Annotated in this window: 115 protein-coding genes and 4 tRNA genes (1 of these 119 running past the window's edge); 47 read left to right on the forward strand and 72 right to left on the reverse strand. The window is 67.6% G+C overall.

The annotated features are described in order from the left end of the window. Positions 1-1,247, reverse strand: partial view of a serine/threonine-protein kinase gene (locus LTV02_RS24055; protein WP_233034028.1) — the 5' portion only. 415 nt of this gene lie to the left of the window's left edge; the window shows 1,247 of its 1,662 coding nt (coding positions 1-1,247); it begins with the start codon at positions 1,245-1,247; its stop codon lies beyond the left edge, outside the window. Positions 1,248-1,429: 182 nt separating this feature from the next. Between LTV02_RS24055 and LTV02_RS24060 the strand changes: the two genes are divergently transcribed. Continuing rightward, complete coding sequence (locus tag LTV02_RS24060) at positions 1,430-2,203, forward strand: acyl-[acyl-carrier-protein] thioesterase (protein ID WP_067716398.1); 774 nt, start codon at positions 1,430-1,432, stop codon at positions 2,201-2,203. Positions 2,204-2,299: 96 nt separating this feature from the next. Beyond that, positions 2,300-2,800 (forward strand): hypothetical protein, encoded by a 501-nt coding sequence (locus tag LTV02_RS24065; RefSeq protein ID WP_233034030.1) that lies wholly within the window; start codon positions 2,300-2,302, stop codon positions 2,798-2,800. 57 nt (positions 2,801-2,857) lie between these two features. On the opposite strand, the gene LTV02_RS24070 is transcribed toward LTV02_RS24065, so the two are convergent. Continuing rightward, positions 2,858-4,525, reverse strand: a complete 1,668-nt coding sequence (locus tag LTV02_RS24070) for an FAD-dependent oxidoreductase (protein WP_233034040.1) — start codon at positions 4,523-4,525, stop codon at positions 2,858-2,860. Positions 4,526-4,749: 224 nt separating this feature from the next. On the opposite strand from LTV02_RS24070, the gene LTV02_RS24075 reads away from it, so the two are divergent. Further along, positions 4,750-5,241 (forward strand): SixA phosphatase family protein, encoded by a 492-nt coding sequence (locus LTV02_RS24075; protein WP_233034042.1) that lies wholly within the window; start codon positions 4,750-4,752, stop codon positions 5,239-5,241. Between the two features lie 13 nt (positions 5,242-5,254). Here the strand turns inward: LTV02_RS24075 and LTV02_RS24080 are convergent, their stop codons facing one another. Continuing rightward, on the reverse strand, positions 5,255-5,455 hold the full coding sequence (locus LTV02_RS24080) for a hypothetical protein (RefSeq protein ID WP_067716410.1): 201 nt from the start codon (positions 5,453-5,455) through the stop codon (positions 5,255-5,257). 73 nt (positions 5,456-5,528) lie between these two features. Between LTV02_RS24080 and LTV02_RS24085 the strand changes: the two genes are divergently transcribed. After that, on the forward strand, positions 5,529-5,894 hold the full coding sequence (locus LTV02_RS24085) for a VOC family protein (protein ID WP_067716413.1): 366 nt from the start codon (positions 5,529-5,531) through the stop codon (positions 5,892-5,894). A 13-nt stretch (positions 5,895-5,907) separates the two neighbouring features. Here LTV02_RS24085 and LTV02_RS24090 read toward each other — a convergent pair whose 3' ends face one another. Beyond that, a complete protein-coding gene (locus tag LTV02_RS24090) occupies positions 5,908-6,744 on the reverse strand; it encodes an NAD(P)H-binding protein (RefSeq protein WP_233034044.1) in 837 nt (278 codons plus the stop codon). 174 nt (positions 6,745-6,918) lie between these two features. Here LTV02_RS24090 and LTV02_RS24095 point away from each other — a divergent pair, with 174 nt between their 5' ends. After that, the gene (locus LTV02_RS24095; RefSeq protein ID WP_233034045.1) at positions 6,919-8,385 is read left to right on the forward strand and encodes an MFS transporter; all 1,467 of its coding nucleotides are present in this window, start codon (positions 6,919-6,921) and stop codon (positions 8,383-8,385) included. An 82-nt stretch (positions 8,386-8,467) separates the two neighbouring features. Here LTV02_RS24095 and LTV02_RS24100 read toward each other — a convergent pair whose 3' ends face one another. Further along, positions 8,468-9,649, reverse strand: coding sequence for an NAD(P)/FAD-dependent oxidoreductase (locus LTV02_RS24100; protein WP_233034046.1), 1,182 nt, complete (start codon positions 9,647-9,649; stop codon positions 8,468-8,470). A gap of 81 nt (positions 9,650-9,730) precedes the next feature. Then, the gene (gene sigJ, locus LTV02_RS24105; RefSeq protein WP_233034047.1) at positions 9,731-10,672 is read right to left on the reverse strand and encodes an RNA polymerase sigma factor SigJ; all 942 of its coding nucleotides are present in this window, start codon (positions 10,670-10,672) and stop codon (positions 9,731-9,733) included. Positions 10,673-10,812: 140 nt separating this feature from the next. Here sigJ and LTV02_RS24110 point away from each other — a divergent pair, with 140 nt between their 5' ends. Both LTV02_RS24110 and LTV02_RS24115 read left to right on the forward strand, forming a co-directional pair. Further along, on the forward strand, positions 10,813-11,280 hold the full coding sequence (locus LTV02_RS24110) for a MerR family transcriptional regulator (RefSeq protein ID WP_233034048.1): 468 nt from the start codon (positions 10,813-10,815) through the stop codon (positions 11,278-11,280). After that, complete coding sequence (locus LTV02_RS24115) at positions 11,277-12,290, forward strand: aldo/keto reductase (protein ID WP_233034049.1); 1,014 nt, start codon at positions 11,277-11,279, stop codon at positions 12,288-12,290. The genes LTV02_RS24110 and LTV02_RS24115 overlap by 4 nt, the downstream gene beginning before the upstream one ends. A 51-nt stretch (positions 12,291-12,341) precedes the next feature. Here LTV02_RS24115 and LTV02_RS24120 read toward each other — a convergent pair whose 3' ends face one another. Both LTV02_RS24120 and LTV02_RS24125 read right to left on the reverse strand, forming a co-directional pair. Next, a complete protein-coding gene (locus tag LTV02_RS24120; protein ID WP_233034050.1) occupies positions 12,342-13,145 on the reverse strand; it encodes a dioxygenase family protein in 804 nt (267 codons plus the stop codon). Between the two features lie 26 nt (positions 13,146-13,171). Next, positions 13,172-13,813, reverse strand: a complete 642-nt coding sequence (locus LTV02_RS24125) for a GTP cyclohydrolase II (protein WP_233034051.1) — start codon at positions 13,811-13,813, stop codon at positions 13,172-13,174. Between the two features lie 218 nt (positions 13,814-14,031). Between LTV02_RS24125 and LTV02_RS24130 the strand changes: the two genes are divergently transcribed. The 4 genes from LTV02_RS24130 to LTV02_RS24145 all read left to right on the forward strand — a co-directional run bounded on the left by LTV02_RS24130 (position 14,032) and on the right by LTV02_RS24145 (position 16,212). Beyond that, the gene (locus LTV02_RS24130; protein ID WP_233034052.1) at positions 14,032-14,370 is read left to right on the forward strand and encodes a MarR family winged helix-turn-helix transcriptional regulator; all 339 of its coding nucleotides are present in this window, start codon (positions 14,032-14,034) and stop codon (positions 14,368-14,370) included. A 76-nt stretch (positions 14,371-14,446) separates the two neighbouring features. Continuing rightward, positions 14,447-14,929 (forward strand): carboxymuconolactone decarboxylase family protein, encoded by a 483-nt coding sequence (locus LTV02_RS24135; RefSeq protein WP_233041685.1) that lies wholly within the window; start codon positions 14,447-14,449, stop codon positions 14,927-14,929. A gap of 3 nt (positions 14,930-14,932) precedes the next feature. Next, a complete protein-coding gene (locus tag LTV02_RS24140; protein WP_067716437.1) occupies positions 14,933-15,244 on the forward strand; it encodes a GNAT family N-acetyltransferase in 312 nt (103 codons plus the stop codon). Continuing rightward, positions 15,241-16,212, forward strand: coding sequence for a pirin family protein (locus LTV02_RS24145; protein WP_233034053.1), 972 nt, complete (start codon positions 15,241-15,243; stop codon positions 16,210-16,212). The genes LTV02_RS24140 and LTV02_RS24145 overlap by 4 nt, the downstream gene beginning before the upstream one ends. A gap of 97 nt (positions 16,213-16,309) precedes the next feature. Here the strand turns inward: LTV02_RS24145 and LTV02_RS24150 are convergent, their stop codons facing one another. Beyond that, on the reverse strand, positions 16,310-17,149 hold the full coding sequence (locus LTV02_RS24150) for a helix-turn-helix transcriptional regulator (protein ID WP_233034054.1): 840 nt from the start codon (positions 17,147-17,149) through the stop codon (positions 16,310-16,312). A gap of 193 nt (positions 17,150-17,342) precedes the next feature. Between LTV02_RS24150 and LTV02_RS24155 the strand changes: the two genes are divergently transcribed. Then, positions 17,343-18,350 carry an aldo/keto reductase gene (locus tag LTV02_RS24155; RefSeq protein WP_233034055.1) on the forward strand — a complete coding sequence of 336 codons (1,008 nt, stop codon included), beginning with the start codon at positions 17,343-17,345 and terminating at the stop codon, positions 18,348-18,350. A gap of 7 nt (positions 18,351-18,357) precedes the next feature. Here the strand turns inward: LTV02_RS24155 and LTV02_RS24160 are convergent, their stop codons facing one another. The 3 genes from LTV02_RS24160 to LTV02_RS24170 all read right to left on the reverse strand — a co-directional run bounded on the left by LTV02_RS24160 (position 18,358) and on the right by LTV02_RS24170 (position 21,028). Continuing rightward, positions 18,358-18,828 (reverse strand): PaaI family thioesterase, encoded by a 471-nt coding sequence (locus tag LTV02_RS24160; protein ID WP_233034056.1) that lies wholly within the window; start codon positions 18,826-18,828, stop codon positions 18,358-18,360. 99 nt (positions 18,829-18,927) lie between these two features. Further along, entirely contained in the window at positions 18,928-20,376 is a 1,449-nt protein-coding gene (gene mqo / locus LTV02_RS24165; protein WP_233034057.1) for a malate dehydrogenase (quinone), read from the reverse strand. Between the two features lie 133 nt (positions 20,377-20,509). Then, a complete protein-coding gene (locus LTV02_RS24170) occupies positions 20,510-21,028 on the reverse strand; it encodes a hypothetical protein (protein ID WP_233034058.1) in 519 nt (172 codons plus the stop codon). Positions 21,029-21,169: 141 nt separating this feature from the next. Between LTV02_RS24170 and LTV02_RS24175 the strand changes: the two genes are divergently transcribed. After that, a complete protein-coding gene (locus LTV02_RS24175; RefSeq protein WP_233034060.1) occupies positions 21,170-21,856 on the forward strand; it encodes a TetR/AcrR family transcriptional regulator in 687 nt (228 codons plus the stop codon). A gap of 34 nt (positions 21,857-21,890) precedes the next feature. On the opposite strand, the gene LTV02_RS24180 is transcribed toward LTV02_RS24175, so the two are convergent. Further along, entirely contained in the window at positions 21,891-22,421 is a 531-nt protein-coding gene (locus LTV02_RS24180) for a CGNR zinc finger domain-containing protein (protein ID WP_067716457.1), read from the reverse strand. Between the two features lie 39 nt (positions 22,422-22,460). Here LTV02_RS24180 and LTV02_RS24185 point away from each other — a divergent pair, with 39 nt between their 5' ends. Both LTV02_RS24185 and LTV02_RS24190 read left to right on the forward strand, forming a co-directional pair. Then, positions 22,461-23,399 carry an EamA family transporter gene (locus tag LTV02_RS24185; RefSeq protein ID WP_233034062.1) on the forward strand — a complete coding sequence of 313 codons (939 nt, stop codon included), beginning with the start codon at positions 22,461-22,463 and terminating at the stop codon, positions 23,397-23,399. Positions 23,400-23,512: 113 nt separating this feature from the next. Beyond that, complete coding sequence (locus LTV02_RS24190; RefSeq protein WP_233034065.1) at positions 23,513-24,160, forward strand: hypothetical protein; 648 nt, start codon at positions 23,513-23,515, stop codon at positions 24,158-24,160. Between the two features lie 4 nt (positions 24,161-24,164). Here LTV02_RS24190 and LTV02_RS24195 read toward each other — a convergent pair whose 3' ends face one another. The 16 genes from LTV02_RS24195 to rplJ all read right to left on the reverse strand — a co-directional run bounded on the left by LTV02_RS24195 (position 24,165) and on the right by rplJ (position 45,571). After that, positions 24,165-24,626: a hypothetical protein gene (locus LTV02_RS24195; RefSeq protein ID WP_233034067.1), complete on the reverse strand. Its 462-nt coding sequence runs from the start codon at positions 24,624-24,626 to the stop codon at positions 24,165-24,167. 140 nt (positions 24,627-24,766) lie between these two features. Beyond that, positions 24,767-28,720 (reverse strand): DNA-directed RNA polymerase subunit beta', encoded by a 3,954-nt coding sequence (locus LTV02_RS24200; RefSeq protein ID WP_067716468.1) that lies wholly within the window; start codon positions 28,718-28,720, stop codon positions 24,767-24,769. Positions 28,721-28,850: 130 nt separating this feature from the next. Beyond that, positions 28,851-32,336, reverse strand: coding sequence for a DNA-directed RNA polymerase subunit beta (gene rpoB / locus LTV02_RS24205; protein WP_233034069.1), 3,486 nt, complete (start codon positions 32,334-32,336; stop codon positions 28,851-28,853). A 477-nt stretch (positions 32,337-32,813) separates the two neighbouring features. Beyond that, positions 32,814-33,515 carry a hypothetical protein gene (locus LTV02_RS24210; RefSeq protein ID WP_233034071.1) on the reverse strand — a complete coding sequence of 234 codons (702 nt, stop codon included), beginning with the start codon at positions 33,513-33,515 and terminating at the stop codon, positions 32,814-32,816. A gap of 13 nt (positions 33,516-33,528) precedes the next feature. Next, positions 33,529-34,353: a hypothetical protein gene (locus LTV02_RS24215; RefSeq protein WP_233034073.1), complete on the reverse strand. Its 825-nt coding sequence runs from the start codon at positions 34,351-34,353 to the stop codon at positions 33,529-33,531. A gap of 52 nt (positions 34,354-34,405) precedes the next feature. Beyond that, on the reverse strand, positions 34,406-35,644 hold the full coding sequence (locus tag LTV02_RS24220; protein WP_067716476.1) for an MCE family protein: 1,239 nt from the start codon (positions 35,642-35,644) through the stop codon (positions 34,406-34,408). Next, entirely contained in the window at positions 35,641-36,864 is a 1,224-nt protein-coding gene (locus tag LTV02_RS24225) for an MCE family protein (protein WP_233034075.1), read from the reverse strand. The genes LTV02_RS24220 and LTV02_RS24225 overlap by 4 nt, the downstream gene beginning before the upstream one ends. Continuing rightward, complete coding sequence (locus tag LTV02_RS24230) at positions 36,861-38,120, reverse strand: MCE family protein (RefSeq protein WP_408639256.1); 1,260 nt, start codon at positions 38,118-38,120, stop codon at positions 36,861-36,863. Before LTV02_RS24230 ends, LTV02_RS24225 begins: the two co-directional genes overlap by 4 nt. A 2-nt stretch (positions 38,121-38,122) precedes the next feature. Continuing rightward, positions 38,123-39,130 (reverse strand): MCE family protein, encoded by a 1,008-nt coding sequence (locus LTV02_RS24235; protein WP_067716481.1) that lies wholly within the window; start codon positions 39,128-39,130, stop codon positions 38,123-38,125. Beyond that, positions 39,131-40,219: an MCE family protein gene (locus tag LTV02_RS24240; protein WP_233034077.1), complete on the reverse strand. Its 1,089-nt coding sequence runs from the start codon at positions 40,217-40,219 to the stop codon at positions 39,131-39,133. It abuts the gene before it with no gap. After that, positions 40,216-41,568, reverse strand: coding sequence for an MCE family protein (locus LTV02_RS24245; protein WP_233034081.1), 1,353 nt, complete (start codon positions 41,566-41,568; stop codon positions 40,216-40,218). Before LTV02_RS24245 ends, LTV02_RS24240 begins: the two co-directional genes overlap by 4 nt. Then, entirely contained in the window at positions 41,565-42,329 is a 765-nt protein-coding gene (locus tag LTV02_RS24250; protein WP_233041687.1) for an ABC transporter permease, read from the reverse strand. The genes LTV02_RS24245 and LTV02_RS24250 overlap by 4 nt, the downstream gene beginning before the upstream one ends. Positions 42,330-42,434: 105 nt before the next feature. Then, positions 42,435-43,229 carry an MlaE family ABC transporter permease gene (locus LTV02_RS24255; protein WP_067716488.1) on the reverse strand — a complete coding sequence of 265 codons (795 nt, stop codon included), beginning with the start codon at positions 43,227-43,229 and terminating at the stop codon, positions 42,435-42,437. Between the two features lie 10 nt (positions 43,230-43,239). Then, the gene (locus tag LTV02_RS24260; RefSeq protein WP_067716491.1) at positions 43,240-44,298 is read right to left on the reverse strand and encodes an ABC transporter ATP-binding protein; all 1,059 of its coding nucleotides are present in this window, start codon (positions 44,296-44,298) and stop codon (positions 43,240-43,242) included. A 267-nt stretch (positions 44,299-44,565) separates the two neighbouring features. Then, entirely contained in the window at positions 44,566-44,946 is a 381-nt protein-coding gene (gene rplL / locus LTV02_RS24265) for a 50S ribosomal protein L7/L12 (RefSeq protein ID WP_408639257.1), read from the reverse strand. A gap of 64 nt (positions 44,947-45,010) precedes the next feature. Further along, positions 45,011-45,571, reverse strand: coding sequence for a 50S ribosomal protein L10 (gene rplJ, locus LTV02_RS24270; protein ID WP_067716496.1), 561 nt, complete (start codon positions 45,569-45,571; stop codon positions 45,011-45,013). Between the two features lie 321 nt (positions 45,572-45,892). On the opposite strand from rplJ, the gene LTV02_RS24275 reads away from it, so the two are divergent. After that, positions 45,893-46,210: a hypothetical protein gene (locus tag LTV02_RS24275; protein ID WP_233034083.1), complete on the forward strand. Its 318-nt coding sequence runs from the start codon at positions 45,893-45,895 to the stop codon at positions 46,208-46,210. A gap of 120 nt (positions 46,211-46,330) precedes the next feature. Continuing rightward, a complete protein-coding gene (locus LTV02_RS24280) occupies positions 46,331-46,582 on the forward strand; it encodes a hypothetical protein (RefSeq protein ID WP_233034084.1) in 252 nt (83 codons plus the stop codon). Positions 46,583-46,663: 81 nt separating this feature from the next. Here the strand turns inward: LTV02_RS24280 and rplA are convergent, their stop codons facing one another. The 10 genes from rplA to LTV02_RS24330 all read right to left on the reverse strand — a co-directional run bounded on the left by rplA (position 46,664) and on the right by LTV02_RS24330 (position 51,667). After that, a complete protein-coding gene (gene rplA, locus LTV02_RS24285) occupies positions 46,664-47,374 on the reverse strand; it encodes a 50S ribosomal protein L1 (RefSeq protein WP_067716507.1) in 711 nt (236 codons plus the stop codon). Between the two features lie 70 nt (positions 47,375-47,444). Further along, positions 47,445-47,879, reverse strand: a complete 435-nt coding sequence (gene rplK / locus LTV02_RS24290) for a 50S ribosomal protein L11 (RefSeq protein ID WP_067716510.1) — start codon at positions 47,877-47,879, stop codon at positions 47,445-47,447. 171 nt (positions 47,880-48,050) lie between these two features. Next, positions 48,051-48,848: a transcription termination/antitermination protein NusG gene (nusG, locus tag LTV02_RS24295; protein ID WP_233034085.1), complete on the reverse strand. Its 798-nt coding sequence runs from the start codon at positions 48,846-48,848 to the stop codon at positions 48,051-48,053. Positions 48,849-48,966: 118 nt separating this feature from the next. Further along, positions 48,967-49,356 (reverse strand): preprotein translocase subunit SecE, encoded by a 390-nt coding sequence (gene secE, locus LTV02_RS24300; protein WP_233034086.1) that lies wholly within the window; start codon positions 49,354-49,356, stop codon positions 48,967-48,969. A gap of 29 nt (positions 49,357-49,385) precedes the next feature. After that, positions 49,386-49,458: transfer RNA gene (locus tag LTV02_RS24305), tRNA-Trp, on the reverse strand. A gap of 172 nt (positions 49,459-49,630) precedes the next feature. Beyond that, positions 49,631-50,689: a fused (3R)-hydroxyacyl-ACP dehydratase subunits HadA/HadB gene (locus LTV02_RS24310; RefSeq protein WP_233041689.1), complete on the reverse strand. Its 1,059-nt coding sequence runs from the start codon at positions 50,687-50,689 to the stop codon at positions 49,631-49,633. A 199-nt stretch (positions 50,690-50,888) separates the two neighbouring features. Beyond that, positions 50,889-51,059 (reverse strand): 50S ribosomal protein L33, encoded by a 171-nt coding sequence (gene rpmG, locus LTV02_RS24315; RefSeq protein WP_029925945.1) that lies wholly within the window; start codon positions 51,057-51,059, stop codon positions 50,889-50,891. A 44-nt stretch (positions 51,060-51,103) separates the two neighbouring features. Further along, positions 51,104-51,176: transfer RNA gene (locus LTV02_RS24320), tRNA-Met, on the reverse strand. Between the two features lie 79 nt (positions 51,177-51,255). Then, a tRNA-Thr gene (locus LTV02_RS24325) sits at positions 51,256-51,328 on the reverse strand. A gap of 256 nt (positions 51,329-51,584) precedes the next feature. Beyond that, positions 51,585-51,667, reverse strand: a tRNA-Tyr gene (locus LTV02_RS24330). Between the two features lie 149 nt (positions 51,668-51,816). Between LTV02_RS24330 and LTV02_RS24335 the strand changes: the two genes are divergently transcribed. Then, positions 51,817-52,308 carry a YajQ family cyclic di-GMP-binding protein gene (locus LTV02_RS24335; RefSeq protein ID WP_233034087.1) on the forward strand — a complete coding sequence of 164 codons (492 nt, stop codon included), beginning with the start codon at positions 51,817-51,819 and terminating at the stop codon, positions 52,306-52,308. Between the two features lie 75 nt (positions 52,309-52,383). On the opposite strand, the gene htpX is transcribed toward LTV02_RS24335, so the two are convergent. Beyond that, on the reverse strand, positions 52,384-53,265 hold the full coding sequence (gene htpX / locus LTV02_RS24340) for a zinc metalloprotease HtpX (protein ID WP_233034088.1): 882 nt from the start codon (positions 53,263-53,265) through the stop codon (positions 52,384-52,386). A 77-nt stretch (positions 53,266-53,342) separates the two neighbouring features. Beyond that, the gene (locus LTV02_RS24345; RefSeq protein ID WP_067716523.1) at positions 53,343-54,365 is read right to left on the reverse strand and encodes a polyprenyl synthetase family protein; all 1,023 of its coding nucleotides are present in this window, start codon (positions 54,363-54,365) and stop codon (positions 53,343-53,345) included. Positions 54,366-54,678: 313 nt separating this feature from the next. Here LTV02_RS24345 and LTV02_RS24350 point away from each other — a divergent pair, with 313 nt between their 5' ends. Next, the gene (locus tag LTV02_RS24350) at positions 54,679-55,953 is read left to right on the forward strand and encodes a geranylgeranyl reductase family protein (protein ID WP_233034089.1); all 1,275 of its coding nucleotides are present in this window, start codon (positions 54,679-54,681) and stop codon (positions 55,951-55,953) included. Next, positions 55,950-56,369: a helix-turn-helix domain-containing protein gene (locus LTV02_RS24355; RefSeq protein WP_233034090.1), complete on the forward strand. Its 420-nt coding sequence runs from the start codon at positions 55,950-55,952 to the stop codon at positions 56,367-56,369. Before LTV02_RS24350 ends, LTV02_RS24355 begins: the two co-directional genes overlap by 4 nt. A 6-nt stretch (positions 56,370-56,375) precedes the next feature. Here the strand turns inward: LTV02_RS24355 and LTV02_RS24360 are convergent, their stop codons facing one another. Further along, the gene (locus LTV02_RS24360; protein WP_233034091.1) at positions 56,376-58,019 is read right to left on the reverse strand and encodes a purine-cytosine permease family protein; all 1,644 of its coding nucleotides are present in this window, start codon (positions 58,017-58,019) and stop codon (positions 56,376-56,378) included. Positions 58,020-58,209: 190 nt separating this feature from the next. On the opposite strand from LTV02_RS24360, the gene LTV02_RS24365 reads away from it, so the two are divergent. Then, positions 58,210-58,644, forward strand: coding sequence for a VOC family protein (locus LTV02_RS24365; RefSeq protein ID WP_233034092.1), 435 nt, complete (start codon positions 58,210-58,212; stop codon positions 58,642-58,644). A 74-nt stretch (positions 58,645-58,718) separates the two neighbouring features. Here LTV02_RS24365 and LTV02_RS24370 read toward each other — a convergent pair whose 3' ends face one another. After that, the gene (locus tag LTV02_RS24370) at positions 58,719-59,222 is read right to left on the reverse strand and encodes a DUF2505 domain-containing protein (RefSeq protein ID WP_233034096.1); all 504 of its coding nucleotides are present in this window, start codon (positions 59,220-59,222) and stop codon (positions 58,719-58,721) included. Positions 59,223-59,294: 72 nt separating this feature from the next. Here LTV02_RS24370 and LTV02_RS24375 point away from each other — a divergent pair, with 72 nt between their 5' ends. The 3 genes from LTV02_RS24375 to LTV02_RS24385 all read left to right on the forward strand — a co-directional run bounded on the left by LTV02_RS24375 (position 59,295) and on the right by LTV02_RS24385 (position 65,038). After that, positions 59,295-59,801 carry a DUF3592 domain-containing protein gene (locus LTV02_RS24375; RefSeq protein ID WP_233041690.1) on the forward strand — a complete coding sequence of 169 codons (507 nt, stop codon included), beginning with the start codon at positions 59,295-59,297 and terminating at the stop codon, positions 59,799-59,801. Positions 59,802-59,879: 78 nt separating this feature from the next. Further along, positions 59,880-60,524, forward strand: a complete 645-nt coding sequence (locus tag LTV02_RS24380; RefSeq protein WP_233041691.1) for a demethylmenaquinone methyltransferase — start codon at positions 59,880-59,882, stop codon at positions 60,522-60,524. 101 nt (positions 60,525-60,625) lie between these two features. Continuing rightward, on the forward strand, positions 60,626-65,038 hold the full coding sequence (locus LTV02_RS24385; RefSeq protein ID WP_233034099.1) for a bifunctional nitrate reductase/sulfite reductase flavoprotein subunit alpha: 4,413 nt from the start codon (positions 60,626-60,628) through the stop codon (positions 65,036-65,038). 54 nt (positions 65,039-65,092) lie between these two features. Here LTV02_RS24385 and LTV02_RS24390 read toward each other — a convergent pair whose 3' ends face one another. Then, positions 65,093-66,127 (reverse strand): aldo/keto reductase, encoded by a 1,035-nt coding sequence (locus LTV02_RS24390; protein WP_233034100.1) that lies wholly within the window; start codon positions 66,125-66,127, stop codon positions 65,093-65,095. A gap of 83 nt (positions 66,128-66,210) precedes the next feature. Between LTV02_RS24390 and LTV02_RS24395 the strand changes: the two genes are divergently transcribed. After that, positions 66,211-66,840 (forward strand): TetR/AcrR family transcriptional regulator, encoded by a 630-nt coding sequence (locus tag LTV02_RS24395; RefSeq protein ID WP_233034101.1) that lies wholly within the window; start codon positions 66,211-66,213, stop codon positions 66,838-66,840. Between the two features lie 6 nt (positions 66,841-66,846). Here the strand turns inward: LTV02_RS24395 and LTV02_RS24400 are convergent, their stop codons facing one another. Beyond that, positions 66,847-67,431 (reverse strand): TIGR03086 family metal-binding protein, encoded by a 585-nt coding sequence (locus tag LTV02_RS24400; RefSeq protein ID WP_233034103.1) that lies wholly within the window; start codon positions 67,429-67,431, stop codon positions 66,847-66,849. A 177-nt stretch (positions 67,432-67,608) separates the two neighbouring features. Between LTV02_RS24400 and LTV02_RS24405 the strand changes: the two genes are divergently transcribed. Both LTV02_RS24405 and LTV02_RS24410 read left to right on the forward strand, forming a co-directional pair. Continuing rightward, entirely contained in the window at positions 67,609-67,842 is a 234-nt protein-coding gene (locus tag LTV02_RS24405; protein WP_067716545.1) for a hypothetical protein, read from the forward strand. Between the two features lie 95 nt (positions 67,843-67,937). Beyond that, complete coding sequence (locus LTV02_RS24410) at positions 67,938-68,201, forward strand: hypothetical protein (RefSeq protein WP_233034104.1); 264 nt, start codon at positions 67,938-67,940, stop codon at positions 68,199-68,201. A 27-nt stretch (positions 68,202-68,228) separates the two neighbouring features. On the opposite strand, the gene menD is transcribed toward LTV02_RS24410, so the two are convergent. Next, positions 68,229-69,860, reverse strand: coding sequence for a 2-succinyl-5-enolpyruvyl-6-hydroxy-3-cyclohexene-1-carboxylic-acid synthase (menD, locus tag LTV02_RS24415; RefSeq protein WP_233034105.1), 1,632 nt, complete (start codon positions 69,858-69,860; stop codon positions 68,229-68,231). 227 nt (positions 69,861-70,087) lie between these two features. On the opposite strand from menD, the gene LTV02_RS24420 reads away from it, so the two are divergent. Next, positions 70,088-70,915: a siderophore-interacting protein gene (locus LTV02_RS24420; RefSeq protein WP_233034106.1), complete on the forward strand. Its 828-nt coding sequence runs from the start codon at positions 70,088-70,090 to the stop codon at positions 70,913-70,915. 110 nt (positions 70,916-71,025) lie between these two features. On the opposite strand, the gene LTV02_RS24425 is transcribed toward LTV02_RS24420, so the two are convergent. Continuing rightward, positions 71,026-71,472, reverse strand: a complete 447-nt coding sequence (locus LTV02_RS24425) for a DUF6918 family protein (RefSeq protein WP_067716555.1) — start codon at positions 71,470-71,472, stop codon at positions 71,026-71,028. A 344-nt stretch (positions 71,473-71,816) separates the two neighbouring features. On the opposite strand from LTV02_RS24425, the gene LTV02_RS24430 reads away from it, so the two are divergent. The 11 genes from LTV02_RS24430 (at position 71,817) to LTV02_RS24480 (ending at position 80,897) form a co-directional block, all read left to right on the forward strand. Continuing rightward, positions 71,817-72,710 (forward strand): 1,4-dihydroxy-2-naphthoyl-CoA synthase, encoded by an 894-nt coding sequence (locus LTV02_RS24430; RefSeq protein WP_067716974.1) that lies wholly within the window; start codon positions 71,817-71,819, stop codon positions 72,708-72,710. Positions 72,711-72,891: 181 nt separating this feature from the next. After that, positions 72,892-73,284, forward strand: a complete 393-nt coding sequence (locus tag LTV02_RS24435; protein WP_233034107.1) for a VOC family protein — start codon at positions 72,892-72,894, stop codon at positions 73,282-73,284. Between the two features lie 210 nt (positions 73,285-73,494). Continuing rightward, positions 73,495-74,733, forward strand: a complete 1,239-nt coding sequence (locus LTV02_RS24440) for an inorganic phosphate transporter (protein ID WP_233034108.1) — start codon at positions 73,495-73,497, stop codon at positions 74,731-74,733. Between the two features lie 11 nt (positions 74,734-74,744). Beyond that, positions 74,745-75,014 carry a hypothetical protein gene (locus LTV02_RS24445; RefSeq protein ID WP_233034110.1) on the forward strand — a complete coding sequence of 90 codons (270 nt, stop codon included), beginning with the start codon at positions 74,745-74,747 and terminating at the stop codon, positions 75,012-75,014. Positions 75,015-75,039: 25 nt separating this feature from the next. Further along, positions 75,040-75,423 carry a DUF3349 domain-containing protein gene (locus LTV02_RS24450; RefSeq protein WP_233034111.1) on the forward strand — a complete coding sequence of 128 codons (384 nt, stop codon included), beginning with the start codon at positions 75,040-75,042 and terminating at the stop codon, positions 75,421-75,423. A gap of 105 nt (positions 75,424-75,528) precedes the next feature. Beyond that, entirely contained in the window at positions 75,529-76,665 is a 1,137-nt protein-coding gene (gene menE / locus LTV02_RS24455; RefSeq protein WP_233041692.1) for an o-succinylbenzoate--CoA ligase, read from the forward strand. 189 nt (positions 76,666-76,854) lie between these two features. Then, positions 76,855-77,865, forward strand: coding sequence for an ATP-binding cassette domain-containing protein (locus LTV02_RS24460; RefSeq protein WP_067716565.1), 1,011 nt, complete (start codon positions 76,855-76,857; stop codon positions 77,863-77,865). Further along, entirely contained in the window at positions 77,862-78,701 is an 840-nt protein-coding gene (locus LTV02_RS24465) for an ABC transporter permease (protein ID WP_233034112.1), read from the forward strand. Before LTV02_RS24460 ends, LTV02_RS24465 begins: the two co-directional genes overlap by 4 nt. A 76-nt stretch (positions 78,702-78,777) precedes the next feature. After that, positions 78,778-79,179 (forward strand): hypothetical protein, encoded by a 402-nt coding sequence (locus LTV02_RS24470; RefSeq protein ID WP_233034113.1) that lies wholly within the window; start codon positions 78,778-78,780, stop codon positions 79,177-79,179. 75 nt (positions 79,180-79,254) lie between these two features. Further along, a complete protein-coding gene (locus tag LTV02_RS24475; RefSeq protein ID WP_233034114.1) occupies positions 79,255-80,034 on the forward strand; it encodes a DsbA family protein in 780 nt (259 codons plus the stop codon). Beyond that, positions 80,031-80,897 (forward strand): cytochrome c biogenesis CcdA family protein, encoded by an 867-nt coding sequence (locus LTV02_RS24480; RefSeq protein WP_233034117.1) that lies wholly within the window; start codon positions 80,031-80,033, stop codon positions 80,895-80,897. The genes LTV02_RS24475 and LTV02_RS24480 overlap by 4 nt, the downstream gene beginning before the upstream one ends. A 16-nt stretch (positions 80,898-80,913) precedes the next feature. Here LTV02_RS24480 and LTV02_RS24485 read toward each other — a convergent pair whose 3' ends face one another. After that, positions 80,914-84,552: an AfsR/SARP family transcriptional regulator gene (locus LTV02_RS24485; RefSeq protein ID WP_269821558.1), complete on the reverse strand. Its 3,639-nt coding sequence runs from the start codon at positions 84,550-84,552 to the stop codon at positions 80,914-80,916. 79 nt (positions 84,553-84,631) lie between these two features. Between LTV02_RS24485 and LTV02_RS24495 the strand changes: the two genes are divergently transcribed. Next, complete coding sequence (locus LTV02_RS24495) at positions 84,632-85,087, forward strand: SRPBCC family protein (RefSeq protein ID WP_233034118.1); 456 nt, start codon at positions 84,632-84,634, stop codon at positions 85,085-85,087. Positions 85,088-85,147: 60 nt separating this feature from the next. Then, positions 85,148-86,017, forward strand: coding sequence for a 1,4-dihydroxy-2-naphthoate polyprenyltransferase (locus LTV02_RS24500; RefSeq protein ID WP_233034121.1), 870 nt, complete (start codon positions 85,148-85,150; stop codon positions 86,015-86,017). Positions 86,018-86,097: 80 nt separating this feature from the next. Here the strand turns inward: LTV02_RS24500 and LTV02_RS24505 are convergent, their stop codons facing one another. From LTV02_RS24505 to LTV02_RS24520, 4 genes are all read right to left on the reverse strand, one after another. Further along, positions 86,098-86,478 (reverse strand): phage holin family protein, encoded by a 381-nt coding sequence (locus LTV02_RS24505; protein WP_233034124.1) that lies wholly within the window; start codon positions 86,476-86,478, stop codon positions 86,098-86,100. A gap of 80 nt (positions 86,479-86,558) precedes the next feature. After that, positions 86,559-87,146, reverse strand: coding sequence for a Clp protease N-terminal domain-containing protein (locus LTV02_RS24510; protein WP_233034125.1), 588 nt, complete (start codon positions 87,144-87,146; stop codon positions 86,559-86,561). Further along, positions 87,146-87,367, reverse strand: coding sequence for a helix-turn-helix domain-containing protein (locus LTV02_RS24515; protein WP_067716592.1), 222 nt, complete (start codon positions 87,365-87,367; stop codon positions 87,146-87,148). The genes LTV02_RS24510 and LTV02_RS24515 overlap by 1 nt, the downstream gene beginning before the upstream one ends. A gap of 126 nt (positions 87,368-87,493) precedes the next feature. Continuing rightward, a complete protein-coding gene (locus tag LTV02_RS24520; RefSeq protein ID WP_233034126.1) occupies positions 87,494-87,781 on the reverse strand; it encodes a hypothetical protein in 288 nt (95 codons plus the stop codon). 140 nt (positions 87,782-87,921) lie between these two features. On the opposite strand from LTV02_RS24520, the gene LTV02_RS24525 reads away from it, so the two are divergent. Further along, a complete protein-coding gene (locus LTV02_RS24525; RefSeq protein ID WP_233034127.1) occupies positions 87,922-88,806 on the forward strand; it encodes an MmyB family transcriptional regulator in 885 nt (294 codons plus the stop codon). 37 nt (positions 88,807-88,843) lie between these two features. Here LTV02_RS24525 and cds1 read toward each other — a convergent pair whose 3' ends face one another. Both cds1 and LTV02_RS24535 read right to left on the reverse strand, forming a co-directional pair. After that, on the reverse strand, positions 88,844-89,929 hold the full coding sequence (cds1, locus tag LTV02_RS24530) for an L-cysteine desulfhydrase Cds1 (RefSeq protein ID WP_233034128.1): 1,086 nt from the start codon (positions 89,927-89,929) through the stop codon (positions 88,844-88,846). Beyond that, positions 89,926-90,267: a DUF4229 domain-containing protein gene (locus LTV02_RS24535; protein WP_233034129.1), complete on the reverse strand. Its 342-nt coding sequence runs from the start codon at positions 90,265-90,267 to the stop codon at positions 89,926-89,928. Before LTV02_RS24535 ends, cds1 begins: the two co-directional genes overlap by 4 nt. Positions 90,268-90,460: 193 nt before the next feature. On the opposite strand from LTV02_RS24535, the gene LTV02_RS24540 reads away from it, so the two are divergent. Together LTV02_RS24540 and LTV02_RS24550 are read left to right on the forward strand one after the other, a co-directional pair. Further along, positions 90,461-90,694 (forward strand): BldC family transcriptional regulator, encoded by a 234-nt coding sequence (locus LTV02_RS24540; RefSeq protein WP_067716605.1) that lies wholly within the window; start codon positions 90,461-90,463, stop codon positions 90,692-90,694. Positions 90,695-91,208: 514 nt separating this feature from the next. After that, a complete protein-coding gene (locus LTV02_RS24550) occupies positions 91,209-91,529 on the forward strand; it encodes a hypothetical protein (protein ID WP_233034131.1) in 321 nt (106 codons plus the stop codon). A 12-nt stretch (positions 91,530-91,541) separates the two neighbouring features. On the opposite strand, the gene ccsB is transcribed toward LTV02_RS24550, so the two are convergent. The 6 genes from ccsB to hemL form a co-directional block, all read right to left on the reverse strand. Beyond that, entirely contained in the window at positions 91,542-92,531 is a 990-nt protein-coding gene (ccsB, locus tag LTV02_RS24555) for a c-type cytochrome biogenesis protein CcsB (RefSeq protein ID WP_233034132.1), read from the reverse strand. Next, entirely contained in the window at positions 92,531-94,162 is a 1,632-nt protein-coding gene (gene resB / locus LTV02_RS24560) for a cytochrome c biogenesis protein ResB (protein ID WP_233034133.1), read from the reverse strand. The genes ccsB and resB overlap by 1 nt, the downstream gene beginning before the upstream one ends. Continuing rightward, positions 94,162-94,977, reverse strand: a complete 816-nt coding sequence (locus LTV02_RS24565) for a cytochrome c biogenesis CcdA family protein (protein ID WP_233041694.1) — start codon at positions 94,975-94,977, stop codon at positions 94,162-94,164. Before LTV02_RS24565 ends, resB begins: the two co-directional genes overlap by 1 nt. A 5-nt stretch (positions 94,978-94,982) precedes the next feature. Then, the gene (locus LTV02_RS24570) at positions 94,983-95,582 is read right to left on the reverse strand and encodes a TlpA disulfide reductase family protein (RefSeq protein ID WP_233034134.1); all 600 of its coding nucleotides are present in this window, start codon (positions 95,580-95,582) and stop codon (positions 94,983-94,985) included. Beyond that, positions 95,579-96,184, reverse strand: coding sequence for a histidine phosphatase family protein (locus LTV02_RS24575; protein ID WP_067716982.1), 606 nt, complete (start codon positions 96,182-96,184; stop codon positions 95,579-95,581). Before LTV02_RS24575 ends, LTV02_RS24570 begins: the two co-directional genes overlap by 4 nt. A 662-nt stretch (positions 96,185-96,846) precedes the next feature. Next, positions 96,847-98,184, reverse strand: a complete 1,338-nt coding sequence (gene hemL / locus LTV02_RS24580; RefSeq protein WP_233034135.1) for a glutamate-1-semialdehyde 2,1-aminomutase — start codon at positions 98,182-98,184, stop codon at positions 96,847-96,849. A 349-nt stretch (positions 98,185-98,533) separates the two neighbouring features. Between hemL and LTV02_RS24585 the strand changes: the two genes are divergently transcribed. After that, positions 98,534-98,893 (forward strand): hypothetical protein, encoded by a 360-nt coding sequence (locus tag LTV02_RS24585; RefSeq protein ID WP_084535240.1) that lies wholly within the window; start codon positions 98,534-98,536, stop codon positions 98,891-98,893. A gap of 211 nt (positions 98,894-99,104) precedes the next feature. Here the strand turns inward: LTV02_RS24585 and LTV02_RS24590 are convergent, their stop codons facing one another. The 4 genes from LTV02_RS24590 to hemB all read right to left on the reverse strand — a co-directional run bounded on the left by LTV02_RS24590 (position 99,105) and on the right by hemB (position 101,737). Then, positions 99,105-99,341, reverse strand: a complete 237-nt coding sequence (locus LTV02_RS24590; RefSeq protein ID WP_067716629.1) for a hypothetical protein — start codon at positions 99,339-99,341, stop codon at positions 99,105-99,107. Further along, positions 99,341-99,922 (reverse strand): hypothetical protein, encoded by a 582-nt coding sequence (locus LTV02_RS24595; protein ID WP_233034137.1) that lies wholly within the window; start codon positions 99,920-99,922, stop codon positions 99,341-99,343. Before LTV02_RS24595 ends, LTV02_RS24590 begins: the two co-directional genes overlap by 1 nt. A 284-nt stretch (positions 99,923-100,206) precedes the next feature. Continuing rightward, entirely contained in the window at positions 100,207-100,740 is a 534-nt protein-coding gene (locus tag LTV02_RS24600; RefSeq protein ID WP_233034138.1) for a hypothetical protein, read from the reverse strand. A 19-nt stretch (positions 100,741-100,759) separates the two neighbouring features. Next, positions 100,760-101,737 carry a porphobilinogen synthase gene (hemB, locus tag LTV02_RS24605; protein ID WP_233034139.1) on the reverse strand — a complete coding sequence of 326 codons (978 nt, stop codon included), beginning with the start codon at positions 101,735-101,737 and terminating at the stop codon, positions 100,760-100,762. 241 nt (positions 101,738-101,978) lie between these two features. Here hemB and LTV02_RS24610 point away from each other — a divergent pair, with 241 nt between their 5' ends. Beyond that, on the forward strand, positions 101,979-102,290 hold the full coding sequence (locus tag LTV02_RS24610; RefSeq protein ID WP_067716637.1) for a hypothetical protein: 312 nt from the start codon (positions 101,979-101,981) through the stop codon (positions 102,288-102,290). An 82-nt stretch (positions 102,291-102,372) separates the two neighbouring features. Here the strand turns inward: LTV02_RS24610 and LTV02_RS24615 are convergent, their stop codons facing one another. The 5 genes from LTV02_RS24615 to LTV02_RS24635 all read right to left on the reverse strand — a co-directional run bounded on the left by LTV02_RS24615 (position 102,373) and on the right by LTV02_RS24635 (position 107,867). Beyond that, entirely contained in the window at positions 102,373-103,935 is a 1,563-nt protein-coding gene (locus LTV02_RS24615) for a bifunctional uroporphyrinogen-III C-methyltransferase/uroporphyrinogen-III synthase (protein WP_067716640.1), read from the reverse strand. Beyond that, positions 103,932-105,047, reverse strand: coding sequence for a hydroxymethylbilane synthase (gene hemC / locus LTV02_RS24620; protein WP_084535219.1), 1,116 nt, complete (start codon positions 105,045-105,047; stop codon positions 103,932-103,934). The genes LTV02_RS24615 and hemC overlap by 4 nt, the downstream gene beginning before the upstream one ends. Next, positions 105,044-106,429 (reverse strand): glutamyl-tRNA reductase, encoded by a 1,386-nt coding sequence (locus LTV02_RS24625; RefSeq protein WP_067716642.1) that lies wholly within the window; start codon positions 106,427-106,429, stop codon positions 105,044-105,046. Before LTV02_RS24625 ends, hemC begins: the two co-directional genes overlap by 4 nt. Beyond that, the gene (locus LTV02_RS24630; protein WP_233034140.1) at positions 106,426-107,292 is read right to left on the reverse strand and encodes a redox-sensing transcriptional repressor Rex; all 867 of its coding nucleotides are present in this window, start codon (positions 107,290-107,292) and stop codon (positions 106,426-106,428) included. Before LTV02_RS24630 ends, LTV02_RS24625 begins: the two co-directional genes overlap by 4 nt. A 314-nt stretch (positions 107,293-107,606) precedes the next feature. After that, positions 107,607-107,867: a glutaredoxin family protein gene (locus LTV02_RS24635; protein ID WP_233034141.1), complete on the reverse strand. Its 261-nt coding sequence runs from the start codon at positions 107,865-107,867 to the stop codon at positions 107,607-107,609. Positions 107,868-107,970: 103 nt separating this feature from the next. On the opposite strand from LTV02_RS24635, the gene LTV02_RS24640 reads away from it, so the two are divergent. After that, positions 107,971-108,990, forward strand: a complete 1,020-nt coding sequence (locus tag LTV02_RS24640; RefSeq protein ID WP_408639258.1) for an HAD family hydrolase — start codon at positions 107,971-107,973, stop codon at positions 108,988-108,990. A gap of 102 nt (positions 108,991-109,092) precedes the next feature. Here LTV02_RS24640 and LTV02_RS24645 read toward each other — a convergent pair whose 3' ends face one another. The 3 genes from LTV02_RS24645 to LTV02_RS24655 all read right to left on the reverse strand — a co-directional run bounded on the left by LTV02_RS24645 (position 109,093) and on the right by LTV02_RS24655 (position 111,457). Then, positions 109,093-110,112: a lysophospholipid acyltransferase family protein gene (locus LTV02_RS24645; protein WP_233034143.1), complete on the reverse strand. Its 1,020-nt coding sequence runs from the start codon at positions 110,110-110,112 to the stop codon at positions 109,093-109,095. Next, positions 110,109-111,206, reverse strand: a complete 1,098-nt coding sequence (locus tag LTV02_RS24650) for an NAD-dependent epimerase/dehydratase family protein (RefSeq protein ID WP_233041695.1) — start codon at positions 111,204-111,206, stop codon at positions 110,109-110,111. The genes LTV02_RS24645 and LTV02_RS24650 overlap by 4 nt, the downstream gene beginning before the upstream one ends. A 149-nt stretch (positions 111,207-111,355) precedes the next feature. Next, the gene (locus tag LTV02_RS24655; protein WP_003402602.1) at positions 111,356-111,457 is read right to left on the reverse strand and encodes a 30S ribosomal protein bS22; all 102 of its coding nucleotides are present in this window, start codon (positions 111,455-111,457) and stop codon (positions 111,356-111,358) included. Between the last annotated feature and the right edge of the window lie 8 nt (positions 111,458-111,465).

A 111,465-nucleotide genomic window follows, 5' to 3' on the forward strand; every position in this document is an offset into this window, starting at 1 on the left:
GTCACCGAAGCCGCCGAATTCTTGGCGCTCCCACTGCTACCCCCACTGCCCGACAGCAACACCCAGCCCAGCACCCCGCCCAACAGCAGCACCACCACGACCAGCCCGCCGACCAGCACCGGCATGGACCCACGCTGCTTCGGCGGCAGAGGCAGCGGCGCGGAAGGATGCTCGCGCGGCCCGGTAAATCCCGCCGCCCCGCCCACCCGAGTCGCCGAATACCCTTCCGGCAAAGGCGAATACCCGCCGGGCTCCCGACCGCCGACCGGTGCTGGGTAACCCACCGGGCCGGAGCTGCCCTGGCCCGGCTGCAAACCTGCGGGTGGTTGCGCGGGCCAGGCGGTGGAGCCGGGTGAATGCTGTTGTGCGGCAGGAGGGTAGGGGATGGCGGGGCCGGTCGGGGAGGTGGCGGAGGAGTCGTGTTGGAGGGCAGCTCTGGCGGCGCGGGCCAGTTGGCCGGCGGAGGCGTAGCGCTGGGCGGGGTGTTTGGCCATGCCGAGGGCTACGACGTGGTCGAAGGCCGGGGGGATGCCGGGGTGGCGGCTGGGTTGCGGGGGCGGGGTGAGCATGTGGGCGCGGATGGTGCCCAGGTTGTTCTCGGATCGGAAAGGCGGTGTGCCGGTGAGGCATTCGTAGAGAACGCAGGCCAGGGCGTAGATGTCGGAGGTGGGGGCGACCGCGGCGTGGTGTTCGAAACGTTCGGGGGCCATGTAGGCGAAGGAGCCGATGGTGCTGCCGGTGCTGGTCAACTGGGCGTCGGAGGCGGTGTGGGCGATGCCGAAATCGACCAGGTAGGCGAACAATTCGCCGGTGAGGATGATGTTGCCGGGTTTGATGTCGCGGTGCACCAGCCCGGTTTCGTGGGCGGCGTCCAGGGCGGCGGCCACCTGTTCGACCACCGAGACGGCGTCGGCGGGCGACAGCGGCCCGTCCTCGTGCAGGTGCGCCTTGAGGTCGCGCCCGCGCACCAGCCGCATGTCGATGTAGAGGACGCCGTCCACTTCGCCCCAGTCGTGCACGGGGATGACATGCGGTTCCTGCAGCCGCGCGGCGGTCCGGGATTCCCGGCGGAAACGTTCCACATAGGTGGCCGACTTGGCCAGCTCCACATCCAGCAGCTTGATCGCCACCACCCGATCGCGCACGGTGTCGTAGGCCTCGTACACCTCGCCCATGCCGCCGACGCCGAGCAGCCGCCGCAATTCGTACTGCCCGAACCGCGCACCGGCCCGATCACCTGCGGCCACCGTCCCGCCTCCCCGTCGCTCGCCGTACCACCCGCAAGGCTACGGCCCGGCACCGCCGAGTTCCACGGGTCGGGACAAGTACAGCCGACTCGACGCGTATGTGTGACGCACGCCCCGTAAAGTCTTGTTTCAGCAAGCACCGCACGAAACGCGGCACACCCAGTGCAGCGCGAGGAGCACCAGTGTCACTCGATCAGCCACTCGCCCCGCTTCCCCAGGAGGGCTCGGGTTTCTCCGCGTCGTGGCCGGTCCGGGCCGGCGACGTGGATCCCTATCAGCGGCTGCGTTTCGACGCCACGGCCCGCTATCTGCAGGACATCGCCTGGGAGGAAATGCATTCCGGCGCTTTCGAGAACTCCGATCCGGCCTGGATCGTGCGCCGCACGGTGGTGGATGTGGTGCGGCCCATCCATTGGCCGGACCGGGTGCGGCTGACCCGCTGGTGTTCGGCCATGTCCACCCGGTGGACCAATATGCGGGTCCGGATCACCAGCGAGAACGGCGGATTGATCGAGACCGAGGGGTTCTGGATCAATATCAACGAGTTCACCAATATGCCGACCCGGATCAGCGACGACATGCTGGCGCAGCTGTCGCGCACCACCGACGAGCACCGGCTGCGCTGGCGGCCCTGGCTGACCGATCAGACCCCGCCGGAGAGCGACACCGATCTGCCGTTCCCGGTGCGCTCCACCGATATCGACCAGTACAACCACGTGAACAATGCCGCGTATTGGCAAGCGGTGGAGCAGTATCTGGTCGATTACCCGAAGCTGGTGGCGGGACCGCACCGCGCGGTCATCGAATACATCGCCCCGGTGTGGGCGCGCCAGCACATCGCGGTGCGCAGCCGGTACGAGCCGGGCGATCGCACCGGGCATCCGGTGCTGCGCCTGTGGTTCGTGGTGGGCGGCGTGACCACCACCGCCGTCCGCATCGGCCCGCTGCCGAACTGAAGCCGCCCGCGACGGACCAGCGCCGAATCGGTTGGCGGCGCGACATTCCCGGCGAAATGGCCGTCGCTGAAAGTTTGCCTGGCAGACTCGCCGAGCATGAGGCTCACGCATTTCACCCTGCTGGCCGCCGCGCCGCTACTGGTGGCCGGGCTGACCGCGTGCGGTCAATCCTCGGATTCCAAGGATGCCGCGAAGACCACCACCGCGGCCGCGACCACCACGACGGCCGTGCCCGCCACCACGACCAGCGCCGTCGTGCCGCCACCGCCCACCACCGTGACCACTTCACCGGCGCCCATTACGACCGTCACCACCTCGCCGCCGCCGACCACGACATCGACCGCGCCGATCGCGGACGCCGATTGCGGGCCGGTTACCGATGCCGGCGGCGGCACTCGCACGGTGATCGCGGTCGGCACCCCCGCCGGGCGGGTCGGCTGCACGGAAGCCATCAATGTGGCCACGAAGTACGTGCAGACCATCAGCGACAGCGATGTGATGGTCGTCGACGGCTGGCAGTGCAATGCGCAGCCCGATCCGGCGGTGCCGTCCATGTGCGCCAAGGACGGTCTGCTGATCAACCTGCGCGCCAACTGATCCGGAACGCCGAATGGCCCCGTCCGAGCGGGACGGGGCCATTCGCCGTGCTACGCCTTACCCTTTGGCGGCCTTGAGCAGATCCTCGAGGCTGGTGAACTTCACGCGCGGACGCCCGGCGGCCTTGCCCGCGGTCTTCTCCGCGGCGTCGATGGACTTCCAGCCGTCCCGACCGACCTGATCCGGCTGCCGCTGCGCGAGCAGCGCGTCCAGCGCGGCGCGATCGGCTTGCGGCGCGGCCAGTTTGCCGGTGCTGAAGTCCTCGATCAGCTGATCGACGGTCTCCTGCGAATCGACCCGGTTGGAGCCGATGACGCCGCGCGGGCCGCGCTTGATCCAGCCCGAGACGTACACGCCCGGCACGGTCTCGCCGTCGAGTTGCACGCGCCCCTTGGCATTCGGGATGACGCCGCGCGCCTCGTCGAACGGCACGTCGGCGACGGGCTCGCCCTTGTAGCCGATGGACCGCAGCACCAGCGAGGTCTCCAGCACGCCGGTCCGGTCGGAGGCGACGGCGCGGGTGACGCCGTTCTCCTCGACGAGATCGTTGTGCACGTATTCCAGGGCCTGAACCTTGCCGTCGCCGGTGATGGCGGTGGGGGAAACCAGGTAGCGGAACACGATCCGCTTGTTGGCCGGGTTACGGGTCCCGGCCGCGTACTCCTGCGCGAGGGTGTACTTGAGCTGCAGCGACGGCTCGACCTCGGCATCGTCCAGCTCGGCCTGCGAGGCGGGATCGAGTTCCAGGTCGACGGGATCGACGATGACGTCGACGCCCTTCAGATGCCCGAGCGCCAGGAATTCCGGCGAGGTGTAGGCGGCCTGCAACGGTCCGCGGCGGCCCAGCACCACCACCTCCTGGATATTGCTGCGGCGCAGCGCGTCCAGGGCGTGATCGGCGATATCGGTCTTGGCCAGTTCGTCCGGCGCGACGGTGAGCACGCGCGCCACGTCCAGTGCCACATTGCCGTTGCCGACGATGACGGCCCGCTCGCCCGAGAGATCGAATTCGCGGTCGGCGAAGTCCGGATGCCCGTTGTACCAGGCCACGAATTCGGTGGCGGAGTACGAACCGGGCAGGTCCTCGCCGGGCACGCCGAGCTTGCGGTCGGTGGCCGCGCCCACGGCGTAGATCACCGCGTGGTGGTGCTGCAGCAGCTCCTCGTGCGAGATGTGCTTGCCCACCTCGACATTGAGCCGGTACTGCAGCGCCTCGCGCCGGAACGCGGACTCGAACAGCGAGGCCACGGACTTGGTGCCCGGGTGGTCGGGGGCGACGCCGGCGCGCACCAGGCCGTAGGGCGTGGGCAGCCGGTCGAACAGTTCGACCTCGACGTCGGCGCGGCGCAGCAGTTCCTCGGCCGCGTAGCACGCGGCCGGGCCCGCGCCGATGACGGCGACGCGCAGGGTGCCCAGATCCTTGGGCGCGCGGGTCGGGGCGACGAGGGGCTCGAAGTTGGATTCGAGCGGATGCCGCTGGAAGTAGGCGGCATTGATGTCGCGGAACCGAGCCAGCGAGGAGAGCAGGTCGTCCTCGGAGAAGATGGCGTCGACGGGGCAGGCGTCGACGCAAGCGCCACAGTCGATGCAGGTGTCCGGATCGATGTAGAGCTGCTCGGTGGTGGCGAACTCACGTTGCTCCGGAGTGGGACGAATGCAATCGACCGGACACTCGGGTACGCAGCTGGCGTCGTTGCAACAACGCTGCGTGATCACATAGGCCATATCTCGCAGATCCTCGAAACAGTCGCGTGGTGCTACTCAGCTCGGGTTCGAGCAGGGTCGGTAGAACACGTTCTAATATAGGCGGCGTTCCGGCGCGGGCCGGCCCCGGTGTGACGCCACCTTCAGTGTGCCTCGAGTGTGAGGGTCGTCTCTCGGCAGCGTCGGAGTAGAACATTGTGGCACCGGCCTCCACCTGTCAACTCATCGCCGCCTAACGTATCGGTATGGTGCGGACCTTGATCCTCATGCGACACGGCAAATCCGGCTATCCGGAGGGCGTGGCCGACCATGAACGCCCGCTCGCCCCGCGCGGGCAACGTGAGGCCGCGCTCGCCGGGGACTGGCTGCGCGCGACCCAGCCGAAGATCGACGCGGTGCTCTGCTCCACCGCCACCCGCACCCGGGAAACGCTCGCCGCCACCGGCATCACCGCGCCCGTCACCTACGAGAGCGCCATCTACGAGGCCTCCCCGCACACCTTGATCGAACTGGTGCAGCTGGCCGACGAGAACGTGGAAACCCTGCTGCTGGTCGGTCACTCCCCCGGAATGCCCTGGACCGCATGGGAACTGGCGGCCAACCGGAACTCCGCGGCGGCCGAGGACATGAGCCGCAAATTCCCCACCTCGGCGCTGGCCGTGCTGGAATTCGACCGCCCCTGGGCAGCCGCCGACCCGGGCACGGGCGAACTGGTCCGCTTCCACGTGCCCCGCTGAACCCGTTCCCGGGTTACTTCAAAAGCCGCCCGCGCCACACCGCAACGCCGCCCAGCGCCAGCAACAGCAGCAGGGCCCAGCCCCACCCCGCCACCACGCCGACGATGCCCAGGATCACCAGCACCGGCAGGGCCGCGATTGCCGCGATGACCGGCTGTTCCTTCACCGATTCCAGGGCCGAGCGGGCCCGGACGCGGTCGATCTCTTTAGCCATGCCCCCAGGGTACGGGCGAATTCTGTTTCCGATCCGCCCGTTTCGACCGGTGCCGAGTGGCACTCTCGAACCCATGGATTGGAAAATCGAGCTCGTAGCCCTGCCCGTCTCCGACGTCGATCGTGCCAAGGACTTCTACGTCAAGATCGGTTTCAATGCCGACCACGACCACTCCCCCAGCCCGGACATCCGTTTCGTTCAGCTGACCCCGCCGGGTTCCGGCTGTTCCATCTGTATCGGAAAGGGCCTGACCAGCGCGGCTCCCGGCAGCGTGGAGGGCATGCAGGTGGTGGTGGCCAGCGCGGAACAGGCCTACCAGCAGCTCATCGCGGCCGGTGTCGAGGCGACGCCGGTCAAGGACGAGGGCTGGGGCCTGTTCACCTACTTCGCGGACCCGGACGGCAACAAATGGGCCGTCCAGGAGCTGCCGAAGTACTGAATCCCGCACCCGCTCAGGCGAAGTCGGCGAGGTGGTCGCCGACCCATTCGGCGTAGGTGCGCGGCGCGCGCCCGGTGAGATCCGCGACGACCGTATTGACCGCGGCGGGCTTGCCGACGGTCGCGGCCATCAGGTCGAACAGCGCGTTGATGAACGCCGGGTCCATGAACTGCGCCATCTGCGCCCGCACCGGGGCATCGTCGAGCTCCTCGAAGGTGAGCGGGCGGTTCAGCGCCTTGCCCAGGATCTCGACCTGTTCCACCTGGGTCAGCGATTGCGGGCCGGTGAGCTCGTACACCTTCCCGGCATGGCCGCCGGGCAGCACGGCCGCGGCCACCGCGGCCACATCGTCCTCGTGGACGACCGACGCCGCGGCCTGCCCGTACGCGGCGCGGATGACATCGCCGCCGGCCAGCTGCATGGCGAAGGTCAGTGAGTTGATGGCCGGGAACAGCAGGCGCAGGAAGGTCCATTCGATGCCGGACGCTTCGACCGCGGCTTCCACATCACGGTGGTACTGCGCGATCACATCGGGCTGCGCGGTCGCGCCGTCGACCACCGCGCCCGAGGACAGGAAGACGATGCGCCGCACCCCGGCGCGCTCGGCGGCGGCCAGCAGCGGCTGCACGTCCATGCCGTAGGGCAGCACCAGGAAGATCGCTTCCACCCCCGAAACCGCCTCGGCCAGCGCGTCTTCGGAGGTGAGATCGCCCGCGGTCACCTGCACCCCGGCGGGGAATTCGGCGGCTTCGGGGCGACGGGTCAGAGCGCGCACCGGCTTGCCCGCGGCGAGCAGGGCGTCCACGGCCTGACGGCCGAAGTGAGCGGTGGCGCCGATAACGAGGTACATGGGTTCTTCCCTTCGGATCAGCGACCCTGGTCGGTCGCATGACTCGAACAGTATCAGAACGGAATGATCTATTCCAAATCAATTTTTCGGGTTGACCGGAATGATTCGTCCTGTTTCACTTGAACGGAACAAAGCATTCCGTTCTGGTTAGCCAGCCGGCCTCAGGAGACAGCAGTGACCATCGCAGTCGAGCATCCGACGCAACTCGAAAACCCTGCCACCACAACCGAATCCACCGGCCCACTGCCGCGGCGCTGGTGGGGGCTGGTCGCGATTCTGGCCGCGACCCTGCTCAACCTGCTGGACGCCACCATCGTGAACGTGGCCGCGCCGGCCATTCGCGGTGAGCTGGGTGGTTCGGCGGCGACCGTGCAGTGGCTCAGCGCCGGATACACCCTGGCCATGGCCATCGGGCTGCTCACCGGCGGACGCCTCGGCGATATGTACGGGCGCAAGCGGGTGCTCATGATCGGGCTCACCGGCTTCCTGATCGCCTCGCTGCTGTGCGGCGCGGCCGGATCCATCGAACTACTGCTGGCCGGGCGGGTGGTGCAGGGGCTGTTCGCGGCGGTCATGGTGCCGCAGTGCTTCGGGCTCATCCGCGATCTGTTCGGACGCGAATTCGGTAAGGCCTACGCGGCTTTCGGTCCGCTGATCGGGGTGGCCACCATTGCCGGGCCGATCGTGGCCGGGCTGCTCATCGACGCCGACCTGCTCGGCAGCGGCTGGCGGTCGATCTTCCTGATGAACCTGCCGCTGGGCGTGGTGGCGCTGGCGCTGGGCGCGTGGATACTGCCCGCCGCGGCTCCGCTGCCGGGTCTGAGCCTGGATCTGCGCGGCGCCGTCGTGGCCGGAGCCGGGATGGGAATGCTGCTGTACCCGCTGGTCGAAGGCCGGGAAGCCAGTTGGCCGAGCTGGATGATCGCCATGCTGATCGCGTCGGTTCCGGTGCTCGGGCTGTTCGTCCGTGATCAGGTGCGCCGGTCCCGGACCGGTCGGGCCGCGCTCATCGAGACCAGTGTGTTCGCCAAGCGCTCCTACACCTCCGGCATCGGTTTCGTGACCGTGTTCTTCGGCGGAGTGGGCGGTTTCTCGCTGGCCGTCGGGCTGTTCCTGCAGCTGGGGCTGGGCTACGGCGCGCTACGGGCCAGTCTGACCATGGCGCCCTGGGCGATCGGCGCGTTCCTTGGTTCCGGGGTGAGCGCGGGCCTGGCGCCCAAGCTCGGCCGCAAGGTGCTGCACCTCGGGCTGGCGGGCATGCTGCTCGGGCTGATCGCGCTGTTCCTCCAGTTCGGCGGATCGACCGCGCCGAGTGCACTCGCGCTGGCTCCGGCCTTGCTGGGGTACGGACTGGGCATGGGCATGATCTTCGTGCCGCTGTTCGGGATCATCGTCGGCGAACTCGACGACCACGAGATCGGTTCGGCCTCAGGGCTGCTGGAGTCCTTCCAGCAGGGCGCTGCGGCGCTCGGCGTGGCGGTGCTGGGCACGGTGTTCTTCAGCGGCTTCGCGCTCGGTGACAGCCCCGCGGTCGCGCTCGATGCCATGCGAGCCGTCACCGGCGTGGCGATCGCGCTCACCGCGGTGTCCTTCGCGGTGGTGTACGGATTGCCGAAACAGGGTGCCGCGCAAGCGCACTGACCCGCGAGGAGCGAACCATAGCCACTTGTCCGCCCCAGCCCCTCGGCTGGGGCGGACTTTCCCGTATTCCACACCCGCGCCCTCAGGCGGCGGTGACGGCGGCGGGGGCGGCGATCACGCGGCGCCGGCGGCTCGGCAGCATCAAGGTCGGGTTGCGGACGCTCCAGGCGGCGCCCTTGCAGATCAGTTCCTTGATGCGGGCGCCCTTGCGGCCGAGGTCGACCTTCGCGGTCGGCTCGTCCTCCTTGGTCACCTTCTGCACGATGGCATCGTGGCGGCCCAGGCTGATGCACTGGCTGTTGTAGCCGATCGGGGCGTCCGGAACCGGGCGGCCGGTCAGGCGCGCGGCGATCGCGTCACCGCCCAGCCACGCCATCGGGGAGGCGGTGGCGCAACCCATGCGCAGCGTCTTGCCGCCCACTCCCGCCGCGTGCGCGGCATCGCCGACGGCGTAGACATCCGGGTGCGAGACCGAACGCAGGGTGGCGTCGACGACGATCCGGCCGGCGTCCGACACGGTCAGGGTGCTGGCGGCCGCGATCTCGTGCACCGCGAAACCCGCTGTCCAGACCGTGATCCGGGCCGGGATCTCCGCGCCCGACCGGGTGACCACACCGTCCTCGGTGACGCGGACGACATCGGCGCCCTCGTGCACGGTGATGCCGAAACGCTCGAACGCGGCCCGCAGGTGCGCCTGCGCCTTCTCGTGCAGCCAGTCGCCGACCCCGCCGCGCGCGGCCATCACGACCCGCAGATCCGGTCGCGCCTCGGCGATCTCGGTGGCGGCCTCGATGCTGGTCAGGCCGCCGCCCACGATCAGCACGGTCTCCCCGGCGGCCAGTTCGCGCAGGCGCTCCCGCAGGCGCAGCGCGGCCGGCTTGCTCGCCACGTGGTGGGCGTACTCGGCGACGCCCGGCACCCCGAAGTCGGCGACGGTGCTGCCCAGGGCGTAGACCAGGGTGTCGTATTCCAGGGTCGCGGCGCCGTTCTCGTCGGCGATCGCGACGGTCTTGCGCTCCGCGTCGACCGCGCGCACCCGGGCGATCCGGACCTGAACGCCGGTGCCCGCGAACAGCTTCCGCAGCGGGCACACCGGCAGCTCCTGTCCGGCCGCGACCTGGTGCAGGCGGACCCGCTCGACGAAATCGGGATCGGCGTTGACGACGGTGATCTCGACGTCGTCGCGGTGCAGGCGCTTGGCCAGGCGGCCGGCGGTGATGGCTCCGGCGTATCCGGCGCCCAGGACGACGATGCGGTGCTTCATGGTGGTGCTCCTGTCTCGGTGGGTTCGGTACTTGAACCGGACAGGATCACGAATGCTGACAGCGGCCGACTGTGATGTGGGTCACCGAATTTCGGGCAGGGGCTCCCCGTGCTCGGCAGCGGCCCACTGGCGGTTGGCGTAGGCCAGTTTTTCCGGGTTGACGTGCGCGTGGATGGCGGCGATGCCGTCGGCGGTGGCCTGCATGACCACCATGCCGACGATCCGTCCCTCGTGCACCAGCACCAGCGCGGGCATGCCGTTGACGATCTCCGCGTACATGGTGGGATTGCCGCCGAGCTTGTCCCAGGTGCTGTTCGTCGGCTTGATGGCCATCCGCACGAACCGTGCGATACGGTCCGCGCCCAGCAGCGGCCGGCTCAGCGTCGGGATGAAACCGCCGCCGTCGCCGATGATGGAGGCGTCGTCGGTGAGCAGCCGCACCAGCATGTCGGTCTGGCCGGTGACCGCGGCGGTCAGGAACTCCTCCACGATCCGGCGGGCCGCGGCCTCGTCGACCTCGATGCGCGCCCGCTCCATCGACAGATGCTGTTTGGCACGGCGATACACCTGCTGGCAGTTGCTCTCGGTGATGTCGAGCAGTTCGGCGACCTCCTGATGCGAGTAGCCGAACGCCTCGCGCAGCACGTACACCACGCGCTCCTTGGCGGTCAGCCGCTCCATCAGCGTGAGCATGGCGATGGACACCGATTCGCGCTGCTCGACGGTGTCCGCCGGGCCCAGCATCGACCCGCCGGCCAGCACCGGCTCCGGAAGCCATTCGCCCACATAGGTTTCCCGGCGGGCGCGAGCGGAGGTGAGCTGGTTGAGGCACAGGTTGGTGAGCACCTTGGTCAGCCACGCCTCGGGCGTCTCCACGTACTCGCGGTCGGCGGCCTGCCAGCGCAGGTAGGTTTCCTGCACCGCGTCCTCGGCGTCGCTGGCCGAGCCCAGCAAGCGATAGGCGATCGCCTCCAGGCGGGCCCTGGAGCCTTCGAACACATCCGCCTCGCGCGTGAGCAACATGCCGACATCGTCTGCCATGTACACCCGGCGCGTCCACCCGCGCCCGCCGTGACCTTCGAATTCGCGCGAGAATAAGGCTTGCTTGGAGTGCACTCCAGGTGGCTAGCGTTTGAGCTGTTCCGAGAGACAGGGGCGAAACCATGGGCGCAACAGCGGCGGCGGAGACGGTACAGCCGCACGGGGCCGATTACGAGCGGCCGCGGTATTCGATCGGAGAGGTCTCCGAGCGGAGCGGGCTGACCCGTGACACGCTGCGCTGGTACGAGCGGATCGGGTTGATGAACTACGTGGGCCGGGATCACTCCGGGCAGCGGCGGTTCAGCGATCGCGATATGGACTGGCTCGAGCTCATCGGGCGGCTGCGGCGCACCGGCATGTCGGTGGCCGACATGGTGCGGTACGCGGAGCTGGTGCGGGAGGGCGAATCGACCTTCCCGGAGCGGCTGGAGATGTTCCGGCAGACCCGCGCGGACGTGCTCGCCCAGATCGAGGAACTGAAGCAGACCGTCGCCGTGCTCGACTGCAAGATCGCCCTGTACGAGGGCAATCCGGCGGCCGACTGGCGCGTCGTGTCGAAACAGGCTGCTAGCGAAGGGGTTCAGGCATGACCAATACCCAGGCTCTTCCCACCACCGCCCTCGGACCGGACGGGACCCGGGTGGGCGTCCAGGGGTACGGGGCGATGGGGATCAGCGAGTTCTACGGGGACAGCGATCTGGCGGAATCGCGTGCGACGCTGGAGCGGGCGCTCGAACTGGGCGTGACGCTGTTCGACACCGCGGACGTGTACGGGGCCGGGCACAACGAGGAATTCCTCCGCGATTTCGTGCGCACCCACCGCGAGAACATCGTGCTGGCAACGAAATTCGGGATCGTGCGCAAGGTCGAGGATCCGGCGTATCGCGGGACGGACAACTCACCGGAGTACATTCGCTCGGCCGTGGACGCGAGCCTGCGGCGGCTCGGCATCGACGTCATCGACCTGTACTACATGCACCGCAAACAGCCGGGGGTGCCGGTCGAGGACACCGCCGGCGTGCTCGGCGAACTCGTCGCGGCGGGCAAAGTGAAGCAGATCGGGCTGTCCGAGGTGACGGGCGCGGAACTGCGCGCGGCGCACGCGGTGCATCCGATCGCGGCGGTGCAGTCGGAATGGTCGCTGTTCTCCCGCGACGTGGAGAACACCGTGGTGCCCGCGGCCGCCGAACTCGGCATCACCTTCGTGCCGTATTCGCCGCTGGGCCGCGGATTCCTGACCGGGGCCGCCCCGATCGGCGAACTCCCGGAAGGCGATATCCGCCGCACCATGCCGCGCTTCACCGGCGACAACGCGGACCGCAACGCCGCCCTCCTGGCCCCGCTCCGGGCGATCGCCGAAGCCCGCGGCCTCACCCCGGCCCAGGTCGCACTGGCCTGGGTGCACGCCCGCTCGGCCGTGCACGGGCTCCCGGTCGTCCCGATCCCCGGCACCCGCAGCCGGACCCGTGTGGCGGAGAACATCGCGGCCGCGACGGTGGAGCTGACAGCCGACGAACTGGCCACTCTGGAGCCGATTGCCGGCCAGGTCGCCGGAAACCGCTACGCGGACATGAACTTCACCGCGGTCGGTCGCGAATAACACGGTCCCCCTCGTCATCCCGGCATGCTTTCAGGAATGACGGGGGTACGGTCAGCCCAGTTGGATGGAGCGCTTCGCGAGGCCGAGCCAGAAGCCTTCGATCGGGGTGCGCTGCGCGGTCAGGTCGGATTCGCCCGCGCCGAGGGTGACGAACAACGGGGCGAAGTGTTCGATGCGCGGGTGCGCACGCAAGGCGGCCGGGGCGGTGTGGCGGAAGTTCAGCAGGGCGTCGATATCGCCCGCGCGCAACACTTCCCGGCCCCAGTCGTCGAATTCGCGGGACCAGGACGGGGCCTCGTCCGGGGCCGCGCCGAAGTCGGCTTCGCGGAGATTGTGGGTGAAGAAGCCGCTGCCGACGATCAATACGCCCTCGTCACGGAGCGGAGCGAGGCGGCGGCCGAGGTCGTAGAGGCCGACCGGATCCAGGGTGGGCAGGGAGATCTGGAGGACCGGAATATCGGCGTCGGGGTACATCTCCACCAGGGGGACGTAGGCGCCGTGGTCGAGGCCGCGGTCCGGGGCGTCGTGCACCTCATGGCCCGGACGGGCAAGCAGGGCACGGACTTTCGCCGCCAGCTCGGGTGCGCCGGGGGCGGCGTATCGAACCTGGTAGTAATGCTCGGGGAAGCCCCAGAAGTCGTAGACCAGCGGCACGGTGGTGGTCGCGCCGAGCGTGACCGGGGCGTCCTCCCAATGCGCGGAGACCATGAGAATGGCTGTGGGCCTAGGCAATTCGGCGGACCAGGCGGCGAGCTGCCCCGGCCAGACCGGATCGTCGGCCAGGGGCGGCGCGCCGTGGCTCAGGTAGAGCACCGGCATCCGCGCCGCCGGATCGTGAGTCACGGCCTGGGACATGGGATTTCCTTTCCGAGGGCGGCGGGTCAGCCCGCCAGGGTGATGGTGTGCCCGGTGTGCTCGACCTTCGCCCGCAGGTAGCGGAGATTCGAGGCGGTGGCGTGCACGCCGGTCGGGACGGTGGCGCGCACGGTCACGCCGAGCGCGTCCAGCTGCCGCCCCTTGTCCGGATTGTTGGTCAGCAAATCGAGGGCGTCGATGCCGAGCGCGCCCAGCATCTGCGCGGCAGCCGTGTAATCGCGGGCGTCCTCGGGCAGTCCGAGCGCGGTATTGGCCTGATAGGTGTCCAGACCGGAATCCTGGAGCGCGTAGGCGTCGAGCTTGTTGTACAGCCCGATATCGCGGCCCTCCTGACGCAGGTAGAGCAGCACGCCGCCGGTCTCGGCAATGCGTTCCACGGCCTCCCGCAATTGCGGACCGCAATCGCAGCGGGCCGAACCGAAGACGTCGCCGGTGAGGCATTCCGAATGCAGCCGCACCAGCGGCGGATTCGCGCCCGGCGTGCGGAAGTCGCCGGGTTCGCCGAGGATGAGGGCGAGGTGCTCGCGCCCGTCGCTCAGCCCGTCGAAGGTGACCGCCTCGGCGGCGGTCGAGTAGCCGTCGGCGAAGGTCAGCGGGATCCGCACGCGGGTGCGGACGCTCGCACTGACGATGCTCGTGGTGCTCATGGCTGCTCCATGGGTCTCTGGGGACGCGTTCCGATCAACCAGAACCACCCCCGGCGGCCGGTTATTCCAATTCGAACAATCGGCGTTAACCTGGACTTATGACCCCGCGATAGCTGAACGACGAGGAGCGCCGGGCCTGGCTGGCGTTTCTCGGCGCGGCCGGGCAGCTGAATCGGCGGCTGGATCAGCAGCTGGAACGCGACGCGGGGCTCTCGCACGTGCAGTACGAGATCCTGGTGCGGCTGAGCGAGGCGCCGGACGGTGAGCTGCGCATGACCGAGCTGGCGGCGGCGCTGCTGGACGCCAAGAGCAAGCTCACCTATCAGATCGATAGGCTGGAAAAGGCCGGGTTCGTGCACCGGCGGTCCTGCCCCAGCGATCTGCGCGCGGTGTACGCGAAACTGACCCCCGCCGGGCGGCGCAAGCTCGAGGAAGCCGCGCCGGGGCATGTGGCGCTGGTGCGGGAACTCTTCGCCGATGTGCTCACCCCGGAGCAAATCACCGCTATCGCCACGGGGCTGGGTGAAGTGAACCGGCGGCTACGCGATCCCGAATAGCGCGGAACGGTTTCTCGCACCGCAATTCTCAGACTGGACGGCAGGTTTAACTTTGAACGCTTACGATGCCAGCACTATGCAGTCCGTAGTAGCTCACGATCGAGTCTGGCTCGACAAGCAGACGCCCACGGCCTTCCACGCCCTCAACGCGGTCGCGCTCGCGGTGCGCAATGCCGCCGCCGCGGCCGATCTGGGCCGCGCGATCATGGAACTGGTGAATGTGCGCGTCTCCCAGCTCAATCGCTGCGCCTTCTGCCTGGATCTGCATGCGCGCTATGCGCTCGAAGCCGGAGTCACCGCCCAGCAACTGGCGGTTCTGGACGCGTGGCGACGCAGCCCCTACTTGTTCACAGAACAGGAACGCGCGGCGCTGAGCCTCGCCGAAACGGTGAATTCGCTGCCGGACGACGAGATCGCCGATGGTGAGTATGCTGCTGCGCGGCAACATTTGTCGGATGACCAGATTTCGGTTTTGATCTGGGCCGCGACCACGATCGGCGCGTTCAACCGTGTGTCGATCATGAGCAAACATCCGGTGCGGGTGCGGAAGGAGAACTGAACAATGAGCGAACAGGCCGTGGCGGCTGCTGTCGTTCGTAATGACGCGCAACACCGGTACGAGGTGTGGTACGGGAGCTCGCTCGCCGGTTTCACCGAATACCGCGAGCGCGACAACGACACCGTGTTCATCCATACCGAGGTGGACGGCGAATTCAGCGGCAAGGGGCTCGGCAATCTGCTCGCCCAGGAGGCGATCACCGATGTGATCGCGCGCGGCAATGTCATCGTGCCGCGCTGCCCGTTCATCAAGGGCTGGCTCGACAAGCATCCGGAATACGACGAGCACGTCGTCGGAAAGGGCATCAAACGATGAGCGATCTGGAGCCGAATCCGGAGGAGACGCGCTGCGAATGCTCCGGCCGGCCGGGGCCGCGCGCGGATTTCCATCCGGCGCGCGAGGTACCGCTCGGCGGCGTCCGCGGTGTCACCGTGCACCGCTCGCTGCCGCAACGCGATCTGCCGACGGTGGGCGCGTGGTGCTTCCTGGACCAGTTCGGCTCCAGCGGGCCCAGCACGCCCGAGGGTCATGACATCGACCCGCATCCGCACATCGGATTGCAAACCGTCACTTGGCCTTTGGACGGCCGGATCCGGCATCGCGACAGCGTCGGCTCGGATATCGAGATCGTCCCCGGCCAGTTGAACCTGATGACCTCGGGCCAAGGCATCGCACATTCGGAGTACCGGGTCCCCGGCAATCCGAACGGCACGGGCCTGCAGCTCTGGATCGCCCTGCCCGATGAAAGCCGCACGGTGGCACCGCATTTCGAGCAGCACAAGGACCTCCCCGTCCTCGAACTGCCCGGCCTGCGCGCCACCGTCCTGATCGGCACCCTCGGCGACGCCACCTCGGCGGCCACCGCCTACACCCCGATCGTCGGCGCGGACCTCATCGTCGACGCCGGCGCGCAGGTGACCCTCCCGGTCCGCCCCGACTTCGAATACGCGGTCCTGGTGGTGAGCGGCGACCTGACCGTCGCCGGCCTCGACGCGCAATCGGACGGCCTGCTCTACCTCGGCAGCGACCGCACCGACCTACCCCTGACCAGCACCGGCGGCGCCCAGGTTCTGCTGCTCGGCGGCGAACCGTTCGGCGAGGACCTGGTCATGTGGTGGAACTTCGTGGCGCGCAGCCACGAGGAGATCGAATCCGCCCGCAACGACTGGGAAAACCACGATCTCGCGCGATTCCCCGACATCGCCGGGCACACCCCGGATCAGCGCATCCCCGCACCGCCCTTGCCGGGCTTGCACTTGAAACCGCGCAAACGCAAGTTCTGATTGCGGCGCAACAGGTTTCGCACGGCCCCGAACCGGTTCGGGCCGCACATCCGGCCCCGGACTCGCGTCCGGGGCCGAATTCGTCTGTCCGGCAACGTTATCCGGTGGTGAGGGTCTGGGTTCCGATGACGCGCAGCAGGTCCAGTTTGTCTTGGGTGTCGGTGCCGGGCTTGGGGTAGTAGACCAGGAGGTGGCGGGTGGCGCTGGGGGTGAGGAGGGGCTCGCAGATGAGTTCGAGGAGGCCTACTTCGGGGTGCAGGATGCGTTTGTTGTGGCCGGCGCCGGTGCCTACCTCGTGTTCGTTCCACAGGCGCTCGAATTCGGCGCTGGCGGCGCGCAGGCGGGTGACCAGGTCGGTGATGTCGGCGTCGCCGGAGCGGCGGGCGGCGGTGGCGCGCAGGTCGGCTACATGCTTGTGGCCCAGGGCTTCCCGGTCCTCGGCGGCGAAGCGCAGACGCTCCTCGGGGTGGGTGAACCACAGCCAGGGAATGCAGCGGTCCAGGCCGCGACTCTGGGACAGGTCGCCGGCGATCAGGGTGTGCATGCGGTTCTGGACCAGGACCTCGCCCAGATCGGAGATGACGCAGGCGGGGGTGTCGTCCAGTTTGGTGAGCACGTGCAGAATGCCCGGGCCGACGTGACTGTCGCCGCCGCGGGCGGGCGGCTGCTGGCCGGCCAGGTGGTACAGATGGTCGCGTTCGCTGTCGGTCAGGCGCAGAGCGCGCGCCAAGGAGGCGAGGACCTGCGTCGACGGGCGCGGGCCGCGAGCCTGCTCGAGACGGGTGTAATAGTCGGTCGACATGCCCGCGAGCAGGGCCACCTCGTCGCGGCGCAGTCCCGGAGTACGGCGGCGGGTGCCCGGCGCGAGCCCCACGGCGCCGGGTTGCAGCTGCTCACGGCGACGGCGCAGGAAATCGGCCAGCTCTTCTCGATCCACGACTTCCACTCTGCCGCGCGCGGGCGGCGCTATCCAGGTACCGATACTCCCCCTCAGCCCCGGGCCGCGTCACCCGCCGATTCCACGGGGCCGCCCGGAGCCGGCCCGCCGCACCCGAGGCCGGCCTGGTATCGGCGATCCCCCGATAGGCGCTCCTCTCCCGATCCGGATATCGGCGGCGCAGGCTCGAAGCATGACCACGCACATCGACACCGTTCAGCTCGGCTCCACCGGGCCCGCCGCCTCCCGCATCGGGCTGGGCGCCATGGGGATGTCCGGCATGTACGGCAGCAGCGACGACGCCACCTCCATCGCCACCGTGCACGCGGCCATCGACTCGGGGGCCAATCTCATCGACACCGGCGACTTCTACGGGATGGGGCACAACGAACTGCTCATCCGGCGGGCGCTGAGCGAACGCAAGCGCGAGGACGTGCTGCTCAGCGTGAAGTACGGGGCGCTGCGCGGACCCGACGGCAGCTTCGGCGGGGTGGACACCCGGCCCGCCGCCACCAAGAACTTCCTGGCCTATTCGCTGCAGCGGCTGGGCACCGACTACATCGATATCTACCGGCCCGCGCGGCTGGATCCGAACGTGCCGATCGAGGAGACCATCGGCGGGCTGGCGGAGCTGGTGCGGGCCGGGTTCATCCGGCACATCGGGCTCTCCGAAGTGGGCGCGGATACGCTGCGCCGGGCCGCGGCGGTGCATCCCATCGCCGATCTGCAGATCGAGTACTCGCTCATCTCGCGCGGCATCGAGGCCGAAATCCTGCCGGTGGCACGGGAACTCGGCATCGGCATCACCGCATACGGGGTGCTGTCGCGCGGCCTGCTCAGCGATTCGCTGCGTGGCGGCGCGCAGTTCGCGGCCACCGATTTCCGGGCGCACAGCCCGCGCTTCCAGGGCGAGAACCTCACCGCCAACCTGCGATTGGTGGATGCGCTGGCCGAGATCGCGGCCCGGCACCAGGTGAGCGTGGCGCAGCTGGCCATCGCCTGGGCGCTGGCGCGGGGTGAGGATATCGTGCCGATCATCGGCGCGCGACGGCCCGAGCGGTGGACGGAAGCCGTTGCCGCACTGGACATCGAGCTGTCCGAGGACGAGCTGGCCGCCATCGAAGCGGCGGTGCCCGCCGACCGGGTGGCCGGTGAGCGCTACGCCGCCGCGCAAATGGCCATGCTCGACAGCGAGCGCTGAACCGCCGCTACTTGCGCCGCGGACGGATCACGGCGGTGAAAGTGGCTGCCGCAACGGGTTTTCCGGTGCTGTCGGTGATATCGACCGGTACCGCCAGTTCGATCTCGCGCTGCCCCTGGATATCGGCGCGGGTCTGCTCGATGAGTTCCGGCGACAGCACCGAGGTGGCGAGGAACGGGCCGAGTTCCCCCTTGGCCCGCGCCAGGTATTCGATGCGGCCGTCGCGGGCGACGATGAAGGTCTCGCCCATCAGGTCCACGATGCCGGAGATGGACGCGCCCATGGCGGCCGTCTCGGCCAGGCCGAAGAGCAGCGCGGCGTGGATATCGCCGTTGTGGTTGAGGTGCTCGGGCTTCGGCTCCATGCTCACCACATTGCGGCCACTGGCGAATTCCACCGCCTCGATGCCGGTGAACTGGATGAATCCGAGCTTCTTGAAGCCCGCCATCACCAGATCACCCATGGTGGCGCTGTCCATCGTGTCTCCTGTCGACCATACGGAATTGAAACTTGTTCTAATTTCATACCGAGTGGGACCGGAGTTGTCCATGGCGCGGCAGGAAACTGCCGTGCCCGGTCAGCCGGGCAGCGGCGCGTTCAGATTCAGCACCTCGGCCGTGCGCGCGACGGTCTGGCGGGCCAGCCGGGTATCGCGGACCAGGCTGTGGCCGAGGGTGGGAATCAATTCCCGCAGCCGCGGCTGCCAATACGGCTGATAGCGCGGGAAGCAGCGCTGCAGCACCTCCAGCAGAATCGCCGGGGCGGTCGAGGCGCCGGGCGAGGAACCCAATACCGCCGCGATCGAACCGTCGTGCGCGGCAACGACTTCGGTGCCGAATTCGAGCACGCCGCCGCGTACCGGATCGGCCTTCACGATCTGCGCGCGCTGGCCCGCGGTGATCAATTTCCAATCCGCGGCGTCGGCGGTGGGCGCGAAATCCCGGAGCGCCGCCAGTTTGCGTTTCCGGGTGCTGGCGAGCTGTCCGAACAACAGCCACAACAGCTCTCGATTGTCCTTGGTCATCGCGGCGAGCGGTTTCACATTGTGCGGGCGCAACGCGGCGGCGGCATCGAAGAACGAACCGTGTTTCAGGAAGCGGGGATTCGCGCCCGCATATGGTCCGAAAACGAGCGCGCGTTTCCCGTCCACCACGCGAGTATCCAAGTGCGGCATGGAAATAGCGGGCGCGCCCGCCGGTGCCCGGCCGTACACCTTGGCCTCGTGCCGCTCCACCACCGCCGGATTGTCGCAGCGCAGGAACCGGCCGCTGACCGGGAGCAGGCCGTAGCCCTGCGCCTCCGGAATCCCGGCCTTCTGCAGCACCTTCAGCGCCCACCCGCCCGCGCCGGCGAAGACGAAACGGGCATCGACCTTGCGGGTGATGTGATCGTTGCCGGTATTCCAGTCGATGCGCAGCTGCCAGGTGCCGTCATTGTTGCGGCGCATCCCGCGCACCTCGCAATTGCGATGGATCTCCACGTCCTTCCACCGCAGATGGTGGAAGAGCTGGCGGGTGATCTCACCGAAGTCGATATCGCTGCCGGTCACGTCGTGGGTGGCGGCGATGGCATCGGCGGCGTCGCGCTCCCGGGTGAGCAGCGGGGCCCATTCGCCGATGGCCTTGCGGTCGGCGCTGAATCGCATGGAACCGAACAGCGGATGCGGGGCCAGGGTTTCGTGCCGCCGCCGCAGGAAATTCACGTCCACCTCGCCGCGGACGAAGGTCATATGCGGCACCGGATTGATGAAAGTGTCCGGCTTGCCGAGAATTCCGGCCTCCACCAGGCTGCCCAGGAACTGCCGGGTCTGCTGGAAACGCTCGTTCATCTCGAGCGCGTGGCCGATATCGATGGATCCGTCCGGCAATTCGCCGGTGTAGTCGATCTCGCACAATCCGGCGTGTCCGGTGCCGGAATTGTTCCAGGCCGCCGAGGCTTCCGAGCCGACTTCCGGCAACCGCTCGAATACCGCGATCGTCCACTCGGGTTCCAGGTGTTTCAGCAGCATCGCGAGCGTGGCGCTCATGATTCCGCCACCGACCAGCACCACATCATAGGGACGCAGGGCCGCTTGGGTTTTCATTACTCGGATGCCCCCATCGGACTCGTTCAGCGTAGGGGCACGCTAACACCGAATACCAGACGCCGGTATTCGAGCGTCACCCGAGGAACAACACCGCGAGACCCAGAAGCGCACCGGCGAACACCACGGTATTGCGGACCTTCTGCAGGGTCCAGGTCCAGGCCGGGAAGCCGCCCTCGGCCGCCGTGATCAGCGCGGACACGTCGATTCGGGCCAGTTCCGGGTCGTTCTTGCGCTGGAAAGCCGCCTGAACGGATCGCACCGCGGTCAGGTTCGAGTACACGATGACCGAGTTCGCCAGGAACAGCGCGATCATGACCACCCAGTCGACGGGGCGCAGCCAGTCGAACCCGGCCAGATGCAGTCGGGCGACGAGCACCAGCAGGGCGGCGATGCCACCGGGCGCCCACCATTCGTGGCCGCTGGCGTCGAAGCGCATCCCGTTCTCGCGCAGCGCGGTGGTGCGTACGCCCTGGCGGGTCAGTTCCCCTTCGGCGACGGCCATGGCGTGCGTGCCGTAGCGATTGCGGACGATCGGCATGCTCAGGAAAGCCGCGGCGGCGGTGAGCTCGACGGCGGCGATGACGGCGTTCATTTCGTTCTCCTCGAACCCGGAAGGCCCCGGCGGAACCTCCTTGAACTAAGTGCAAGCAAACGGTAGCCGGTCACTTGAACTAAGTGCAAGAGATTTCTTGAACTTTGTGAAAGTGCCTGGTGGGCGGCTACGGTGGGGCGCATGCCGCGCGACACGCTGACCCGGGACCAGATCGTCCGGACCGCCATCGAACTACTCGACGACGAGGGCCTCGACGGCTTGAACATGCGCAGCCTCGGCAAACGCCTCGACGCCGCCGCCACCGCCATGTACTGGCACGTCAAGAACAAGGACAATCTCGTGCGGCTGGCCACCGACGAGGTGTGGGGCGAAATCCCGCTGCCCGAGCCGGATTCGGCCGACTGGCGCACCGCCGCCGAAGCCCTGGCCGGCGGCATGTACGCGATGATCACCCGGCATCCGTGGATCGTGCAGGCGCAATCGGGCTATCTGCTTTACGGCCCCAACACCTCCCGGCACAACGAGCGGGTCCTGGAGGTCTACGAGCAGGCCGGGTTCGACGAACAGCAGGCTGATCAGGCCGCGGCCAGCGTATTCATGTTCGTGCTCGGCAATGCCGTGGGGCAGGCCGCCAATATCTCGTTGAAGCGCCGGCTGGCGCTCAAGGGCGAGGACGCCGAGGCGGCTATGAACGCCGCGGTCGCCGAGGCCACCGAGGCCGCGATGCAGCATCCGCGTCTGCGCTCACGCATCGAAAAGGCCGCTGCCACAGGCTATAACGACGCACCGGACAGCAGCTTCGAGTTCGGGCTGGCCGCGCTGCTCGACGGCCTGCGCGATCGGCTCGGGGAGATCGCCGGGCGCTGAGGTGCGAAAGCCGCTGGGCGGCAGTGATATCCGGTCAGCGGTTGCGGGCGCGGTAGGCGGCTACGGCGTTGCGGTTGCCGCAGGCGGTGCTGCAGTAGCGGCGGGATCTGTTGCGGGACAGGTCCAGGACGATGCCCTCGCAGGTGTCGTCGGCGCAGATGGCGAGGCGGGTGAGTTCGTCGGCGCGGATCAGGTCGATCATGGCCATGGCGGTTTCCACGGCGATGCGGACGGCGAGCGGGGCGTCCTGGGGGACGGCGTGGATGTGGTAGTCGAGGCCGTCGTGGCGGACCAGGCGGGGCACGGCGCGGTGGGTCGCCAGGATCTCGTTCACCAGTTCCACGGCGGTGTCTCGGTCCGCGGTGAGCAGGCGGCGCATGGGCGCGCGCTGGGCCCGGACCGCGGCCAACTCGGCGGCGGTGCGCTCGTGGCCGCCGGAGTAGCGGTGCCGGATGAAGAAGTCGTTCAGCTGCGCGATCTCGGTCAGCGTGTCCGGATCCTCGGCGGTATTCACCAGTTCTACGGCGGCGGCCATGGACGCGGCGGTGTCATCAGTGAAAAGCACGTTGACATATTACATGACAACCCCTTAGCGTCATTAGTCATGGCGACGTTGACTCATGACACCACGGTGTCGCGGCAGCACCATCTCCGGAACGGGCTGCTCGTAGCCGCCTTGTCCGCCGCCGCTTTCGGACTCTCCGGACCACTCGCGCGCGGACTGATGGACGCGGGCTGGAGTCCGGCCTCGACCGTCATCGTCCGGGTGCTGCTGGGCGCGGTCGTGCTGTTGCCGATCGCGCTGTATCAGCTGCGCGGGAACTGGAAGTTGTTGCGGCAGAACGCCTCACTGCTGGTGGGCTATGGTCTGCTGGCGGTCGCCGGGGCGCAGCTGTGCTACTTCAACGCGGTCAACCACATGGAGGTCGGGGCCGCGCTGCTCATCGAGTACACCGCGCCGATCGCGGTGGTCGGGTACCTGTGGCTGCGGCACGATCAAAAGCCCACGCGCGCAACCGTGCTCGGCGCGATCATCGGCATCGCGGGGCTGATTCTGGTGCTGGACCTGACTTCCGGCGTCCGGACCAGCTGGATCGGCATCGCCTGGGCCCTGGGCGCCATGATCGGCGCGGCCGGATACTTCCTGCTCTCCGCGCACAGCGGCGACACCGTCCCCGGCACCGTGCTGGCCACCGGCGGCCTGCTGATCGGCGGCCTCGGCATTCTCGCCGCGGGACTGATCGGCATCGTGCCACTGCACGCCACCACCGCGCCGATCGTCTTCCAGGACTTCACCACCCGGTGGTGGGTGCCGCTGGCCGGATTGGGCGTCGTCACCGCCAGCCTCTCCTACGTGACCGGCATCGCCGCCACCCGCCTGCTCGGCTCCCGGCTGGCCTCCTTCGCCGCGCTCACCGAGGTGCTGGCCGCCATCGTGTTCGCCTGGCTGCTGCTCGGCGAAACGCCCCGCGCCATCCAGTTGATCGGCGGCGCACTGATTCTCATCGGCGTGATCGTGGTCCGGCTCGGCGAGCCCGACTGACCGGTCCGCCCGATAAGGCGCATATGCGCCGATCACTTCCGATCTCGCGCGGCCCCCGGTACGTTCGTCAGCAAACAATCGGGGGCCTTGTCCGTACGCAGCGAGAGACAGAAATGGCTATCACCAAAAAGCTTGTACCCGCTCTGCTTTGCCTGACCGCCGTCCTGCCCGCCGGTATCGCCGCCGCCGAACCGGCAGCGCCCCAGCAAAATCCCGGCCCGCAGGTGCAGGGCGCCGATCACGGCGTCGGCTTCCGCACCGCGCTCACCGACGATCAGCGCGCCACCGTCACCACCCTGAACGCCGGCCGCTTCCTGGCCACCTGGGACGGCCAGGCCATCCTGGTCACCGACGACGCCGGCCTCGAACTGGCCACCGTGCCACTGAAATACGAGATCGCGGGCAAGACCCTCGCGCTCACCCCCGACATCACCGACAACCATCGGCGACTGACCCTCACCCCCGTCGGGGAGTCCCCCGTCGCGCTCCGCGATATCAGCGCCCAGCAGCGGTTCTTCGATCTGGTGCAGGCGAATCTGCCGATGGTCGGCGGCGGCGCGGCCATCGGAGCGGCGATCGGCTTCCTGCTCGGTTTCCCCGCGGGCGCTTTCGTGCTCGACTTCATCACCATCCCGATCACCACCGTGGTGGGCGCGCTCATCGGCGCCGCCGCGGGTCTCTATCTGGCCGGCGGCCAGCCCGCCATCGACACCGCCGTGGAGTACGCCGCTTCCCTGGTCCCGGGCGCCGCGCCCGCCTGATCGGTCAGCGCACCACGGTCAGCGAATCGATCGCCATGGCGTTGTCGGTGTAATACCAGTCGCCGTTCATCTCCATGGCGAGATCGAAACGCAGCACATGCCCCTGCGCCGGGCCGGAGGTCACCGTCCACAGCGTGTTCGGCAGCCCCGTCACCACGCTGACGCTGCCATCGGACCAGGTGAATGTGCCCGACGTCGTCGTTCCATTGCCGAGCCAAGGCAATTCGACCCGGAAGCGCCCGCCGGTGATCTGCGCGGGCAGCACCGGACTGCGGCACTCCCAGACGTCCCCCTGCCGCCGTACGCTCTGCCCGGCGCTCCCGGTCCCCGGAATCCGTTCTCCGGTAAGCGCATTCCCTCGATAGCACCCGCCCAGCTCGGTCCCCGGCGACGCCCCCGCCGGCGCGGTCGCGGGTAGAGCCGCGCAGCACAGGGCGAGCAGCAGCAGACTGCGGCGAATCGACATGACGCCACCTCTCCGGCGAGGGAACTACCAGGTCTATCGGTTAACCAGCAGCGTACTCGCCCGCCCCGCCCGTCCCCGCCGAAACGCAAACGGCCCCCGCTCCGAAGAGCGGGGGCCGAATGTCTCTGTCTGGCTAGGCCTTAGCGGTAGTCGCTGAAGCCGTAGTCGTCCAGCGGAACCGCGGCACCGGTGGTGGTGCCGAAGCCGTCCGGGGTGTAGTAGGTGTCGTCGTAGGACGGCACCGCGTACGCGGCCTGGCGGGCTTCCTCGGTCGGCTGCACCTGGATGTTCCGGTAACGGTTGATACCCGTACCGGCCGGGATGAGCTTACCGATGATCACGTTCTCCTTCAGGCCGATCAGCTTGTCGGAGCGGCAGTTGATCGCGGCGTCCGTGAGCACGCGGGTGGTCTCCTGGAAGGAGGCCGCCGACAGCCACGAATCGGTCGCGAGCGACGCCTTGGTGATACCCATGAGGACCGGACGACCCGAGGCGGGCTCGCCACCCTCCGCGACCACGCGGCGGTTGGCGGACTCGAACTCGGCGCGCTCCACCAGCGAACCCGGGAGGAACTCGGTCGCACCCGAATCGATGATGGTGACGCGGCGCAGCATCTGGCGGACGATCACCTCGATGTGCTTGTCGTGGATGGACACACCCTGCGACCGGTACACCTCCTGGACCTCGTGCACGAGGTGGATCTGCACCTGACGCGGGCCCATCACGCGGAGCACCTCGTGCGGGTCGGCCGAGCCCTCGAGCAGCTGCTGGCCCACCTCGACGTGGTCACCGTCGGCCAGGAGCCGCTCGGAACCGTCGTCGTGCTTGAAGACCCGCAGACGCTGACGCTTCGACAGCTTGTCGTAGAGCACCTCGTCCGAACCGTCGTCCGGAATGATGGTGATCTTGTAGAAGCGGTCGTCGTCCTCCAGCCGCACGCGGCCGGAGACCTCGGCGATGGGCGCCTTGCCCTTGGGCACACGAGCCTCGAAGAGCTCCTGCACGCGGGGCAGACCACCCGTGATGTCGTCACCCGCGACACCACCCTGGTGGAAGGTACGCATGGTCAGCTGGGTACCGGGCTCACCGATGGACTGGGCGGCGACGATACCGACGGCCTCGCCGATGTCCACCAGCTTGCCGGTCGCCATCGAGCGGCCGTAGCAGGTGGCGCAGACGCCGGTGCCGGTGGTGCAGGTCAGCACGGAGCGGACCTTCACCTCGGTGATACCGGCCTCGAGCAGCGCCTCCAGGGCGGGATCGCCCAGGTCGTGGCCCTTCTCGACCACCACGTTGCCCTTGGCGTCGATCGCGTCGGTGGCCAGCGTACGAGCGTAGGTGCTGGTCTCCACGTGGGCGTCCCGGATGAGCGAGCCGTCGGCCTGCTTCTCCGCGATCGGCACCACGATGCCGCGCTCGGTGCCACAGTCGGTCTCGCGCACGATGACGTCCTGCGACACGTCCACCAGACGACGGGTCAGGTAACCCGAGTCGGCGGTACGAAGCGCGGTGTCGGCCAGACCCTTTCGCGCACCGTGGGTGTTGATGAAGTACTCCAGCACCGTCAGGCCCTCACGGAAGGAGGACTTGATCGGCTGCGGGATGAACTCACCCTTCGGGTTGGTCACCAGACCCTTCATGCCCGCGAGGGTACGAGTCTGGGTGAAGTTACCCGTCGCGCCGGAGTCGACGATCGTGATGATCGGGTTGTCCGCCGGGTAGTGCGCACGCAGCGCGCGACCGACCTCTTCGGTGGCTTCCTGCCAGATCTTGACCAGGGCGTTGTTGCGCTCCTGGTGATCGAGCGCACCACGCTGGTACTTCTTCTCGATCTGATCGGCCTGCGCCTCGTAGCGCGCCATGATGTCGGCCTTCTCCGGCGGAACGAGCACGTCCGACATGGAGACGGTGACGCCGGAACGCGTGGCCCAGTAGAAGCCCGAGTCCTTCAGCTTGTCGACGGTCTGCGCGACCACGATCATCGGGTAGCGCTCGGCGAGATCGTTGATGATCGCCGCCTGACGCTTCTTCGGCATCGGCTCGTCGATGAACGCGTAGTCCGCCGGGAGCAGATCGTTGAAGATGACGCGGCCCAGCGTGGTCTTGGCGGTCCACGCGTCGCCCCGCTGCCAGCCGTCCGGGAACAGCTCGGCCTCGATGTCCTTCGGCGGGCGCTGCTCGGTCAGACGGATCTTGATGAGCGAACGCACGGTCAGCTCACCGCGGTCCACGGCCATCTGCGCCTCGGCGGGCGAGGAGTAGACGCCGAACTCGGCCTCGTCCTTGGTGGCGGCCCGGTACTCGCCCTTCGCGCCCTCTTCCAGGCGGGTCAGGTAGAACAGGCCGGTCACCATGTCCAGACGGGGCATGGCGAGCGGGCGGCCGGAGGCCGGCGACAGGATGTTGTTCGAGGACAGCATCAGGATGCGGGCCTCGGCCTGCGCCTCCGCCGACAGCGGGAGGTGCACGGCCATCTGGTCACCGTCGAAGTCGGCGTTGAACGCTTCACAGACGAGCGGGTGCAGCTGGATGGCCTTGCCTTCGACCAGCAGCGGCTCGAAGGCCTGGATACCCAGGCGGTGCAGGGTGGGCGCACGGTTCAGCAGCACCGGGTGCTCGGAGATGACCTCTTCGAGGACGTCCCACACCTGGGGGCGCTGACGTTCGACCATCCGCTTGGCGGACTTGATGTTCTGCGCGTGGTTCAGGTCGACCAGGCGCTTCATCACGAACGGCTTGAACAGCTCGAGCGCCATCAGCTTGGGCAGACCGCACTGGTGCAGCTTGAGCTGCGGGCCGACCACGATGACCGAACGGCCGGAGTAGTCGACACGCTTGCCGAGCAGGTTCTGACGGAAACGACCCTGCTTGCCCTTGAGCAGATCGCTCAGGGACTTCAGCGGGCGGTTGCCCGGGCCGGTGACCGGACGGCCGCGACGGCCGTTGTCGAAGAGCGCGTCGACGGACTCCTGAAGCATGCGCTTCTCGTTGTTGACGATGATCTCCGGCGCACCGAGGTCGATCAGTCGCTTCAACCGGTTGTTGCGGTTGATGACGCGGCGGTACAGGTCGTTCAGGTCGGAGGTCGCGAAGCGGCCACCGTCCAGCTGCACCATCGGGCGCAGCTCCGGCGGGATCACCGGCACGGCGTCGAGGACCATGCCCATCGGCGAGTTGCCGTTGGTCTGGAACGCGGCGACGACCTTCAGGCGCTTCAGCGCGCGAAGCTTCTTCTGGCCCTTGCCGGTACGAATGGTCTCGCGCAGGCTCTCGGCCTCGGCCGCGATGTCGAAGGTCTCCATGAGCTTCTGGATGGCCTCGGCACCCATTGCGCCCGTGAAGTATTCGCCGTAGCGGTCCTGCAGCTCGCGGTAGATGACCTCGTCGATGATCAGCTGCTTCTTGGCCAGCTTGACGAAGGTGGTCCAGATCTCGTCGAGACGATCCAGCTCGCGCTGGGCACGGTCGCGCAGCTGACGCATTTCGCGCTCGCCGCCGTCCTTGACCTTGCGGCGGACGTCGGACTTGGCGCCTTCGGCCTCGAGCTCGGCCAGGTCGGCCTCGAGCTTCTGGGCGCGGGCCTCCAGGTCGGCGTCACGCTGATCGGCGACGGTCTTCTTCTCGACCTCCATCTCCGCCTCGAGCGTGGACAGCTCGTTGTGGCGGAGCTCGTCATCGACATTGGTGATGACGTAGGCGGCGAAGTAGATGATCTTCTCGAGATCCTTCGGCGCCAGGTCGAGCAGGTAGCCCAAGCGCGACGGAACGCCCTTGAAGTACCAGATGTGGGTGACCGGAGCGGCCAGCTCGATGTGGCCCATCCGCTCACGGCGCACCTTGGCGCGGGTCACCTCGACGCCACAGCGCTCACAGATGATGCCCTTGAAGCGGACGCGCTTGTACTTGCCGCAGTAGCACTCCCAGTCCCGGGTGGGACCGAAGATCTTCTCGCAGAAGAGGCCGTCCTTCTCCGGCTTCAACGTGCGGTAGTTGATGGTCTCCGGCTTCTTGACCTCGCCGAAAGACCAGTTACGAATGTCTTCCGCGGTCGCCAGGCCGATCCGGAGTTCATCGAAGAAGTTGACGTCTAGCACGTAACTTCCTTTCCCCTGTTCGGGTTGAGTATGAGCAAAAGTTCGCTAAATCCGCTCGTAGCGACTGCTTGCAGGTCGCTCGAAACGGTCCGCCCGGGAGGATCTTTCGACCCTCCCGGACCGATCGCTCTTACTGCGCCAGGTCGTCGACCGTCGCAGCCTCGTTGCGGGACAGGTTGATACCCAGGTTCGCCGCGGCACGCTCGAGGTCTTCGTCATCGCCGTCGCGCATCTCGATGGCGGCGCCGTCGGAGGACAGCACCTCCACGTTCAGGCACAGCGACTGAAGTTCCTTGAGCAGAACCTTGAACGACTCCGGAATACCCGGCTCCGGAATGTTCTCGCCCTTGACGATGGCCTCGTACACCTTCACGCGGCCGACCACGTCGTCCGACTTGATGGTGAGGAGCTCCTGCAGGGTGTAGGCCGCGCCGTACGCCTGCATGGCCCAGCATTCCATTTCGCCGAAACGCTGACCACCGAACTGCGCCTTACCACCCAGCGGCTGCTGCGTGATCATCGAGTACGGACCGGTCGAACGCGCGTGGATCTTGTCGTCGACCAGGTGGTGCAGCTTCAGGATGTACATGTAGCCGACCGAGACCGGGTACGGGAACGGCTCGCCGGAGCGGCCGTCCAGCAGGATGGCCTTGCCGTCGTCGTTGATCATCTTGTCGCCGTCGCGGTTCGGCAGCGTCGAGCCCAGCAGGCCGGTCAGCTCTTCCTCGCGGGCGCCGTCGAACACCGGGGTGGCGATGTTCGTGTCAGCGGGCTGACCGATCATCTCCTCCGGCAGGTTGCGGGCCCAGTCGGGAGTGCCCTCGACCTGCCAGCCGGTCTTGGCGATGTAACCCAGATGGGTTTCCAGCACCTGACCGATGTTCATACGACGCGGCACACCGTGGGTGTTCAGGATGATGTCGACCGGGGTGCCGTCCGGCAGGAAGGGCATATCTTCCTGCGGCAGGATCTTGCCGATGACGCCCTTGTTGCCGTGGCGGCCGGCGAGCTTGTCGCCGTCCTGGATCTTGCGCTTCTGGGCCACGTAGACGCGGACCAGCTCGTTGACGCCCGGGGGCAGATCGTCGTCGTCGTCACGCGAGAACACGCGCACGCCGATGACCTTGCCGGACTCACCGTGGGGCACCTTGAGCGAGGTGTCGCGGACTTCGCGCGCCTTCTCACCGAAGATGGCGCGCAGCAGGCGCTCTTCGGGGGTCAGCTCGGTCTCGCCCTTCGGGGTGACCTTGCCGACCAGGATGTCGCCGTCACGGACCTCCGCGCCGATTCGCACGATGCCGCGCTCGTCCAGGTCCGCCAGGACCTCGTCGGAGACGTTCGGGATGTCCCGGGTGATCTCCTCGGCGCCGAGCTTGGTGTCGCGCGCGTCGATCTCGTGCTCTTCGATGTGGATCGAGGTGAGCACGTCGTCTTCCACGAGGCGCTGCGACAGGATGATCGCGTCCTCGTAGTTGTGGCCTTCCCACGGCATGATCGCCACGAGCAGGTTCTTGCCGAGCGCCATCTCACCGTTCTCGGTGCAGGGGCCGTCGGCGAGCACGTGCCCGGCCTCCACGCGCATGCCCTCGTCCACGATCGGACGCTGGTTGGCGCAGGTGCCCTGGTTGGAGCGCTCGAACTTGCGCAGGCGGTACGAGCGACGGGTGCCGTCGTCGTGCATGACGGTGATGAAGTCGGCCGAAACCTCTTCCACCACACCGGCCTTGGCGTTCACGACCACGTCGCCGGCGTCGACGGCGGCGCGCAGCTCCATACCGGTGCCGACCAGCGGCGACTCGGAACGGATCAGCGGCACGGCCTGACGCTGCATGTTCGCGCCCATGAGGGCACGGTTGGCGTCGTCGTGCTCGAGGAACGGGATCATGGCGGTCGCGACCGACACCATCTGGCGCGGCGAGACGTCCATGTAGGTGACCTCGTTGCGGGCCACGTATTCCATTTCCTCATCGCCGCGGCGTGCGAGCACGCGCTCTTCGATGAAGTTGCCGTCCAGGTCGACCGGCGAGTTGGCCTGGGCGCGGACCTCGCGGTCCTCCTCGTCGGCGGTGAGGTAGCGGACCTCGTCGGTGACGCGGCCGTTCTCGACCTTGCGGTACGGGGTCTCGATGAAACCGAACGGGTTGACCCGCGCGTAGACCGAGAGCGAGCCGATCAGGCCGATGTTCGGGCCTTCCGGGGTCTCGATCGGGCACATGCGGCCGTAGTGCGACGGGTGGACGTCTCGGACTTCCAGGCCGGCGCGCACACGGGACAGACCACCCGGGCCCAGCGCCGACAGACGACGCTTGTGGGTCAGACCCGAGAGCGGGTTGTTCTGGTCCATGAACTGCGACAGCTGGGAGGTTCCGAAGAACTCCTTGATCGCGGCCACGACGGGACGGATGTTGATCAGGGTCTGCGGCGTGATGGCCTCGACGTCCTGGGTGGTCATGCGCTCACGCACGACGCGCTCCATACGCGAGAGGCCGACCCGGATCTGGTTCTGGATCAGCTCGCCCACGGTGCGCAGACGACGGTTGCCGAAGTGGTCGATGTCGTCGACGTTGACCGGCACCTCGACGCCGCCGGGCACGGTCATCAAGCGATCGCCCTGGTGCAGACGGACCAGGTACTCGATGGTGGCGACGATGTCTTCCTTGGTCAGCACCGAACCCTGAACGGGCACACCGGCATTGACGCCCAGCTTCTTGTTGACCTTGTAGCGGCCGACGCGGGCCAGGTCGTAGCGCTTCTCCTTGAAGAACAGGTTCTCCAGCAGGGTCTGCGCGGACTCCTTGGTCGGCGGCTCGCCCGGACGCAGCTTGCGGTAGATGTCGAGCAGCGCCTCGTCCTGGCCCGGAGTGCTGTCCTTCTCCAGGGTGGACATCATGATCTCGGAGAAACCGAAACGCTCGGTGATCTCCTCGGCGGTCAGGCCGAGCGCCTTCAGCAGCACGGTGACCGGCTGGCGGCGCTTGCGGTCGATACGCACGCCGACGGTGTCGCGCTTGTCGACGTCGAATTCCAGCCACGCGCCGCGCGACGGGATGACGCGCACGGAGTGCAGCGTCTTCTCGGTGGACTTGTCGATCGAGCTGTCGAAGTACACACCGGGCGAACGGACCAGCTGCGAGACGACCACGCGCTCGGTGCCGTTGATGATGAACGTGCCCTTGTCGGTCATCATCGGGAAATCACCCATGAAGACCGTCTGAGACTTGATCTCACCGGTGTTGTTGTTGATGAACTCCGCGGTGACGAAGAGCGGCGCCGCGTAGGTCATGTCCTTGTCCTTGCACTCCTCGATGGAGGCCTTGACCTCTTCGAAGCGCGGATCGGAGAAGGACAGCGACATGGAGCCCGAGAAGTCCTCGATCGGGGAGAGCTCTTCGAGCACCTCCTCGAGGCCGCCGACGGGATTGACGTCGCCGCGCGCGGCAGCACGCTCACGCCAGTCCGCTGAGCCGACCAGCCAGGCGAAAGATTCGGTTTGTAGATCGAGAAGACCGGGAACCTCCAGAGGTTCACGAATCTTCGCGAAAGACACCCGCTTCGGGGCTCCGGGAATACCGGCCTTGGTCTGGGTGGAGACTGCCAAGATGCGTCCTTCCAGCACCTAACGCGCGTCGCGTGGTGGTCCGCGACCGTCGCTTGTCTGCTACGAATTCCGCTGGTTACGACCCGAACGAAACCCGAACAGCAAACAGCGGAAGTAACACCGGAAGGTGGAACTTTCGTCGTAGCGATCGAGGTGTGGACAGGAGGCAGCCAGCGCAACGTCCAAAATTACACCCATACCCCAGGGGGTGTCAAAGTACCACCGCTCGCGTCACCTGCAATGACCGGCGCGCCGGGTGTTATGTGGCGGATTTCACACCGTAATCCGACGCGATCCCGGGGTCCGCTGGCTGCGCTTCCCAGTCCTCGTCGGCGTCCGGTCCCCTGTGACAGCCGCCGCTGTTGTGAATAGCGTGACGGCTGGAGCGAAACTCGTCAAGTGGCGGCACGAGTTGACAAAACGCGAGATCGCCTGTCTCCCTGCAAGATCACCTGCGGACGCCGCGAAATGCCCTCGTACCGGGCACGACGGCGACTACTTGTCGGCGATCTCCGAGGCCAGCCACTTGCCGTCGACCTTCTGCATGCGCAGCACGATCGGGCCCGAGGCGAGGGCCTGGGGGCTGCCGTTCTTGACGGCGGAAATGTTCAGGTTGACCAGCAGTTCGGCGCGATCATCGGTGAGCAGGGTGACGCCCAGCGGGTCGGTGGTGACCTGGGTGTCGGTCGAGGTCTGCTTGATCACGTCCAGGCCGGTGTCGGCGTACTTGTCCAGGTCGGCCAGCATCTGGCCGGTGAGGACCGTGCGCGCGGTGTCCTTGAACTTGTCGATGTCCTTGGCCTTGTAGCCGTAGAGGGTCGTGAGGGCGTGCTGGGCGGCCGCTTTGACCTCATCGGTGGCCGAGTTGTCGACGTAGGCCAGATTGCCGTCGTCGACGCCGGGCCGCAGGAAGCCGACGATCGCCAGCGCGGCCAGCGCGACCGCGGCGATACCGCAGCCGATCGCCACCCGCCAGGTCTGCCAGAAGCTTGCGGAGGACGCCGCGGACTTGGGCCGCGGCGCGGGGCGCGCGGTGTCCTTCGACATCCGGATCTTCGCGCCCTTGCCCGCGGGAGCCGCCGGCTCGGCCGGCCGGGCCGCCGGGCGGGCGGTGTTCCCGCCGACGCGACCGGAGCTGCGCTGGGCGGCCGGACGGCGCTGGGAGGTGACGCGATTGACGGGTCGTTTGTTGGCCATGGATCGCTCCCTCCTAGTTACCGGGGGCCGGGGCGGCGGTGGTGGACGGCGCCGGGGTGGCGGGCGCGCCGTTCTGCTGTAGCGCGCCGGAGTCCAATTGCACCGGGTTGCCGAGGTTCTGGGCCTTCTCGGCCTTCCAGACGTCGCCGACCTTCACCATGTCCAGCGACCAGGACTGCCGGAAGGCGGCGGGCTGGCCGCCGGGCCAGCTGCGGTTGATGCGCAGCACCACATAGGCCGAGGCGTGATCGAGTTCGCTGTTGAGCGCGGTCAGGGTGGCGCCCTCGACGGTCGACTGCATATTCGTCTTGGCCTCGGTGACCTGCTGTTTCAGCGATTCCAGATCCTTGGTCTGCTCGTCGTGGAGCTGACCGGTGGTGGAGGAGATCATGTTCTGCAGCGAGCCGTCGACATTGTTCGGGTCGAACGTCATCAGGTTGATGGCGGCCTGCCGGGCATCGGTGAGCGCGGCGTCGCGGGCCTGGGCGCGCGGGCGATCGTGCATGAGCCCGCCCACGATCCAGGTACCGCCGAACCAGGCCGCGGCCACGGCGGCCACCACGGCCACCGCGATCGCGCCGATGGTCACGGCCTGCTTGACGCTCGGATCCACCGCGCCCGGCTGGGGCGCGGGACGCTCTGCCCGCTCCTTCTTTCCCGGCGCGGCGGCGACCGGCTCGGTCGCTACCTCGTCGGAGGACTGTTGCGGTGACGGCGGTTCCGGCTCGGCCGGAGCCTGGGCATCGGGTGCGGCGGCTGCGGGTTCGCTCGCGGGTGCCGTCGTCTCCGCCGGCCGCTCCGGGTTCTCCCCCAGTTCGCTGTCCTTTTGCTGGCTCACGCCGCCACCATACTGTCCTTTCCGCGCGGTAACGCTCGGGCTGCGGGCATCATCACTTGGGGGTGACGCCCATGAGGGTCGCCAGCTGGGTGGCGACGGGGTTCAGATTGAGCTTCTCCGGGTCGTACTTCGGCTTGTCGTCCCACGGCTGCGGCACCGACGGGTCGGCCAGCTCGGCGCGCGCCCCGCCGCGGACGGCGGTCTCACTGCCTTGCGGCACAGCGCATTTGGCCTCGGTATTGAACGGGAAATCGTCGCGCGAATCGTCGAAGTTGGGATTGCGCGCCTTCTCCTGCGCCAGGATCGCCTGCGTCCCTTCGTAACCCACCGTGCACGCGGGCGGGTTGTTGGTTTCCAGCACCAGGCCGAAGTGGGTGGTGCCGTCACCGGGGGCGGTGGCGGAGGCGCCGATGGACAGCAGCGGCAGCATCTGCAGCACCGGTCCGAGCGCGTAGAACTTCGGCGATACGGTGAGCAGCAGGGTGCGCAGGTTGGACAGGTCCTCGGTCAGGGCCGGTCCGCTCTCCTGCAGCAGGCGCTGGATCTGATCGCCGGCCTCGGTGGAGGTGCCGATCAGCCGCCGGATGTCCGGGTCGCTGGAGCGCAGCTGCGCGGTCAGCTTGTCCAGGCCGTCGCTGAAGGTGCGGATGGACGAGGACTGTTCGGACTGGGTGTTCAGCGCGGTCCGCGCATTGCGGATCAAAGCCAATGTCTGCGGCAGGTTCTCGATGCCGGTCTGGGTGAACTTGTTGAGCGAGTCCACCAGCACCTTGAGATTGTCGCCCTGCCCGTTGAACGCCTTGCCGAGCTCGGTGACGGTGGTACTGAGCGCCGCCAGGTCGGTGGTGGCCACGAAGTGGTCGACGCTGGCGAGCAGGTCCTCCACCGGGATCGGCAGCGTGGCGCCGACGATCACCGAGCCTTCCTTCAGATACGGCGAGCTGTTGCTGTCGGGCACCAGATCCACGTACTGCTCACCGATGGCGGATCGATTGGCCACCACGGCTTTCGCGCTCGCGGGCACCTTGGGTGCGCCGGAGTCCATGTCCAAGGTGACGACCACGCCGTCGGAGGAGATCTCCAGATCCCCGACCCGGCCGACGGGCACGCCGCGGTAGGTGACCTCCGCGCCCTTGGACAGATTGGCGGTCTGCGGCATCTGCACCTTCACGTGGTACAGGCCGAAGCCGAGCATATTGTCCAGCCGCACGTACTTGGCGCCGACGAAGGCGACGCCCAGCACGGCGATGACAGCGAAGGCGATCAGCTGGTTGCGTACCAATTTGCTCATCGCGGGGCCACTCCCAGCTGCTGGAGGATGGAGCCGAGCGGATCGGTCGGGCCGATGCCGGCCGCCGGCGCGACCACCGTATTGGGCAGCGGCAGCAGCGAAATGGTGGGCCAGCCGCCGCGCGGGCCGTTGCCGTTGTAGTACGGGTTGCTCGGATCCACGTTCACCTGCCGGCCGTTCGGCGGTAGGTACACCGGATTCGGTTTGCCCACACCGAGATTCGACAGCAGGGTGCCGATCTCCAGATCCACCGACAGCCAGGTGTTGACCTGCCCGCCGAACGCCGACTTGATCGATTCGTCCGGGAACGGATAGGTCGGAACCAGCGGGAACGCGGTCACCAGGTCATCGGCCGACTTGCCGAGCTCCTGCAGCGTGGGCCGCAGCGAGGACAGATCGGTGATCAGGTTGTCCTTGGAGTGGTTCAGCACGTCGAAACCGGCCTGCCCCACCCGATCCAGCTGCGAGAGCAGCGCGATGAGTTCCGGCCGCTGCTCGTTCAGGATCTTGATGCCCTCGGGCAGTTCGTCCAGGATTCCGGCGATCTTGCCGGTCTGCTGCCCGACTCGGCTGCTCAGCTTGTCGAGACCGTCCAGCGCCCGGGTGATGTCCTCGACCTGCTTGTTCAGCCCGTCGATCAGGGTGTTGGTCTGCTCCAGCAGCGACCGCACCTTGTCGGTGCGCCCGTCCAGGGTCTTGTTCAGCTCGGTCACGATGGGCTGCAATTGCGCCACCCCACCGCCGTTGAGCAGCAGCGACAGCGCGCCCAGCACCTGTTCGGTCTCGGTCGCGGTGCGGGTGTTCTCGACCTTGATGGTCGACCCGTCCTTCAGCTTCTCCGGCGACGGATCGTGCGACGGCGCGGACAGTTCGATGAACTTCTCACCGAGCAAGTTGGTCTGCTTCACCTCGGCGCGGGCATTGGCCGGCAGGTTCACATCGCGATTGACGATGGTCTTGACCTCAGCCGTCCAGCCGTCCGGGGTGAGCTCGATCTTGTCGACCCGCCCGACCGGCACGCCGTCCACCTTCACGGTCGACTGCGGCACCAGGTCCAGCACATCCGAGAACTGCACATTGATGTGCATGGGATCGCCGCCCACGTTCGGCCCGCCGGGCAGCGGAATGCTGTAAGCCCCGTTGCCGCAGGCGGTGGCCAGCAGGGTCACCGCGCCCAGCGAGGCCCCGACCGCGACGGTGCGAATGCGCTTGGCGCTCATCGCTGTCCACCTTCCTGCTGCGACGGCGCTTCCTGATTGGAGGGCGTGCCCGGCACCGAGCCCGGCACCGCGTTGCGCTGGATGTTGTCACCGCTGAGGATGCCGAACGGCAGCACCAGCGACGGCGTCTTCACGCCCGCGGTGAGCTGACCGGTGATGGTGGTGCAGGCGTCCAGGATGGGCCGCATCTGCGCCGAGATGGCATCGAACTTGGGATCGCCCGGCCGCAGCTTGCCCAGGTCCAGCATCTTGCAGATGACGCCGAACGGGTCCTGCAGATCGGTGAAGTTGGGCCGCATGTCCAGCGTGCCGGTCTCACCGTTGTGCACGTTGATCAGGTTGCTCAGCGCGGTCGGGATCAGCGGCAGCGCCTTGGCCAGGTCCTCGCGCTGATCGGCGAGGGTCTTGGTGAGCTTGGTCAGCGCTTCCGCGTTGGACTGCACCAGGTCCCGGTTGTTGTCGATGAACCGCGCCACGTCGCCGAGCGCCACCGACAGCAGGCTCAGCGCATCGCCCAGATTGCGCCGCTCGTCGGACAGGAAGCCCGACAGCGAGGCCAGCTGGGTATTGAATTCCCGCACCTGGCTGTCGTTCTCGGCCAGCATGCGCACGAATTCGTTGAGGTTCTTCACCGTGTCGAAGATGTCCGTGCGCGAATCCGACAGCGCCTTGGCGGCTTTGGAGAGCTGGGTGAAGCTGTTGCCGAGCGCGTCGCCGTTGCCGGCCAGATTGGCCGAGGAGGTGCGCACCAGTTCGTTCAACGCGCCGTCCTTGTTGGCGCCGTTGGGGCCGAGCGCGTCGGAGAGTTCCGCGATGCTCTTGTAGAGCCGGTCCACCTCGACGGGCGTGGCGGTGCGGTCCTTGGGGATGGTGGCCTCGCGCCCCATCTTCGGGCCGCCCTTGTACGCCGGGGCAAGCTGGATGTACCGGTCGGACACCACGGACGGGGTGATCTGCGCGGCCTTGGCGTCGGCGGGGATGTCGTAGCGACGATCCACGTTCATGACGACCTTGACCTGTTCGCCCTCGGGCGTCACTTCCTTGACCGAGCCGACCGGCACGCCGAGCACCCGGACGTCCGAGCCCTCGTAGATGCCGACCGACTTGTCGAAGTAGGCGGTGATGGTGGTGGTGTTGAACTTGCCGAAGCCCCACCAGGCCAGCCCGCCGGCCAGTACGGCCAGGGCCACCACCGCGGCGGTGATCTTGCTCTTCCGGCTCGACGCCCGCAGAGCGGTCAAAGGGTTCTTCGCCACGATCAGCCTCCCATCTTGCGGATCGGCGCACGGTCGCCCGGAATCTCCGGCAGCGCGGGCGGAATCAGGTTGGTGATCACCGCGTCGAACCAGCGGCCGGTGCCCAGCACGTTCGCGTACAGCCCGTAGAACGGGGCCGCGAGCGTCAGCGTCTTGGAGATATCGGCCTGATGGTCGTTGAGGATCTCGATGGTCTTCTGCAGGTTGGTCAGCGCCGGGCCGATCTGCTCCTCGTTGTCGGCCACCAGCGCGGTCAGTTCGGCCGCAATGGTTTTCGCGCCGGTGAGCAGCTGCGAGATGGCCGACTGCCGCACGTTCAGCTCGGCCAGCAGCTGTCCGCCGTTGGCCAGCAGCCGCTCGAATTCGGCATTGCGATCGGCGAGCACCTTGGAGGTCTTCTTGGTGGCGGCGAACAGCTGCTTGAGCTGATCGTCACGCTTGGCCAGGGACTCCGAGAGCCGCGCCACGCCGTCGATGGAGCCGCGCAGTTCCTGCGGGGTGCCCGAGAACGCCTGCGACAGCACCTGGAAGGACTGCGCCAGCTGTTCGGTATTGGTCTCCTCGACATTGCGGGCGGCATCGCTGAAGGCGTCCACCACATCGTAGGGAGACACGGTGCGCGACAACGGAATCGCCTTCGAGGGATCCGCGGCGTGCGCGCCCTTGGGGTCGAGCGCCAGGTACTTCTGCCCGAGCAGGGTCTTGATCTGGATGGAGGCGGTGGTCTCGTCGCCGATCCAGGCGTCCTGGGTGCGGAAGTCGACGAGCACCTTGTCCCCGTCCAGGCTCACGTCCTGCACGGTGCCGACCTTGACGCCGGCGATGCGCACCTCGTTGCCCTTCTTCAGCCCGGCGGCCTCGGAGAACTCGGCGGTGTACTTGGTGCCCGCGCCGATGATCGGCAGCTTGTCGAGGCTGAACGCGGACACGGTCACCAGCAGCACCATGAGCAGGCCGATGCCGCCCATGAATGCCGGACTGCGCTTGCCCAGCACAATGCGGTCGTCCATCTAGCGGCCTCCCTTCCCGTGGCAGCGCGGAGCCGGGTTCGTGTAGATCGGCTGATTGATCGTCGGCATGTTCGCCACCGCCGCGGGCAGATTCAGGCCCTGCGCGTCCGGCAGGCCCGGTCCGGCGACGATGTCGATACCGCAGAGGTAGAACTGGAACCAGGAACCGTAGGAGGCGGCGCGACCGAGCTTGTCCATCTTGATGGGCAGGTTGGTCAGGCCCTCGTCGACCTCGTCCTTGCGGCTGTTGAGCGTGCCGGTCAGCTGGTTCAGCCCGGCGATGGCGCCCTGCAGGTTCGGCCGCACCGGCACCAGCAGGTCCGCGGTCGCCGAGGCCAGATTGCCCAGCGAGCTGACGGCCGAGCCGATGGTGCCGCGTTCGGCGTTCAGCCCGGTGATCAGCGCCTCGGTGTTCACGATGAGCTGGTCGAGCTGCCCGTCGCGGGCGTTGATGGCATCGAGCACCGCGTTCAGGTTCTTGATGACCTCGCCGATCACCGCGTCCTTGTCGGCGATCTTGTTGGTCAGCGAGGCGGTGTTCCGCACCAGCTCGGTGATGGTCCCCGACTCGCCCTGGAACACCTGAATGATGTTGTAGGACAGCTTGTTCACATCGTCCGGGGTCAGCGTCTGGAACAGCGGCCGGAACCCGTTGAAGAGCTCGGTCAGGTTCAGCGCCGGCGTGGTGCGCTCCAGCGGGATGGTGGCGCCCTTGGTGATCTTGCGACCCTGCTGGCCGGTGCCCTGCTCCAGCGCGATGTAGCGCTGGCCCACCAGGTTCCGGTACTTGATGGTCGCCGTGGTCGAGGCGGGCAGCCAATCGCGGTCCGTGATCTCGAATTCCACATTGGCCAGGCGCTTGTCCACGATCGAAACCTTGGACACCTTGCCCACCCGCACACCCGCGATGCGCACTTCGTCACCCGGGTTCAGCGAGGTCACATCGGTGAAGCGCGCATTGAACTTGGTCCCGCCGCCACCGTAGTTCGCGATGGTCAGCGCGAGCACCGTGGTGGCGGCGACCGTCACCAGGATGAACGCGATCAATTTGGTCAGCGTGCCGCCGAGGCCGCGCAGCATGTCCTTCATCGAACGCTCACCTCACTGCCGCGGAAGGCCGGAGCCGCAATCTTGGTGATCCAGCTCGGCACCTGCTGCGGCGAAACACCGTGCGCCGCGCCGTAGATGGTGCCCAGGGTCTGCTGCTCCTGCTTCGATCCGGCGGTGGTCACGTCGTACGGGCCGTACATCCGGTACTGCGGCGACGGCTGCAGGCCGATGGCCTGATCGCCGGGGGTGCGGCTGGGCGGCTGGTAGGAGCCGTCATTGGCCGAGCCGTTGGTGTACTGGCCGGGATCGACATTGAGCGGGTACTCCGGAATGCACATGGCCCCACGCGGATCGAACCAGCGCGGCTCGTCCTGATTGGGCACGTACCGGCCGCGCGGATTGACGATCTCGACGGTCACGCGCGAGCCGGGCAGATCGGTGCCCTTGCCGAACAGTTCGTCGATGCGCGGCTTCATCTGCGCGAAGTTCTTCAGCGCGCAGGTGTAGCCGGGCGAGTACTTGGCCAGCGCTTCGAGCGCGGGCCGCGAATCCGCCGCCACGTCGATGATGTTGTCGCGGTTGGTCAGCAGGAAGTCGGCCAGCGTCGCCGAGCTCGGGGTGAGCACCGCGAGCATGGTGTCGATCTGCGAACGCTTCTGCACGATGGTGGCATTGGTGGTGCGCAGATTGTCCAGCGCGTCCACCAGCTGCGGCGCGGCATCGCTGTAGGTCTCGGCGACGTCCGCGAACAGCCGCAGATCCTCCTGCAGCGTCGGCAGTTCGGTGTTCACCTGCTTGAAGATCTCGTCCAGGCGCTCCACCGTCTTGCCGAGCTCCTCGCCCTGGCCCTGCAGCGCCTGCGAGAGCGCGCCCAGGGTGGAGGACAGGTACTGCGGCGGGATCGCCTGCAGCAGCGGCAGAATGTGGTCGAGCAGCTGGCTGACCTCGATGGCATTGCCGGTGGTGTCCTGATGCAGGGTCGCGCCCTCGGTCAGGTGCCCGCTCGGGTTCTCCGGCCACACCAGATCGATGTAGCGCTCACCGAACAGCGTCTTGGGCAGCAGTCGCGCCGTCACGTTGGCCGGGATCTGATCGGCCTTGGCCGGATCGATGGCCAGGTCCAGCGTGACGTTCTTGCCGTCGTACGAACTCGACCGCAGCTCACCGACATTCACCCCGCGCACCTTCACGTCCGCATTGCGGGTGAGGGCGTTGCCGACGGTGTCGGTGATCAGGTTGACCCGGACGGTGTCCACGAACTGCTTGTTGTAGATGGCGATGGTGGTCCACAGGAACAGCGCCACCACCACGAAGAACAGCACGCCGAGGGTACGGCTGCGCAGCTTCTCGGTCTTGCGCCAGAACTGCACGCGCTCCGGATTGCTCATCCCGCCACCCGCACCGTCGTCGTGGTGCCCCAGATGGCCAGGGAGAGGAAGAAATCGAGCACGTTGATCAGCACGATGGCGGCGCGCACCGCGCGGCCCACGGCCACGCCGACGCCCGCCGGACCGCCACTGGCATTGAAGCCGTAGTAGCAGTGCACCAGGATGATTACGAATGCGAAGACCAGCACCTTGAGGAACGAATAGACGACGTCTTCAGGTGGCAGGAAAAGCTGGAAATAGTGGTCGTAGGAACCACTGGATTGACCGTTGAAATAGATACTGATCAATCGTGAGGCCACATACGTGCCGAGCAGGCCGACCACGTACAGCGGAATGACGGCGACGAATCCGGCGATGACGCGGCTGGTGACCAGGAACGGCACCGACGGCACCGCCATCACCTCGAGGGCGTCGATCTCCTCGGAAATACGCATGGCGCCCAGCTGCGCGGTGAAACCACAACCGACCGTCGCCGAAAGGGCCAGCGCCGCAACCAGGGGCGCCAGCTCACGGGTGTTGATGTAGCCGGTCAGGAAGCCGGTGAGCACACCGGAACCCAGCGCGTCCAGGGCCTTGAAGCCCTGCAGGCCGACCACCACGCCGACCGAGGCCGACATGAACACGATCACGCCGATGGTGCCGCCGATGACCGCCAATGCGCCCGAACCGAAAGTCACTTCGGCCAGCAGCCGCATGACTTCCTTGCGGTAATGCACGACGGTGCGCGGAATCCAGGCGATGGCCCGCGAATAGAACGACATCTGATCGCCGGCTTTGTCGACCAGGTGCACCGGCGCTTTGAGGGCACCGGTGACCCGGCGCGCCGACCGGGTAATTACGGTGGTGCGCTGCGAAACGACCATTGATCACGCGCCCTTTGCCGGGACGACCTGAAGATAAATCAGGGTCAGGATCAGATTAAGGAAGAAGAGCGTGAGGAACGAGATGACCACCGATTGATTCACCGCGTCGCCCACTCCCTTCGGTCCCCCCTTGGGATGCAGCCCCTTGTAGGCGGCGATGACACCCGCTACGAGCCCGAAGATCAAAGCCTTCAGCTCGCCGATCCAGAGGTCCGGCAGCTGCGCCAGCGCCGAGAACGACGCCAGATACGCACCGGGCGTGCCGCCTTGCAGCAGCACGTTGAAGCCGTAGCCGCCCATGATGCCGACAACCGACACCAGGCCGTTGAGGAGCAGCGCGACCAGCATCATGCCGAGCACGCGCGGAACCACCAGGCGCTGAATGGGATCGATGCCGAGGACTTCCATGGCGTCGATCTCTTCGCGAATGGTGCGCGAGCCGAGATCCGCGGCGACCGCGGAACCCGCTGCGCCCGCGATGATCAGCGCGGTCACCACGGGTGCCGCTTGCTGAACGGTTGCGAGAACACTGGTGGCGCCGGTGAAATTTTCGGCGCCGAGCTGCTTGATGAGGGAGCCGGTCTGCAGAGCGACCACGGCGCCGAACGGGATTGCCACCAGTGCGGCCGGAAGAATCGAGACCGAGGCGATGAACCACGACTGCTCGATGAATTCACGGAACTGGAAGGGCCGGCGGAACGTCTTACGGACCACGTCCAATAGGAGTGCGAAGACGTTGCCGGCCTGGGCAAGACCCGACTCGACCGGGGTGCGCAGTCGTGTCAGGGTTGGATTCACGCCGCGTATGTTACCCGTTAGTCAGGTTCTGTCGAACCGTAGTGTCGTACGTGCCCTGGTAGGCGGGAATCACCTGCGTGTCGTCGTCCCCGTTGGTCTCCATGGACTCGCGGATCGCCTCCTGCGCGGCGGGCGGCAGGGTGTGCAGGATCTGGCGCACGCGCTCACGACGACGGTGCACGGCCTGGCGCACCGGCATGCCCGGCTGCGCCCGCATCTGCGGGATGATGCCCTCGACCTCTTCGGCGCCACCGGCGTGGTGACCCGAGTCGAACATGGCCTGCTCGCGGGCCATCTGGGCTTCGTCCTTCTCCTCGGACATACCGATCGGGCCCTGCATGCGGCCGTTCAGGAACTGCTTCACCACCGGCTCCTCCGAGGTGAGCAGCACCTCGCGGGGGCCGAACATGACCAGGTTGCGGCGGAACAGCATGCCGATGTTGTCCGGCACCGAACGGGCCAGGTTGATGTTGTGCGTGACGATCAGGATCGTGGCGTCGATCTGCGCGTTGATATCGATCAGCAGCTGCGAAAGGTAGGTGGTACGAACGGGATCCAGACCGGAGTCCGGCTCGTCGACCAGGATGATCTGCGGGTCCAGCACCAGGGCGCGGGCCAGGCCGGCGCGCTTGCGCATACCGCCGGAGATCTCACCGGGCAGCTTCCCCTCCGCGCCCAGCAGACCGGTCAGCTCGAGCTTCTCCATGACGATCTTCTTGATCTCGGATTCGCTCTTCTTGGTGTGCTCGCGCAACGGGAAGGCCACATTGTCGAACAGGTTCATCGAGCCGAAGAGCGCGCCGTCCTGGAAGAGGACGCCGAACAGCTTCCGGATCTCGTACAGCTCCTTGTTGGAGCAGGTGGTGATGTCGGTGCCGTCGATGTAGATCGAGCCCTTTTCCGGGCGCAGCAAACCGATCAGGGACTTCAGAAAGACGGACTTACCGGTACCGGAGGGGCCGAGCAGAGCACTGACTTCCCCCGGGGGCAGCGTCAGGCTGACGTCCTGCCAAATCCGCTGCGAACCGAATGACTTCGTGATGCCCTCGGTCCTGACCTCGACGCCCACGCCAACCTCCACAAATTCTCAGACGAGCGCACTACTGGTGCTTCCACTGTCAACTCAGCGCGGTGTGGCGCATCACAGTAGGTCCGGTCACTGTATCGCATAAGCCCCGTCTCGGACACCGAGACCTGACTCGCGAGTAGAAACATTCGCAGGCCGGTGCGAATCACGGGCAGATCACAACCCCCGAAAATGCGAAAAGAGCAGTCCCACAAGGGGACTGCTCTTTTCAGGCAGGTTGCGACAGAGCCGCTACCGGACCAACCGCAATTACTTGACGGTGATCTTGGCGCCGGCCTCTTCCAGCTTCGCCTTGGCGGCCTCGGCGGCATCCTTGGCGACCTTCTCCAGGATCGGCTTCGGGGCGCCCTCGACCAGGTCCTTGGCTTCCTTCAGGCCCAGGCCGGAGACGATCTCACGCACGACCTTGATGACCTGGATCTTCTTGTCGCCGGCCGACTCCAGGATCACGTCGAACTCGTCCTGCTCTTCGGCAGCCTCGGCCGGAGCGGCAGCGCCACCGGCGGCGGCGATCGCGACCGGAGCAGCGGCGGTGACCTCGAACTTGTCCTCGAACGCCTTCACGAACTCGGACAGCTCCAGCAGGGTCATGCCGGCGAAGGTCTCGAGCAGCTCATCAACGTTGGCCATTGATATTTCCTTTCGGTGGGTTCGTCACCGCGTGAACGGCGACGAAAAGGTTTGGGGTGGTTTATTACTCGGCGTCGACAGCAGCCGGAGCAGCCTCGGCAGCGCCACCTTCGGCGCGCTTCTTCTCCTCCAGGGCCGCGGCCAGACGGGCGATCTGCGAGGCCGGGGCGGCGAACAGCCCGGCAGCCTTCGACAGGTTGCCCTTCATGGCGCCGGCCAGCTTGGCCAGCAGCACCTCGCGCGACTCGAGGTCGGCGATGCGCTCGACCTCGGACACGGACAGCGCAGCGCCGTCCATGTAGCCGCCCTTGATGATCAGCGCCTTGTTGTCCTTGGCGAACGCCTTCAGCGCCTTCGCGGCGTCGACCGGCTCACCCGTGATGAAGGTGATAGCGGTCGGACCGACGAACAAGTCATCCAGGCCTTCCACGCCCGCCTCGGCGGCAGCGCGCTTGACCAGGGTGTTCTTGGCGACGGAGTAGGTAGCGTTCGCGCCGAGCGCACGACGCAGTTCAGTGATCTTGCCGACGGACAGGCCACGGTATTCCGTGACGACGGTCGCCGTGGACGACTTGAACTGCTCAGTGATCTCCGCAACCGCGGTGACCTTCTCAGCCTTTGCCATACTTCGCCTCCTCTCTGGATGGTCGGTTCTCGTATGAACTACCGAGTTCCGCCACAGGGGCCGGCGACAAAGCAAACGCCCCGGACGCAGAGTGGTCCCGGGGCGCACAAGAAACGCGATTTCTCGCAGGTTTCCCGACCTCGGCTCTCCCTGCGTGGGCCGCCGGCAATATCGCCGGACCTTCGACTGCCCCGAGGGCAGCAACCAACGGTCTTCGGTAGAACGATGTGGGTTGATCACCGAACGAATCAATGACCGTCGTCCAATATAGCCGACCCGCATCTATCCACCAAAACGGGGTCGCCGTGGTACTAGTCCACCATGACAGAACGGAACGAGCGCAAGGTCAGCCTGGTCGGCGTGAACGGCTGGTTCGTCAGCGCCCGTCTCAACGATCGCGGCGACCTCATCATCGACGGCCAGGACCTCGGCGGCCCCTTCAGCGAATACGAATGGGCCTGGGCCTTCTCCAGCACCACCTTCGACCTGATCCGCGCCCGCCTGGGCGCCGACAAGGACGCCGACATCCTCGACGTCCTCCAAAACTCCTTCGCCGGCAACGAACTCCGCGACCCGGGCCGTTGGCTCCACAACGAAGCAGGGATCCCCGCGGAATTCTGGAGCCGGGTCGAGCCCTGACCGGGGCCCCGCCGGCCGCGACATCGAATTTCCGGGCACGACAGACTGTAAAAATAGGGTATTTCAAATATTCGATATGGCGGTAGGGTCGCACGCATCCAAGTCTGGAGGTGCATCCCCATGAGCAGATTGCTCACCAAAACCCTTGCCGCCGTGGCGCTTTCCACCGCGATCACGGGACTCGCCGCGGCTCCGGCGCACGCCGACGTCACCCTGCCCCCACGCACGACCGGGTCGGCCGGCGTCGATGCCGGATCGACGGCGCTCCAGGCCGGATCGGCCGCCATCGTGACTCCGATCGTGGGGACGCTCATCCGATCCCTGTGCACCCTGAGCACCGGCGACCCGATCTGCGGCCTGCACGACCTGTGACGCGAATAGCCGAGGGCCGGCACGCATTTCGCGTGCCGGCCCTCGTTACTGCTTTGCGTTGCTACGCAAGTCGCGAAGAAATCAGTCTTCTTCGGCGAAGTTGCGGGTGCGGTTCGGATCCACCGGGATGCCCGGTCCGGTGTTGGTCGAGAACGTCACCTTCTTGACGTAGCGGCCCTTCGCGGTGGAGGGCTTGACGCGCAGGATCTCGTCGAACGCGGCGCCGTAGTTCTCGGCCAGCTTCTTCTCGTCGAAGGAAGCCTTGCCGATCACGAAGTGCAGGTTGGCCTGCTTGTCGACGCGGAAGTTGATCTTGCCGCCCTTGATGTCGTTGACGGCCTTGGTCACGTCGGGGGTGACGGTGCCCGTCTTCGGGTTCGGCATCAGACCACGCGGGCCCAGGACGCGCGCGATGCGACCGACCTTGGCCATCTGGTCCGGGGTGGCGATCGCGGCGTCGAAGTCCAGCCAGCCGCCCTGGATGCGCTCGATCAGGTCCTCGGCGCCCACGGCGTCCGCACCGGCGGCCTCGGCCTCGGCGGCCTTGTCGCCGACCGCGAACACGATGACGCGGGCGGTCTTACCGGTGCCGTGCGGCAGGTTGACGGTGCCGCGGACCATCTGGTCGGCCTTGCGGGGATCGACACCGAGACGCACGGCGACCTCGACGGTCGCGTCGGTCTTGGTGGTGGCGGTCTCCTTCGCGAGCCGCGCGGCGGCCAGCGGGGCGTACAGCGCGCTCTTGTCGACCTTGGCGGCCGCCTCGAGATAAGCCTTGCTTCGTTTTGCCATGTTTGTCTGTCCTTGTCTAAGTCAGAAGTGGTGCGGGACTGGCCGTCCCTCCCACCGAGCCGGAAGGCTCTTACTCCGCGATGGTGATACCCATCGAGCGGGCGGTACCAGCGATGATCTTCGCCGCGGCGTCGATGTCGTTGGCGTTGAGGTCTTCCTGCTTGGTCTTGGCGATCTCACGGATCTGATCCATGGTGACCTGCGCGACCTTGTTGCGGTGCGGCTCGGCGGAGCCCTTCTGCACACCGGCGGCCTTCAGCAGCAGACGCGCGGCGGGCGGCGTCTTCAGCTTGAAGTCGAACGAGCGGTCTTCGTAGACCGTGATCTCGACCGGGATGACGTTGCCACGCTGCGACTCGGTCGCCGCGTTGTACGCCTTGCAGAACTCCATGATGTTGACGCCGTGCTGACCCAGCGCCGGACCCACGGGCGGAGCCGGGTTGGCGGCACCGGCCTGGATCTGGAGCTTGATGAGCCCAGCGACCTTCTTCTTCTTCGGGGGCATCTTTCTTCCTTGGGTTAGGTTCCTTACGGAATCCCGTAAGCCTTCTCAGGGATGTGCGCCCAGGCCTTGCCTGCCATCGAGCAGGCGGCACGAGGCACAACCCGACAAGTCTATGTGAACGCGAAAAAGGCGGTGACACCGGGGCGAACCCGGGCCACCGCCTCCACGCGATTAAATCTTGGCGACCTGCGTGAACGCCAGCTCGACCGGCGTCTCGCGACCGAAGATCGAGACCAGCACCTTGAGCTTCTGCTGCTCGGCATTGACCTCGGAAATGCTGGCCGGCAGCGTCGCGAACGGCCCGTCCATGACGGTCACCGACTCGCCGACCTCGAAGTCGACCTCGATGGTCGGCTTCACGATGGGGGTCTCGCCGGTGGTGTCGGCGCCGGCGGCAGCGGCGGTGGCCGGCGCGGCGGCCTTCTTCTGCTGCGCGGCCGGGACCAGGAACTTCACCACATCGGAGATGGACAGCGGCGACGGGCGCGAGGTGGCGCCGACGAAACCGGTGACGCCGGGGGTATTGCGGACCGCGCCCCAGGACTCGTCGTTCAGTTCCATCCGGACCAGGATGTAGCCCGGCAGCACCTTGCGGTTGACGTTCTTGCGCTGGCCGTTCTTGATCTCGGTGACCTCTTCGGTCGGGACCTCGACCTGGAAGATGTAGTCCTCGAGACCGAGGTTCTGCACGCGGGTCTCGAGATTGGTCTTCACCTTGTTCTCGTAACCGGCGTAGGAGTGGATGACGTACCAGTCGCCGGGCGCGCGACGCAGCGCGGCGGTCATCTCGGCGACGGGATCCAGCGGTTCGGCGGGCTCGGAGAGTTCGGCCGCGGGCTGCGCGGCCTCGTCCTCTTCGGCATCCACGGAGGCGTCGGAGTCCACCAAGTCGTCGGCGTCGGCGATGGTCTCGTCCACCGTCTCGTCGATCTCGAACTCGTCGGTCGTACCGTTCTCCGGGGTGCTCACTGGGGCACTCGCCTTCCTTGTCGTCACGTAATTCTTTGCGCGCCGGGGGAATACCCCGACGGATGGTCCGTCCTCACGCCTCTGCACGCGGGACGGTGAACCAGCGCCGACCGGTCAGCTAGCCGAACAGCCAGTTGACACCCTTGATGAACGCCAGATCCAACCCGCTGATGAACGCGACCATGAAGACCACGAACACCAGAACAACGCTCGTATAGGTGACCATCTGCTTGCGGTTGGGCCAGATCACCTTGCGAAGTTCGGAAACAACTTCCTTGAGGAACTTCACCAGGCGCTTGAACGGATTGCCCGTACCGCTGCGACCGGCCTTGCCGGACTGCTTCTTGTCTGCCTTCGTCGTGGACGAGGGCCGATCGGCTACCGCGACGGTCGCGGACGACGCCGTACGTGACCGCCGGGCGGTGCGCTTACCGCTCGGCCGAGCCACCGCGGTGTCGTCGCCGTCTTCGGCATGCGCGCCGTGGCGAGTATCCCGCTCGTCGCTCACGTCGATCCTCTCTCGTCGCCGGCATAGGGCAGGGGCGACAGGACTTGAACCTGCAACCTGCGGTTTTGGAGACCGCTGCTCTGCCAGTTGAGCTACGCCCCTTCGGCTGGACGATCAGTATTGTCCAGCCACTGTTCTATTCAGTTATACAACCTGGTCTTCACACAACATACGCGCCGCTCCTCGGAGCAGCGCGCATCGGCTGGTGACCCCAGATTGCCGAGTCTACGGTACGCGCCGCGGCAATCGCCAATCGGGGGTCCAACGCCCCAGGTCAGGCCAGTTGCACGGTGGCGGTGGCGCGACCGAAGATCTTGCGCCCCTCCGACTTCGCCACGATGGCGACGACGGCGGTGCGATTCTCCGGGTCCACCGACTTCACCTTGCCGGTGTATTCGATCTCCGCAGGGCTGTCGATCGGGACGTACACCGGGCTGGTGAAGCGCACGTTGTATTCCTTGACTGCACCCGGGTCGCCGAGCCAGGAGGTGACGAAGCCGCCGCCCAGACCCATGGTCAGCATGCCGTGCGCCACCACGTTTTCCAGCCCGACCAGCTTCACGACCTCGTCGCTCCAGTGGATCGGATTGGCGTCGCCGGAGACGCCGGCGTAGTTCACCAGATCGCCGCGGGTCAGCTTCACCACGCGCGCGGGCAGTTCGTCGCCGACGGCCACGTCCTCGAAGCGGATGGCGTGCTTGCTCGCCACGATCGCGCCCGCGGTCACCTTCACCGGCACCGGATCGGCGGCCACCGCGGTATCGGCGGCGAGCGGACGATGTTCGGGGGTCTCGTCCGGTCCGACCCCGTGCATGAGCACATTGCGCACGGCGTCACCGATATTGGGATCGATGTCACCGCCGCTGCGGCCGATCAGGGTGGTGTAGGTGGTGAGCACCAGCTCGTCGTTCTGCGCGACCACGTCGTTGCGGGTGACGATGATGTCGCCGCCGAAGGCCTGCCGGAACGAGTGCAGGTACACGATGCAGGAGAGCCGATCGCCGGCCTTGATGGGCCGGTGGAATTCCAGGATCTGATCGGTCTGCATGATCTGGCTCAGGTCGTAGCCGGTGACGATCTGCTCGAAGAGCTTGCGCTGGGCCAGGATTCCGACCAGGGAGATGAAGGTGAGCGGGGCCACCAGGCCGTCGTAGCCGTATTCGCGGGCGACGCTCTCGTCCCAGTGCACCGGGTGGTAGTCCTGCACGGCGCGGGCGTACTCACGCACCTTCTCGCGACCGACCTCGTAGTAGTCGTCGACGCGGTAGTGATGGCCGACCATGGCGGCGGCGTGGGCAGCGGGATCGAAAGCCGCCTCGGCTTCTTCGATCATCTCGACCTCGGTGTCAATCTCGGTGTTGATCGTCACGGCAGGAAGTCCCTTATCTGATCCCGGTCCCGGAATCGGCGGAGCGCTGAACCACCGCTATATACGCCAAGTGCCGGACCGGGGCCACTGTCCCTTTGTATGGGGGACGAAGCAGCTTACCGATCCGGCACTTCTTCCACGCGGTAGAGCGCGCGGGGTTAAGTTAGCGGGATTCGCGATGCGCCCGGTGAGTACCGCAGTTGGGGCAGAACTTCTTCAGCTCCAGGCGGTCCGGGTCGTTACGCCGGTTCTTCTTGGTGATGTAGTTACGGTGCTTGCACTGCTCGCAGGCCAAGGTGATCTTTGGCCGGATATCAGTGGACTTCGCGGCCACGATTTGCCTTCCTTCCGGACAGCCTGATGGGAATATCAGATATGTAGCGATGGCCGGACTTGAACCGGCGACACAACGATTATGAGTCGTTTGCTCTACCGACTGAGCTACACCGCCATCATGTGCGGACTAGACGGCGGGGATGTTCCCGGGTCCTGCACGAGAAGCCGAGTCGGTCACCACCGGCAATCCGGCGAGCCCCCTAACGGAATCGAACCGTTGACCTTTTCCTTACCATGGAAACGCTCTGCCGACTGAGCTAAGGGGGCGTGTCTGTCTTGCTCCGGTCCAGGACCGGGGCGCTGAAGACTTGAACGAGATTACACAACATCCGGACCACATACCAAACCGGGTGGTCAGAGCCGGTTTTCGCGGCGATTCGAGCTACTTGCCGCGGGGGTTCAAGGGGATGCGATTCGGACGAACCGGTCGGCACCGGAAGCGGTGCCGCGACCCCGGAAACCGGTCGCACGGACCCGGAAAAAGGCGAAACCCCCGGGGACTGTGTCCTCGGGGGTTTCTCTGTGGCAGATGTAGGATTCGAACCTACGTAGGCTTTCGCCGACGGATTTACAGTCCGCTCCCATTGGCCGCTCGGGCAATCTGCCGTGCGCCGCATTCGGTGCGCTGAAAGAATACAACGATCCCCCGCCCCGATTGCAAACCGGCTGGATACGGCGGTCGCGGACCGGCTAGCGTCGGTGGGAAAACCCTCGGAAAACTCGGAAGAACTTCCGATCTTCGACAGGAGCAAAGCGTGGCCGATTCGTCGTTCGATGTCGTCAGCAAGGTCGATCGCCAGGAGGTGGACAACGCCCTAAACCAGGCGGCGAAGGAGCTGACCACCCGCTACGACTTCCGTGGCACCGGCGCGAGCATCGAGTGGTCGGGTGAGGACAAGATCATCCTCTCGGCCGAGGCCGAGGAGCGGGTCAAGGCCGCGCTGGACGTGTTCAAGGAGAAGCTGATTCGCCGCGATATCTCGCTCAAGGCGTTCGACGCCGGCGATCCGCAGCAGTCCGGCAAGGTGTACAAGATCACAGGCACGATCGTGCAGGGGATCACTTCCGAGAACGCGAAGAAGATCGCCAAGAAGATCCGCGACGAGGGCCCGAAGAGCGTCAAGGCGCAGATTCAGGGCGAGGAACTGCGGGTCACCAGCAAGAACCGGGACGACCTCCAGGCCGTCATCGCACTCCTGAAGAAGTCCGACCTGGATATCGCTCTGCAGTTCGTGAACTACCGCTGAGGTGACGCGTCGTGGGGCTTGGCCCCACACCCCGAAAAGTGGGGGTCCGGGGGCCGAGCCCCCCGGACCCCTTTTTCACAGGTTCCGGGTACCGCCCGCCATTTCCTCGAGGCGGGCGATCCGGTCCCCCATCGGGGGGTGCGTCGAGAACCACTTCGCCATCTTGTCGCCGGCCCGGAACGGGTTGGCGATCATCAGATGCGATTGCGCGGTGAGCTGCGGCTCGGGCGGCAGGGGGGCCGCCTGGGTGCCGCGTTCGAGCTTGCGCAGGGCCGAGGCCAGCGCCAGCGGGTCGCCCGTCAGCACGGCTCCGTCGGCGTCGGCTTGGTACTCACGGGAGCGCGAGACGGCCAGTTTGATCAGTGACGCCGCGATCGGGCCGAGCAGCGAAACCAGCAGTACGCCAATGACATTCGGCCCTTCGCCATTGCCGCGGCCGCCGAAGGCGCTGGCGAAGAAGGCCAGGTTCGCCAGGCCGGAGATGACCGCCGCCAGAGCGCCCGCGACCGAGGAGATCAGGATGTCGCGGTTGTAGACGTGCGACAGCTCGTGGCCCAGCACCGCGCGCAGCTCACGTTCGTCCAGGAGCTGGAGAATTCCCGTGGTGCAGCAGACTGCCGCGTGACGCGGATTGCGGCCCGTGGCAAAGGCATTGGGGGCATTGGTGGGGCTGATGTAGAGCCGCGGCATGGGCTGCCGGGCGGCCGTCGCGAGCTCGCGCACGATGCGGTACATGACCGGCGCTTCCAGTTCGGTGACCGGTTGCGCGTGCATGGCACGCAGCGCGAGTTTGTCGCTGTTGAAGTACGCGTAGGCGTTCATGCCGATGGCCAGCACGATCGACAGGATCAAAATGGTCGGACTGCGGAACATCGCTCCGGCGAACACGATCAACGCCGACATGCCGGCCAGTAGTCCGAACGTCTTCAACCCGTTCGCATACCCGTGGGAGTGCATAGGTCTCCTTCCGCCGCGCCCCGGTCCCCTGTGTGTTACTCCAGGTAAACGATAGAGGCGCGGCCGGAAGTTCCCCGTCAGCCGACGCGCTCGATGGTGTAGCGCACCAGCCGCTCCAGGGCCTCGTTGGCGGGACCGCCGGGCAGCGCGGACAGTTCGGCGTGCGCGATATCGGCGTAGCCCTGCAGCTTCTCCTTGGCGAGCACCATGCCGCGGGAGCGGGACAGCAGGTCCAGGGCCTCCTCGACCTCGGCGTCGGTCTCCAGCGGCTTGGCCAGCAGCTTGCGCAGGCGATCGCCCTCGGGGCCCTCGTCGCGCAGCGCGTACAGCACGGGCAGGGTGTGCACGCCCTCGCGCAGATCGGTGCCGGGGGTCTTGCCGGACTGCTCGGACACCGAGGAGATGTCGATGATGTCGTCGGAGATCTGGAAGGCGGTGCCGACCGCGTCGCCGAGCCGGGCCAGGCGTTCCACGTGCTCGCGGTCCGCGCCGGAGAAGGTGCCGCCGAAACGGCCCGAGGCGGCGATCAGCGAACCGGTCTTCTCCCACACCACGCGCAGGTAGTGCTCGACCGGATCCTGGGACTGCTTGGCGCCGATGGTCTCCCGCATCTGGCCGGTGACCAGTTCGGCGAAGGTCTCGGCGATGATCCGCACCGCGTCCGGGCCGAGGGTGGAGACCAGCCGGGAGGCGTGCGCGAAGAGGTAGTCGCCGGCCAGGATGGCGACGCTGTTGCCCCAGCGGGCGTTCACGCTGGTGGCGCCGCGGCGCATCGGGGCCTCGTCCATGACGTCGTCGTGGTAGAGGGTGGCCAGGTGCACCAGTTCCACCACGGTGCCCGCGGTGACCAGATCGGGGCTGGTCGGGTCCGGTCCGAGCTGCCCGGTGAGCAGCGTGAACAGCGGACGGAACCGTTTGCCGCCGGCGCGGGCCAGATGCAGCGCGGCCTCCTGCAGGAACTCCTCACCGTCCGACAGTTCGGTGATCAGCAGGTCCTCGACCTGGACCAGGCCTTTTCGCACGGTCGCGGCGAGCTCGGGATCACCCAGATCCACCCCCGCAACCACGGTGCTCTCATCGCTCACAGCCGATGCGCTCATTCCATCTCCCAGTGCCGCGTCCGACCCCACGCCTAAAGAACCTAGCGTCTCGGTCGATCACCCCCTACGGACACCACCGTAGTGCGACGTAGAGAACAATGCATTGCCACACTCCGCGACGCGGTGGCCTGCGGACAACGCGCTCCGAACAACTGATTTCGTGAGACACGGGTAACTCACCGGGTACGACCGGAATCGGTCGCGTCGCGTACCGCCGGCACGCGTCGCGGTCGAGGACGGCACTCGGCCGCGCGCAAGATTTTCGGGGAGGCGGGGGCGACACCGATGTCGATGTGCTGCAAGTATTGAGCCCATGGGTTCTCCGGATGTCGCTCCCGAGCAGGGGAAATCGTCGGACGTCTTGCCTGCGCACGCGGATGTGCTGGTGGTCGGCGCAGGTCCCGCCGGTTCGGCGGCGGCCGCCTGGGCGGCCCGCGCGGGGCGTGACGTATTGCTCACGGATTCGGCCGTGTTCCCGCGCGACAAGACCTGTGGCGATGGTCTTACGCCGCGGGCGACGGCCGAGCTCGAGCATCTGGGGCTCGGTGACTGGGTGCGGACACACACGGTGAACAAGGGCCTGCGGATGGCCGGGTTCGGGCGCGAGGCGCTGCTGCCGTGGCCGGACGGGTCGTTCCCGAGTTACGGAAGCGCCGTTCCGCGAACCGAACTCGACGACAAGCTGCGCGAGACGGCGGTGAAGTCGGGTGCGCACATGGTCGACGGGGCCAAGGTGGTCGAGGTGGCGCGGGACGGGGATCGCGTCACCGGGGTGACCGTCAAGACCGATGCCGGGCTGCGCGCGGTGTCGTGCAAGACGCTGATCGTGGCCGACGGCGTCCGCTCCCCCGTCGGAAAACTGCTGGGGCGCACCTGGCATCGGCAGTACGCGTACGGGACGGCGGCGCGGGCGTACATCAAGTCCGAGCGCAGCGATGACCCGTGGATCACCTCGCATCTCGAGTTGCGGGACGCGCAGGGCGAATTGGTGCCGGGGTACGGGTGGGTTTTCCCGCTCGGCAACGGTGAGGTCAATATCGGCGTGGGTTCGCTGGCGACCGAGAAGCGGCCGTCGCACATCGCCCTGAAACCGCTGCTCCAGCACTATGTCTCGCAGCGGCGCGCGGAGTGGGGTTTCGACGGCGAGGCGCGCGCGGTGGCGTCGGCGCTGCTGCCCATGGGCGGCGCGGTGTCGAATGTGGCCGGGCGCAACTGGGCGCTCGTCGGCGATGCCGCGGGCTGCGTGAATCCGCTGAACGGCGAGGGCATCGACTACGGCCTGGAGGGCGGCCACATGCTCTCGGAGATCCTGGACGAACCGGATCTGAGCAAGATCTGGCCGGAAATGCTGCGCGCCCGCTACGGCAAGACCTATTCGGTGGCCCGGCGGCTGGCCGCGCTGGCCACCCATCCGCGCACGGTGCCGCTCGGCGGGCCGCCGGTCATGCGCTCGAAACTGTTGCAGCGCACCGCGGTTCGCGTGATGGGCAATCTGGTCACCGACGAGGACCTGGACCTGACCGCCAAGCTGTGGCGCGGCGCGGGCCGCGCCTCCATGCGATTCGACAAACTCCAGCCGTTCTCGTGACCACCCGGCCGGTTCCCGAGGACCTGCTGCCGCATCTGCGGCGGGCCCGGGATCTGGCCGACCGGAATTACGCGGAGCCACTGGATCTGGATGCCCTCGCCGCGACGGCGGGGGTGTCGAAGTATCACTTCCTGCGCTGTTTCGCCGCCACCTACGGCAAGACGCCCGCGGCGTATCTGGCGGAGCGGCGCATCGAACGCGCGCAGGATCTGTTGCGCGCCACCAACGTCACGGTCACCGAAGCCTGCATGCTGGTCGGCTACAGCTCATTGGGCTCGTTCAGCAGGAAGTTCACCGAGCTGGTGGGGATGTCGCCCTCGGCGTATCAAGCCAAGTTCGCCGCCGAGGGCGCACCTCATATTCCTGGTTGCTATGTCTTCATGCACGGGTTGTCGGATCGAAAACCCTTGCTGTAGCGGGCCTTACTGGTGCGGCAGGATGTGCACGCCCGCCTTGTCGGTGGAGAGCGCCAGTGAGCTGATGTACTGGATCTCGCCTTCCGGTCCCGGCACCGCCGAAGCGATCATGTCCGGCCGTTCGAATTCCATGCCGGTGGCCACGCAGGTCAGCGTCTCCCCCGACGGATTCCCGTGCTCGTCGAACATCGGCAGCTCGATGCCGTCGTCGGTGCGGCGCAGGTAGTACTTGCCCTTGGTGAGGATCGCGGTGAGCGGCGTGGCCAGGAACGACACCACCACGGCGACGATCGGCGAGTACGGCTTCAGGGTCTCGCCGAAGAGCCCGAAGAAGGTCATGATCGACAGCACCGCCGAGAGCCCGAAGCCCACCAGGCCGACCGGATTGAAGTCGTAGAGCATACCGCGCCGGAATTCCGGCTGCTTGGGCGAGAGCTTCAGCACGTACTTGTTGATCGCGATATCCGTTGCGACGGTGACGATCCAGGCGATGCCGCAGTTGGCGTAGAAGCCGAGGATGTTGTTGAGGAAGTCGAACATATTGGCTTCCATCAGAATCAGCGCGATGACGAGATTCAGGGCCAGGAAGACCAGGCGGCCCGGGTAGGTCTTGGTGACGCGGGTGAAGGAGTTGGTCCACGCCAGCGAGCCCGAATAGGCATTGGTCACATTGATTTTGATCTGCGAGATGACGACCAGCACCACGGCCAGGGTCATGGCCAGCCAGCCCGGCATCATGTCGCGGTAGATCTCCAGGAACTGGTGCACCGGCTGGTTCGCGATGTTCTGCGCGCCCGGCAGGTTCGCGATCAGGTAGACCGCCAGGAACAGGCCCACGACCTGCTTGGCCGCGCCGAACAGCACCCAGCCCGGGCCCGCCAGCAGCATCCAGCCCCACCATTTGCCCTTGTTCTCCGGGGTCTTGGGCGGCATGAAGCGCAGGTAGTCGATCTGCTCGGCGATCTGGGCGATGAGCGAGAGGCACACGCCGGCGGCCAGCAGCGCGCCGGACAGGCTCACCCCGTCGCCGTCCTTGCCGCCGAAGGCCAGGAAGGTGTCCACCGATTCCGGGTGCCGCACCAGCAGGAACGCGAACGGCAGCACCATCAGGATCAGCCACAGCGGGGTGGTCCAGACCTGCAGCTTGGCCAGCGTGTTCATGCCGTAGATGACCAGCGGGAAGATCATCACCGTGGAGATCAGATAGCCGATCGGCAGCGGGATGTGCAGGCCCAGTTGCAGGCCCTGCGCCATGATCGAGCCCTCGAGCGCGAAGAAGATGAAGGTGAACGAGGCGAACACGATGTTCGTGATCACCGACCCGTAGTAGCCGAAGCCGCTGCCGCGGGTGATCAGGTCCAGGTCGATGTTGTAGCGCGCCGCGTAGTAGGCCAGCGGGAAGCCGGTGAGCATGACCACCACGGTGAAGATGCCGATGCCCAGCAGCGCGTTGCCGGTGCCGTGCTCGATGCCGATGTTCGCGCCGATGGCGAAGTCGGCCAGGTAGGCGATGCCGCCCAGCGCGGAGACGCCGACCACCGCCGGGCTCCACTTGCGATAGCTGCGCGGCGCGAACCGCAGTGTGTAGTCCTCCAGCGTCTCCTTCGACGCGGTGACCGCGTCGGAAGGGCGCGATTCGACCTGAACCACCGGCAAACTCCTCGTTTCGGGTTCCTCACCTGCTGTATACGTTCACGAGACTGGTGTCCGAATGTTGATCATGAGATTCCGAGCGGTTTCTATCGAGTTACGTAAGCCTCACTCTTGTTACGTCTGGATTCACGGCGACACCGCAATTTCGGAGAAGCGGCGGCGGGGGCCAGGTCCATAGCCTGATGGCATGACGACCATCACCAATGTTTCGCTCGTGACCGTGTACGTGACCGACCAGACCGCCGCCAAGCAGTGGTACATCGACAAGCTGGGGTTCGTGGAGACCGGCGATGTGACCATGGGCGACAACGGGTTTCGCTGGGTGACCGTGGCGCATCCGGACCATCCGGAACTCGAAGTGACGTTGATGATTCCGGGGCCGCCGCTGGACGAGGCCCTCGCCGAGGCGATCAGGCGGTCCATGGCGAACGGCACGCACGGGGCGCTGGGGCTGCGAACCGCGGACTGCCACAAGACATTCGAGGAATTGACCGCCAAGGGCGTGGAATTCGTACAGCCGCCGGCCGAGCGGCCCTACGGCGTGGAGGCGATCATCCGAGACAACTCGGGAAACTGGCTGGTACTGGTGGAGCCGCGCGCATTCGATCCGAACGGCGCGTAGAACACGAAGGGGCCGGGGACTCGCCCAACCCCCTCGCGGATTCGCGGGACGGGGGCCGAGCCCCCGAACCCCCTTTAGGCGTTCTGCGCGGCGAACCAGGCCTCGACGGACTTGCGCTCGCTGTTCATCACCTTTTCGAGCAGGTTCTCCACCAGCGGCTCGATGGCCCCGCCGACCAGCGGCACCTTCACGTCGATGGTGCCGGAGGCGGCGATCTCGGAACCCTCTGCGGTGGGCCGCAATTCGAACGCGCCCTCCATCTCGGTGGTGATGCCGCCCGACGCGCCCTTGAAGGTGCCCTTGGCGACATCTCCTTCGAGCGGGCCCCAGGTGTCGGTGCGCTCGAGCATGAGATCGCTCTTGAGCACCTTCTTCACGATGCCGGGAATCTTGTCCTCGGGCGCTTTTTCGGTCATATGAATGCGAATGGTGCCGGGGCCGTCCGGGTGGGACAGATCCAGCGTGGCGGTCGTGGCGTCGGCGAACCGCGCCTGCCACATCTCGTCGTTGGTGAGTGCCCGGTGAAGCTCTTCGACCGGGACGCTGTACTGCACGGTGAAGCTGAATTTACGGGACATGGCGGCAACGGTAGCCCAGTCATGGAATAGCCTGCTGAAGTGTCGGAAACTAGCCAGTCTGCAAGCACCGCGCTGCGGAGTGTCGATCCCGCACAGCGGCGCGCGATTCGCTTGCGGCGAGCCCGGATCGGGGTGGTGATCACCGCGACCGCGTTCAGCGTGCTGGCGGTGCTGCTGGTGCTGGCGGCCTGGCGCGACGATCACCTGATCAGCTCCGACAAGGGCGTGACCAGCGCGGAAGTGCTGTCCGCGGGCCGGCTGCGGTCGGCGGTCATCTACGTGACCCCGGACGGCCAGACCCACAATCCGAAGGTCGGTGTCCTGTATCCGACCAAACTGACCGCCGGCGAGCGGATCAATGTCGAATACCGGCGCAGCGATCCGGATCTGGTGCGGGTGGCGGGGCGCGATGCCAGCGTCGCCATCATCCCGGCGGCGTCGGTGATCTTCGTCGCCTGGGCGATCGCCATCCCGTTGTTGTGGCTGCTCGGTTGCTCGCCGATGACCTGGCTGGGCGCGTTCGCGACGCGCCTGCGCGGGCTGTGGACGCGATGGTCGCGGGCCCGCGGCGGCAGCTAGGGTGCGATTGTGGCGAAAACAGAGCGGCGGGAATCGTTTCGGGCCTCGTTGGAGAAGCAGCCCAAAGAGGTCGCGTCGATGTTCGACGGGGTCGCTAAGCGGTATGACCTGACCAACACCGTGATTTCCATGGGCCAGGACCGGTACTGGCGCTGGGCTACCCGGCAGGCCCTGGGCTTGCGGCCCGGGGAACGGGTGCTCGACCTAGGTGCCGGAACCGGCGTTTCCACGGTCGAGTTCGGCAAGTCCGGCGCCTGGTGTGTCGCAACCGACTTCTCGCAGGGCATGTTGCAGGCCGGGCGATTCCGGAATGTGCCGATGGTCGCCGGTGATGCCATGGCTTTGCCGTTCGCCGACGAGTCGTTCGACGCGGTGACGATTTCCTACGCGCTGCGGAATGTGTCGGATCCGGATCTGGCGCTGCGCGAGATGCTGCGGGTGACCAAGCCCGGCGGGCGGCTCGTGGTGGCCGAGTTCTCGACGCCGACGTTCGGGCCGTTCCGGACCATTTACATGGAGTACCTGATGAAGGCGCTCCCCAAGGTGGCGACCGCGGTCTCCAGCAATCCGGACGCTTACGTCTACCTGGCCGAGTCGATTCGCGCTTGGCCGACGCAGCCGCAGCTGGCCCTCCGGATCGCCGATGCGGGCTGGTCCGCGGTCAAGTGGCGCAATCTCAGCGGCGGCGCGGTCGCCCTGCACCGGGGCTACAAGCTCGGCTAGACGGCACCTCACCACCCGGAAAACCAACTGTGAGGTGGAATGTCATCTGGAGATAACCTTCGGTAAATCCGGCGCAATCCCCGATCGCGAAGATCGAGGGCATGGCGGATCCGACCAGTCCTGTGACGAGCACCCGAACGCAGTGCTCGTACTGCGGAGTGGGGTGCGGAATCACCGTGCAGACCCGGCCCGATGCGGCCGGGCTGCCGGTAATCGCCAAGGTCAGCGGCGATAAACTGCATCCCGCTAACTCCGGGCGACTGTGCACCAAGGGTGCGACGCACGGCGACATGATGGCGGCGACCGAGGGCCGCATGGCCACCGCGTACCGCCGCGCCGAGCGCGGGGCCACCCCCGAACCGCTGCCGGTGGACGCGGCGATTCAGGAAGCGGCCGACCGGCTTCGGGTGATTCTCGACACATACGGACCGGATGCCATCGCGCTCTACGTGTCCGGGCAGATGTCGATCGAAGCCCAATACCTGGCCACCAAATTCGCCAAGGGCCACCTGCGCACCACGCATATGGAAGCCAATTCCCGGCTCTGCATGGCCAGTGCCGCCACCGGCTACAAGCAGTCCCTGGGCGCGGACGCCCCGCCCGGTTCCTACGACGACCTGGATCACGCCGACCTGTTCTTCGTGATCGGCGCGAATATGGCCGACTGCCATCCGATCCTGTTCCTGCGCATGGCCGATCGGCTCAAGGCGGGCGCGAAGCTCATCGTGGTGGATCCGCGCCGCACCGACACCGCCGCCCGGGCCGACCTTTTCCTGCAGATCAAACCCGGCACCGATCTGGCCTTGCTGAACGGCCTGCTGCACCTGCTGGTCGAGAACGGCGATATCGACGCCGAATTCATCGCCGCGCACACCGAGGGCTGGGACGCCATGCCCGACTTCCTCGCCGGCTACACCCCCGACCTGGTCGCGCAGGCCACCGGCTTGGCCGAAGCCGATATCCGCACCGCCGCCGCCTGGATCGGCGCGGCCGGGGAGTGGACGTCGTTGTGGACCATGGGCGTCAATCAGTCCACGCACGGCACCTGGACCACCAATGCCATCTGCAATCTGCATCTGGCGACCGGCGCGATCAGCCGCACCGGGAGCGGGCCGCTCTCGCTGACCGGCCAGCCCAATGCCATGGGCGGGCGCGAAATGGGTTACATGGGACCGGGATTGCCCGGCCAGCGCAGCGTGCTGAACCCGAAGGACCGGGAATTCGCGGAATCGGTGTGGGGGCTGGCGCCGGGCAGCATCCGCGACGCGGGCGGGCCGGGGACCGTGGAGATGTTCCGCGGCCTGGCCGACGGGCGGATCAAGGCCGCCTGGGTGATCTGCTCCAATCCCGTTGCGAGCGTGGCGAATCGCAAGACCGTGATCGCCGGGCTGGAAGCCGCCGAACTGGTGATCGCGCAGGACGTGTACGTCGATACCGCCACCAACGCCTACGCCGATCTGCTGCTGCCCGCCACGCTGTGGGCGGAATCCGATGCGGTGATGGTGAATTCGGAACGCACCATGACGCTGCTGCGGCAGTCGGTGCCGCCGGTGGGCGAGGCGCGGCCGGACTGGTGGTTGATCGCGCGGGTGGCGACGGCCATGGGATTCCCGGGGTTCGACTACGCGTCGAGCGCCGAGATCTTCGCGGAGATCAGGCTTTTCAGCAATCCGGCGACCGGTTACGACCTGCGCGGCATCGATTACGAAGGGCTGGCGGCGGGGCCGATGCAGTGGCCGTGCCCGGATCCGGCCCAGCGGCGCAATCCGATCCGGTATGTCAACGACGGAGTCAGCCAGCACCTGTTCACCGATGCCGACGGGAACCGGCCGCGCCTGGCGTTCCCCACCGCCGGCCGCCGGGCCGTGTTCTGGCCGCGCCCGCATCTGCTGCCCGCCGAGATGCCCGACGACGATCACCCGTTCGTGCTCAATACCGGCCGGCTGCAACACCAGTGGCACACCATGACCAAGACGGGGAAGGTGGCCAAGCTGACGAAACTCAACGGGCAGCCGTTCCTGGAGATCCATCCCGAGGACGCCGCGAAGCTCGACGTGCGCGCCGGGGATCAGATCGAGATCGGGTCGCGACGCGGGCGTGCGGTCCTGCCCGCGCGGGTCAGCGATCGGGTGCGGCCGGGCGAATGCTTCGCGCCGTTCCACTGGAACGACGAGCACGGCGAGTACCTGACCATCAACGCCGTCACCAATGACGCGGTGGACCCGGATTCGCTGCAACCCGAGTTCAAGGCGTGCGCCGTGCGGCTGCGCAAGGTGGCGGCACATCCGGCCGGATCCTCCCTGCCGCCGATCCCGGCCGGGGCGACCGTACCCGCCCACGCGGCCGGATCGCCGGTGCCGGGTGTGCCGCAACAGCATCCGCTGGCGGCCATGCTCGGCTTGGAACAGGCCACCGTCGCGCCGACGCTGAGCGAAACGGAATCCATCTACCTCGGCGGCTACCTCGCCGCCCTGCAATCGCTGCCGATCACCGGCGTACCGGTGCTGCCGGAGACCGCGCCGCTGACCCAGCGCAGCCGGATGTGGTTGAACGGCCTGCTCGCGGGCATGTATTCGCGGTCCGCGCCGGAGGAAGCGGCCATGGCCGGTCTGGAAACGGCGGGGGTTCCCGGCGACGACGGCCACCTCGCCGCGTCGGACGAACTGCCGCCGATCGTGACCGTGCTGTGGGCCTCGCAGACCGGCACGGCGGAGGATCTGGCGGCGGCGGCGATCACGAAGCTCGCCGATGCCGGGCTGATTCCACGGCTGCTGGACATGAACGCCGCCGAACTGTCCGACCTCACCGGCGATGTGCTGATCATCAGCAGCACCTTCGGCGACGGCGGCCCGCCGGACAATGGGGCGGAATTCTGGGATCTGCTGTCCGACAGCGAAACCCGCTTCACCGGCATGCGGTACGCCGTGTTCGCGCTCGGCGACTCGTCCTATGACGACTTCTGCGGGCACGGGCGCAAGCTCGACGAGCTGTTCGCCAAGCGCGGCGCCACCCGGCTGCTGCCCCGGGTGGACAGCGAACCCGACCACGACGACCTGTCCGAGGCATGGCTGGACGAGATCGCCGCCGTGCTGGGCGGCGGCGCGGCGGTCGGCGGGACCGGCGTGGATCTGCACGGAACCGGGCCGGGCGGCGACAACTCGGCCGGCGCGACGACAAATGGCGGCGTCCCACCCGCCGGATCGAATGCGGGCGGCTATCCGGCTGCCGGAACCACTCCGGGCGGTGGCTACCGGGCTGCCGAGGCGGATCCAGGCAGCGGCTATCGGGCCGCCGGATCAGTTCCAGGCGCACAGTCCACGAACAGCCCGCTGCGCAGTCACCTGGGTGTGCGCACCCGGACCTCGCTGGCGACGGTCGCGCCGGCGCAGTTCACTCGCACTTCACCGCTGGCCACCAAACTGCTGCGCAATGAACTGTTGTCGCGGCCGGGTTGCGGGAAAGAGGTGCGGCAGTTCGGGTTCGATCTGAGCGGCTCCGAGGCCACCTACGAGGTCGGGGACGCACTCGGCATCCGGCCGACCAATTGCGATGCGCTGGTGGCGGAATGGTTGCAGCTGACCGGGCTGGAGGGGCATCGGCTGATCGATGTGGACGATCGGGAGCTGCCATTGGAGCATGCGTTGCGCACCCGCTACGACATCACCAAGGTGAGCGGTGATCTGCTGTCCTTCATCGCGGAACGCAATTCCAGTGCGCGGCTGGCGAAGCTGCTGCGGCGCGACAATCGCAACGAGCTCGACGGGTATCTGTGGGATCGGCAGGCGGTGGACGTGCTGCGGGACTTCCCGGTGCGGGCCGATCTGGTGGAGTGGCTGGGGACGCTGAAAAAGCTGCAGCCGCGCCAGTATTCGATTTCCTCCAGCCCGCTGGTGAGCCCGCACGAGGTGCAGCTGACGGTGAGCGTGGTGCGGTACGGCGATCCGGGCGCGATCGGGTCGGCGGCGCGGCGCGGCGGGGTGTGCTCGAGCTTCCTGGCCGATCGCGCCGAGGCCGATATTCCGATCTTTCTGCAGCGCTCCCCGCATTTCCGGCCGCCGCTGGACCCGAACGCGCCCATGATCATGGTGGGTCCGGGCACCGGCATCGCGCCGTTCCGGGGATTCCTGCAGGAGCGGAAAGCCCTGGGCTGCAAGGGCAGGAACTGGCTGTTCTTCGGCGATCAGCACGCCAAGGACAATTTCTACTACCGGGCCGAACTCGAGGACATGTTCCGTTCCGGCTTCCTGACCCGCCTGGACCTGGCGTTCTCCCGGGACCAGCGTGAACGGATCTACGTGCAGCACCGCATGATCGAGCACGGTGCGGAGCTGTGGGCCTGGTTGCGGGAGGGCGGTCACTTCTACGTCTGCGGCGACGCCTCCCGCATGGCCAAGGACGTGGACGACACGCTGCTGAAGATCGCTCGCATTCACGGGAAATTGAGCGAGGACGGCGCGCTGGCGTTCAAGAAGCAGCTCGTCGCCGAGAAGCGCTACGTCCGCGACGTCTACTGACGTGCACTGAATCCATTCATGGGATCCCAGGTCTGCTGGGATCCCATCCCGTCTTCACACCGCGGGCGGGTTGAGGCGGGCGAAATCGGATAGGCGGTAGTACGGGTAGTAGGGGTACGGCGGCGTCACCGCGCTCGCCTTGTCCAGGCGGGCGATCTGCTCGGCGTCGAGGTTCCAGCCGATCGCACCCAGGTTCTGCCGCAGCTGTTCCTCGTTGCGCGCGCCCACGATGACCGTCGACACCGTGGGCCGGTTCAGCAGCCAGTTGAGGGCGATCTGCGGCACCGTGCGACCGGTCTCCGCCGCGAGTTCGTCGAGCACATCGACCACGTCGTACAGCACTTCGTCATCGACCGGCGGCCCGGCTTCGGCCGTCTTGTGCAGCCGGCTGCCCGCCGGAAGCGGCTGTCCGCGCCGGATCTTGCCGGTGAGCCGCCCCCAGCCGAGCGGGCTCCAGACCACCGCGCCGACACCCTGATCCTGGGCCAGCGGCATGAGTTCCCATTCGTAGTCGCGGCCGACCAGCGAGTAGTAGACCTGGTGCGCGACATAGCGCGGGAAGCCGTGGGCGTCCGCCGCCGCAAGGGATTTCATGAGCTGCCAGCCCGCGAAGTTGGACGCGCCGACGTAGCGGATCTTCCCGGCGCGCACCAGATCATCCAGTGCCGCGAGCACTTCCTCCACCGGTGTACCGGCGTCGAAGGCGTGCAGCTGGAACAGGTCGATGTAATCGGTCCCGAGGCGACGCAGCGAACCCTCCACCGCGCGGATCAACCGGGACCGCCCGGAACCGGCGTCGAACGGCCCCGGCCCGGTGGGCAGGGACGCCTTGGTGGACAGGAGCAGATCGTCGCGGCGGCCCCGGATCGCCTCGCCCAGCACCTCTTCCGAGGCCCCGTCCGAATAGACGTCCGCGGTGTCGAACAGCGTCACGCCCGCTTCCAGGCTGATGTCCACCATCCTGCGCGCCGCCTGCGCATCGGTGTCACCCCAGGCGGAGAAGAGTTCGCCGCGTCCACCGAAGGTGCCCGCGCCGAAGCTCAGCGCCGGCACCAGCAGTCCGGACGCACCCAGCCGACGGTATTCCATGACCAACTCCTAACGGAACTAAAGTTTCATTAACAATTCGGACGATACACTCCTCTCGCCGCAAATGAAACTGGAGGCCCGTTATGGATCAGGATTCGGCCGTCCCCGGCTCGATTCGCCCCGGTGGACGCACCGCCCGCGTCCGCGATGCCGTCCTGCGCGCCGCCGGTGACCTGCTCGCCGAACACGGGTTCGCGCGCCTGGATCTGGCCGAGGTGGCGGCGCGCGCCGAGGTCGGCAAGACCACCGTCTACCGGCGCTGGCGCACCCCGGCCGGACTGGTCGCGGATCTGCTGGTGGAGATGGCGGAAACCTCGCTGCCGCACAGCGATACGGGCTCGCTGGCCGGTGACCTGCTGGCCAATGCGCGGCTGGTCGCCAAGACGCTGACCGACGACCGGCAGGGACGGCTCTTCCGCGCCGTCATCGCCGCCGCGACCAGCGATGATACGGCCGCCATAGCACTGCACCGCTTCTACGACACTCGCTTGACCGAATGGTCGCCCTGTGTCGAGGCGGCCATCGCCCGGGGCGAAGTGCCGCCCGGCACCGATCCGCGCGCGGTGCTGTCCGCCGTTTCGGCCCCGCTGTACTACCGGCTGCTCGCCAGCGGGGATCCCATCGACGACGAAACCGTCACGGGCGCAGCCGAAGCCGCCGCCGTCGCCGCACGGGCGGGCGTGTGGGTTCCGGCCGCGAGCGCGCCGGAATGAGGAAGATCAGTTGTGGCTGGCGGTCCAGTCGGGATCGCGGCCGGTGAGGCCGAGCAGGCGATCGAGCGACGAGGCATTGTCCGGGACCGCGACGACCGGGCCGAACAGGCCGGGGGTGCCCTCGATCGGATTGCCCTTCATCATGTCCAGCAGGATGGCGATATCGTCCGAATCCGGCGCGTAGGGCTGCGAGGTCGCCCGCGCCAGATCCCAGCCGTGGATGACCATTTCGTCCAGCGCCACCCCGGCCATTTCCGCGGCGGGCAGCAGCACCCCGCCGGCCTCCGTCTCGCCGGCCCAGGCGGCCGGTTCCTGCCAGGCCGCGACCAGCGCCTTGAGCTGAGCGGGAATTACGGTGCGCCAATCGTTTCCGAGCACCGCTTCGACCGCGGTCGGCGCGACCGAGACGCCGACGGATTCCTTGGTGGCGGCCTGCCGGAAAGCCTCGGTCAGCATGGCGACATGGGCCAGCAGCGCGCGCACGTTCGCGCCGGTGGGAGTGGGGAGTTCGAGTTGCTCGTCGGTAATGCCGGTGACCACCGTTTCGAGTGCGATGGCCGCGGGTTCCAGGTCGAAGGTCGGATGCTGCACGGGATCCTCCCGGTTCAGTAGCGGACGCCGGGGCGGCGGCCTGCTCCCGAATGTGGACTACCCGGTTCGCCGGAAATCATCGCTGTTTTCGGCGAAATGCGATCGCACCGCCCGTTCGCAACCGCATCGTTAGGCCCGGAATCGCCCAAAAGCCCTGGTGGCGAGGAGAATTGATAGATGAAGGGTGATCGAGTGGAGATCGTCATCGACACCGGTGAGGGTTCTCGCAATTACGAAGTAGCCGCCACTCGCGCGGGCCGGCGGGTCGAGGTCCGCATCGCGCGCGGCGTGGTGGAAGTCAGTGAAGTGACCAGGACCGGCAGCGCCGTGCGCATCGCGCGGTTCCTGGCGTCCCGGGTGGTGGCCCTGGTGGAGCATCCGGCTCAGGACACCGCGCTGCCGGACGAGTGAGCCGGGAGGTTGCCTATTCGCCGCGATCGGGGGCATGCTCGAAATATCCGACTGCATTCGGCCCCCGGCCGGCCCGGCAGAGAGGAGTACCTCCGATGACCGATCGCAGCATCGAATCCGTACCCGAAGCCGATTACGTCGAACAGCACACGCCCGCCTATCCCGGCGACGAACCGTATCCGGACGCCGACGCGTACCCCGATCAGGACGTGCTCGCCGATTCCGTCATCGAATCCGACAGCGAGACGGCGCCGGTGCCCGCGGGCGACAGCGGCTGGACCGCGAACGAAGCCGATCTCGTCGAGCAATCGATTCCGGTGCCCCTCGACGACGAATACGACGCGGCGAACGGCGAATAGGCCGCCCGCCGGGGCGGACCGGAGTCCCTAGCCCGCGACGCCCGCCCGCACGGTGGCGTGCAGTTCCCGGAGGCTGGAGCGTTCGGTCGCGACCTCCAGCACCCGGATGCCGTGCGCGCCGCCGGTGAGTTCGACGGCCAGCTGCGCGGGATCCACCTGGCGGTGCGGTACCCGGTAGGCGGCGCAGAGCGCGGCCAGATCCATGCCGTGCGGGGTGCCGAACACACGCTCGAACACGCCCGCGTACTGCGGATCGCCCTGTTCCAGCAGTTCGAAGATGCCGCCGCCGTCGTCATTGGCGACCACGATGGTGAGATCCTCCGGCCGCGGTTCGCCCGGGCCGATGAGCAGGCCGGAGGCATCGTGCAGGAAGGTCAGGTCGCCCATCAGCGCGATGGTGCGGCCGGTATGGGTGAGCGCCGCGCCGACCGCCGCCGAGACGGTGCCGTCGATACCGGCCACGCCGCGATTGGACATGACGCGCACGCCCGGGCGCGGGGTGGAGACCAGGGCGGCATCGCGGACCGGGTTGGACGCGCCGAGCAGCAGTTGATCGCCCTCGCGCAGGGCGTCCATCACCACCGCCGCCACGTGCAGACCGGTCGGCTTCGGGTGGCCGGCGAGCTCGTCGCGAACCACCTTGGCAGCCTTGGCATCCAGGTCACGGCAGTGTTCGAGCCATTCCGCGCGCGGCGCGCCGTAAGTCACCGCGCGGGTGCCGGTGCCCACCACATTGCCCGAGACATCGGGCCAGCGCGGGCCGGTGGTCAGTGCGTACACGGTGACCTCGGGATCGGCGAGCAGCCGCGAGACCGGCCGGTGCAGGGTCGGCCGCCCGGTGATGATGGCCTGCTTGGGCCGCAGCAGCGGCAGCGCGAGCGGATGCAGGGCCGGACCGTGCATGGGCGCGGTCGGCTCGGCCACCGTGGGCAGTGCGGCGAGTTCGGGCCGATGCCCCGCGCCGTGCCCGGAGATGACCACCGTGTCCGGCGTCAGATCGATATCCAGCGGCACATCGAGGGTCGCGTATTGCGTTGCGGTCCACGGGCGGTCGCCGTCGCGCCCGGCGGGCAACGCCGCGCCCGCGGCATCCGGGACCAGCGGTTCGCGCAGCGGGATGTCGAACTGCACCGGTCCGGCATTGCCGGAGCGGGTGCCGCGCGCGGCGGCCAGCACCCGGCACACCGCCGAACGCCACACGCTGTTCTGCTTGGGGTACAGGTCCGCGGGCTGCTCCACCTCGGCCAGCCCGAGGCTGATGGCCGCGCGCACCTGGCTGCCGAACAGGCCGAACTGCTCGACCGTCTGGTTCGATCCGGTGCCGAGCATCTCGTACGGCCGGTTGGCGCTGATCACGATGAGCGGGATGCGCGCGTAATTGGCTTCGAGCACCGCGGGCCCGAGATTGGCGACCGCGGTGCCGGAGGTCATGACGACCGGAACCGGGCGGCCGGCGGCCACCGCCAGCCCGATGGCCAGGAATCCCGCGCTGCGCTCGTCGATCCGCATGTGCAGCCGGATCCGCCCGGCCGCGTCGGCGGCCTGTAAGGCGAAGGCCAGCGGCGCGTTTCGCGATCCCGGGCACAGGACCACATCGCGCACGCCACCGCGCGCGAGTTCGTCGACGACGACCTGAGCCTGTGCTGTCGAGGGATTCACAACCCCCAGCCTCTCAGACAGTCGATCATTACGCTCCGTCGCCCCGCTCACAGTGCTATCGGCCCTCCGCTTCGCTCCGGGCGGTTCGCGGCCTTTATGTCCCGGTCTTCCCTCCCTCCGCTCCCCCGCTTCGCTCCTCCGCTCCACTCAGTCCAGACCGGGACGGCCGCGAACTTTTCGGTGATCACACCATTCTGGTATTAGTTAGGGTTTGCTAACCTAAGCGAATGGCGAAGCGCACCAAGTACCTCAAGCCCGAGCAGCGGGCGATTCTCACTCCCGAAGTGCTGGCGAGCAAGCGGATCAGCCCGAACTTCGTTCGCGTCACGCTGGGCGGGGACGGGTTGTCCGGTTTCAGCGCAATGGGATTCGACCAGTGGTTCCGGCTGTTCATGCCGGGCAAGGACGGCAATCTGAAGCTGCCGACCTCGACGGCCTCCCTCGGCTGGTACGCGCAGTACCTGATGATGGGCAAGGAGCATCGGCCGCTGGTGCGCAACTACACCGTGCGGGATTACCGCGCTGCCGGTTTCGGGGAGTTCGGCAGCACGGCCGAGCTCGATATCGATTTCGCCGTCCACGCCGAGGACAGCCCGGCCGCGGCCTGGGCCAACACCGCCACGCCGGGGTCGAAGGTGGGGCTGCTGGACGAGGGCATCACCTACCAGGCGCCGGAGCACACCGAGTGGTCGCTGCTGGTCGGGGACGAGAGCGCGCTGCCCGCCATCGGCGGCATTCTGCGGTCCGCGCCGCGCGAACTGAAAGGCGCGGCGTTCATCGAGATTCCGAGCGCGGAGGACAAGCAGGAACTGAACGCGCCCGCGGGCGTCGAGGTGAATTGGCTGGTTCGCACCGATGCGCACGGTGAGGCCGGGGCGCTGTGCGCGGATGCGGTGCGGCGGGCCGAGATTCCCGCAAGAGGGGTTTACGCATTCGTGGCCGGCGAGCAGAAGTTGTGCGCGAGCGTGCGGCGCTACCTGGCGCAGGAGCGGGAAATCCCGAAGGCCGACATTGTTTTCACCGGTTACTGGCGAGTCGGCAAAGCCCAGGGGTGAATCGAAAACGGGATCGATCCCAGGGGGGATCGATCCCGTGCGCGATCGTGAAAACGATCGTCGCGGAACCGTGTTCGCGACCCCCACCGGGTCGCGAACCGGTCGGTTTTTTAACCGGCGTGACGCTGAATGAGGGCGCCGACACGCGGAAGAGCCTCGGCGACATGCTTCTTCGCCGAACCACGCATCGAGTTGTAGACCTTGGTCAGCGCGGGGCGCGAAGACGACTCGGCACGCGCGTCGGTGACCGCGAGCAGCGCCTCGGCAACCTCGTCCTGCTTGGCGACCAGCAGGTCGGCGAAAGAGCCCGAGCCGGAAGCCTGGAACTCGGCCCAGTACGGCTCCAGCTGCGAGACCAGCTTGGGTGCGAACGACTCCAGCGCGTCACCCACGATCGAAGGGCTGACCTTCTTGATCGCGGCGTAGCCGCCCTTCACGGCGAGGCCCGACGCGCCGCCCTTGTCCGACACCTCCTCATCAAGAACCTTCTGAGCGTCGGCGATGAAGGCCGGACGCTTGGCGTCATCGAGCAGGGATTCAGACAGTGCTGCAACCACTTTCAGGTTCCTCCGGATAGTTTTTCGATGAACGAGCGCACGCAACTATACGCACCGGTGACCCCGCACACACGATGCCGTCGCGCGTCTCACTGCCAGGGCAGCAACAGCACTGTAAAGCACCCGCAATCGATTGGCAGCGTTTCACTTTCGGCTCCCGTTTGACCGGCGTTCACTTCCCACACCGTGTGAAGACCGCCGAGCGTCATTCGGGTAACCCGGTCCGCTATCGATCAGCTCCCTTATCGCACGACCGAAATCCGCGACCGGCGAAAATTCGAGGGAGCGAAATCACCTTGGTGTGGCTGCACCAACCACGACCCCTCAGCAGTATGTTCGAGGCCGTGACCTTCAATTCCGCGCTGTGGCGGCCCGTGCCCGGGTTCGAGAACCTCACAGACATCACGTACCACCGGCACATCGAGCAGGGCACCGTCCGGATCGCCTTCGATCGACCGGAAGTCCGGAACGCCTTCCGGCCGCACACCGTCGACGAGCTGTACAACGCGCTCGATCACGCCCGCATGACCGCCGATGTGGGCGCGGTCCTGCTCACCGGGAACGGGCCCTCGGAGAAGGACGGCGGCTGGGCCTTCTGCTCCGGCGGCGATCAGCGGATTCGCGGGCGCAGCGGGTATCAGTACGCGACCGGCGACACCGCCGACACGGTGGACGTGGCGCGCGCGGGGCGGCTGCACATCCTCGAGGTGCAGCGGCTGATCCGGTTCATGCCGAAGGTGGTCATCGCGCTGGTGAACGGCTGGGCGGCGGGCGGCGGGCATTCGCTGCACGTGACCTGCGACCTCACCTTGGCCTCCCGCGAGCACGCGCGGTTCAAGCAGACCGATGCCGACGTGGGCTCGTTCGACGCCGGGTACGGCAGCGCCTACCTGGCGAAGATGGTGGGGCAGAAGTTCGCTCGCGAGGTGTTCTTCCTGGGGCGGCCGTACACCGCCGAGGAGATGCACGCGATGGGCGCGGTGAACGCGGTCGTCGATCACGCCGAGCTGGAGGACGTGGCCCTCGAATGGACCGCCGAGATCCTCGGCAAGTCGCCCCAGGCGATTCGCATGCTGAAGTACGCCTTCAACCTCCCCGACGACGGACTGGTCGGTCAGCAGCTGTTCGCCGGCGAGGCCACCCGCCTGGCCTACATGACCGACGAGGCCGTCGAGGGCCGCGATGCCTTCCTCGAAAAGCGCAAGCCGGACTGGAAGCCGTACCCCTGGTATTTCTGACCTCTCCCGGGACTCTCGGGGGCTTCGCCCCCGAACCCCACTTCACGCCGCCGCGGGGCCCCAGCTCCCGGGGGCCTTGCTTCGCCCCAACCCACTCCACGCGGCCGCGCCGGCCCTATCTCTCCGGGGGCCTTCGGGGGCTTTGCCCCCGAACCCTTTTCCGCTCTGCAAAGCTGGCGGCATGGAGATACTCAGCAGTCGGTTGATCCTGCGGCCGGTCGAGTACGAGCGGACGCTGGAGTTCTATCGAGATGCGCTGGGGCTGGCCATCGCCCGCGAGTACCCCGGGGGGACGGTGTTCTTCGCCGGGCAGGGGCTCATCGAGGTGGCCGGGCACGGCCGCGCCGAGGATGCCCCGGCGGCGTTCTCCGGCGCGATCTGGTTGCAGGTGCGTGACTGCTCCGACGCGGCGGCCGAGCTCGCGCTGCGCGGCATTCCGATCGACCGGGCCCCGCAGCAGGAGCCGTGGGGGCTGATCGAGATGTGGGTGCGCGATCCGGACGGGGTGCCGATCGTGCTCGTCGAGATCCCCTCGGATCACCCCATCCGGCGTGACATCCGAGGCGACAACTGATTTCGTGAGATTTGGGTAACTCCTCGGGTACGCCCGAAATCGGTTCGGCACCCAGCCGCAGGCACGGGTGCACTACCCGCGGCGGCACCCGAGCCGCCCGCTGAAGTCGCGGAGAGGCGGAACAGCAAGCCTTAGCAAACTGGTTGGTGTGATTCGCGTCCGGGGGTGTCGGTTAACACGCCGTGAACGGCGTGCCGCAGACTGAACGGTGTGTCTGCCGAACTGCTCGTTCTGCTGATCGTTGTTCTCACGGCCCTGGCGTTCGACTTCACCAACGGATTCCACGACACCGCGAACGCGATGGCCACCTCGATCGCCACCGGTGCGCTCCCGCCGCGTACAGCCGTACTCCTGTCCGGGGCGCTGAATCTCGTCGGCGCGTTCCTCAGCGTCGCGGTCGCCGCCACCGTCGCGGAGGGCATCGTCGACCTCTCCGAAGTCAGCGGGCGGGCACTGCTCGACATCGTCTTCGCGGGACTCGTCGGCGGCATTCTCTGGAATCTGTTCACCTGGCTGCTGGGCCTGCCGTCGAGTTCCTCGCACGCACTGTTCGGCGGCCTGATCGGCGCCACCATCGCGGCGCTGGGCTGGGACGGGGTGATCTGGACCGCGGGCAGCAAGGGCGTGCTCGCGAAGATCATCATTCCGGCGCTGCTGGCCCCCGTGGTGGCGGCGCTGGTCGCGGCCATCGGATCGTGGCTGGTGTACCGGATCACCCGGGGCAGCAACGACAAGACCGTGGATCGCGGATTCCGGTGGGGGCAGATCGGTTCCGCCTCGCTGGTCTCCCTCGCGCACGGCACCAACGATGCGCAGAAGACCATGGGCATCATCTTCCTGGCGCTCATCGCGCACGGCTCCGCCAAGGCCAGCGATCCGCTGCCGCTGTGGGTGATCGTGTCCTGCGCGGTCGCCATCGCGGCCGGCACCTGTCTGGGCGGCTGGCGCATCATCCGCACGCTCGGCAAGGGCCTGGTCGACATCGCCCCGCCGCAGGGCTTCGCGGCCGAATCCACCTCGGCGGCGATCATTCTCACCTCCGCGCACTTCGGCCTGCCGCTGTCCACCACCCAGACCGTGACCGGATCCATCCTCGGCTCGGGCATCGGGCGCGGCGCGGAAGTGCGCTGGGCGGTGCTCGGGCGCATGGTGGTGGCCTGGGTGCTGACGCTGCCGCTGGCCGGCGTGGTCGGCGCGCTGTGCTGGGCGCTGCTGCACGGAATCGGCGGGCTCGCGGGCGTATTGGTGGTGTTCGCGCTGCTCATCGCCATGGCGGGAATGATCTGGATCCGCTCGCAGCGCACCGCGGTCAACTCGCACAACGTCAATGACGAGTGGCGGGGCGAGACGCCCGGCGACCCCGGTCCGGCCGGCGGTTCGGGTCCGGCGGGCGGCTCCGGCACGCCGGTGCGGCCGGACGGCGGCGCGATCAGCAACGGAATCGGTTAGGGGCCACGATCATGCACACGTTCATGAACAACCTCACCGACCTGTGGCAGGTCACCCTCGCGGCCCTGCTCTTCGGCGCGGGCCTGCCCACCATCTTCGCGATCGGGATTCGCTATCGCGCGCAGGTGGATTCGGGCGCCACCGGCGGCACCCGCTCGATCGCGCTGGCCGTGTCCTCGATCTGCTTCGCCGTGGTCATGATCGCGGTGGTGGTGGGTGTGCTCTTCATCGCACGCGCATTCCTCGCCTCCCGACTGGGTATCCATCTGCTCGGCGCGTGACGCCGCCGTACCGAAAGGCACGCTGATGAGCACTCCCGAACAGCCGAACGCCCCCGATTCGCCCGAGCCCGCGCGCCCGGCCGAACCGGCGCGGCCGTCGCTGCCGCTGGCCGGCGTACCGCAGAAGGTCCTGAACTGGCTCAAAGCCGGATATCCGCAGGGCATTCCGCAATCGGACTATGTGGCGCTGCTCGCGGTACTGCACCGGCGGCTCACCGATTACGAGGTGCATCTCATCGTGGAGGAGCTGGTGCGCGAACGCGTCGCCAGCTCGGAGATCGAACGCACCGACATCGAGGCCGCCATCGTCCGAGTTGCCAAGGAGCAGCCCGGCGAGGACGATATCGCTCGGGTGGCCTCCCGGCTGGCAGCCGGTGGCTGGCCATTGGCGACACCGACGTCCGACTGACCGACCGACCCACATCGACCCCGGGCGCCGAACCCCCTCTCGTGCGCCGCCCTCCATCGAAATGGCACGATCGCGAACGTGAGCAATACCCTCCGCACCCTCCCCATGCCCACCGGCTCAGGCGTCGGTGACGTATTGCCGCACCTGCGGGAAGCCCTGGAGGGCAACGGCCCCGCCTGGCTGCCCATCCCCACCACCGACCGCCGTGAGGCGCAACGACTCTCGAGTTCGCTGCGGCCCGGCGAGTCCATCGACGACGAGGTGGCGCTGGTGGTGACCACCTCCGGGACCACCGGAATTCCCAAGGGCGCCATGCTCTCCGCGGCCGCGCTGCGGGCCAGCGGCGATGCCACGCACGAGCGGCTCGGCGGGCCGGGGCAGTGGCTGCTGGCGTTGCCGACCCATCACATCGCGGGCATTCAGGTGCTGCTGCGCAGCATTCTGGCCGGGACCGAACCGGCCGTGCTGGACGTGTCGGGTGGGTTCCTGCCCGAAGGGCTGGCCAGTGCGATCGCCGGGATGCGGGGGCCGCGCAAGTACACCTCGCTGGTGCCGACGCAGCTGATCAAAGCCCTGGACGAGCCGATCGGGCGGGAAGCGCTCGCGAGCTTGGACGCCGTGCTGGTCGGCGGGGCCGCCACGCCCGCACCGGTGCTGGCGCGCGCCCACGAGGCCGGAATCAATGTGGTCCGCACCTACGGGATGAGCGAAACCTGCGGCGGCTGCGTGTACGACGGAGTACCGCTGACGGGCACCGAGGTTCGTATCGATGACGGGCGCGTCCTGCTCGGCGGTGCGACCCTGGCCAAGGGCTACCGCAATCAGCCCGATCACGCCGCGTTCGCCGAACCCGGCTGGTTCCGCACCGAGGACGCGGGCTTCCTCGAGGACGGTGTGCTCACCGTCACCGGCCGCCTCGACGAGGCGATCATGACCGGCGGCCTGCTGGTCATCCCCCAGGTGGTCGAAGCCGTGCTGATCACCCACCCCGCCGTCTCCGAGGTGGTCGTCCTCGGCCTCCCCGACGCCCGCCTGGGCCAGCGCGTAGCCACCGCCATCGTCCCCGTGGCCGGAGTCACCCCGCCCACCCTCGACGAACTCCGCGACCACGTCGTAGCCGAACTCGACGCCATCGCCGCCCCCCGCGAACTCGCGATCCTCGACGAACTCCCCCTCCGCGGCCCGGGCAAACCCGACCGCACCAAACTCCGCGAACACCTCCTCGCGGGGTCCCCGCACTGAGAGTGAGACAACTCTCGTAGCTCTCAGGGGCAAGCCCCTGAAACCCCATGAGAGAAGGGGGTCCGGGGGCTTTGCCCCCGCCTATTCTCTTCGCCCCGACCAGGGCGACAGGGCGTGCAAGCGGGCTTGCGCCGGTCACGCAATCGCCGTGCAAGGGCGGTGAAAGGGGCGGACCGCAGAGTTCTCGGCATGACTTCTTACACCTCTGCTGAGACGCTCGCCATCGAGGCGGACGGCCTGGTCAAGGTCTTCGGGGAGCAGCGGGCCGTCGACGGCGTCAGTCTCGCGGTTCCGCGGGGGGCTGTGTACGGCGTGCTCGGTCCCAACGGCGCCGGCAAGACCACGACCATTCGCATGCTGGCCACGCTGCTGCGGCCCGACGGCGGCAGCGCGCGGATCTTCGGGCGCGATGTGCTGACCGAACCGACCGCGGTGCGCTCGCTGATCGGCGTCACCGGTCAGTACGCCTCCGTCGACGAGAAACTGTCCGCCACCGAGAACCTGGTGATCTTCTCCCGCCTGCTCGGCCTGTCCAAGGCCGATTCCCGGCGCAAATCGGCCGAACTGCTGGAGGAGTTCGGGCTCACCGAGGCCGCCGACAAGCCGCTGGAGAACTTCTCCGGCGGTATGCGCCGCCGGCTCGACCTGGCCGCCAGCCTGATCTCGCGCCCGCCGCTGCTGTTCCTGGACGAACCCACCACCGGCCTGGACCCGCGCACCCGCGCCCAGATGTGGGACACCATCCGCCGCCTGGTGCGCGAGGGCTCCACCGTCCTGCTCACCACCCAGTACCTGGACGAGGCCGACCAGCTGGCCGACCGGATCGCGGTCATCGATCGCGGCAAGGTCATCGCCGACGGCACCTCGAACGAACTCAAAGCGTCCGTGGGCCTTTCGGCCCTGCAGCTCACGCTGGCCGATCGCGCGCAGATCGAACAGGCGCGAATCCTGGTGGGCGAGTTCCTCTCCCGCGCCGAGGGCCGCATCGTCGAAGCGACGGTCAGCCCCGAGGCCGGCCGGATCACCGCCCCGCTGCCCGACCCCTCCATCACCACCGACATCCTGATCCGCTTGCGCGAGCACGACATCCGGATCGACGAGATCAATGTCGCCAAGCCCTCCCTGGACGAAGTGTTCTTCGCACTCACCGGGCACGGCGCCGACGACGAGACCGACAGCACCGAACGGAGCGCGGCATGACCACCACCCTCGACAAACCCGCCGGACGGCACGCCGCCGACCGGACCCCGATTCCCGAGGTCAGCAATCACGTTCCGTTCAAGCAGACGGTCGCGAACTCGCTCACCATGGCCTACCGGGGCATCCTCAAGATCAAGCACAATCCGGAGCAGCTGTTCGACGTCACCGTGCAGCCCATCCTGTTCACCGCCCTGTTCGCCTATATCTTCGGCGGCGCGATCGGCGGCAACGTGCACGACTACCTGCCCATCCTGATCCCCGGCATCCTGGTCCAGACCGTGGTGCTGACCTCGGTCGTCACCGGCACCCAGCTGCGCGAGGACATGGACAAGGGCGTGTTCGACCGCTTCAAATCGCTGCCCATCGCCCGCATTTCGGCGCTCGCCGGGGCGTTGATCGCCGATATGGTGCGGTACGGGCTGGCCACCACGCTGACCATCGCCATGGGCCTGGTCCTGGGCTACCGGCCGCAGGGCGGCGTGCTCGCCGTGCTGGTCGCCGGTCTGGTCGTGGTGTTCTGCTCCTTCGCCATCAGCTGGATCTGGGCGCTCATCGGCATCACCGGCAAGAGCGCGCCCGCGGTGCAGGGCATGTCGATGATGATCATGTTCCCGCTCACCTTCATGTCCGGCGCGTTCGCCGCGGTCTCCACCATGCCGGGCTGGCTGCAGGGCATCAACAAGGTCAACCCGATCTACTACATGGTCAATACCGCCCGCGATCTGATGAACGGCGGTGTGTACAGCACCGACCTGCTCTGGTCGCTGGTCGGCTCGATCGTGGTGATCGCGATCTTCGCCCCGCTCGCGGTGCGCGCCTACATGCGCCGCGCCTGAGCGAGCACGCTCGACAAGCGCAAAACGCCCGTCCACCGCGAAATCGGTGGGCGGGCGTTCTGTTATGGTCGGTCCGGTGAATTCCACGACCGCCCCGCTACGCCGAAAGTCCTTTCGGCTGCGCTGCGCTGTGCTGGTGACCGGAATTCTCACCGTGTTCGGGCTGCTGGTCGCGGTGGCGGAATGGGGTTCCACCCAACAGGTTTCGATTGCCTCCGGGGAATACGCGGTGGCCTCCGGACTGTCGCACGTGACGCTCGGCACGACGCCGGTCTGCGGTAAGCGCGATCCCGGCGCGGCCGATCCCATCGCCCCGCTGGCCGCTCCCCCGCGGGCGGCCGCCGACCAGCTCATCACCCCGGTCACCGGGCTGATTCCGGAATTCACACCGGAGCAGCGACTTTCGATCGACGCCCGGCCGCGCGCGCCCGCCGTGCCGGTGCCGGCTCCCCATCTGACGACGGTGCTGATCATTTAGATGATCCGGCACGCCTTTTCGTGCCGTTCTCGCATTCACCCTCGATTCGGATGATCGCCGTTCAGGAGCATTCCCTTGTCTCGAAAGACCCCTGCCCGGAAAACCGCCGCGCGGAAAACCACTGCCCGGAAAACCTCGAACAATCGCAAATGGCTTGCGGGACTGGCGCTCGCCGCCGCGGCCGTACTGCTCGGCATTGCCGTATTCCAAATGAGCAGCGGCGGTGAGAAAGCCGATGCGAAATCGCAGAAGTCCGCCGCCGCTAGCGACCCGCGCTACGCGGAACTCGCGAAACTGGCCCGCCGCGATGCCGCCGACCCGCTGGCCCGGGGCCGCGCCGACGCGCCCGTGGTGATGGTGGAGTACTCCGATTTCCAGTGCCCGTTCTGCCGCACCTTCGGCCGCAAGATCGAACCGCAGCTCATCGCCGACTACGTGGATCAGGGCGTGCTGCGCATCGAATGGCGCAACTACCCGATCTTCGGCGCGGAGTCCGAGACCGCCGCGCACGCCTCCTGGGCGGCCGGGCAGCAGGGCAAGTTCTGGGAATTCCACGACACCCTGATGGCCAACGCGCCCGAGAAGAAGAACACCGGCGCGCTCACGCCCGATCGCATGGCGGAACTGGCCGGGCAGGCCGGAGTCGCCGATATCGCCAAGTTCCGGGCCGATATGGATTCGCCCGCCGCCGCCTCCGCCGTGCAGCGCGACGTGACCGAGGCGTACTCGCTGGGCGTGTCCTCCACCCCCGCCTTCCTGATCAATGGCCGCCCGGTGCTCGGCGCGCAGCCGATCGAGCAGTTCGAGGCCGTGATCGAGCTGGCGGCCCAGGCGGTGCGGGACGGTCAGGAATGAGCGGCACCGTCGGCTATTTCGCCGCCTTCCTCGGCGGCCTGCTGGCGCTGCTGAGCCCGTGCAGCGCGCTGCTGCTGCCGAGCTTCTTCGCCTACTCGTTCCGATCGCAGGGCAAGCTGCTGGCCCGCACCGGGGTCTTCTACCTCGGCCTGGCGACCACGCTGGTGCCGCTGGGTGTGGCGGGATCGTTTGCCGGGCAGCTGCTTTCGGGGCACCGCGAGTTGCTGATCACCATCGGCGGCTGGACCATCATCGGCCTGGGCGTCCTGCAGATCTTCGGCCGAGGTTTCGCTTTCGGCTTCGCCCAGCGCGCCGCCGCCGGACAGGGCCGACCCGAACGCTCCGGCCCGGTCTACCTGCTCGGTCTGGTCTACGGCCTCGCCGGTTTCTGCGCCGGACCGATCCTCGGGTCGATTCTCGCCGTGGCGGCGGTCGGCGGATCACCGGTGCGGGGCGGCATCCTGCTGGCCGTCTACGCTCTCGGCCTGGCCGCCCCGCTGTTCGTCATGGCATCGCTGTGGGACCGCTTCGGCCTGGGCCGGCGACAGTGGTTGCGCGGCCGCAGTTTCCACCTCGGCCGCCTCGAACTGCACACCACGTCCCTGCTGTCCGGGGTCTTCTTCATCGTGCTCGGCGCGGTGTTCCTGCTCTTCGACGGCGCGTCCGCGCTGCCCGGAATGGTGAACGCGGACACCGAATTCCGCCTGGAATCGGCGGTGCAGCGACTCGGCGCCACGGTCTCGGACACCACCGTGCTGCTGATCCTGGGCGCGGTCGTTCTCGCCGTACTGGCGTGGCGGCTGTTGCGCACCGGCGCCGACGAGAGCGAGGAGCCCGCGGACCGGGAGCTCGAGAACGCCTGAGCCGCGGGTGCCGCCGTCAGTGATTCTCGTGGAACTCCGTGAGCAGCTCCATGATTCGCTCGGCGGCGGCCCGGCGGCCCAGATGCGCGGTCGCCCGCATGGCGGCCCAGACGCGTTCCGCGCCGAGCTTGGGCCGGTGCAGGTCCAGGTGCCGGCCCAGTCGCATGGACGGATAGTCCTGGCGGGCGAACACGCGCGGCGCGAGCGCCAGCAATTCCAGTCCGTGATCGGTGTATTCGCCGATGGCGAGCATATAACTGCCCACCGCGGCGGCGACCCCGCCGACCTGCGGCAGATCCCAGTACTGCGCCAGCCGCTGCACCGCCATGTCGACCAGTTCGATGACCAGCTTGTGCACTTCCTCGGGGCGATCGTGCACCACGTAGGCGTCCACCACGGCGGAGCCCAGCATCATCTCGCCGGGGCCGGGCGCGGGTCCGGCGTGCGGCCAGTTCAGCAGGGTGAGGACCCGCCGGTACCGGCGCAGCCCGGTCTCGATCTCCCCTTCGGCCAGTTCGATTTCCGCCAGCCCGGCGGTGACGACCGCGCGCCGGTGATTGGGTTCGAGACTGCCGCGCAGCAGCGAGGTCTCGATCCCGACCAGGCCCATGAGCGGTTCCAGTTCCCGCCGCCCCTCCTCGACCCGGCCGGTGGCGGCCAGGCCCACCGCCAGATAGCTGCGGATCTCGACGCTCTCCTCGTAGGCGTGCAGCCGGTGCATTAGTTCGGCCGCGCGCCGGTAGAAGTCGACCGATTCGGCGTAATGCGCCGTCTGCCCGTGCATGCTGCCCAGGTGCTGGCACACCATGGCGGTGCCCCAGGTGTCTTCCGCCACACCGGCTTTCAGCGCGCGTTCGGCATCGCGGATGGAGCCGTGCACGTCGCCGGAGTTCTCGCGCAGGTTCGCGCGCAGCAGCAGTGCCGCGCCCTGGGTGCGGCGATCGGGCGAGCGGGCGCCGTCGCAGAGCACGCGGGCCAGCCGCAGCGAACCCTCGCCCGTATTGATGGTCGCGAGTTCGCCCAGGTACCGGAAGACCGGGGAGAGCGGGATGGGCGCCGCCAGCAGTTTCCGGATATGCGTGCGCACGGTGGCGATCCCGCGCAGGCCGGTGCCGAACATGTACATCATGTGCAGGCCCAGGATGAGCTGCCCGAACATCTGCAGATCGGCTTCGGCCTCGCTCTGCGGTCCGGAGCGGATGGGCAGTGCGAGAATGCGCCACACCCAGCCCATGAGTTCCAGGTGCGCGCCGCGCATCACCCAGATGCCGGCCAGCAGCGGATAGACGATGTGCACGGTCTCGGCGTCGCCGCGATCGAGGGCGTGACGCAGCACCGCGACCAGATTGTCGATCTCCGAGACCACGTCCAGCACGGCCGGAATCTGTTCGTCGGTCGGGTAGCGGATCGCGGCCCGGATGGCGAAATCCCGGCCCCACGCCGTCATCCGGTCCATCACCAGTTCGGACTCGCCGGCGAAAGCGAGCTGCTCCTCACCGAATTCGCGCACCGTTTCCAGCATGCGATAGCGGGTGCGTTCGCCGCGCTCGGATTCCTCGCCGAGCACGGTCAGCAGCGATTGCCCGACCAGGCCGTCGACGGCGGCCGCGATATCGAGCACCTGGTCGTCGGCGGACACCGCCTCGGCCGCGCCGAGCGTGAAGCCCGCCGGGAATCGGCACAGCCGGCGCAGCGCGACCCGCTGTTCGGCATCGAGCAGATTCCAGCTCCACTCGATCACCGCGTGCAGGGTGCGATGCCGTTGCGGCGAACCGCGATCCCCGCTGCGCAGCAACGCGAATCGGCGATCGAGCCGGGATTCGATCTCCTCCACGCTCATGGTGCGCACCCGCGCCGCCGCCAGTTCGATGGCCAGCGGCAGCCCGTCGAGGGTGTGACACAGCCGCGCCACCACCTCCGGATCCAAGCGCACCGAGGGCCGCACCGCGCGCGCCCGCACCGAGAACAGCTCGGTGGCGGGCGAGCCGTTCGGGTCGATCTCCAAGGGCGGCAACGGATATACGGTCTCCGCGGAGATCTCCAGCGGCGCCCGGCTGGTGGTCAGTACGGTCAGCCGGTCGGTCACCCCGACGAGATCCGCCACCACCTCCGCCACGGCCTCGATCAAATGCTCGCAATTGTCGAGTATCAACAGCATCGGCCGCGAAGCCAGCGCCTCCCGCAACCGCACCCGCACATCGCGAGTTCGCATGGGCCGCAACACATTCGTGTCCCGGCTCACCTCCCCTACCCCGAGCGTCGCCGCGATCGCGCCCTCCACCTCGAGCCGCGTCTCGGCCACCCCGCCCGGATCCGGCCGCAGCGAAGCCAATTCGACCAGCACCACCGAGGTCTCCTCGGCGAACCGAGCGCCCAGCTCATTGACGACCCGCGTCTTCCCGGTCCCGCCCGGCCCCAGCACCGTGGTCACCCGCGACCGGCGCAGCAACCCCTCCAGCTCCGCCAGATCGGCCTCCCGCCCCAGCAACGGGTTCGGCGCGACCCGCAACCCGATCTGCGCGGTGTGCGACAGCAGCGCACCACGTCCGGCATCCGTATCACTTTGTGCCGCAAGATAATCAGCTTCCGGTCCCGCAGGTTGCTCGACCCTCGGCCGGTACGACGCTCCGGCCGGAGCGTGCGCGCTCCGGAGACCGCCCGTCGCCGAGCCCGTGCTCGCCGATCCGCTGACCCCGGCGAACGATCCGGCGGCCCCGCCGACCGTGGCGGAACCGCCGGCGGCAACTGCGGAATCCTCCCCGCCCGCGATATGCCGACCGGAACCGAACCCTTCCGATTCGGACGGCGCGGGCACCGCACTTCCGTGTTCACCCCGCCCGCCCGGCCGCGGGCTGCCGGGGAGAGGTTCGCCGCGCAGGATGGCGGTGTTCAGGGCGACCAGGGCCGGGCCCGGGTCGGCGCCGAGCTGGTCCACCAATCGGGTTCGGAGGGAAGCGAAGACGTCGAGGGCCTCGTTGGTGCGGCCGGCGGTGGCGAGCAGGCGCATGAGGGTGGCGTGGGCGGGTTCGTCCAGGGGTTCGGCGGTGACGATGGCGCGGGCCAGGTCGATGGCGCCGTCGAGATCGCCGAGTTGTTCGCGGGCGGCGAGTTCGACGGTGTCGAGGGCGCGGGACTGGGCGGCGGCGAGGCCGATGAGTTCGTCGGCGACCGGTCCGGGTGGGAGGTCGGCGCCGGGGTCGCCGCGCCACAGGTCGCGGGCGGCGGCGATCAGTTCCAGGGCGGTCGCGGGGTCACCGGCGGTATGGGCTTGGCGGGCTTGCTTTTCCAGGTGCTGGGCGAGGGTGAGGTCCACCTGATCGGGCGCGAGCACCAGGCGATATCCGGCGGGACCGATTTCGAGCACGCCCTCGGGAAGCGCCGAGCGTAGTCGGGAGACCTGGGTGTGCAGGGCGTTCATCGGCGCGCGGGGCGGCTCGTCGCCCCAGACGTCGTCGATCAGCGCCTGGGCGTTGCGGCTGCGGCCGGGATGGGTCGCGAGGGCGGCGACCAGCAGGCGGGCGCGGGTTCCGGGTACGGGTACGAGCGCGCCGTCGCGGCGCAGCGCGACTTCGCCCAGCAGGGCCACCAGGACCGCGTGGTTCGCGGTAACCGGCCGGGTGTTCCCGGCCCCAGAACTGCCTGTTTGCGAATACATTCCTTGCCAATCCTAGGTGAGCGGCGATGCGGTCGCCGGATTCGACCGATCCGCCGGTGCCGTCGCCTAGGCTCAGCCCATGGCCGAATTCGACATTCAGCGGGAAACGGTCATCAAGGCCGATCCCGTCCAGGTCCAAGCGCTCATCGACGACTTCCACCAGTGGCAGAAGTGGTCGCCGTGGGAGGGCTTGGATCCCGATATGGAGCGTGTGTACAGCGGGGCCGATCGCGGCATAGGCGCCCGGTATTTCTGGAACGGCAACCGTAAGGCCGGCAAGGGTGACATGGAGATCACCTCGGCCACCGCGGACGCCATCGGTATTCGCCTGCGTTTCGAGAAGCCCTGGAAAGCGACCAACGACGTCACCTTCGAATTCGCCCCGCAGGGCGACACCACCGCCGTGACCTGGCGGATGACCGGCAAGCACACCGGGCCGATGGCCCTGCTGAGCCGTTTCATCCCGATGGATCGCCTGGTGGGCAAGGACTTCGAGAAGGGCCTGGCACAGCTCAAGGCCGCCGCCGAGCGCTGATCCCGAAGTCACCTCGCGCGGGGCAGCGCCCGCCGCGCCCCGCGCACTAGGCTGCGGTGCATGGCTACAGCAGCACAGTGGATCGAGGGCGCGCGGCCGCGCACACTTCCGAACGCGGTCGCCCCGGTTCTGGTGGGGACGGGGGCGGCGGCCTCGATCGACGGCGTCAACTGGTGGAAAGCGGCGCTGTGCCTGCTGCTTTCGGTGGCGCTCATCATCGGCGTGAACTACGCCAACGACTATTCCGACGGTATTCGCGGCACCGACGACGAGCGGGTGGGCCCGCTGCGCCTGGTCGGTTCCAAGCTGGCCAGTCCGGCCGCGGTGCGCAATGCCGCCATCGGCTGCCTGGTGCTCGGCGCGATCGTCGGCCTGGTGCTGGTGGCGACCAGCGCCTGGTGGCTGCTGATCGTCGGCGCGGCCTGCCTGGCCGGCGCCTGGTTCTACACCGGCGGCCGGAATCCGTACGGCTACAGCGGTTTCGGTGAGATCGCGGTGTTCGTGTTCTTCGGCCTGGTCGCGGTGCTGGGCACCCAGTTCGTGCAGGCCGGGAAGATCGATTGGGCCGGCCTGGCGGGCGCGATCGCCGTGGGTTCGTTCTCCAGCGCCGTGCTGGTCACCAACAACCTGCGCGATATCCCGACCGACGCGGTGACCGGCAAGACCACGCTCGCGGTCAAGCTCGGCGATACCCGCACCCGCACTTTGCATCTGGTGCTGATCGCGGTGCCGTTCCTGATGAGCCTGGTGCTGGTGGCCCGCACCCCGTGGGCGCTGGCCGGGCTGATCGCGCTGCCGCTGGCGTTCAAGGCCAACGAGCCGGTGCGCACCGGAAAGAACGGACCGGGCCTGATTCCCGCGCTGGCGGGAACCGGCCTGGCCCTGCTGGTCTGGTCGCTCGCGACGGCGGTCGCGCTCACCCTCGCCTGACGGCGAGTCGAACTCGCGAAGGGGGTGTGGGGACGAAACCCCCACACCCCCTTTCCGTACCGGTCGTCCGGGGGACCGCGTCAGTCGTTGTCGGGGACCAGAATCCCGAGGATCCAGTTCACCAGGGCGATGATGATGCCGCCCAGCACCGCGGCCCAGAATCCCTCGACGTGCAGCTGGTAGCTGGTGGTCTCGGTGATCTTCGAGGTCAGCCACAGTACGAAGGCATTGATCACCAGCAGGAACAGGCCCAGCGTCACCACCACCAGGGGCAGTGACAAGAGCTGGATGATCGGTTTCACCACCGCGTTGATGACGGCGAACACCACTGCGGCGATGGCGATCACGATCAGTTTGCTCTGCGTGGTGTCCTCGGGCGACACGATCTCGATACCGCCGACCCACGCGGCCGCGAGCCAGATGGCCACACCATTGATGATCAGGCGAAGCAGGAGCGTCATGCTGCGATCGTAGGGCGCGATCGCGTCCGGGGCCCGGCTTCACACACGACCGACCGGTCACAATCGCGTCCATCGCGGTATCAGGCCGCGCTGTCCAGGTAACGGCCGACGGCCTCGCGCACCGCCGCGATCCCGTCCTCGCCGCCCAGCAGCCGCCGGGTGGTGTCGTTGGGCGCGCGCAGCACCCCTAGCAGCACGTGCCCGGCCTCGATGCGGTCGTCCCCGCGCGCGATGGTCTCGCGCAGCGACAGTTCGAGCACCTTCTTGGCGTCCCGGGTGAACGGAATGTGCCCGGTGTTCATGCCTTTCGGACCGCGGAAGAGCCCGCGCCGCTCCTTCTCGGCCGGCACTGCCCGCTCCAGCGCGTCCTCCCCGAACGTCGCCTCCAAGCTCTCCCGCACCGCGTCCAGGTCGATCCCGATGGAGCGCAACGCTTCCGCGTCCTCTGCCCCGAGCGGCTCCCCGGTGCGCTTGCGGCCCAGTTCGCCGCGCACGCCCTCGGCCGTGATCCCCCGCTCGGCCAGCAATCGCCGCAGCCCCTCGTCCGGCGCGACCAGCAATCCCAGCAGCACGTGCTCGACCTGAATGGACGGGGATCGCAATTCCCGGGCTTCCTCCTGCGCCACCACGATGGCGTACTTCGGCGCCTTGGCGAATCGTTCGAACATCAGCGGATACCGCCCTTCCGGTTGTACTTCTGGTGGACCGCCTGCCGGCTGACCTCGAGCGCGTCCGCGATGGCCTGCCAGGACCAGCCCTGTTTGCGGGCGTTGGCGACCTGGATGGTCTCGAGCCGTTCGAGCAACCGGCGCAGCGCGAGGACCGCGCGGAGCCCGACCTGGGGGTCGGGGCTGCCGGCGGCGGCCGCCAGAGTCGTTGCTTCACTCATGTACGTCAATTTACGTTGACACGCTCGGGTCGTCAACGAAAATTGACACACAGCGCGAAAAAGAGGGCCCGAAGGGAACATCCCTCCGAACCCTCGCAATGGGAACGACAGTCGTCGCGTAACCGCTCAGTACCAAGTGGTGAACGGGGCGTAGTCGCACACATGCCCGTCGACCCAGCCCCACACGGTCTCCGGATCGACCTCGACGCCGTCCTGCAGCCGGAGCAGCCAGCCGCTGGGCACCCGCTCCCAGATATCGCCGTCGCGATCGCGATACAGCCCGCAGGCCAAAGGCTCCCACGCGTGCCCGGTCCGCAGCGATTCCGACCGAATGGTCTGGTCACCGCCGTACGTCATCACCCATGGCCCGACCGTGACGTTGACGTCCATGACCGATCGCGGATGCTGCCCCAACTCGACTCCTGATTTGTTGTTGTTTCAAACTATTGGAGCAGAACGGGATACCGCACACCCCCTCGTCAGGCGACCGTGCGTGTATCGCTGGACAACCGCGCGTGTACCAGACGGCTATACAAGTAAGGTCACCCTAAGTAATGAATGGAGTTCCAACGTTCGGCGAGTTCATTCGCCAACGGCGCACGACCGCTAGCCTCACCCGCCCCCAACTCGCGTGGCTCGCCAACCTCTCGGTCCCCTATCTGACCAAGATCGAAGGCGGCGCCACCCCCTCCCGGCGGGTCGTCGAATCACTCAGCACCGCACTGGAACTGCTGCCCGCCGAGTTCGAGTACGCCCTCATCCTGGCCGAAGGACCAAGTCCGCGAATCGAACCCGATCAGCCCTCCGCCATCGACCTCGAGTATCTCGAGCTGCTCAATCCCAAGATCGCGGCCTTCATCACCGGGGCCATGGACATCATCGCCATCAATGCCGCCCACGAGGAGGCGTTCCCGCAATTGCTGCCGGGCGTCAACTATCTGGAGTGGATGATGCTCAATCCGATCTCCAAAACCGTACTGGTCGATTGGATGGGAGAAGCCAAGCAGGCGGTCAAGTCCTTCCGGATCATGCTGGCGCGCAACGGACCCAGCGAGCACACCCAGCAGATCATCGACACCTGCCTGGAGAGCCCGGAATTCGGCATCCTGTGGCGCGGGGACGCCGTCGCCAACGAGCGGCCGGATCGCACGAAGCTGGTGCGCAATCCCAAGACCCTCGCCATCACCGAGCTCCGGATGAACATCTGGCGCACCCAATCCGGCTTGCAATCCTGGATGCTGGTGCTCGGTACGAGCGTGGACCAACCCATGGCGGTCACCCGCCCAGTCCTGCGTGAGCGCCCCGGGGCGTCAAGGGCTATTAACAGATCCGAGGGTCCCGACACCCTCGTACTGCGCCCGCAACCGGGCCGGAAAGGGCGCGAACCCCTACCCACACAGCCACTTCAGCAAATAATTAGCAAACCGGAAGATGGGTGATCAACGGTTCTCAGCCGATCGCCGTGCCGTGCGAAAACTAGCCGGACCAATGACCGGTAGCGATGAATTCGGCAATGACCGCGGTGGGCTCGGTGAGGCTCAGCCCCTGACCGGCAACCCAGTCGTCGTTGAAATAGGTTCCGGCATAACGGTCTCCGCCGTCACACAGCAGGGTGACCACAGAACCCTTGCGACCCTCCGAAATCATATCGGCTATCAGGGCAAATGCCCCCCAGAGGTTGGTTCCGGTCGAACCGCCCACCCGGCGCCCGAGGGCCTCGCTGGCGATCCGCGTCGCCGCGATCGACGCCGCGTCCGGCACCTCGAGCATGGTGTCGACCACCTGCCCCACGAACGACGGCTCCACCCGCGGCCGCCCGATTCCCTCGATCCGCGAAGGCATTCCGGTCTGGTACCCGATGTCGTCGAGTTCGTAGCCGCCGTAGAAGGCCGAATTCTCCGGATCCACCACCGCCAGCCTGGTGGCGTGCCGCCGATACCGCAGGTAGCGGCCGATGGTCGCGCTGGTGCCGCCGGTACCGGCCCCCACCACGATCCACTCCGGCACCGGATGCGCCTCCAACTCCATTTGGGTGAAGATGGATTCGGCGATGTTGTTGTTCCCGCGCCAGTCCGTCGCCCGTTCGGCGTAGGTGAACTGGTCCATGTAGTGGCCGCCGGTCTCGGCCGCCAAACGCGCTGCCTCCGTATAGATATCGGGGGCCTTCTCGACCAGATGGCAACGCCCGCCCTGCGCCTCGATCAGCGCCAGCTTCTCCGGCGAGGTCTTGGCCGGCACCACCGCCACGAAGTCCAGGCCCAGCAGTTTCGCGAAGTAGGCCTCGGAGATCGCGGTGGAACCGGACGAAGCCTCCACCACCGTGGTGCCTTCGACCACCCAGCCGTTGCAGATGGCGTACAGGAACAGCGATCTCGCCAGGCGGTGCTTGAGACTGCCTGTGATGTGGGTGGATTCGTCCTTGAGATAGAGCTGGATGCCCCATTCCGCGGGCAGCGGGTAGCGCAGCAGATGGGTGTCGGCGCTGCGCTGGGTGTCGGCGTCGATCAGCCGCACCGCATTGTCGGCCCAGTCCCGCGGGGTGGAGCGCACGCAGCGCTTCACGCGTCACCGCCCTGCAGCCGCTTCATCAGCTGCTCGCGGTCGCTGCGGCGCTTCGCGTCCACCGCGGCGATGTCCTTGTTCACCTGGGCGCGCAGCTTCTTGAACAGCACCAGCGACAGCGGCATGGCGATGAGCAGCGCGAACAGCAGCGCGACGATGAGCGGGATGGACACCTTCACCAGCGCGGCCACGCCCAGGATGATCGCGGCGATGACGACCACCAGGCCCAGCCGGGCCACCGTGTAGAGGGCCAGATTGCGAGCCAGGCGGCGGCCCGCGCTCGGGGTCGGGGATGCGTCAGACACGGCCCTCAGCCTAGGTGACGGCGATTCGGGCATTCCCCGCACCCTCCGCCCGAATGTCGCTGGATATTCGCTGCAAGCCGGAAAACCGTGACCGTAAACACATAACGGATATCCGTTTTGTCTATTACTTCCCCTTTACCAAATCGAGACTGTTCGAACACTCGGGGGTCACAGTGCAACGATGTCGCTACTGATGAGGGATCTGTCGATACGGAAAGGTTTGCGAATGACTGCGTTCACCGCGGTACCCCGCGTATTGGGTTCCGTCACCGGCCAGGACACCCTGCTCACCCCGGGCCAAGTGGCAGCCCTGTTCCATGTGGATCCGAAGACCGTCACGCGCTGGGCGCATGCCGGACGCCTCGGATCCTTGCGTACCCCCGGCGGTCACCGCCGATTCCGCGAATCCGAAGTCATGCAACTGCTCAAGTCCCTCACCACCGAGGCGACCCGCGTGTAAACCCTATTTCGAGTTCCACAGTGTCAGAGGTACGTAACCGGACTACCCTCGTTCGCAGGAGGTGAGCGACGTGGCGTACCTGTTGGCACTCATCGCGGTAGTGGCCGTCGCGATGTTGTGCTGGAAAGCTTTCGGGCCCCAGCGATCCGCCGGCACCGGTCCAGCACCCACCCGGCGTACCCGAATAATCGGGCCCGAAGACGATCCGGATTTCCTGCGCCGGCTCTCCCGTGAGCATCGCGACGGCGAATCGACCTGATGAACCCATAGGGCTCGCGACCGAGCTCCCCTATTGGCAGTACCTGTGACCGTCCCCCGGCACGATCCGCCCTGCAACGGATCAGCCGGGGGACGTCTCGTTTTGGTGCAAACCGAACATTTGCTTTCTACTCCGGGGGCATACTCGATCTTGCTTTGCCAGAATTGAGCGCCCGCACAGCGGGAAGTCGGTCCAAGCAAGATCGCTGAATCTCTCGTTTTTCCAGGTTTTCCAACCAGCACGGAAGAAGGAGCGATGAAGATCAAACGATTCACAGCAGCCGCCGTGCTCGCCTTCTCGGCCACGGTGCTCACCGCCGGAGTAGTGGGCGCGGAACCCGTCGCGGTGGAGCCGGCGCCACCGGTCACCGAACCCGTCTACGACCCCGCTATCGACGATCCGGTCATGCACCAGTGCAATGCCATCATCGGCGCGCTGGTGGGCGGCGTCATCGGCGGCAGTCTGAGCGCGGTGCCCGGCGCGGCCATCGGCGCGGCGATCGGTGCGGCCGTCGGCTGGTCGCTGCTCTACCCGCCCGGACCGCCGCTGGCCTGCTGGCGGCCTTCGGAGAATTAGGAACCGGCCGGACTAGTTCAGGCCCGCGTAGCTGTGCAGACCGCTCACCACGATATTGATGATGAACAGGTTGAACAGCATGGCTACGAAACCTGCCACATTGATCCACGCGGCCTTGGTGTCTCGCCAGCCGGAAGTCGCGCGGGCGTGCAGGTACGCGGCGTAGAGGACCCAGGCGATGAAGGAGACCGTCTCCTTCGGGTCCCAGCCCCAGAAGCGGCCCCACGCCGCCTCGGCCCAGATGGCGCCCAGGATGACGCCCGCGCCGAAGATCGGGAAACCGATGATGGTGGTGCGGTACGCCAGCCGGTCCAGGGTCTGGGCATCGGGCAGGCGGCGGGCCAGATTGCCGAGCAGAGAGGATGATTCCCCGCCCGCGGGCTGCCGCAGGCGGAACAGGAACAGCAGGCTCGCCACGCCCGACACCAGGAACACGCCACTGCCGATCGAGACCACGGTGACGTGCACCGGGAGCCAGTACGACTTGAGCGCCGGGACCACCGGGGCCGCGTCGGCGTGCAGGACGGTGCCCGCCAGGAACATCAGGATGAGCACCGGCAGCAGCAGGAACGCCCACATGCCGCGGTAGCGCTGATCGCGCAGCAGCACCAGACCGAGGCCGACGGCGGCCGCGCAGGCCATGCTGACGAACTCGTACATATTGCCGAGCGGGAAGCGGTGGGTCGCGAAGCCGCGCAACACGATCGAGGCCGCGTGCAGGCCGAAGGCGACGAACAGCACCGCGAAAGCCATATTGCCCAGGCGTTCCGGGAACGGGCGCGGCGGGCGGCCGGTGCGCACCACCTTGCCGGGCACATCGGCGGGCGGCGGGGTGTCCTCGCCGGCGCCGCCGCCGACCGTGACCAGCTTGCGGGCGGTCTCGGGAACCGTGCGGGTGACGGCGAACTGCCAGATGAGCATCAGGCAGACCAGCGCGTAGATCACGATGGCCGACTTGAAGGCGAGATCGCTGTAGGACGCGAGAGTCTCGTCGATCGGCATTACTTCTCTCCCGGGTTGTCGGTCAGCAGCCGCTCACGCAGGCGATCGAATTCGCCGCCCCAACCGGCTTGGTCGGTGCGGGCCAGTCCGCCCATTTCTACTACGGTACGTCGTTTTTCGGAAGGCTCCGCGGCGGGGTAGACGCGCAACCAGATGCGGCGGCGCTTGATCAGCAGCGAACCCAGCAGGCCGGCCATCATGGTCAAGGCGCTGACCAGCACCCACTGCTGCGCCGGATCGTGCGAGACCTGCAGGTTCACGAACTCTTTCGCGCCGTCGAAGGTGACCTTGGTGCCGTCGGCGAGGGTCGCGCCCTCACCGGGCTTCAGATTGACGCGCTGTTCCTTGGTCAGGCGGCCCTGCTTGATCATCTCCGGATCCAGCGAGAACAGCGACTGCGCCCGGCCGGTGTCCAGGCCGGTCTCGCCGCGGTAGATGTCCACGGCCACCATCGGATCCGTCATGGCCGGATAGCGCGAGGTCAGCAGCGAACCGTGCAGCAGCGCGGTCGGCGCGAACAGGCCCTGGATCGCGACCTGGTGCTTGCGGCGCTCGGCTTCGTTCGGATACATGCCGCCCGGCGGATCGATGCGCAGCACGCCCGAGGACAGGAAGGTGGTGGCGTCGTCCGGCTTCCACTGAATGGTCTCGGTGCGGGTCTGGCCGTTCGGGAAGGTCACCGTGAAGGTGGGCGCGAAACCGTGGCCCTGCAGGTAGATTCGATCGCCCGCCAGCCGCAGCGGATGGTTGACCTGCACGGAGGTGTCACGCCAGGTGCCGGTGCTGAGGTCGTCGCCGGCCTGGTACTGCAGGTCGGAGGTGAACATCTCGGCCTGGCCGTTGGGCAGGTAATCGGCCTTGAAGTTCTTGACCCGCACGCACATCGGCGTCAGGCCGGTGCCGTCGTTGACATTGCCGGCCCGGAAGGAGTCGAAGACCGCCGGGGAGGTGGTGCAGAAACCGGGGCCGTCGTCGGCGATGACCACCACATTGCCCTCGTACCCGAACAGCTTGCCGATGGCGATGGCCGCCAGCAGCCCGACCAGCGCCAGATGGAAGACCAGGTTGCCGAGTTCGCGCGAATAGCCCTTCTCGGCCGAAAGGGTTACTTCCCCTTCGCGATTGCCCGGCTGCACCACCACGCGCCAGCCGCGCAGGCCCTTGCGGACGCGCTCGACGACCTCGTCGGGGGTGGCGGTGTCGCCGCCCTCGAAGTGATGCGGCAGGCGAGACAGGTTGCGCGGGGCCTTGACCGGCGGCGTGCGCAGCGCCCGGTAGTGATCGAGCACGCGCGGCAGGATGCAGCCCACCAGCGAAACGAACAGCAGCACATAGACGGCCGTGAACCAGAAACTGGAGAACACGTCGAACAGTTCGAGCCGGTCCATCCACGGGCCCAGGGTCGGGCGGTCCGCGATGTACTGATCGACCTTCTGCGCGTTCAGGCTCCGCTGCGGCAGCAGTGCGCCGGGGATGGCGGCCAGCGCCAGCAGGAACAGCAGCATGAGCGCGGTGCGCATGCTGGTGAGCCCGCGCCAGGTATTGCGCAGCAGGGCGATCACCCGGCCCAGCGGCGATTGGCGCGGCGGGCGAACGGGATTCGGGGCGGGGGTTTCGGCGGTCACGGTCATCAGATCGGCAGGGTCACATTCGAGACGAAGGCGTCACGGACCCAGGACACGAACTGGTCCCAGGCCCCGGTCACCAGGGCGAAGCCGACGGCCACCAGCAGGATGCCGCCGATCACCTGAATGGTGCGGGAATTGCGGCGCAGCCAGCCCACCCCGCGCAATGCGGTGGCCGAGCCGAACGCCAGGATCACGAAGGGCAGGCCCAGGCCCAGGCAGTAGGCCACGATGAGGGCGACGCCGCGCACGGCGGTGGTGCCCTCGGTGCCCGCGGACACGGCCATCACGCCGGACAGGGTGGGGCCGAGGCAGGGGGTCCAGCCGAGCGCGAAGACCGCGCCGAGCAGGGGTGCGCCGACCAGGCCGCTCAATCGCCGCGGCTCCATGCGGGTGTCGCGCTGCAGGGCCGGGATGAGGCCGATGAAGGCCAGGCCCATCACGATGGTCACCACGCCGCCGATGCGGGTCAGCAGTTCACGATTCACATTGAGCGCGTTGATGGCGCCGAACACGGTGGCCGACGCGAGCACGAACACCACGGTGAATCCGGCCACGAACAGGCCCGCCGCACCGGCCACCCGCAAGCGGCCCCGGCGTTCGAGAGTGGCTGTGCGCCTGGCGGATTCGACGGTCACCGGCGGCGCCTCGGCCCCGACCACGCCCGCCAGATAGGACAGGTAGCCCGGCACCAGCGGCACCACGCACGGGGACGCGAACGACACCAGGCCGGCCAGCACGCACGCGCCGAGGGCGAGCAGCAGCGGTCCGGTGGCGGCGGTGTCCTGGAACGACTGTCCCACGCTCGCCAGCACTGTCACATCGGTCACGACTGTTCTCCGGTGAGCTTGTCCAGGATCGGCTGCAGATCCTCGGCGAGCAGCGAGCGCAGGTAGACCGCGGCGACGCGATGCTGCTTGTCCAGCACGATGGTGGTCGGGATGACGCTGGTGGGGAACTTGCCGCCGAGCGCGAGCAGGCTGCGCATGGACGGGTCGTAGATGGACGGGTAGCCGACCTTGTTGTCGGTCACGAAGTCCTGCGCCTTGTCCTGCTGGTTGTCCCGGACATTGATGCCCAGGAAGGCGACGCCCTTGTCCTTGTACGCCTCGTAAACCTGTTCCAGCGCGGGCGCTTCCGCGCGGCACGGGCCGCACCACTGGCCCCACAGATTGACGACGACGACCTTGCCCGGGAAGTCGTCCACCGAGGTGGTCTTCCCGGCGGTCATCAGATCCGGGCCGGCGAGCTTGCCGATGGTGCCGCGTGATTCCGGCGGATCGTAATAGATGTCGGTCTTACCGCCCGGCGACACGAAATCGAAGGTGCCGCCCTGCGCCACCGCGTCCTTACCGGCGGTCGAGCAGCCCGCGAGCGCCGCCACCACGGCGACGCCCGCCAGCAGGGACGCGATGGCGCGTCTCATGCCCCGAACACCTTGGGATCGGAGGTCCCGGCGGGCTCCGAGTAGACGATGTCGATCAACGTATCGCCCTGGTAGACCAGCGAAGTCAGCGAGGCGAGCGAGCACTGCCGGTTGCGCGGGTCGTGCCACAGTCGCTGCCCCTGCAGGAACCGGCGCAGGGTCCACACCGGCAGCTGATGCGAGACCAGCACGGCCTCGCGCCCGGCGGCCTCGACCCGCGCCTTGTTCACCGCGGCCAGCATGCGATGCGCGATCTGCAGGTACGGCTCACCCCAGGACGGCGTGAACGGATCCCGCAGCTTCCACCAATGCCGGGGCTGCCGCAGCGCGCCGTCCCCCACGGCCACCCGCAGCCCCTCGAAGATGTTCCCCGCCTCGATCAGGTTCTCGTCCGTCCGGATGATCACCCCGTGCTGCGCCGCAACGGGTTCCGCGGTCTCCTGCGCCCGCTGCAACGGCGAAGCCACCACCAGCGCGACATCGTGATCGGCCAGCGACCGCGCCACGGCCTGCGCCTGCGCCCGCCCCGTCACCGACAACTGGAACCCGGGCAACCGCCCGTACAGAATCCCCTTCGGATTGTGCACCTCACCGTGCCGCATCACATGCACGATGGTCTCCACGTCCTCCGCGACATCCCCGGGCAACGTGAATCCACTTGCCGTCAAAACGGATTCACCCGCCTCCCGACCGGCCGCAGCAGCCTCCGCCACCTCCCGACCGGCCGCAGCAGCCTCCGCCGCCTCCCGATCGGTCTCGGCAGCCTCGACCGCCGACTCTTCCCCGGCCTCGTCGGCATCCTCTGCCGCAGCGACACTCGTCGCGGCAGCCACATCCTCCGCGCCGGAAACAATGTCGGCCGCTTCGGCCACGCCGTCGGCATCGGCGTCCGCCGCAGCGGCAACGACCTCGGACGCCGCGGTGGCGGAGGTCTCGACTCGCTCATCCACAACGTCCGCGTCCGCGGAATCGCCCGCTCCCGCCGGCGCCGAATCGGCGGCTGCTGCCGCGATTTCGGCCGCGTCGGCCTCGGTCCCGGAGACTTCGGCCTTCGGCTGGGCGGTTTCGGCCTCTGCCGCGGCGGCCGAATCCGTTGCGGGGGTGGCGGTTTCGGCCGGAGCGACGGCGATCTGCTCGCCGGTTTCGGCGAGTTCGGCTTCGGCCTGGCGGATGGAGTCGAGGAGGCGGGCGGCTTCGGTGGCGGAGAGCGGGGCCTCGTGGGGGGCGGGGGCGGGGATTCCGGTGTCTGGCTGCTGGGTGGAGCTCACGCGGCGGATCCTTCGGGGGTGGCGGCCGCCGCGGCGCGCGCGGCGGCGGGGAGGGCGGCGGCGATGCGGTCGAAAGCGTTCTCGTCGAGCGCGGCCGAGACGAACCAGGCTTCGAACGCGCTCGGGGGCGCGTACACGCCGCTGTCGAGCAGGGCGTGGAAGAAAGCGGGGAAACGCCAGGTCTGACTCGCCTTGGCGGCGGTGTAGTCGGTGACCGGGTTCTCGGCGAAGAACACGCTCACCATATTGCCCGCGAATTGCACATGGTGCGGGACGCCTTCGGCGTCCAGGGCCGCGCCGAGCAGCTTGCCCAGGCGCTCGGAATTGCGATTCAGCGCCGCGTAGACCTCGGCGTCGGCGGTGCGCAGGGTCGCGAGTCCGGCGGCGACGGCGACCGGATTACCGGACAGCGTGCCGGCCTGATAGACCGGGCCGAGCGGGGCCAGGTGGTTCATGATGTCGGCGCGACCGCCGAACGCGGCGGCGGGCAGACCACCGGACATGACCTTGCCGAAGGTGTAGAGGTCACCGGCGACGCCGTCGATGCCGTACCAACCCGAGGCGCTCACCCGGAAGCCGGTCATGACCTCGTCCATGATGAGCAGCGCGCCGTTGGCGTGCGCGATGTCGCGCAGCCCCGCATTGAATCCGGGCAGCGGCGCGACCGCGCCCATGTTCCCCGCGGCGGCTTCGGTGATGACGCAGGCGATCTCACCGGGATTCGCGGCGAACGCGGCGGCCACGGCCTCGAGATCGTTGTACGGCAGCACGATGGTGTCCGCGGCCTGCGCACCGGTGACGCCCGGCGAGGTCGGCAGCCCCAGCGTCGCCACGCCCGAGCCGGCGTCGGCCAGCAGCGCGTCCACGTGCCCGTGATAGCAACCGCTGAACTTGACGATCTTGGACCGCCCGGTGAACCCGCGCGCCAGCCGGACCGCGCTCATGGTGGCCTCGGTGCCGGAGTTCACCAGCCGCACCCGCTCGACGGGATCCACCCGCGCCGCGATGGCCTCGGCCAGTTCGATCTCGGCTTCGGTCGGCGCGCCGAAGGACAGGCCCTTGGTCGCCGCGGACCGCACGGCCTCGACGACCGCCGGATGCGCGTGGCCGAGAATCATCGGCCCCCACGAACAGACGAGGTCGACATAGTCGTTCCCGTCCGCGTCGGTCAGCGTGCACCCCTGTGCCGACGCGATGAATCGCGGTGTCCCGCCCACGGATTTGAACGCCCGCACGGGCGAGTTCACACCACCCGGGATCACCGCCGCGGCGCGTTCGAAGAGTTGGGCCGAGACCGGCACCGATGCCTGGCTCACACGCGGAGAAGAACTCACGGCACCCAGTCTCTCAGCCGCCCCCTCCCCCGTCGACGACAGGGTGTAGTCGAGTGTCCTGTCCCACAGCAACCCGCCATCCTCCCACCCCGATCGGCGCGCCGCATCTCCTACGGCCGGGAACGCCGGCTCCCCGCACCACACGCGCCTACCTCACCGCCACCTGCCTGCGGCGATGCACCGGAACGGCCCGTTCACCGAAGGTGGCGCGGGCGAACGCAACACGCCGGAAATTGGTTCGACGCGAGATAGATCGCTGGAAGGTTGCCGATGCGTAATCTCGGCTCCAGAAGGGGTCTGCGGCGAGAGTGGGAGCGACGGTATGCGGGTCGTGCGGTTCGGAGTCGGAATGGTTGCGGCCGTTGCGGTCGCGGGCGTGATCGGTACCGGTCAGGCGTGTGCGGGCGCACCGATCGTGCAGCTCGATCAGGGCCGGATCGGGATGCATCTGTCGCACGACGAGACCGCCGCGTTCGCCGGCGGTCCGGCTCCCGCGGTGGTCAGCATGGTGGTGCCGCTGAGCCGCATGGGCGCGGGCCTGCATCAGGAGACGCAGATCTACAAGGACGACAACGGCGGCGTGCACGCGTCATTGCGGCAGGTCGTCATGGAGGCCGCCCAGCATCCGGACGGCACCGTGGTCATGTTCCTCAACGCTCCGGGCACCCGCGGGGGCCGAGTGCTGGATGTTTACCAGAGCTGGAACTGAATTCCGCGGATCAGGACAGCGGTAGCCCGATGCAGAATGCCGCCCAGCCCGTGGAGAACAGGCAGTTGAGCTGCGGCGGCAGGTAGTCGAGCCAGGATATCGGGACGAGATATGGGCTCCTCATGCGATCCATTCTCCGCCCATGCACCCCCGAGCGCCCGCCGAAACGATCACTTCGCGCACCTCGCCGGGCGTGTCGCCCCGCACGCGGTCAGCGGGCCAGGCGATAGACCCGGCTCAGCACATCGATGAAGATCACCCCGGCCACCGTCACCAGCAGCGCGGCACACGCCAGCCAGGGCCCCGAATAGCGGGTGGCGGTGAATCCCGGTGTCTCCCCGGCCGGCTTGAACCAGCCGGTGTGAATCCCGTTGCGCCAGCACCACACCGCCGCGAACCCCAGCAGCGGCACCAGCACGACCTCGGCCAGCACGGCGAGCCACCGCATCACCGCGCCTCCTTCTCCTCGTCACCGCTCGGCTTGCTCAGCTCGACGCCGGCTTCCGGCAGTCCGGCTCCGGACCGGTCGTCCGCGACCGGCTCCGGCGCCCCGTCGCGCCGTTCCAGCGCCGCGGTCAGTTCCGCCCGCAGCGTCCGGTGATCCCGCGCCCACGCCTGCACCAGCGAACCGTCGCGCAGCTTCAGCCCGAAACCCTTGCGCCGCCGCGGCACTCCGGTGAGTTCCCCGAGCGCCCGCGCCGATTCCCAGTCCTCATCATCCCAGGACTGTTCGTCCGGCTCCGGCAACACTTCGGCGATGTCGCCCAGCGACACGACTTCGGTGCCTTCGCGCAGCGTGTCGGCGGTGAGTTCGACGCTGATGTGACGCCGCCCGGCGATCACCTGCAACCACACGAACCCACCCAGCAGCACCGCGCAGAAGACCAGGCCGAACCAGTGCACGTCACCGCCGCGAATCAGCTCCAGTACCAGGATGATCCCGCACAGCGCCGGTCCGTACGCGATGGTGCGCCAGCGTGCGCCGGGTTCGGCGAACAGTACGGCCGCGGGGGCTCCAGCCTCACTCATAGGCCGCACATTACGGGCATAGGGGTCAGCCGACGAGACCCGGAAGCAGAAGTACGGCGAGAGTGAGCAGTCCGAAGAGGAAAAGCAGACTGAACGCCATGACGTCGCGCCGCAGACTGTGTGGCTGCTGGATCACCACTCGCATCGTTGCCTCCACTCTCGAGCAGAACTCCGGAGACGAAGGCGCCTTACCTCAACGGCGGGCATCCGGTATCCGGTTCCGGAATTCTCTGTGACAACCCTCACCATACCGGTTAGTAGGCCTGTAACAAACTCCAGGGTCTTCAGTGTGCTACCGGCCGGAAGTACTGCTCGGATTCCTTTCGATAGCAAAGGAATACGGCTCCGCAGGCGGCCACCGACTGCACGATCCCGGCCCCGCCCGCGACCGCTCCGATCACGCCCGGCATACCGCTGCCCGGCGCGAAGAGGGTGCCGAGCGCGCCGAGGGTCAGGAACACCGCCAGCGCGGTGAGAATCGCACGCGCCCAATTCTTGCCGTGCCGCATGAGATACACCAGGGCGGCCGCCGCGCCGGTGAGGATCAGCCAGAAGAAGGCCATCACCACCAGCAGCACCACGGTCCACATCTGCACCTGCGCCTCGGTGATGGCGGGCTGTTGCTCGCGCAGCTGGTCGAGCATCTTGGCGGCCAGCTCGCGGCGCTGACCGAATTGCGAGATCAAGGTGGCGGTCAGTTGCACGACACCCAGAAGCAGTGCGGCCCACCAGAGTTGGGCGGCGGTGCGGACGTCCTCGGGTACGGGGCGCGGGCCCGGCAACGGTCGCGGGCCCGCCGGGGGCACGATCGGATTCACGGCTGAGCGGTTCCCGCGATCACGAAAGCCAGTGCGCGGCTTCGGTTGCCCAGTAGGTGAGCACCATATCCGCGCCGGCACGGCGGATTCCGAGCAGCGATTCCAGGATGGCGCCACGGCGGTCGATCCAGCCGTTCTGCGCGGCGGCGGTGATCATCGCGTACTCGCCGGAGATCTGGTACGCCGCCACCGGCACCGTGGAGCGGTCCGCGACATCGCGCAGAATGTCCAGATAGGACATGGCGGGCTTGACCATGACGATGTCCGCGCCCTCGGCCAGATCCAGCTCCAGCTCGCGGATGGCCTCGCGGCGATTGGCCGGATCCTGCTGATAGGTGCGGCGATCGCCCTCCAGCGAGGAACCCACCGCCTCCCGGAACGGGCCGTAGAACGCCGACGCGTACTTGGCGGCATAGGCCAGGATGCCGGTGTCGGCGTAGCCGGCCGCGTCCAGGCCGGCCCGGATGGCGCCCACCTGACCGTCCATCATGCCGCTGGTGCCGAGCAGATCGGCGCCGGTTTCGGCCTGCGCCAAGGCCATATCCACGTACCGCTGCAGGGTCGCGTCGTTGTCGACCGCGCCCTCGGGGCTCAATACGCCGCAATGCCCGTGCGAGGTGAATTCGTCCAGGCAGGTGTCGGCCATGACCACCGTCGAATCGCCGACCTCGTGCACCAGCGCGCGCAGGCCCCGATTCAGGATGCCCTCCGGATCGCTGGCCTGACTGCCCAGCGGATCCTTGTCCTCCGGCTTCGGGACGCCGAACAGCATGAGCCCGCCGACGCCCGCCGCGACCGCCTCCACCGCCGCCTTGCGCAGCGAATCCATCGAATGCTGGTACACGCCCGGCATGGACGAGATCTCGCGCGGTTCGGCGAGCCCGTCGGCGACGAACATGGGGAGGATCAATTGCCGTGGCTGGAGCGTGGTTTCGGCCACCAGCCGACGTAGCGCGGGGGTACGGCGCAACCGCCGTGGGCGGTCCATTCCGGTCATGCACGCATGATATGCCCGTCGCCGAGGCCGGGTGCGCGCGGCGTCCGCCAGGCCCGGCGCGCCCGCGCGGGAATCGGCGCGGAGGGCGTTCCGGCGGCGGCCGGCAAGTTGATCATCCCGCCGTTGAGCAGCGGTTTCTGTCGGTGCCGACCTGTAGAATCGAAGATGTGTTCGAGAGTTCGGGTGGTGTTCGAGGAGGTCGGGCATCGGCCGGGCTCGGGTCGCGACGGGAGGATTGGTCGTGCTCGCAAGTGTGAAGAGCTTGTCCGACAAGGCAGTTGGGGTGCCGAAGCAGGGGGAGGTCATCGATCATCCGTGGATGCCGCTGGCCAAGCAGCCATTGCCGGCCGGACGTCCACGGTCCTGGTACATCGCCCACAACCGCCGGTTGAAGGCGATGCGCCTGGCCATCGCCCTGCTGGATTCCGGCGCGTTCGCCGCGGATCAGGCCGGCAACGAGAAGATCCGCGACACCGCCGAGCGCATCGGCGTGCACTGGCCGTCGGACGCCACCTGCCGCATGGTCCGGCGGATGATGCAGGCTCAGCGCTGAGCGAGGTGGTTTCGGCCGGAATGCGCACGGGCCCCGCATCTTTCGATGCGGGGCCCGTGATGTCTCCGGCGAGCTTTCGCGGCTAGCGGCTGCGACGGCTCTTCTTGCGGGGCGGGGGCAGCAGGCCCTCGGCGCGCAGGTGGGCGGCATGCTCGGCGAGGGCTTCGACGAGCGGGCCGACCTGGGCGATCTCGGGCTGCACATCCACGCGCAGGCCGAACTCGATGGCGGTTTCGGCGGTCTTGGGGCCGATGCACGCCACGATGGTGCGGGCGTGCGGCTTGCCGGCGATGCCGACCAGGTTGCGGACCGTGGAGGACGAGGTGAACAGCACCGCGTCGAAACCGCCGGTCTTGATCATCTCGCGGGTCTCCGCGGGCGGCGGGGACGCACGCACGGTGCGATAGGCGGTGACGTCGTCGATCTCCCAGCCGCGATCGCGCAGGCCCTCGGCGAGGGTCTCGGTGGCGATATCGGCGCGCGGCAGCAGCACCCGGTTGACCGGATCGAAAACGTCGTCGTAGGGCGGGAAGTCCGCCAGCAGGCCCTCGGAGGACTGCTCACCGCTGGGCACCAGTTCGGGATTGATGCCGAACGAGCGCACCTTCTCCGCAGTGGCCTCGCCCACGCAGGCGATCTTGACGCCGCTGAAAGCGCGGGCGTCCAAACCGAATTCGCCGAACTTCTCCCACACCGCGCGCACGGCATTGGTGGAGGTGAAGACCACCCACTGGTAGCGGCCGTCGACCAGGCCCTTGACCGCGCGCTCCATCTGCGCGGGCGAGCGCGGCGGCTCCACGGCGATGGTCGGCACTTCCATCGGGATGGCGCCGTGCATGACGAGCTTCTCGCTCATCTCACCGGCCTGCTCCTTGGTGCGCGGCACCAGCACGGTCCAGCCGTACAGCGCCCGCGACTCCCACCAGGAGGTCTTGGCGCGCTTCTCGACCTCTTTGCCGACGGTGACGACCAGCGGGCCGACCATCTCGGAGGCGGCGTTGTTCAGGGTCGCCAGGGTGGCGTCGATGGTGCGCTGCTGCCGCGTGGTGCCGCGCACGGTCACCGCGACCGGGGTCTGCGGCGCCATTCCGTGTTCGACCAGCGCCGAAGCGGTTTCGGCCAGGTGACCCGAGGTGGCGTGCAGCACCAGCGGTCCCGGCGCGGCCGCCACGGCCGCCCAGTCCACCTCGCCGCGCACATCGACCTCGGTGTGGCTGGAGCCGATCTCGATACCGGCGTACGCGGGCACCGTGGTGCCGGCCGACAGACCCGGCAGCACCTCGAACACCATGTGCGAACGGGTGACGGCATTGACTTCCTGGATGACCGAATCGGTGGTCATCGGATCGCCGGACACCAGCCGCACCACATCGTTGCCGTTGCGGGCCTCGGTGATCAGGGTCTTGGCGACCTCGGCGGCGTCACCGAGCGCGGGACGCACGTCCACCGGACGCTCGCCGTCCAGGCCGGGTTCCACGGCGATGCCGATCAGGGCGAGCACGCCCTTGTCCACATCGGGATCGGTGAACGCCAGCTCGGCCCGGGCCAGGACCTCGCGGGCCCGCACGGTGAGCAGCGCCGGATCACCCGGACCCGACCCCACAAAGAGGATCCGACCAGGGTGCTTCTTCGAGGCTCGGCTCATCGGTTGTTCTCCATTGGGCTGGGATTGCTGCTGCTGTCGTTGTCATCCGCGGCCGCTGACCGCTCCACTTCCGGTGAGCCGCCTGATGATCCAGGCTCTTCCGGTGCACTGAGCAGTTCACGCGCCCCCAGCTCCAAGAGCTCACGCGCCAGTGCGCGGCCCAGCTGCTCCGCGTTCTCGAGCGAGCCGACCGCCGATGCCCGGATCACGTCCGAGCCGTCGATCGCCGCCGCGCACCCGCGCAGCGACAGTTCGTCCACCACTCTGCCGTCGTCGTCGAGCGATTCGACGACCTCGGCCAGCGCGCCGATCGGGGCGGTGCATCCCGCCTCCAGTTCGGCCAGCAGCGCCCGCTCCGCGGTGATGGCGGCACGGGTGCCGGCATCGTCGAGGGCGGACAGGATGGTCACGAGTTCGGTGTCCTCGCTGCGGCATTCCACAGCGAGCGCGCCCTGGGCGGGAGCGGGCAGCATCTGCACCGGCTCCAGCGCCTCGGTGACGGCGTCCAGGCGGTCGATGCGGGACAGCCCCGCCCGCGCCACCACCACGGCGTCCAGTTCACCCTTGGCGACCTTGGAAAGTCTGGTGTCGAGATTGCCGCGCAGCGGGACGATCTCGACCCCGAGGCCGAGCGCCTTCAACTGCGCGGAGCGCCGCGGCGCGGAGGTGCCGATGACCGACCCGGCGGGCAGTTCGCCCAGCACCAGGCCGTCGCGGGCGACCAGCGCGTCGCGCGGATCCTCACGCGGCGGAATCGCGGCGATGGTGAAGCGCGGGTCCTGCGCGGTCGGCAGGTCCTTGTACGAGTGCACCGCGATATCGACGCTGCCGGAAGCCAATTCGTCGCGCAGCGCGGCGGTGAACACGCCGACGCCGATCTTCTGCACCGGGTCGGTGGCGTTCTGGTCACCGGCGGTCTTCACGATGATCAGCTCGGCGATCTGGCCGGCGGCGATGAGATCGTCGCGCACGGTCCCGGCCTGGGTCAGCGCCAGCAGGCTGCCGCGAGTGCCGATGCGCCACGGGTTCTCGGCGGTGCCCTTCGCGGCGGAAGTGTCGGTCGTCTCGCGCACAGCGTCCTCTGTTTCGTGCACCAAGGCTTCGGTGGTCATGCGTTTCGCCCCTGTTCGTCGCCGGGGTGGGCGGCGGTGAAGTCATCGGCCAGGGTGGCCGGCGCCGCGATTTCCATGGGCGCGGCGACCGCTTGGGCCGCACCGGGTTTGAGCTCGAACAGCTCCCGAAGAGCCTCGGCATAGCTATCGCCGCCCGGCGTGGACGCCAGCTGCTTGACCCGCACGGTCGGCGCGTGCAGCAGTTTGTCCACCACTCGACGCACGGTACGGGCAACTTCCTCGCGATCGGTGGATGCGAGTCCCGGTAGTCGGGAATCCAGGCGTAGCAATTCCGATTCGACCACGTCGGCGGCCATCTGCCGGAGCGCCGCCACGGTCGGCGTCACCTCGGCCATGCGCTGTCCGGCAAGGTATTTGGCCAGCTCGTCGGCCACGATGGTGCGCGCGGCGGCGGTGTCGTCGGCGGCCGCGCCGGCCGACGGATCGCGCTGCAGCGTCTCCATGTCGATGACGGTCACGCCCGGCAGCCCGGCCACCGCGTGCTCCACATCGCGGGGCAGGCCCAGGTCGCAGATGACCAGCTGATCGTGCGCGCCCTTCGAGGACAGCGCGCGGTGCACGTCGGCGATCGACACCACGGTGCCGACCGCGCCGGTACAGGTGACGACGACCTCGGCGGCGGCCATGGCCTCGGCGAGCCGGTCCAGCTCGACGGCCTCGGCGGTGACGCCGTGCATGGTGGTGGCCGTATTGGCCAGTCGCTCAGCGCGTTCGAAGGTGCGGTTGGCGACCAGGATCTTGCCGATCCCGGCGCGCGCCAGCTGCGCGACGGCCAGACCGCCCATGGCCCCGGCGCCCAGCACCAGCGCGGTGCGCCCGGCCAGCGGGCCCAGCACCAGCTGCGCGCGATCCAGGGCCACCGACACGACGGACGCGCCGGCCCGGTCGATCCCGGTCTCCGAATGCACCCGCTTGCCGACCCGCAGCGCGGTCTGCGCCAGTTCGTGCAGGGTGCGCCCGGCGGCCTGCTGCGAATCCGAGGCGGCGTAGGCGGCGCGGATCTGGCTCAGCACCTGCTGTTCGCCGACCACCATGGAATCCAGGCCGGAAGCGACCGCGAACAGGTGCTCGGCGGCGGCCTCGGCGTAGCGCACGTAGGCGTGCTTGGTCAGTTCCGGCAGCACCAGACCCGAATGCTTGGTGAGCAATTCGCTGATCTCGCCCAGCGCCGGGTGGAAGGCGTCGACCACCGCGTAGATCTCCACCCGGTTGCAGGTGGACACGATCATCGCCTCGGACACGTGGGTCGAGGCCAGCATCTTGTCGGTCAGCTTGGGCCGGTCGTGCTCGGTGATGGCGATCTTCTCCAACACCGCGACGGGTGCGCTGCGATGCGATATCCCGACGAGAAGCACACTCATGGCTGGACCACCGCTCCCTTGCTGGTTGCCTCCGTGCCGCCCGACGGGCGAACTGCCGCATGCGAAGAAGTCTGGGGCGCGACCCGCGTCAACCGGGTCGACACCACGCCCACCGTGTCCCCGGCCGCCAGTTCCTCCGCCAAGCGCGGGTCGACGGAGCGGAGTTCGGCGGCGGCCGATTCGGCCGAGCGGGCCCGTTCGAAGGACAGCAGCTGCATTTCCACCGCCAGGTCCACGCGCCGCACCTCCACGTGCGCCGGCGCGTCCAGCGCGATCGGGGAGAAGCTCAGGATGTGCTGCATGCCCGCGGCCACCAGCAGATCGCACACGCTCTGCGCGGCCCGGTCCGGCACCGTGATGACGGCGATGGTCGGCTCCAATGCCGCCATGGCGCCGGGCAATTCGGCCACATCGCGGACGACCAGTCCGCCGGTGATGCCGGGCATCTCGGTGCCGATGACCGCCGGATCGTTGTCGAACACGCCCACCATGGCGAAACCGCGGCGGCGGAAACCGCCGTACCCGATCAGCGCGCGACCCAGATTTCCGGCTCCGACCAGCACCACCCGGTGTCCTTCGGAGAGTCCGAGCACATCCTCGATGCGGTCGCGCAGCTTGATCACGTCGTAGCCGACGCCGCGCACGCCATTGGGTCCGAGGAACGAAAGATCCTTGCGCAACTTGGCCGAACCGACACCCGCCGCGACAGCCAGTTCCTCACTCGATACGATGGCAACAGCATCGTCGGCAAGCACCGCGAGCACACGGAGATAAGTGGCCAGCCGGGCCACCGTGGCCTGCGGGATGTCCTTCTGCAGAGCCTTGGAGACGCCAGTAGGCGGCGTCTCGTGTTGCTCTGTCACGTCGCTTGCGCTCCTCGTCCGGCCGGGGGTAGATGTCCGGGTTCTATTTCTCGACCCGAGCCGGACCGTCGCTGGGCGGTCGTGGTGGCGAGGTCGAGTCAGTCAGGGGGTCGCTTCCGCTGCCCGAAAGGCGGGTTGCGTGCCACCACCGTAACCGCTTGTGAAGCCCTGCACAAAGTCGGTGAATTCAGTCACTTTGCGGTGGGCTCCAGCCCCGAGGTCATTCAACCCTTATCAGGTCGAACCCGCTACGCAACGCGCCGGTAATCAGGCATGCCGACCCACCGGTTCGGGACGGCTGCCGGGGAATGCCGTCAGCGGGCGAGATCGGCGCGCAGCCGCGGCTCGTCCACGTCGAAATAGCTGTGCTCACGGCCGTCGAGCAGGACCACCGGCAATCGATCCCCGAACTCCGCGCGCAGCTCCGGGTTGACCGGCGCGACCTCGTCCACATCCACGATCTCGACCTCGACGCCGAAATCCGCGCAGATGGGACGCAATTCCGCCAGCGCGCCGGCGCACAGGCCGCATCCGTTCCGGGTCAACAACGTCACCGTGTGTGGGGAATCGCTCATAGCGGCCATCTAACAACACTCCTGATATGTCGTTCAGCGTCTACGTCCCGGCCACCAGCGGGAGTTACTGTGGACTTGTTCGCGCTAACAGGCGGAGGTACTGGTGCCGGAACGTTCGAAAGAGGCGAGGGCCGGATTGATCGCGGGACGATTCGGGGAATTCCCGGCCCGCTGGGCGGAAGGTCTGCAGGACCAGTTCACCCGGATCACCCGCAGCCCGTTCGGACCCAGCGAGGAAGAGGTCCGCGCCAATCTGGCCGGCGAGGCCAGCGCCGACGCCGCCCTGGCGCTGCACGATGCGGAACTCGCCCTGTACGAGGACAGCGCCGAGCCGCCCGTCCCCCGCGATCTCACCGCCGCCGCGTTCTTCGACGTGGACAACACCATGGTGCAGGGCGCGTCCATCGTGCACTTCGCGCGCGGGCTGGCGGCGCGCAAGTACTTCAAGACCTCCGACCTCGCCGATATGGCCTGGAAGCAGGTCAAATTCCGGATCACCGGCAAGGAATCGCATTCGGACATGGCCTCCGGCAAGGAGAAGGCGCTGTCCTTCATCGCCGGGCGGCCGACCGCCGAACTGGCCGCGCTCGGCGAGGAGATCTACGACGAGATCATCGCCGACAAGATCTGGCCGGGCACCCGGGCGCTGGCGCAGATGCACCTGGACGCCGGGCAGCAGGTCTGGCTGGTGACCGCGACGCCGGTCGAACTGGCCCAGGTGATCGCCAAGCGGCTCGGGCTGACCGGTGCGCTCGGCACCGTCGCCGAGAGCGAGAACGGGCTGTTCACCGGGCGATTGGTCGGCGACATCCTGCACGGGCTGGGCAAGGCGCACGCGGTGCGCGCGCTCGCCATCCGCGAGGGGCTGAACCTCAAGCGCTGTACGGCCTACTCCGACAGCCACAATGACGTGCCGATGCTGTCGCTGGTCGGCACCGCGGTGGCCATCAACCCGGACGCGGATCTGCGCGAGGTCGCCAAGAACCGCGGCTGGGAGATCCGCGACTTCCGCACCGGCCGCAAGGCCGCGAAAGTCGGGGTGCCGACGGCGCTCGCGCTCGGCGCGGCGGGCGGTGCGGCGGCGGCCGTGCTCTCCCGCAAACGCGAAGCGCGCGCCAGCTGAATCGAGAAATACCGAAAGATCATGTGGGCCCGGTCCTTACGGACCGGGCCCATTTCTGTCCGGGGACGAGTCGCCCCCTCCCTCTCGGACGGCGCGAAATATCTATCCCGTAAAGGGATTACGGCGCTTGATCACCAATTTGTAGAGGGTCTGCTGAACGGTTTCGCGGACCTGATCGGTGACCTCGAACATGGTCATGGGGTCGTCGGCGTCAGCCGGTTCGTAACCGGTGGTGGAAATCGGCTCGCCGAATTCGATGTACCACTTGGACGGCAGCGGCAGCGCGCCCAGCGGGCCCAGGTGCGGGAACAGCGGCGTCACCGGGAAATACGGGATGCCGAGCAGGCGCGCGAGCGGCTTGAGGTCGGCCAGCTTCGGGTAGATCTCCTCGGAGCCGACGATCGAGACCGGGATGATCGGAACACCGGTGCGCACGGCGGCCGAGACGAAACCTCCACGGCCGAAACGCTGCAGCTTGTAGCGATCGCCGAACGGCTTGCCGATGCCCTTGTACCCCTCGGGGAACACGCCCGCGATTTCCCCTGCGCGCAACAGCCTTTCGGCATCGGCGGGGCAGGCCAGGGTGTGGCCGGCCTTGCGCGCCCAGCCGCCGACCAGCGGCGTCTCGAAGATGAGGTCCGCGGCCAGAATGCGCAGCGCGCGCTGTTTGGGATGCCGGTCGTGCACGGCGAGCTGGAGCATGAGCCCGTCGAGCGGAACGGTGCCGGCGTGATTGGCGACCAGCAGCGCGCCGCCCACCTCCGGAATGTTCTCGGTGCCGGTCACTTCCACCCGGAACCACAGGTCCGAGAGCGGGCGCAGCAGCGGCAGGATGACGTTCTCCAGCAGGTGCTCGTCCAGGCCGAATTCGTCGACCTGATAGTCACCGGTCAGGCGGCGGCGCGCGAAATCCGCGGTGCGGCCGACCCCGTCGGCCACGGCGCCGCGAATCAGCTCACCGAACGATTTGGGCTGACGCGCTTCGACTTCGGCGAGCCGATCGGTCAGCGAGGTCACCGGGGACAACGCCGAATCGCCCGGGCCCGGCCAGGCCCGCTGCGGCCGATGGCGCGCCTCGAAATCCACGTCGTGAAGACGAATCACCTTCGCTACGTCGTTCATTGGTGTGCTCCCGTCCCGGCCCCGAGCAGACCGAGAAGTTTGTTCTCAGCGGCATCGATCCAATGCGGATCGATCACGGGCCGCAACGCTGCGCCCCCTATGAAGTCGTCGAATGCCTGCACCGTGGTCCAGCGCGGCTGAAATCCCAGTTCGGTGCGCATCCGGGTGGTGTCCAGACCGCAGCCGAAATGGAAGTAATCGATCTGTTCGGCGGTGAATTCCCGCATGACCGGACCCATCAGGCTGCGTCCGGCGGTACGGAAAACCGTGTACGGGACCGGTAATTCGATCCGCCCGGCCCGGCGGATGGCCTGTGACAATGCCATGGCGCCGTCACCGGCCACGTTGAAAGTGCCGCCCGGGGCCGTCAGCGCGGCCTGGGTGAGGGCGGCGATGGAATCCTCCTCGTGCAGGAACTGCAGCCGCGGATCCCGGCCCAGGATGGTCGGGGTGATCGGCGAACGGAAATACTGCACACCGCGTTTCGCCAGCTGCGGTCCCACGATCGGCGGAAAACGCAGAATGGCGGCGGAAATATCGGGCCGGCGCCGCGCGAGACCGCGGACGAAACCCTCCACTTCGATCATGTCGCGGGCGAACCAACCGCCCGGCGGGGTGCGCGCGCTCATTTCCTCGGTGAATTTCACCGGATCCTTGGCGCTGCAGCCGTACACCGCGGACGAGGACCGCACCACCACGCGGCGCACGCTGGAAGCCTTGCGGCACACCGCGAACAACTGCATGGCGCCGAGCACGTTCATGTCTTTCATGGCGGCGCGCCCGCCACCGGCCGGTGGCCGCGACAGCGCCGCGGGATGCACCACGGTGTCCACTTGATTTCCATCGATCACCTTGCGGATCAACGGATTTCGAATATCGGCGCGGACGAACTCGGCCCGGCCCATGCGGCGCAGCAGTTCCCGGCTGGGCTGCTTGGCGTCGACGGCGATGACGCGTTCCACGGTCGGGTCGGCGGCCAGCCGGGCCACCACATTGCCGCCGAAGAAGCGGCTCGCGCCGGTCACCAGCACGACCTTGGGCGCCTGCCCGTCCCGGGTACCCACCACGCCGGATCCCAACTCGCCAGCCCCCATCATTATTGTTTTCCCGCGAGTCCCAGGGTAACTGCCACACCTGGTGTCGCCGAAGAGTATTAACCAGGATCTAACGATGAGTTCTGTCACCTGATATATAGCGAAAGCCCGCCACCGTAGGTGACGGGCTTCCAGCTACGCCTCAGCGCTTACTTGCCGAGTTTACGACGCTGAACACGCGTGCGGCGAAGCAGCTTGCGGTGCTTCTTCTTCGACATGCGCTTGCGGCGCTTCTTGATCACAGAACCCATAGGGTGTC

Origin of the sequence: Nocardia yamanashiensis (genome assembly GCF_021183565.1) — a bacterium.
Lineage (GTDB): Bacteria > Actinomycetota > Actinomycetes > Mycobacteriales > Mycobacteriaceae > Nocardia > Nocardia yamanashiensis.

Coding starts and splice junctions, on each gene's coding strand:
- sigJ (WP_233034047.1), bottom strand. CDS start 10,672: ATGTTGCTCACGCGCGAGGCGGATGTGTTCGAAGGCTCCAGGGCCCGC.
- LTV02_RS24495 (WP_233034118.1), top strand. CDS start 84,632: ATGGCCGAATTCGACATTCAGCGGGAAACGGTCATCAAGGCCGATCCC.
- mqo (WP_233034057.1), bottom strand. CDS start 20,376: ATGAGCGCCACGCTCGCGATGCTGCTGAAACACCTGGAACCCGAGTGG.
- LTV02_RS24140 (WP_067716437.1), top strand. CDS start 14,933: ATGAGCGAACAGGCCGTGGCGGCTGCTGTCGTTCGTAATGACGCGCAA.
- hemC (WP_084535219.1), bottom strand. CDS start 105,047: ATGACCACCGAAGCCTTGGTGCACGAAACAGAGGACGCTGTGCGCGAG.
- LTV02_RS24585 (WP_084535240.1), top strand. CDS start 98,534: ATGGTTGCGGCCGTTGCGGTCGCGGGCGTGATCGGTACCGGTCAGGCG.
- LTV02_RS24120 (WP_233034050.1), bottom strand. CDS start 13,145: ATGTCCCAGGCCGTGACTCACGATCCGGCGGCGCGGATGCCGGTGCTC.
- LTV02_RS24655 (WP_003402602.1), bottom strand. CDS start 111,457: ATGGGTTCTGTGATCAAGAAGCGCCGCAAGCGCATGTCGAAGAAGAAG.
- LTV02_RS24145 (WP_233034053.1), top strand. CDS start 15,241: ATGAGCGATCTGGAGCCGAATCCGGAGGAGACGCGCTGCGAATGCTCC.
- LTV02_RS24065 (WP_233034030.1), top strand. CDS start 2,300: ATGAGGCTCACGCATTTCACCCTGCTGGCCGCCGCGCCGCTACTGGTG.
- LTV02_RS24100 (WP_233034046.1), bottom strand. CDS start 9,649: ATGAAGCACCGCATCGTCGTCCTGGGCGCCGGATACGCCGGAGCCATC.
- LTV02_RS24515 (WP_067716592.1), bottom strand. CDS start 87,367: ATGAGTGAAGCAACGACTCTGGCGGCCGCCGCCGGCAGCCCCGACCCC.
- LTV02_RS24190 (WP_233034065.1), top strand. CDS start 23,513: ATGGCTATCACCAAAAAGCTTGTACCCGCTCTGCTTTGCCTGACCGCC.
- hemB (WP_233034139.1), bottom strand. CDS start 101,737: ATGACCGGAATGGACCGCCCACGGCGGTTGCGCCGTACCCCCGCGCTA.
- LTV02_RS24080 (WP_067716410.1), bottom strand. CDS start 5,455: ATGGCTAAAGAGATCGACCGCGTCCGGGCCCGCTCGGCCCTGGAATCG.
- LTV02_RS24220 (WP_067716476.1), bottom strand. CDS start 35,644: ATGAGCAAATTGGTACGCAACCAGCTGATCGCCTTCGCTGTCATCGCC.
- htpX (WP_233034088.1), bottom strand. CDS start 53,265: ATGCACTCCCACGGGTATGCGAACGGGTTGAAGACGTTCGGACTACTG.
- LTV02_RS24450 (WP_233034111.1), top strand. CDS start 75,040: ATGAGCACTCCCGAACAGCCGAACGCCCCCGATTCGCCCGAGCCCGCG.
- LTV02_RS24625 (WP_067716642.1), bottom strand. CDS start 106,429: ATGAGTGTGCTTCTCGTCGGGATATCGCATCGCAGCGCACCCGTCGCG.
- LTV02_RS24175 (WP_233034060.1), top strand. CDS start 21,170: ATGCCGCGCGACACGCTGACCCGGGACCAGATCGTCCGGACCGCCATC.
- LTV02_RS24170 (WP_233034058.1), bottom strand. CDS start 21,028: ATGAACGCCGTCATCGCCGCCGTCGAGCTCACCGCCGCCGCGGCTTTC.
- LTV02_RS24240 (WP_233034077.1), bottom strand. CDS start 40,219: ATGAAGGACATGCTGCGCGGCCTCGGCGGCACGCTGACCAAATTGATC.
- LTV02_RS24590 (WP_067716629.1), bottom strand. CDS start 99,341: ATGCGGTGGCTCGCCGTGCTGGCCGAGGTCGTGCTGGTGCCGCTGCTG.
- LTV02_RS24435 (WP_233034107.1), top strand. CDS start 72,892: ATGGAGATACTCAGCAGTCGGTTGATCCTGCGGCCGGTCGAGTACGAG.
- LTV02_RS24485 (WP_269821558.1), bottom strand. CDS start 84,552: ATGTATTCGCAAACAGGCAGTTCTGGGGCCGGGAACACCCGGCCGGTT.
- LTV02_RS24595 (WP_233034137.1), bottom strand. CDS start 99,922: ATGAGTGAGGCTGGAGCCCCCGCGGCCGTACTGTTCGCCGAACCCGGC.
- LTV02_RS24280 (WP_233034084.1), top strand. CDS start 46,331: ATGAGCAGATTGCTCACCAAAACCCTTGCCGCCGTGGCGCTTTCCACC.
- LTV02_RS24535 (WP_233034129.1), bottom strand. CDS start 90,267: ATGCCCGAATCGCCGTCACCTAGGCTGAGGGCCGTGTCTGACGCATCC.
- rplL (WP_408639257.1), bottom strand. CDS start 44,946: ATGGCCAACGTTGATGAGCTGCTCGAGACCTTCGCCGGCATGACCCTG.
- LTV02_RS24390 (WP_233034100.1), bottom strand. CDS start 66,127: ATGGAATACCGTCGGCTGGGTGCGTCCGGACTGCTGGTGCCGGCGCTG.
- LTV02_RS24480 (WP_233034117.1), top strand. CDS start 80,031: ATGAGCGGCACCGTCGGCTATTTCGCCGCCTTCCTCGGCGGCCTGCTG.
- LTV02_RS24405 (WP_067716545.1), top strand. CDS start 67,609: ATGAAGGGTGATCGAGTGGAGATCGTCATCGACACCGGTGAGGGTTCT.
- LTV02_RS24570 (WP_233034134.1), bottom strand. CDS start 95,582: ATGAGACGCGCCATCGCGTCCCTGCTGGCGGGCGTCGCCGTGGTGGCG.
- LTV02_RS24075 (WP_233034042.1), top strand. CDS start 4,750: ATGGTGCGGACCTTGATCCTCATGCGACACGGCAAATCCGGCTATCCG.
- LTV02_RS24420 (WP_233034106.1), top strand. CDS start 70,088: ATGGCGAAGCGCACCAAGTACCTCAAGCCCGAGCAGCGGGCGATTCTC.
- LTV02_RS24250 (WP_233041687.1), bottom strand. CDS start 42,329: ATGTCGTTCTATTCGCGGGCCATCGCCTGGATTCCGCGCACCGTCGTG.
- LTV02_RS24235 (WP_067716481.1), bottom strand. CDS start 39,130: ATGGACGACCGCATTGTGCTGGGCAAGCGCAGTCCGGCATTCATGGGC.
- LTV02_RS24635 (WP_233034141.1), bottom strand. CDS start 107,867: ATGAGCGATTCCCCACACACGGTGACGTTGTTGACCCGGAACGGATGC.
- LTV02_RS24310 (WP_233041689.1), bottom strand. CDS start 50,689: ATGATCGAAGAAGCCGAGGCGGCTTTCGATCCCGCTGCCCACGCCGCC.
- resB (WP_233034133.1), bottom strand. CDS start 94,162: ATGACCGTGACCGCCGAAACCCCCGCCCCGAATCCCGTTCGCCCGCCG.
- LTV02_RS24070 (WP_233034040.1), bottom strand. CDS start 4,525: ATGGCCTATGTGATCACGCAGCGTTGTTGCAACGACGCCAGCTGCGTA.
- rplA (WP_067716507.1), bottom strand. CDS start 47,374: ATGGCAAAACGAAGCAAGGCTTATCTCGAGGCGGCCGCCAAGGTCGAC.
- LTV02_RS24650 (WP_233041695.1), bottom strand. CDS start 111,206: ATGGGGGCTGGCGAGTTGGGATCCGGCGTGGTGGGTACCCGGGACGGG.
- LTV02_RS24380 (WP_233041691.1), top strand. CDS start 59,880: ATGTTCGACGGGGTCGCTAAGCGGTATGACCTGACCAACACCGTGATT.
- LTV02_RS24155 (WP_233034055.1), top strand. CDS start 17,343: ATGACCACGCACATCGACACCGTTCAGCTCGGCTCCACCGGGCCCGCC.
- LTV02_RS24510 (WP_233034125.1), bottom strand. CDS start 87,146: ATGTTCGAACGATTCGCCAAGGCGCCGAAGTACGCCATCGTGGTGGCG.
- LTV02_RS24500 (WP_233034121.1), top strand. CDS start 85,148: ATGGCTACAGCAGCACAGTGGATCGAGGGCGCGCGGCCGCGCACACTT.
- LTV02_RS24645 (WP_233034143.1), bottom strand. CDS start 110,112: ATGAACGACGTAGCGAAGGTGATTCGTCTTCACGACGTGGATTTCGAG.
- LTV02_RS24135 (WP_233041685.1), top strand. CDS start 14,447: ATGCAGTCCGTAGTAGCTCACGATCGAGTCTGGCTCGACAAGCAGACG.
- LTV02_RS24505 (WP_233034124.1), bottom strand. CDS start 86,478: ATGACGCTCCTGCTTCGCCTGATCATCAATGGTGTGGCCATCTGGCTC.
- LTV02_RS24395 (WP_233034101.1), top strand. CDS start 66,211: ATGGATCAGGATTCGGCCGTCCCCGGCTCGATTCGCCCCGGTGGACGC.
- ccsB (WP_233034132.1), bottom strand. CDS start 92,531: ATGCCGATCGACGAGACTCTCGCGTCCTACAGCGATCTCGCCTTCAAG.
- LTV02_RS24410 (WP_233034104.1), top strand. CDS start 67,938: ATGACCGATCGCAGCATCGAATCCGTACCCGAAGCCGATTACGTCGAA.
- LTV02_RS24465 (WP_233034112.1), top strand. CDS start 77,862: ATGACCACCACCCTCGACAAACCCGCCGGACGGCACGCCGCCGACCGG.
- LTV02_RS24115 (WP_233034049.1), top strand. CDS start 11,277: ATGACCAATACCCAGGCTCTTCCCACCACCGCCCTCGGACCGGACGGG.
- LTV02_RS24540 (WP_067716605.1), top strand. CDS start 90,461: ATGACTGCGTTCACCGCGGTACCCCGCGTATTGGGTTCCGTCACCGGC.
- LTV02_RS24525 (WP_233034127.1), top strand. CDS start 87,922: ATGAATGGAGTTCCAACGTTCGGCGAGTTCATTCGCCAACGGCGCACG.
- rplJ (WP_067716496.1), bottom strand. CDS start 45,571: ATGGCAAAGGCTGAGAAGGTCACCGCGGTTGCGGAGATCACTGAGCAG.
- LTV02_RS24365 (WP_233034092.1), top strand. CDS start 58,210: ATGACGACCATCACCAATGTTTCGCTCGTGACCGTGTACGTGACCGAC.
- LTV02_RS24550 (WP_233034131.1), top strand. CDS start 91,209: ATGAAGATCAAACGATTCACAGCAGCCGCCGTGCTCGCCTTCTCGGCC.
- LTV02_RS24110 (WP_233034048.1), top strand. CDS start 10,813: ATGGGCGCAACAGCGGCGGCGGAGACGGTACAGCCGCACGGGGCCGAT.
- rplK (WP_067716510.1), bottom strand. CDS start 47,879: ATGCCCCCGAAGAAGAAGAAGGTCGCTGGGCTCATCAAGCTCCAGATC.
- LTV02_RS24085 (WP_067716413.1), top strand. CDS start 5,529: ATGGATTGGAAAATCGAGCTCGTAGCCCTGCCCGTCTCCGACGTCGAT.
- LTV02_RS24195 (WP_233034067.1), bottom strand. CDS start 24,626: ATGTCGATTCGCCGCAGTCTGCTGCTGCTCGCCCTGTGCTGCGCGGCT.
- LTV02_RS24125 (WP_233034051.1), bottom strand. CDS start 13,813: ATGAGCACCACGAGCATCGTCAGTGCGAGCGTCCGCACCCGCGTGCGG.
- LTV02_RS24445 (WP_233034110.1), top strand. CDS start 74,745: ATGCACACGTTCATGAACAACCTCACCGACCTGTGGCAGGTCACCCTC.
- LTV02_RS24185 (WP_233034062.1), top strand. CDS start 22,461: ATGGCGACGTTGACTCATGACACCACGGTGTCGCGGCAGCACCATCTC.
- LTV02_RS24460 (WP_067716565.1), top strand. CDS start 76,855: ATGACTTCTTACACCTCTGCTGAGACGCTCGCCATCGAGGCGGACGGC.
- LTV02_RS24160 (WP_233034056.1), bottom strand. CDS start 18,828: ATGGACAGCGCCACCATGGGTGATCTGGTGATGGCGGGCTTCAAGAAG.
- LTV02_RS24090 (WP_233034044.1), bottom strand. CDS start 6,744: ATGTACCTCGTTATCGGCGCCACCGCTCACTTCGGCCGTCAGGCCGTG.
- LTV02_RS24350 (WP_233034089.1), top strand. CDS start 54,679: ATGGGTTCTCCGGATGTCGCTCCCGAGCAGGGGAAATCGTCGGACGTC.
- LTV02_RS24575 (WP_067716982.1), bottom strand. CDS start 96,184: ATGCGGCACGGTGAGGTGCACAATCCGAAGGGGATTCTGTACGGGCGG.
- LTV02_RS24225 (WP_233034075.1), bottom strand. CDS start 36,864: ATGAGCGCCAAGCGCATTCGCACCGTCGCGGTCGGGGCCTCGCTGGGC.
- LTV02_RS24345 (WP_067716523.1), bottom strand. CDS start 54,365: ATGAGCGCATCGGCTGTGAGCGATGAGAGCACCGTGGTTGCGGGGGTG.
- LTV02_RS24615 (WP_067716640.1), bottom strand. CDS start 103,935: ATGAGCCGAGCCTCGAAGAAGCACCCTGGTCGGATCCTCTTTGTGGGG.
- LTV02_RS24275 (WP_233034083.1), top strand. CDS start 45,893: ATGACAGAACGGAACGAGCGCAAGGTCAGCCTGGTCGGCGTGAACGGC.
- LTV02_RS24385 (WP_233034099.1), top strand. CDS start 60,626: ATGGCGGATCCGACCAGTCCTGTGACGAGCACCCGAACGCAGTGCTCG.
- LTV02_RS24245 (WP_233034081.1), bottom strand. CDS start 41,568: ATGAGCAATCCGGAGCGCGTGCAGTTCTGGCGCAAGACCGAGAAGCTG.
- LTV02_RS24210 (WP_233034071.1), bottom strand. CDS start 33,515: ATGGCCAACAAACGACCCGTCAATCGCGTCACCTCCCAGCGCCGTCCG.
- LTV02_RS24370 (WP_233034096.1), bottom strand. CDS start 59,222: ATGTCCCGTAAATTCAGCTTCACCGTGCAGTACAGCGTCCCGGTCGAA.
- menE (WP_233041692.1), top strand. CDS start 75,529: ATGCCCACCGGCTCAGGCGTCGGTGACGTATTGCCGCACCTGCGGGAA.